This is a genomic window from Roseibium aestuarii, from assembly GCF_008477545.1.
GTDB classification, from domain to species: domain Bacteria; phylum Pseudomonadota; class Alphaproteobacteria; order Rhizobiales; family Stappiaceae; genus Roseibium; species Roseibium aestuarii.
In genome coordinates this window covers 1,142,887-1,258,229 of the sequence record NZ_VORA01000001.1, presented here as the reverse complement: position 1 = coordinate 1,258,229, position 115,343 = coordinate 1,142,887, and the positions used below count along the sequence as shown (strand labels likewise).

Here is a 115,343-nt window from a genome sequence, read left to right as displayed (position 1 = left end):
TCCAGTCGGCGGCGAGCAGATCCATCTGGCGGAAGCTGCAATCGGGGAAAAGCTCGGCGGCACGGGCAATGGCCGTGGGCGAGACATCGGTGCCGGTGACCTGCGCAGGCCCGTCGCCGCCCGTTCCGGGAAGCTCGCGCTTCAGGCGTCCAGTGAAGTAGCCAAGCCCGCAGCCGACATCGCAGATCCGGCGGTGGCGTCCACGCTTCAGGATCGCGATATCGATGTCGGAAATGATGTCGAAGGAATTGGCGTCCTGATGCCAAGGGATCTCGGCGCTGTGGCGATACATCCCCTCGAAGTCACCGACAAGCCGACCCTCCTTGAAGACGTAATCGTGATAGTCTCTGGAGATCTCCGCTGCCGACACGTTTTCCTCTTCCGCAAGGTCCGCCAAGGTCGTCACAGGCAATGCGCCTGCAGGTGCGACTCGGCCTATTTGCCCTGAACCGTCACGTTACACTGCGCCTTGCAGGTTTTCATAGAGTTACCTTGCGTCGCAGCTTTTCAGCGATCGGCTTTTCCTCATCCAGGAAGCGGATCACCCCGTCGCCCAGGCAGGTCTGCAGGCGGCGGATGCCGTCGACCATTTCGGCAACTTCCGCCATTTCCAGAGAGGCCTTCTGGTCCGACCCCCAGTCCGCCCGGCTGAGGGTGACGTGGCGCTCCACGGAGAGCGCACCCAGCGCAACTGCGGCAAGGCTCGGCAGATAGTCGGTCTCGTGGCCGGAATAGCCGATGGGCAGATGCGGGAAGCGCGCCTTGAGGGTCGTAATGCCCAGAAGGTTCAGATCCTCGTCGCGGCAGGGATAGGTAGAGGTGCAGTGATAGAGGCAGGCGATTGTCGCCCCCGCCCCTTCCAGCGCAGCCACGGCCTTCTCGATGAGCGGCATGTCCGCCATGCCCGTCGAGACCAGCAAGGGGCGACCGGTTGCGGCGCAATGGGCCAGGAAGTCCCGGTCGGTCAGCATGGCCGAGGCAACCTTGAGATAGGGCGTGTCGTACCCCATCAGGAAGTCGACGGAGGCCTCGTCCCAGGGGGAGGCGAACCACTCCACCTCCAGCTCCCGGCACAGGGCATCGATCTCGTCATAGGCCTCGGCACCGAACTCGAGACCGCGCTTGAGGTCGCCATTGGTGGGGCCGAAGACATTCTCGCGCGGGCGGGCCATCTCCTCGGCGGAATAGACCACGTCGAGGGTCCGCTTCTGGAATTTCACCGCATCGCATCCGGCAGCGGCCGCCGCGCGGATCATGGTCAGGGCCTTGCCCAGATCTCCATTGTGATTGATGCCGATTTCAGCGACGACATAACAACTTCCCGCAGTGATCATTCTTGCCCGACCTTCTCCGAGGGTCCTCCCGGAACGAAAAGGTGCAGGCGGATCATGAACTTCCCCTGCGCGCACTTCGTCACCCTTCAGAAAAGAAGTGCCATTCCCCTAAGGCCTTGTCCAGACAATCGGACCCTTGACCGTGATCTATGCTCGCAAAAACCCATCATTCCCCCGATGATTGTCTTTCGGCCATGAAAAAGGCCGCCCGAAGGCGGCCTGATCCTGGTTCGATCTCTGCGTCAGAAGAGAGAATCAGCCGACGAAGGCGCGCTCCACGACGAACTCGGCGGGCTTGTTGTTCGCCCCCTCGTTCAGGCCAGCCTTCTCGAGCAGGGCCTTGGTGTCGCGCAGCATGTCCATGGAGCCGCAGATCATGCCACGGTCGATGGCCGGATCGAGCGGCGGCACGCCGAGCTCTTCAAACAGGCGGCCGTTCTCGATCAGATCGGTGATGCGGCCCTTGACCGGATAGTCCTCGCGGGTCACGGACGTGAAGTGCTTCAGCTTGCCGGCTGCCAGTTCACCGATCAGCGGATCGTTCTTCGTCTCATTGACGAGATCGATGCCATACTGAAGCTCGGCCACCTCGCGGCAGGTGTGGGTGAGGATCACCTCGTCGAACTTTTCGTAGGTTTCCGGATCGCGGATCAGGCTGGCGAAGGGCGCAATGCCGGTGCCGGTGGAGAACATGTAGACGCGCTTGCCGGGGACCAGCGCATCATTCACCAGAGTGCCGGTGGGCTTCTTCTTCATCAGCACCGCATCGCCGGGCTGCACCTTCTGCAGGTGCTGGGTCAGCGGACCATCCGGCACCTTAATGGAGAAGAACTCGAGCTCTTCATCCCACGAGGGGCTGGCAATGGAATAGGCGCGGTAGAGGGGCTTGCCGTCAATCATCAGGCCGATCATCACGAACTCGCCGGAGCGGAAGCGGAAGCTTGCCGGGCGGGTCATGCGGAATCGGAACAGGCGGTCGGTGTAATGCTGCACCGAGGTCACTTCCTGCACGAAAGCCCCGGCCGGGGCATTGGCTTCCAGATCGGCAGCCTTGGATAGAACGTTCATCGGTCCTCGTCTTCCGTTCTCACACGTGGGAACACTCAATTCTGGGATGACTGTTTAGCATCTGGGCGGCCTGCTGTTGAGCAATGAGGCTCCTGCGCAGACCCGCTCCACGGGAATATTCCACCGGTCCCTGCCCGGTTTGACAAAGTTTATTCGCACGACGCTACGGCACCCAGCCGGGGTCGGTCCGGGGTGGCGCATGCGTCCTGCGGTCGCATGACGCGAGAATACTCTCATTGAACGGTCTTGTGTATGCAGCCAGGCCCGACAAAGACACCCATCTGTCCACCTTCATCCGGCGTACAGGTCTGCGTGGGAGGCAAAGCTCTCCCTATCGCACCCTCATCAGGCTTTCCGGGGGCGCTACTCTGACCTAAGGTGACAGTCGACGCCTGCCGCCCCTCCACCGTCCCACATCCCTTCCGCCGAGCCCGTGATGTCCGCTCCTTCCGATGATTTCGCCCCCGCCGGCTCGGATACCGCAAGTGCCGCACGGCTTTCCAATGATGTGGTGCGGCGCCTGTTCCTGGAGCGCAACGGCCTCAGCCGGGAGGGATTCGGACGGGAAGCTGCGGAGCGCGGCGGAGAAGCTGGTTCCGACACGCCCATCACGCGTCTGGATACGCTGGTGCAGGGGCTTGGACTGGTGCAGATCGACAGCATCAACACGGTGGCGCGGGCCCATCACATGATCCTGCGGCCGCGTCTTGGCCCCTACCGGGAGCCTCATCTCACGCGCCTGCACGATCGGGAGCGCAAGGTCTTCGAGCACTGGACCCATGATGCCTCGTTCATCCCGATGTCCTTCTTTCCCTACTGGAGCTGGAAGTTCCGGCGGGATGGGGAGCGTCTGCGCAGCCGTTGGAAACGCTGGCAGGAGCACGAGTTCGAACACAAGCTGGAAGAGGTTCTGGACCACATCGCCCGGCATGGGCCCGCCTCCTCCGGCGACGTCGGGTCGGACGAGCCGCGCACCAAGGGTGGCTGGTGGGACTGGCATCCCTCCAAGACCGCGCTGGAATATCTCTGGCGCACCGGCGCCCTGAGCGTCACCCGCCGGGACGGGTTCAAGAAGGTCTATGACCTGACCGAAAACGTCATTCCGCCAGAGCTGCGCAAGGCCGAGCCCAGCCTTGCCGAGACGGTGAACTTTGCCTGCAATGCAGCCCTTGACCGGCTGGGATTCGCTACACCCCGGGAGCTGTCGGCCTTTTTCGAGCTGATCACCCCGCAGGAAGCGGACACCTGGTGTGCGGCAGAGCTGGCCCGCGGCGCTCTCGTGCGGGTGGAGCTGGAGGGGACGGACGGCCGGCCTCGCCCGTCCCTGATGCGCCCGCAGACCCTGGAGAGCCTCGCCGACCTGGCGCCGCCTCCCGGCGGTATCCGCATCCTGTCGCCCTTCGACCCGGCCTTGCGCGACCGCAAGAGGGCGCTGGCCATCTTCGACTTCGATTACCGGATCGAGATCTATGTGCCGGAAGCCCAGCGCCGCTATGGCTACTATGTCTTCCCGGTGCTGGAAGGCGAGCGGATGGTGGGTCGAATCGACATGAAGGCCCACAGGGACGCGGACAGCCTGCGTGTCACCGCCTTCTGGCCGGAGCCCGGGCTCCGCATGGGCGCCGGACGCCTGCGCGCCCTGGAGGCCGACCTGTCGCGCATGGCCCGCTTCTGCGGCGTCAACCAGATCGCCTATGCCGACGGCTGGCTGCGGGAGCCGATGCCCCGGACCCCGTGATCCACGGGTTTTTGATCGCAGATTCTGGCGCCCACCAGCCTGCGTTTCCGGTTTGACGCGTGCGAGGGACTACACGCCACGGCAGCACTGTTCCCCTTGCACCTGCCGCCCGGGTTGCAGCCGCGCGCAAGCTCTTGGCAAGACGAACAGGTTTTCGGGAATGATCCCGTCGCGCCCTGATCCTGCGTGCATCGCGAAATAGCCGTAGATCACCGCTGTCCGCTGAGTTAAGATTTTTGCCAACACAAGACCGCGCATGACCGGCCCCATGTATACGCAAGAAAATACGCGCCCGGTGCATGCCTTGCTGTTTTGCCAATGACAGCAGCCCTGTGCATGGAACACCCGGAAGGACCCTGGCCATGATGCCCCAGACGACCGCTACGCTCCTCAGCCCTCACGTGCTGCCGTCGCGGGCGCGCCGTGCGCTCCTTCTTTCCTGAGTTCGGTCAGAGGACGATCCGTGGCTTCCCTGAGTTCAGACATCCGCATTCTCGGTTACGCAAGCCGCCTTCCCGGCGCCCCGTCGACGGACGACTTCTGGACGCTGCTGAAGTCCGGCACCTGCGCGGTAAGGACCGCTGATCCGGATCGCTGGCCCCAGGCCCGCTTCCATCATCCGGACAAGGCCATGGCCGGACGGACCTACACCTGGGCGGCGGGGCAGATCGACGATGTCTGGGGTTTCGATCCTGCCTTCTTCGGCATTTCGCCGCGCGAGGCGCTGCAGATGGATCCGCAGCAGCGGCTTCTGCTGCAGCTGGTGTGGGAGGCACTGGAGCAGGCCAACATCCGCCCCAGCGATCTGGCCGGCAGCCAGACGGGCGTTTATGTGGGCGCGTCGTCGCTCGACTATCACCATCGCTTCGTGATGGACCCGGCCACCTCCGACATGCAGTTCATGACCGGCAACACCCTGTCGATCGTCTCGAACCGCCTCTCCTACATCTATGACCTGCGCGGCCCGAGCTTCACGGTGGACACCGCCTGCTCGTCGTCGCTCGTGGCCCTGAACGAGGCTGTCAGCGCGCTGGAAAGCGGGCGGATCGACACCGCCATCGTGGCCGGTGTCAGCCTGCTTCTCAGCCCCTTCCCCTTCATCGGCTTTGCCCGGGCGACCATGCTGTCGCCGACGGGCCTGTGCCAGGCATTCGACGCCAAGGGCGACGGTTACGTGCGCTCGGAAGGCGCAGTCGTGCTGGTGCTCCAGTCCGAACGGGCCGCCCGGCTTCCCGGCACCACCGTTCATGCCCGGATCAAGGCCTGCGGCCTCAACGCGGACGGGCGCACCGTCGGCATGTCGCTGCCCTCGGCAGAGGCGCAAGGGGCCCTGCTTTCGGAAATCTACGGCGGCGATCTGGGTCTCGACCCGAATGACCTCGCCTTCGTGGAAGCGCATGGCACCGGCACCCGGGTGGGCGATCCGGCCGAAGCCCATGCGCTTGGCACGCAGGTCAGCCAGAAGCGCAATGACCCGCTTCTCATCGGTTCGGTCAAGACCAACGTGGGACACCTCGAGCCGGCGTCCGGCCTCGTCGGTATGCTAAAGTCCGTGCTGGCCCTGAAGAACGATCTTCTTCCGGCATCGCTTCACTTCACCGACCCGAACCCGGACATTGCCTTCGACGAGCTGAACCTGAAGGTCGCGGCCGAAGCCCAGCCTCTGGAGCGCAAGGCCAAGCCCCGTCTGGCGGGCATCAACTCCTTCGGCTTCGGCGGCACCAACGCCCACGCGGTCATCTGCGATGGCGATGCGCCGGAACCTCGCTCCACCAGCACCCCCGCGCCCCAGCCGGACGCCGTGCTTCCGCCGCTGGTCCTCTCGGCAAAGTCGAAGGATGCGCTGGCCGAGCTCGCCGCAACCTATCGCTCCCGGCTTACAGCCGCGCCGGAAGAGGCCGGCGACCTGCTCCGCTCCGCCGCCTTCCACCGGGATCTCCTGTCGGAACGTCTGGTGGTTGTCGGCGGCATGCTTGAGGAGACGCTGGACGCCCTGGACGCTCAGGCGCGTGGCGAGACCTCGCCCCGTGCGATCTCCGGCAGTGCGGCACGCAGCCGCGTTTCCGTCGGCTTCATCTATTCGGGCAATGGGGCCCAGTGGGCCGGCATGGGTCAGGAGGCCTACCGGCTCGACGCCGGGTTCCAGCGCAGCTTCGAGAAGGTCGACCGGATCTTCATGGGCATCGGCGGCTGGTCGCTGCTGACCACCCTTTTCAGCGAGGATCTCGAGGCGGAGATCGAGCGCACAGAGATTGCCCAGCCGCTTCTGTTTGCCATTCAGGTGGCCATTACCGAGGGCCTGCGCGAGCGCGGCATCGAGCCGGAAGCCGTTGCGGGCCATTCGGTCGGTGAAGTCGCTGCCGCCTGGGCCAGCGGCGCGCTCTCCCTGGAACAGGCCGTGAAGGTGATCCATGCCCGCTCCACCGAACAGGAGGTGGTGCGCGATCTCGGCTCCATGGCTGCCCTGCTTCTGTCGGAGGAGGCTGCCCGCGAGGCCCTGAAGGCCAGCGGCCTGCCGCGGCTGGAGCTTGCCGCCGTCAACAGCCCGCGCAGCGTCACGATCTCGGGCGATGCGGACAGTCTCGACGCCTTTGCCCGGTTTGCGCGCAAGAACAAGTGGGCCCTGCGCCGGCTCAATCTGGCCTATCCCTTCCACAGCGCTCTGGTCGACCCGATCCGCGAGCCGCTGATGGCCGCACTGGCCGAGGTGACCCCGGCGGAGCCGGTCCGCCGCTTCTTCTCCAGCGTGACGCCTGACGAGGAGACGCCGCGTCTGGATGCGGATTACTGGTGGCGCAACGTGCGCCAGCCCGTGCTCTTTGCCGAAGCCGTCAGGCGCATGGGCGACAGCGGCATCGGTGTCTGCGTGGAAATCGGCCCCAAGCCGGTGCTGGGCACCTATGTGAACGACGTGCTGCGCAGCCACGACCTGCGCGCGGCCGTGCTCGGCTCTCTCGACCAGCCCGCCCGCAAGACCAGCGAGACGGCTGCGCCAGAGGCCGCGCCGTCCACCGGGTCGCCGCTTGACCGTGTGGCTGCAGCCATACTCGCCTCAGGCGGGACGACCGATCTCGACCGTCTGGTGGGCGCCCGCCCGACCCGGACGGCGGACTTGCCGCTCTATCCCTGGCAAAACACGCCCTTCATCGTGGAGCCTTCCGAGGAACAGGTCTCCCTGATCCAGGGGCAGGACCTGCCGCTTCTGGGCTATCGCCTGCGGCCCGACACGCCGGAATGGTTCAACACGCTCGATACGGGCTCCCATCCCTGGCTTGCCGATCACAAGGTGGAAGAGACCACCGTTCTGCCGGCGGCGGGCTTTGCCGAAATGGCGCTGCGGGCCGCACTCGACTGGAGCGGCGCCGATGCCATCGAGCTGCGGGACTTCGACATCCTGCGTCCGCTCGTGCTGGAAGACGGCGAGAGCTTCGAGACGATGGTGCGGATCTCGCCCGATGACCGGGTGGTGGAGATCTTCTCCCGTCCCCGCCTGAAGGACGGCGACTTCGCACTGCATGCCCGGGGGCACTATGTTTCGGTGGCCCGTAGCAATCGCGATCCGAAGCTGAAGGATGAGGCGGACGCGGCCGGGGGAACCACGCTCGACAGCGCCGCGCTCTACGAGATCACCCGGCGCTTCGGCCTCAACTACGGCCCGGCCTTCCAGCGCGCGACCTCGGTCACGGCGACCTCGCAGAGAGCGGCAACCCTGGCGCTTGCCGCCCCCAATGAGACTCTCGGCCGACTGGATTTCGTCCTCTGCCCGAGCCTTCTCGACAGCGGCTTCCACGGGCTCTTCGCCCTGCTCGATCAGGTACCGGACCTGCCGCGCAAGACCAGCTTCCTGCCGATCCGCATCGGCGCCCTGCGGCTTCTCGCAACCGGTCGCGTTCCGGCGCAGGTCCGCATCCGGGTCACCCGCGCCTCGCCGCGCTCGCTCGAGGCGGAGTTCGAACTCCTCGATGAGGCCGGTCAGGTGGTCGCCCGGCTGGAACGCACCCGCTTCCGGGCCGTGACCCTTGGCAAGGCGGAGCGCGCTGATGATCTCGTCTACCGGACGACGCCGCTGCTGCTGGCGGACGCCAACCGTGACGGCGTCCTGTCCCTTCCCGGTGGCACTCTGACCGCCTTCGGGGCGGCGGAAGGCTTTGCCACCGGCACCCCGCCCGAACTGAGCGACGCGACCCTGCTGACCGAGGCACTGGGACGCAGCGTGGCCCATGAGAGCCTGCTGACCCTTGTGGGCACGCGCGCCTTCTCCGTCGAGGCGCTGGTGGCCGAAGGAACCCTGCACGAAAGCGCCCGCGCCCTCACCCTGAGCCTGCTCGGCTGGCTCGAGGAAAGCGGGCAGGCGACATGTGACGAAAGCGGCATTGCATCCGAGGCGTTGTGGACCCTCTCCGACCCGGACGAAGGACCGGATCCGGCTTCTCTTCTGACCGCGCTCTACCGGGAGGCGGGCGATCGCATCGCCACCGCTTCGCTGCTCGCCCGTCTGCAGGAGGATCTGCCGAGGCTTCTGCGCGAAGGCCTGCCCCCGTCTGCCGGTGCCTATTTCGCACCGTCTCTTCTCAATGCCCATCTCCACGCGGCCGGCCCTGTTCTGGCCGCCGAGAAGGGGTTGCAACGTGCCGCCCTCGCGCTTCTTGCCGCCGCGCCGCAGGACCGCCCCTTGCGGATCCTGCTTGTGGGAGCGCAGGCGCGCGGTCTGGCTCAGGCCCTCGACAAGGCCCTGAGCCCCGCGACCCAGTCCGTCGTCGTCACTGACCCGAACGAGGGGGATCTGCAGCGGGCCGAGCGCCTTTGGACAGGATCGAGCCGCACCCGGCACTCGAGCCTTGCCGACCTTCCGGAGGGAGCGGAACGGTTCGATCTGGTGCTGGCCGCCGTCCGGCCCGAAGCGTTCGACCCGACCCATCTGACCAGCCTGCGCAAGCTGTCGGTCCCCGGTGCCCTGTGGCTGGCGGTGGAGGTTCTGCCCTCGCCGCTCGACGCCCTGATCGAGGGCATCGGCGCTGATCACTGGGCAGGCGACGCCGCCTCGGACGGAGAGACCGCCACGGCCCCGACATCCGGCGAAGGCTGGGCGCAGGTGCTGGAGAGGCTCGGACTTCACGAAGTGGAGACCCTGCCGCTCGACACCGGCGACGGCGAGATCGACATTTCCGCAGGCCGGCTCGCGATTGCAAGTCACGCGGCGGAAACCGGGGACCAATCACACGATCTGGCCGAAGATCAGGCACAAGATCAGGCCGAGCCTCAGTCTCAGGACGCGCCAGGGGACGACATCCCGCTCACGATCCTCTGCGAGCCGCTGGGATCGGGACGCGTCCTCGGCGATGCGCTCAAGACAGCCCTTGCAGCGAAGGGGCTGATGCCCCGGCTGGTGGCGCTGGCGCCGACAACCGAGCCGGCGCCGGAAGATATGTCTTCCAGCGTCGCGGATGCCTCGGACGCAGGTGAGCCTGCGCCGCTGCGCTTCATCGATCTGGACGCTCCGGCTGCGACTGCGGTCCCGCTGGCACTTGCCGATCTTGGCAAGGCTCCGATGGTGTTCCTCTCCGGAGGCACGGCTGCCGACGCGGATCCTCTGATCGAGACCACCGACCGGCTCTGGGCGCTGACCCGGCTGCTGCACGGGCTTGGTCATGATCCGGCCCACCTCATTCTGGTGGCACCGGGTGCCCAGCGGGGCCTGATCGGCGAGGACACCTCCGCGCCCGAACAGGCGGCCCTGTGGGGCTATGCGCGCGTTGCCGCCAACGAGTTCCCCGATCTCGCCCTCACCCTCATCGATGCGGATGTGGCAGCAGATGTAGTGCTGGAAGCCGGTGACGCTGCAGCAGTCGACCGGCTGGCTGCCGAGATCCTGCGGCACTTGCCCGTCTTGCCCACCTTGCCCGGCAGCGCGTCCGTCGCTCCTGCCCTGTGCGAGGAGCGGGAGATCATTCTGGACGGCGACCGGCGCTTCGGACTGCGCATCGAGCAGGGTGGCGTTCTGGAAGACACGCCGCTGCCCGAAGGCAGTGCCGCAGCACTTCGCCTCGACGTGCGCCAGCAAGGATCCCTTGACCAGCTTGCCTGGACGCGGGTCGCACGCGCCGAGCTCTCCGACACGGATGTGGAAATCGAGGTTCTGGCCAGCGGCCTGAACTTCCGCGATGTGATGTGGGCTCTCGGCCTGCTGCCGGAAGAGGCCCTGGAAGACGGCTTTGCCGGCCCGACCCTCGGCATGGAATGTTCCGGCCGGGTGGTGCGCACAGGCAGCAGGGTCACCCGCTTCAGCCCCGGCGACAAGGTGATCACCTTTGCGCCGGCCTGCTTTGCCTCCCACGTCTGCGTGGACGAGAGCGGCTGCGCGCCCATGCCCTCGACCGTGACCGCCGAACAGGCGGCCACCATCCCGGTCACCTTCCTCACCGCCTATTATGCGCTGGTGCGCCTGGCGGCCCTCGACGAGGGCGAGACCGTGCTGATCCACGGGGGTGCGGGTGGTGTCGGCCTTGCGGCCCTGCAGATTGCCCGCAACCGGGGTGCGCGGATCATTGCCACCGCCGGTTCGCCGGAAAAGCGCGCCTTCCTGCGCCTGCTGGGCGCCGATGTGGTGCTCGACAGCCGTTCGCTCGCCTTTGTCGACGAGGTGCTGGAGGAAACCGGCGGAGAAGGGGTGGACGTGGTCCTCAACTCCCTCTTCGGCGAGGCGATGGAGCGCAGCATCGAGGTGCTGAAGCCCTTCGGCCGCTTCCTGGAGCTGGGCAAGCGCGACTATTACGGCAACACGCGGATCGGCCTCAGGCCCTTCCGCCAGAACCTGACCTATTTCGGCATCGATGCCGACCAGCTGCTGACCCGGCAGCCGAGGCTTGCGAAGCAGCTCTTCCAGGAGCTGGTGGACCTGTTCGAGGCGGGCGTGCTGACGCCCCTGCCCTATCGCCTGTTCGAGGCCGATCAGGCCGTCGAGGCCTTCCGGCTCATGCAGCAGGCGGGCCACGTGGGCAAGATCGTGCTGCAGCCGCCAGTCTTGCCAGCAGTCCTGCCAGACGTGACGAGCCCGGATGCGGCAGACCCAACCGCTCGGGCACAGGCCGCCCTGACCCTCGATCCGGAGGCGACCTATCTGGTGGCCGGCGGCTTCGGCGGCTTCGGGGTCGAGTTGCAGAAGCGCCTGGCAAGGCTCGGCGCCCGGCATCTCGCCGTGCTGTCCCGCAGCGGGGCGGAAGGTGACGCGGCCCGTGCCGTCATCTCGGATCTGGGCGCGGCCGGTGTCACCGTGCGCGGCTTCGCCTGCGATCTTGGCCGCGAAGACGACGTGGCGAGCGCCCTCACGCAGATCCGCGCCGAGATGCCGCCCCTGCGCGGGGTGTTCCACACGGCGATGGTTCTGGACGACCGGCTGATCGCCAATCTGACGCGGGACAGTCTGGAAAGGGTTCTGGCGCCGAAGATGTCCGGGGCGCGGGCGCTCGACCGGCTGACCCGTCAGGACAGGCTCGACCACTTCGTGCTCTATTCCTCCGCCACCACTCTGGTCGGCAATCCGGGTCAGGCCAATTATGTGGCGGCGAATGCCTATCTGGAGGCGCTGGCGCGGGCGCGGCGCGTCGAGGGACTTCCCGGTCTCGCGGTTGCCTGGGGGGCGATCTCGGATGCGGGCTATCTCGCCCGCAACACGGACGTGGGCGATCTTCTCGCCCGCAAGCTCGGCAAGCATGCGCTCGGGGCGGAAGAGGCCCTCGACGGCCTTGTCGCCCTGCTGAGCCTGCCCGGACAGGACCCGTCCCTTGCCGCTCTTGGCTATGCGCGGATCGACTGGGCGGCTGCCGCCCGGGATCTCGCCCTGCTCAAGACCCCGCTCTTCGGTCTGATGGGGCTCAGCAACGCAGACGACGGTCAGGGCGTGGAAGGGGCGATCGACCTTGCCGAGATGCTGAAGGGCATGGGCAAGGTGGAAGCCACCCAGACGGTTTCCCGCCTGCTGGCCGCCGAGATCGCCAAGATCCTGCGCATCTCCGGCGAGGAGATCGATCCGCACAAGCCCTTGTCGGACATCGGCATGGACAGTCTGATGGCGCTGGAGCTGCGCATGAGTGCGGAGCGGCAGATGGGCATCGACATTCCGCTCATGTCCCTGGCCAACGGGGCGACGCTCAACGATCTCTCCGGCCGCATTGCCGCCCGGGTGCTCGGCGACACTCCCGAGGCACCGGGCCTGTCGGGGGACACGGAGCATCTGGCGACGGCCCACATGGATACGGCAGGCGAGGATCTGGAGGCCTATTCGGATGTCGCCCGCCATGTGGCGGACAAGACCCAGAAGATGGGCTCCTTCCTCTGAAGGCCCCTGCACAGGTTTATGGAAGAAAGGTCCGCTGATGGACACACGCGACAAGGATCAGCTGATCAGCGCCCTACGCAGCGGCCGCAGGTCGGCCCGCGACAAGCGCAGCACGCCGGCAACCGAACAGGCAGCAGGAGCGGTGCTGGCCGAGGGCACGGAGAGCGCGGCGCCTGCCGGCAAGCCGCGCGCCTTCGACTTCCGCCGCCTGCCGAAGATCAAGCAGCTGCAGATGCAGCGGGCCGCCGCCGACATGATGGGCATCGCCAATCCCTTCTTCCGCCCGCATGAGGGCGTGGCGAGCGGCGAGACCCTGATCGACGGGGAGCGGCACGACAATTTCGCCTCCTACAACTATCTCGGGCTCAACGGGCACCCCGCCGTGAACGCGGCCGTCGCCAAGGCGGTCGAGACCTATGGCACCAGCGCGTCGGCCAGTCGCATCGTCGCCGGCGAGCGTCCGCTCCACGGCGAGCTGGAGACCGCCCTTGCCCGGCTGCACGGGGTGGAGGCCGCGGTGGTGATGGTCTCGGGCCATGCCACCAATGTGTCGACCATCGGCCACCTGATGGGACCGGGCGATCTGATCGTGACCGACAGTCTCGTGCATAATTCCATCGCCGAGGGCGCACGCCTGTCGGGCGCCACGCGCCTCAATTTCCCCCATGACGATCTGGCGGCCCTGGAGCGGCTGCTGGAGGAAAAGCGGCACCGGTTCGAGAACGTGCTCATCGTCGTCGAGGGGCTTTACTCCATGGACGGGGACGTGCCCGACCTGAAGCGGATCGTCCGTCTGAAGCAGTCCTATGACGCCTGGCTGATGGTGGATGAGGCCCATTCCATCGGTGTGCTGGGCCGGACCGGCCGGGGCATTGCCGAGGAACAGGGTGTGGACCCGACCGAGGTGGAGCTCTGGATGGGCACGCTCAGCAAGACCCTGTCCGGCTGCGGCGGCTATATCGCCGGGTCGCGGGTGCTGTGCGACTATCTCAAGGCCACCAATCCGGGCTTCGTCTTTTCCGTCGGCCTGTCGCCGGCGCTCTGCGCGGCGGCCCTGGCCTCGCTTCAGCTGATGGAGCAGGAGCCGGAGCGGGTGGCGCGGCTGCGGGCCAATGGCGCCCTCTTCCTGAAGCTGGCGCGTCAGGCCGGGCTCGACACGGGCCCCAGCATGGGGGCCTCGGTGGTGCCGGTGGTCATCGGCGACAGCATCCACGCGGTGCAGCTTTCAAACCGGCTGCTGGCGCGGCGGATCAACGCCCTGCCGATCATCTTCCCGGCTGTCGCAGAAAAGTCGGCGCGGCTGCGCTTCTTCATCACCAGCGAGCACCTGCCTGAGCAGATCGCCCGGGCTGTCGAGGCCACCGCCGAGGAGCTGGCAGCCCTCAGACAGGACAGCAAGGCCCTCGACCGGCTGGTGCAGGTGTCCCGGGCGCAGATGCAGGCCGAGTGAGGGAACGAGGCAGCTTGGCGGCCCTGTGTCAGCGCGGCTCTTCGTCCCGGTACCGCGGGTCGGGTTCCACCGTCGCGGCGAAGCCTCCCATGAACAGGTCGCCCGCCCAGGGCGGCAGCAGGTTCTGCAGCCGGATGCCCCAGGCCAGCAGGAACGGGAAGGCATAGAAGGCACGCCGGGCGCGGATCGCTCGCCACATTCGCCGCGCCGCGACGTCGGCCGGGATCTCGAAGGGCTTCGCGCCCTTGTGCCTTGCGGACATGGGAGAGGTTACGAAGCCCGGGCAGAGGATCGTGACCGAGACGCCGAAGGGCTTCAGCCACCCGCGCAAGGCATGGCCATAGGCGATCAGCCCGGCCTTGCTGGCACTGTAGGCGGGCATGTCCGGCAGCGGCCGCATTCCGGCGAGCGAGGCGACAAGCGCGATGCGCCCCCGCCTTGCCCGGCGCATGGGCTCGACCAGGGCGGAGACCGTGTGCATGGCCCCGCGCAGGTTCACGTCCAGTTGCCGGTCCTGATCGGCGAGCGCCTCAACACTGCGGTCCGCCCCCAGCCCTGCGGTCACCCCCGCATTGACGATCACCACATCCAGCACGTGGCGCGCCGAAATATCGGACAGGACCTCGGCGAGCCGATCGGTCTCGCGCAGGTCCACCGGATGGATCTCGGTCTCAGCGCCGCGCGCCTTGAGTTCGGCGGCAAGGCGCTCCAGACGCGCGCGGTCGCGGGCCAGAAGGATCAGACACCGGCCGGGACCTGCCACTTCGCGGGCGAGCGCCTCGCCAATTCCCCCGCTGGCCCCGGTCAGGAGGATGGTCTCGGTGGTGGGGCTCATCATCTCATCTCCGGGACAAGGCAAGGGGACGGGGTCACAGGGCCACTCCGAGCGCACGGGCCCGTGCCAGACGCGGCGGCGGCAAGACGCAGGCGCCGGGCTCGTTGACGCTGTCGACCAGAATGCGCGCCGCCATGTTGCGGGCCGCTTCCTCCACCCCTTCCCTGTTGTGAATGGACCCGCGCACCTGAATGGTGGCCGCAATGGCCTTGAGATAGTCGGCCAAAAGCGCCTGATCCGGTGCGACCGGCGCGGTCCAGAAACTGTCCAGCGTGTCGGAGTGCGTGAGACCCGCGATGTCGAAATGAGCGGGAACGAGGGTCTTGACCGGGACCCCCGCCTGCAAGGCTTCCAGCCCTGCGGTGGAGTTCAGGGTCACGACCCCGCGCAGCTTCGGCCAGAGATCGGAAAGCCGCCCGCCATCGAGGAAGACGACCCGTCCCACCAGCCCCCGGCGGCGGGCAAGGTCCTCCACCTTCTGCGGCCAGTTCTCGAAACCGGCATCCAGCGGATGGCTCTTGATGAGGAGCTGGGCCCTTTCCGGCGCATGGGCGGCGAAGGAGGCGAGCACCCGGTCGATCACCTCGGAGAAGCTCTTGTAGGGCGAATGGGCACGAAGCTGGAAATCGCCTTCCAGCTGCAAGGGGAGCAGGTAGAGCGGGGTGCGCCGGGGCCGGAGCTCGGCGATGCGCTCCGCCGCTTCCGCGTCACGGGCCTTCTTGCGCAGAAGTCGCAGGCCGCCGCGCAGATATTCCGGCACCGGATGATAGATCGTGTGGCGCTCGTACCAGGGATGAAGGACCCAGGCGAAGACGTTGAGAAGATTGTAGATGACGTCCGGACCGATCTCCAGCCAGGTCGACTTCTCAAACCCTGCCTCGAGGTCGATGTCTCCGACGTGCGCAGCAATGGCGCGAATGGCCTGCGGATCGTCGGGGAAGCAGCTGAGCGTCGAGACACCATTGCGCTCGAAGGTCATCCAGCCCGAACGCAGCAGCCCCATCTCCGAAACATAGACCCGGATCTCGCGGCTGTAGGCCGCGTCGATGGCGGGGCGATGATAGAGGCGCTGGTCGCCGTGGCAGACCAGGTCCGTCACCCGCCGAGTGCGCATGAACTCGTCGATGAACTCGGGCCAGTCTTCCGGATGCCCCCGGTAGGAGCGCGCGCCTGGGCCCGGCCAGTGAAGACAGTCCCCGGCGCAGAGGTTGATACGGGACACCTTGACTCCCTCGGCCCGCAGATGTGCGCCAATGCGACGATAGAGGGGCGAGAGTGGCCCCTGCAGGAACAGCACGTGTCGATGTTCAGGTGCGGGCAGTGGCGCACGAGAGGTGGCCCCGACCGTCAGGGCCTCATTTGCGCCAGACATAAAACCATCGCTCCGTCTTGCCGCGTCGGCTCATCTGTTCACGGAACGTCAGGGGAATGTCAAGGGCGCGGGCCTTTTCCAGCCGCGGAGGCGTCTCGCACAAGGCACCCGGCAGGTTCACTCGGCCCTCCATGAGGCGGCGCGCCATGTGGTAGGCCGCCGCACGCTGCCCGGCCGGCTGGTAGAAGTCGCCCTTGACCTGGATCGTTGCCGCCAGAAGGCGCTCCAGCGCGTCGAGCAGGGTGAGGTCCGGCGTGCTGCCCCGGGTCCAGAACTCGTCGATGGGGGCCTGACAGGTGAGCCCTGCTATGTCGTAGAGCGCGATGCCCAGCACCTTGGTCGGGCAGCCGACCCGAAGCGAGTGGAGACCGGTGGTCGAATTGATGGTGAGCGCACCCTTTGCATGGCGCAGCAGTTGGTCGAGATTGCCGCCATCGATGATGCGGACGCGCTTGCGCACCCCGTACCGCCGGGCGATCTGCCCGAGGATGCGGCGCCAGGGCTCGATGCCATTGTCGAGCGGGTGCACCTTGAAGACCAGATCCGCATCCACCGGTGCCGCCTTGGCAAAGGACCGCACGACCTCCTCCGCCGCCGTCGCGATATGCTGGAAGGGCGAGTGGAAGCGCAGCTGATAGTCACTCTGGAGCTGCAGCGGGAAGACGTAATAGGGCCGCTTCGACGCGATGAGGTCGTCGATCACCCGATGGGCCTTGCGGTCGCGAAGTCCGGTTCCCGGCAGGCGCACCAGATGGCTGAGATAATCGGCCAGCGGATGATAGCAGCGGTCCCGGTCATAGGCCGGGAAGAGCCAGCGCAACCAGACATTGGCCATGTTGTGGATCACCTCGAAGAGGGATTCCTGAAAGAAGCTATGGCCGTAGGACGCCCGCCGGTCGATGGGCGGCAGGCCGCGGGCGGCCTTGCGGATGACCGCCGGATCCTGCGGGAACAGGGAATGGGTCGACATGCCGTTGCGCTCCAGAGTGAGCCAGTCCGGGCGCAGATAGCCGAATTCATAGGTGTAGCAGGGAATGCCGAGATCACGGGCGACCTCGCTCGCCGCCACATGATAGGGCAGCCGGTCGGCATAATAGATGAGGTCGGTGACGCGGTTTTCGACGAGATAGTCCCGCAGCCAGTCCTGCCAGGCGTCCAGCGTGCCGCGATAGTTGGTTACGCGGGCATCGCGCCAGGCAAGCCAGTCGCCCGTACACAGGTTGGCGCGCAGGGTCCGCGCGCCAAGGAGCTCCAGCTCGTCGGCAAGCACCCGGGCGAACCGCCCGGGGGGACCTTGCAGAAACAGGAATGTTCGCGAAGCAGCTGTCACGCACGCCTTCCCGATGCCCGATTCACGACAGACTCAAGGCGGCCCGGCACCGGCCACGCCTGACCGACGGGATCAGTCCGTCAGAGCATCCACATTGCGCGCGGTCGTCAGGAGCGGCGAAATGATGTTCAGGAACTTGCCGAACTCGGCTGTCGGGTGATTGGAGACGTAGAGAATGTCCTTGTCACGCAATTCGAACTCCCGGGCGAGGAAGAAGCCGCGCGGGTCCTTCAGATCCAGACGGTAGACCACGGGAACAGCCCTGTCCGGCGGAAGATCGGCGGACAGCTTGGGATCCAGCGACCGGGCCAGAGCCACGTCCTCATAGCGGAACAGGAAAATGCCGCCGGCATTGGCCTTGCTGTCGAGCAGGCCACCGACCGTCGCCAGCCCTTCGGCCAGCGTCACGTCCTTGGTCTTGAACGGCACCAGCGTATTCTGCTTCGTTGCGCCGAAGACGGAGAAGGTGCGCGGCTGGTGGAGCAGCAGCACCGTATCGCCCGGCGACACGGTGACGTTGTTCTCCGGATATTCGATGAGGTTTTCCAGACGGATGGTGCCGGAGCGCTGGCCGCGCTTCAACGTCACTTCCGTCTCGTAGGTCGCCTGGCGCGCCCCGCCGGCAGAGGCGATCAGATCGAGCAGACGGACGGTGCGGTTGGGCAGCGGATAGACGCCCGGCTTGGCGGCATCGCCCACCACGACGGCCGTGGTGGAGAGCTTTTCGCCCAGCGTCACGACAACCTGCGGCTCGACCGCCTTGCCGACCAACTTTTCCTGGATGGACTGGCGCAGGCCTTCGACGGTGAGCCCCGCGGCGCGAATGCGGCCGGCATAGGGCACGAAGACGAAACCGCCCTCGTCGACCACGGCAGGGATCATGGCCACGCCGCTGTCGGAGGTGGTGAAGAGACCTTCGCTGGTGGCTTCCCAGATGCCGATTTTCAGGCTGTCGCCGACACCCAGCACCGAGGTCGAGCCGCCATTGCCGACGCCGAGAAACTGGCTGGCGAAACGCTGCGGCCGATAGGCGTTGACGACCTGAACGCTTGCGGGATCAAGCGGCACGAGGGAATAGCCGGTCAGGGCCGCATCGGCCTGAACCTTCTCGGCGGAAATATCGATTGCCCCCGGACCTTCCGACGGCAGCGCCCCGCAGGCGGCCAGCGAAAGGGACAGCAGTACTGGAACGGCAAATCGCATGAAGTCTTTCCGTTACTAGAAACCAGTCCGTTTCAGGTAGCACGTCGAATCGGTCAGGACCAACTCCCCCGTGTCCCGGGAGGGATTGCTCCGTGACCTGTGTCCCAAGCGTCACAGTTGGCCCGCTTTTCATTAACAAATCGATAACCCTTTTGCACCGCAAATCCACTCGCGCCCACAATCTCCCTTCGCGGCACCAGCAGGATAGGCGCGGCCCCTATTTTTTTGATGCCCCAGCTTGTGCCGGCCTGTCCGCATCTTCATAAGAAGGCGCAGTTTCCTTATTCAGACGGATGAGACCCATGACCCAGGCGACCCTGATCGACGGAAAGGCCATCGCGGCTTCGGTGCGCGAGGAAATCGGCCGGCGGGCCCAGGAATTGCAGGCCGCCACCGGCAAGCGCCCGGGGCTCGCGGTGGTTCTGGTCGGCGAGGATCCGGCGAGCCAGGTCTATGTGCGCTCCAAGGACCGCACCGCCAACGAGCTGGGCTTCCACTCCGTCAAGCACACCCTGCCCGCCGACACGGCCGAGGCGGACCTGCTGGCCCTGATCGAGACCCTGAACACCGATCCGGACATTCACGGCATTCTGGTGCAGCTGCCCCTGCCCGGCCATATCGACGAGAGCAAGGTGCTGCGTCTGATCCGGCCGGAGAAGGACGTGGATGGCTTCCACCCGGTCAATGTCGGGCTCCTGAACGCGGGCGAGCGCGACCATGCGCTGGTGCCCTGCACGCCCCACGGCAGCCTCATCCTGCTGAAGCGCACCCTCGGCGCCGACCTGAGCGGCAAGACCGCCGTGGTGGTGGGCCGCTCCAACATCGTCGGCAAGCCGATGGCAAGCCTGCTGCTGGCGGAAAGCTGCACGGTCACCATCGCCCACAGCCGCACCCGCAACCTGCCCGACGTGATCCGCGCCGCCGACATCGTGGTCGCCGCCGTCGGCCGCCCGGAGATGATCCGCGGGGAGTGGATCGGCAAGGGCGCCACCGTCATCGACGTCGGCATCAACCGCCTGCCCGCCCCGGAACTGGGCGAAGGCAAGACCCGTCTGGTTGGGGATGTGGCGTTTGACGAATGCCTTGACCACGTGGGGGCCATCACGCCAGTTCCCGGAGGCGTGGGGCCGATGACCATCGTCATGCTCATGGCCAACACGCTGACGGCTGCCCGCCGGCAACTGGGCCTGCCCGAGGACAAGCCGATCTTCTGATCCACCGTCCTCGATCTTGCCAGCAGCGGAAAAACGTGATTTGTCAAAGCCATGTTGCCGCTGCGGCAGAAAATCGCGACAGGAGATCGCATCCTGTTAAGGTTATTGCACATAGACTGGCACAGATCTGGAGCAGACCATTCCTGGACATGCGACCTCGCCCGGCTTCGGGACGGCGCAACCAGGGTGGAGAGAAACGCGCCGAAACGCTGGCGCTGACACACTCTGCGGCTGGGACAGAAGGGCGGGGAGTAGCTGAGTTTGACGCCGTCTTCGGCACTGCGGTACGGATCGGATCGGACACACCGGTCTGCCCCTTCCCCACGGGAGCAGGGCGCGGATGGTCTTGTCATGTTTTCGAGCGGACACCCGCTGCCTCAGGCACGCTGCCGTTCGTCCCGTCGTTCCGGGTCTCGCGCGCTGGTCACCGCCCTCGTCCTGTCGACCGCGCTCGTGCTTGTCACCCCCGGCTCCTGGGGCAAGGCACAGGCCTTTGATCTGTTTGGCGTCCATCTCTTCGGCAAGTCGAAGGTGGAAGCTGCTCTCGTGCCCGATCCCCTGCCCTATACGGCCGCGCTCACGGTATCCGGCGATGCGTCGCTGACGGACAGCCTGTCGTCCGCCTCCGGTCTCGTGACCAAGGAAGACCAGCCGCCGAGCGGTCAGGCCGGCCTGATTTCCCGTGGCCTGTCGGATGTGAAGCGCCTGCTCGGGCAGCTCTATGCCGAGGGCTATTACGGCGGCACGGTTGCCATCCGGTTCAACGGCACACCGCTGGAAAAGGCGCTGGAGACCGGCGTCCTGCCCGGCCCGCGCCCGGTCCAGGTCGAGATTACCGTTACATCCGGCACGCAATTCGTCTTTGGCGATCTGACCATCGCAGCATCCGAGGCGAATGCTGCCGTCGATCCCGATGCGCTGGTGCGCGATCCCGCCCATTGGGGGCTGGTGAGCGGAGACCCGGCCCGCTCCGGCAAGATCCTGACGGCAGAACAGCAAATCGTTCAGGCCCTGCGCGCGGATGGCTATCCTCAGGCTGCCGTGGGCGATCGGGAGATCGTGGCCGATCACGCCACCAAGCGCCTTGACGTCACGCTGCCCGTGAGCCGGGGACCGCGCGCCCGTTTCGGCAAGGTTGCCGTCTCGGGCACGGAGGTGACGGACCCGGTCTTCGTGGAACGCTATGCCCTTCTGCCGGAAGGGGAAACCTATTCTCCCGAAGCGCTGGAGCGCTCCCGCAAGCGCCTCAACGATCTGGGCATCTTCTCCTCGATCCGTTTGGTCGAGGGCGAGGTGCAGCCGGACGGCTCCCTGCCCATCACCATCGAGGTGAGCGAGCGCAAGCGCCACGTGATCGGCGCGGGCGCCTCCTGGTCCTCGACGGAAGGGATCGGGCTCGAGGCCTACTGGCGCCGGCGCAACCTCTTCGGCCGGGGCGAACTCCTGTCGCTTGAGGGCTCGGTCGGGCGCATCGCCTCTGCCGGCTACGAGGACATGGAATATCTGACGCGAATCGCCTTCGAGAAGCCGGGGGCCTTCGGGCCCATGACCTCATTCTCCTCGTCGCTTACCGCGAAGCAGGAAGCCCCCGACGCCTACACCAGCCGCTCGGTGACGCTGGACGCCTATTACAAGCGCAGCTTCAGCAAGGAACTGTCGGCCGCGGCGGGGGGCGAAGTCAGCTTCTCCAACGAGGAAGACACGTTCGGCAACCAGAACTATCTGCTCGTCGGCACGCCGGTCAGCATGAGCTATGACAGCCGCGACAATGTGCTGGACCCGACAGAAGGCTTCACCTTCCGGGCCGAGGCCGAGCCTGCCTATGACACCATCGGCTCCCAGGCGATGCTCTTCGCCAAGGTGACGGGCACCGCCTATTACGCCCTCGACGAGGCAAACCGCTTCGTTCTCGCAGGCAAGGCGAGCGTGGGCAGCATCCTTGCGCCCTCCGCCCGCTCCGTGCCGGCCAGCCGGCGCCTGATTGCCGGGGGCGGCGGATCCTTGCGCGGCTATGCCTATCGCAATGTCGGCCCGCGGGAGAATGGCGAGGTCGTCGGCGGGCGCAGCCTGGTGGAGGTTTCCGCCGAGATGCGCGTGAAGGTGACGGAGACCATCGGTCTGGCCGCCTTCGTGGATGCGGGCAATGCCTATGAGGACAGCCTGCCGGACTTTGCCGAGCCGATCCGCATCGGCGTGGGCGCAGGCCTGCGCTACTACACGCCCATCGGTCCCTTGCGGGTCGATGCCGCCCTTCCCCTGGATCCGGGCGAGGATGACCCTGATTTCGCCCTATATGTGGGCTTGAGTCAGGCTTTCTAGCGATTTGCCCTCCGGTTCCGGCCGGACCAACCAGACCCTCAGGTGCCTCCCTTGACCCGACTGGCCAAGTTTTTCGTCGTTCTTCTGGCCTGCCTCGTGCTGGTTCCGGTCGTCCTTGTCCTGCTTGCCGTTCTGGCCTGGCAGGTCCCGGCAGGCCGTCAGGCCGCGTCGTCGCTGATTTCAGATCTGGCCAGCACGCGCGACATGAAGGTGCAGCTCGAAGGGGTGCATCTTGCACCGGATCTGGACCTGACCGTCGACCGGGTGTTGCTGGCCGACCGGGAGGGCGTGTTTCTGGCAGCCGAGACCGTCCGCCTCGACTGGCAGCCGAGCGCTCTGCTTCAGGGGCGCGTTCTGGTTCATGTGGCCGACGTGTCCCGGCTCGACGTGCTGCGCAAGCCGGTCGCGCCGCTGGCGGGCGAGGCCGACTCGGCCGATGAGACGGCGCAGGACGACAGCACGCTCACCCTTCCGGCAGGACGGATCGAGGGCTTCACCATCGGCTCGCTCATTCTGGGCGAGGCACTGCTGGGGGACACACTTGCGCCGGCGGAAGGCACGCAGAGCGGCGCCATCGAGGTCAGTGTCACAGGATCTGCGGCCGTGGAGACCGCCCCGCTCACCCTTTCCGGCAGCCTTGAAATCCTGCGCAAGGGTGTGGTTCCGCAAGCAGATGCTGCCGGTCCGGCGGGCACCGGACGGATTGCGGCCGACATGCGCTTCGCACCGGAGACGGACACCCTCGCCTTCGACCTGAGCGTCACGGAGCCGCGCGAAGGTCTGGCCGCCCGGCTGCTCAAGGTGCCCGGCCTGCCAGCCATCGACCTGCGCCTGACCGGCGACGGGCCGCTGGATGACTGGGCCTCCGAGCTCTCCGTCGCCCTCGACGGCCGGGAAACGGTCAAGGGCACGACCCGGCTGACGGCAAGTGGCGCTGAAGAGCGCACGCTCACCACCAACCTCACCGGCGACCTGTCACCGCTGATGCCGGAGATGGTCGCGGCCTTCTTCCTCGGCGACACGGCGCTGAGCGGCAAGGCGCACCTTTCCCAGGACTTCCGGCCTCTGGATGGCACGCTGTCGCTGACCACCGGCACCCTCGCGCTCTCCGCCGACGGCGGATACGCCCCGGCAACGGGCGCCGTCGAGGGCAAGGCCGCGCTCAAGTTATCCGCCGGTAACGGTAATCTCATCGCGGTGGATCTGGGCGACCGGCAGGTGCGCTTCGGCCCGCTCGACCTGCGCGGCACACTGTCGGGCACGCTGACCAGCGCCGACTGGTCGCTGGCGCTCAACGGACAGTCCCTTGGCACCACCGAGGGCACGCTTTCCGCCCTGTCGCTGAAGGCTTCGGGTCAGGGCGCGGATCTCTCGCCGGAGGTCCTGACCAGCCCGCTGTCCCTCTCCGCGACCCTGACCGGCCTGGCGCCCTCAGACCCGCGTCTTGCGCCCTTTGCCGGGGATGGCAGCATTGCATTGGATGGCCAGGCGGATGGCACGGCACAGCAAGTCGCCCTCACCTCCGCGCGGGTGACCATGCCCGGCACGCTGGTCGAGATCGCCGACAGCCTTGTGGGCGCATCATCCCTGCGCCTTGCCCTGACAGCTGCCCTGGACGATCTGGCACGGATTGCGCCGCTTACCGGGCAGACCCTCGAGGGCGCAGGCGAACTGGCGCTCACCGCCCGTGGCGTGCCGGCTGATCTCGCCCTCGACGGGTCGGTGCAACTGGCCCTCACCGGGCTGCGAACCGGTCAGGCCCAGGCCGATGCCCTGCTGAGCGGACCGGTGAAACTTTCGACCGATTACCGGCTGGCCGGCATCGAGACGGTGAGCCTCTCCCAGCTCGCCCTCACCTCGGAAGGCTTGACCCTTGCGGGATCCGCCGGTCGCGAAGACACGGAGATCCGCGCCGATCTCACGGGCAAGGTCATGGACCTGGCCCGCCTCAACCCGCAGGTGGTCGGCCCGCTGTCCTTCACCCTTGCTGCCTCCGGTCCGCTGACCGCCCCGCTTCTCGATCTGGCGGTGGAGAGCGACACGCTGACCCTGGCAGGCGCGGATCTGACCGGCCTGAAGGCCGATATCTCGGCCACCGCCAGCGCCTCCGAACCGGCCGCGACGATTGACGTCAGCGCGAACCTCAAGGGGCAGCCGCTGGAGCTGAGCGGACGTCTCGTCAGCGCCGACGGGGGCGCCCGGCTTGAGGACCTCGAAGGCACGGTCGCCGGAAACAGCCTGGAGGGTCAGTTCACCCTCGCCGACCTCACCCGGGCTCCGCAAGGGCTGGAAGGCACCCTGTCAATTGATGCGCCGGACCTCTCCACCCTGTCGCCGCTGGCCCTGCGCCCGCTCGCCGGCAGTCTGATGGCAGAGATCGAGGCGCGGCCCGGGACAGGCGGTCCCGCCACGCTGACCATTGCCCTGAAGGGCAGCGACCTGCGGGTGGAGACGCTGGCCATCGGCGCGCTCGATCTGGATGCCAGCGTCTCCGATCCCTTCTCGACCCCGAAGATCGATGCGACGGGCCGTGCCCGCCAGCTTCTGGCCGGATCGACCGCCGTGCCTCTGGTGACCCTGAGCGCCCAGGGCAGCGGCCGCACCACCCGGTTCAAGACCGAGATCGCCCTTCAAGAGGGCACCAATCCGGATGGAACGACCCTGTCCGGCACGCTGACGGTGGAAGACGGGGGCGCCTATGCGCTGGCCCTCGACAGTCTGAAGGGACGCTATCAGGGGATCGAGACCGGCCTCGTGCGGCCCTCGGCCCTGCGCTACGCGGACGGCACGGCCCGGATCGATCCGCTGACCCTCAGCCTCGGCAAGGGCACGCTGACCGTCTCGGGAGCGGCCGGTGAAACGCTTGACCTTTCCGCCGACCTCAAGGACGTGCCGTTGACGCTGGGCAATGCCTTTGCACCCGACCTGGGCCTGGGCGGCATCCTGACCGGCTCTGCCAAGGTCAGCGGCCCGGCCAGCGATCCGGAGGTCACCTGGACGGCGGGCATCGCCGATCTAAGCGTGGCGCAGCTGCGCCAGAAGGGGCTTTCCGTTCTGGGCGTGGGCACAAAGGGCACCTTCAAGGGCGGGGCCGTGACCCAGTCCACCCGCCTCTTCGGGCCGGACAGTCTGGTCCTCTCCCTCGAGGGCCGGGTGCAGACCACCGGGGCCCGCTCTCTCGATCTCGCCGTCGACGGCTCCCTGCCGCTGAGCTATCTGCGCCGGCCCCTGACGGAAGCCGGCTTCCGGGCCAAGGGCGCGCTGGCGCTTTCGGGCAAGGTGGGCGGCACGATCCAGAGCCCGCTCTATCAGCTGACGGCCACCCCGCGCGACATTCTGCTGACCGACCTCAACACGGCGACCACGCTCCAGAACGTGAAGGGCAGCTTCGCCGTGACGCCGAGCGGTGTCACCGTGTCCAGCGTGACCGGCGAACTGGCGACGGGCGGCACCGTGTCGGTCAATGGCACGGTCGGTCTTGAGCCCGGCAACGTGGCCTCGCTTTCCCTCAAGGCGGTGAAGGCACGCTATGTGGATCCGGGCGTGGTCAACGCCCTGCTGGATGCGGAGATCGCCGTGGAAGGCCCGCTCACCAGCGCCTCCTCGGCTGCCAACATCACCGGCAAGGTGACCATCGACCGGGCCGACATCTCGATCCCCGACAGTCTGCCGGGCACCGTGTCGCCGGTTGCTGTGCAACACGTGAATGCGCCGGAACGGGTGCGCGAGCAGGTGGCCGATATCGGTGGCGGCGGCAAGGGCACGAAGGAAGAGACGACCGCCTCCCTGCCCCCACGCCTCGACGTTCAGGTCTCGGCACCGGGGCAGATCTTCGTCCGCGGCCGCGGGCTCGACGCCGAGCTCTATGGCGACCTGCGCATCGTCGGCACCACGAGCGCTCCCCAGGCCATCGGCGCCTTCACCCTGCGCCGGGGCCAGATGGACGTGCTCACCCGCCGCCTGACCTTCTCCAAGGGCGAGGCGACCTTCACCGGCGACCTGACCCCGGTGATCGACTTCCTGGCCACCACGACGGTCTCGTCCACGTCCATCAACGTCGGCGTTGCCGGGCCGGCCAGCGATCCGGTCGTCAGCCTCACCTCGTCCCCGGACCAGCCGCAGGACGAAATCCTGGCCCTGCTGCTCTTCGGGCAAGACATGGGCTCGCTCTCGCCGACCCAGATCGCCCAGCTGGCGGCGGCCATCGCCACCCTCACCGGGGGCAGCGACAACGGTCCGCTGGCCACCTTGCGCAAGTCGCTCGGCCTCGATGCCATCGACATCGACACCTCGGGCGAGAACGGCCCGACGGTCGGCATCGGCAAATACGTGAATGACAACATCTATCTCGGCGTGGAACAGGGCACGACCGAGGGCTCGAGCCGGGTCAAGGTCGACATCGACCTGGACAAGGGCTTCAAGCTGCGCGGCGAAGTGGGCGCGACAGGGGCCGGCAAGGCCGGTGTCTATTTCGAGCGGGAATACTGAAACGCCAGCGTGCGACGAGGATCCGAATGCAGAACGCCCCGGCCGAATGACCGGGGCGTTTGCTTGTCTGCGACGAGGCGCCTGGGACGGGGCGCCTGGGACGAAACGCCTGGCGCGCCGTTACATGTGGCCGAGCAGCGCCACGGTCAGGCTGAGGGCAAGACCGGCGAGGAACAGGGTTTCGGCCACGATCACGCCCACATGACGGGCGCCCAGCGCCACCATGGCCTTGATCGAGGTCTTCACGCCCAGCGCCGAGATCGCCCCGATCAACAGCCAGCGGGAGGTGACGTTGAGCGCCTCCTGACCGACCGGCGGAATGATGCCGGTGGAATTGACCAGGAGCAGCACGGCAAAGCCGACCGCGAACCAGGGGAAGGATGCCCAGCCGCTGGGGGCGGACGCGCCGCTTTCCTCCGCCGCGCGCCGCGCAGCCGCCCGATAGGCAAAGGCCAGGATCAGCACCACGACCGGCAAGAGCGCCACGCGCAGCAGCTTGACGTAGGTGGCAATGTCGCCGGCCTCGTCGGAGACCGCATAGCCTGCCCCCACCACCTGAGCCACGTCATGGATCGTGGCCCCAAGAAGCACGCCCATCACCGTGTCGGAAAAGCCGAAGAGCCCGAAGAGGATCGGATAGCTGATCATGGCGACGGTGGAGAGGGTGGTGACAGCGATCACCGTGAAGAGCGTGTCGCGCTCGGCCTCTTTGGTCTGGGGCAAGGCGGAAGACACGGCCAGCGCCGCCGAGGCACCGCAGATGGCCACCGCCGAGCCGGTCAGGATGCCGAATTCCCGCGAGCGGCCCAGCACCCGGGCAAGGCCCCACCCGGCAAAGATCGTGGCCGCCACGCAGAGCACGACCAGCGCCAGCGGGCCAGCGCCCAGGCTTTCGATCTGCTGCAGGGTGACACGAGCGCCGAGCAGCGCCACGCCGACGCGCAGAAGCTTGCGGGCAGTGAACTCGATGCCGGCGATGCAGGGGCCTTCCTGGGAGAGGAAATGGAAGGCGATGCCCAGCAGCAGGGCGAAGAGCATCACCGGTCCGCCGTAATGGTCGGAGAGGAAGCCGGCTGCGGCCGCAATGGTGAAGCAGAGCAGAAGACCGGGCAGCAGGCGCCCGACCCGCTCCGCCCGGCGGCGGAGTGTGGTCACCGGAGCGCTCATGCGGCCCTCCCCACCCGGCCCGCCAGGGCACGGATCTCGTCATGAATGGGTTGGGGCAGCTTCAGGCCGTCGCGCCGCGCGGCCTCGCGCAGGCCGATGCGACGGCTGCCGGGAAGGCGCGCGCCCTCCACTCCGTCGATGGCGTCGACCAGGGCGAGCATCTTGTCGCCGAAGGCGCCGAAGGAGGACAGCTGCGGGTCAATGGCGATGATCACCTGACCCAGGTCCATCGGGGGACCATCGGCCTTGAAGAGGCTCGGGGCCTGATGGCCGAGCGCGGCCCCCAGAAGGGCACCGCCCAGCACATCGACCATCAGGGCAAGGGCAGCACCCTTGGCGCCGCCGATCGGCACCATGGTGCCCTTCATCGCCTTCGAGGCGTCGGTGGTCGGGTTGCCGTCCTCATCCAGCGCCCAGCCCTCGGGGATCGGCTGACCGAGCATCTCGGCACGCATGATCTTGCCCTTGGCCACGTTGGACATGGCCATGTCGATGACAAGCGCCGGCTGTCCGGGCACGGGGGCCGCGAAGGCAATCGGGTTGGTGCCGAAGAGCGCCGTCTTGCCGCCCCAGGGCGCAATGGCCGCCGGCGCATTGCCGAAGACGAAGGATACGAGCCCCTTGTCGGCAAGGACCTCGCAATGGGCGCCGCCCAGGCCGAAGTGATGGGAGCGGCGGATGGCCGCCATGGCGATGCCCTGGGTGCGGGCCATCTCGGGCAGGGCCTCGAGGGCGAGCGAAATGGCGGGATAGGCAAAGCCGTTGCGCGCATCGATGCGCAGCAGGCCGGGCGCTGCCTTTTCCATCTCAGGCATCACGTAGCCGTCGACCTTGCCGGAGCGGGACTGGACCGCATAGACCGGCACGCGGCTGAGGCCGTGGCCCGGCTGGCCGGCCGCCTCGGCGGCGACAAGGGCGTCTGCAACCTGGCGAGCGTTCTCGGCGGAGGTGCGATTGGCAACCAGCGCCTGGAAGACGAGTTCGTGGGCTTCCTGAAGGGTCAGGGTAACGTCGGTCATGGGAACCTGGGGGGTCTTGAGTTGCGGACCTCGGGGGGTTCCGGATCCCTAGCACGTGCGGCAAGCCCTTGACCAGTGGATCAATCCTGCGGGGAGATTGCGACCGTTTCAGCCGCGCCGGGCAGGATGCGCCCCCGGGCGGAAGACGCTGCGGCAGCATCCGCCGGCCCTGCCGACTGTTTTCGGACAGGCCAAGGAGCTTTGCCCCGCGACAGGCAGACAAGAGGCACAACCGGCACGCAACCGCCCTTGACCGGAACGGGATCTTGCGGTTCCCTGCGGCGGAATAATGTGATCACAAAAGATCTCTGGCGCCTGCGCCGGAAGCATCCCATATGTTGATCCACCATCTGTCGATCCGGTGGATGCGCTGCAGCAGGTTCCACACCCGCACAGCCCTCCCCCGCCTCTACCCGCGAGGCGGCGCCCAGACGCCGCCGCACCTAACCATCAGGGAGCACCGCCCATGAGCTTCGAGAACGCCTTCAAACGGGAAGCCAATTTCATCAATGGTGGCTGGTCGGCAGCCGACAGCGGCGCCACCGTCGAGGTGACCAATCCGGCGACCGGCGAGACCATCGGCACGATCCCCCATGCGGGCCGCGCCGAGACCGCGCGTGCCATCGAGTCAGCGCATCTGGCCTTCCAGACCTGGAAGAAGAAGACCGCCGAAGAACGCTCGACCCTGATGATGAAGCTCGCCGACGAGATCATGGCGAACATCGACGAGCTGGCAGTTCTGCTGACCACGGAAATGGGCAAGCCGCTGGCCGAGGCCAAGGGCGAGATCACCGGTGGTGCCAAGTACATCCGCTTCTTCGCCGAGGAAGCCAAGCGCGTCTATGGCGACATGATCCCCTCCCCCTGGGCGGACCGCCGCATCATGGTGACCAAGGAGCCGGTGGGCGTGGTCGGCGCGATCACCCCGTGGAACTTCCCCAACTCCATGATCGCCCGCAAGCTGGGCGCGGCGCTGGCCGCCGGCTGCACCATGGTCATCAAGCCGTCCGAATTCACCCCGTTCTCGGCGCTGGCCTATGGGGTTCTGGCCGAGAAGGTCGGCATTCCGAAGGGCGTGATCAACGTCCTGACCGGTGAGGCCAAGGATATCGGCGAGGAAATGTGCGAGAACCCGCGCGTCGCCAAGATCACCTTCACCGGCTCGACCCGGGTCGGCAAGATCCTGGCCGGCAATGCGGGCAAGCACATGAAGAAGATCTCCATGGAGCTTGGCGGCAATGCGCCTTTCATCGTCTTCGACGATGCGGATCTGGACAAGGCGGTGGAAGGGGCCATTGCCTCGAAGTTCCGCAACTCCGGTCAGACCTGCGTCTGCGCCAACCGTCTCTATGTGCAGTCCGGTGTCTATGATGCGTTTGCGGCCAAGCTGGCAAAGGCCGTCGAGGCCCAGCTGAAGCCGGGCAACGGGCTGGAAGCCGGGTCGACCCAGGGGCCGCTGATCAATGCGGCCGCCGTCACCAAGGTGAAGGATCATCTGGAAGACGCCCTTGCCAAGGGTGGCAAGATCATCACCGGCGGCACCGCCCTCAACGGACCGGGCACCTTCTTCGAGCCGACCGTCGTGACTGGCGCGCATCAGGACATGCGCGTGGCGCGCGAAGAAACCTTCGGACCGCTGGCCGTGCTCTTCCGCTTCGAGACGGAAGAGGAAGTCATCGACCGGGCCAATGACACGGAATATGGCCTGGCCTGCTATTTCTACACCAAGGATCTCGGCCGGTCGTTCCGGGTCATGGAAGCCCTGGAATATGGTCTGGTCGGCGTCAACGAAGGCGTGATCACCACCGAAGTCGCGCCTTTCGGCGGGGTCAAGGAAAGCGGCATGGGCAACGAAGGCTCCAAGTATGGCCTCGATGACTATCTGACCATCAAATACGCCTGCTTCGGCGGCCTTGGCATCTGAGCCAGAGGCCCGTTCTGAACCGCGAAACGGCCGGGATGTCCCGGCCGTTTTCGTGTCTGCGGCAAACTGGCTGGATTTTCAGCACGAGGCCGGGAATGACACTCGCCTGAATTCTCATGCTACCGTCAGCGAACGTCCGGATCGGCAAGTCTGCTGAAGAACAATCAGAAGACGATCACGCCGCCTTGCGCAAAAGGTTCTGGATGTCCTCAGCGGACATGGGGCGGCCGTAGAGATAGCCCTGACCGATGTTGCAGCCGAGCCGCCAGAGAAGGTCGTTCTGCTCGCCCCGCTCCACGCCCTCGGCGACGACCTGCATCTGGAAACGGCGGGCAAGCCCCACCACGATCTCCACGATGGCCCGGCTCGCCTCGTCGGTCTCCAGATGGTCGATGAAGCTCTTGTCGATCTTGATCTTGGAGAAGGGAATGCGCGGGATGTAGCCCAGACTGGAATAGCCGGTCCCGAAGTCGTCGAGCGCCAGCGAGCAACCAAGGGCCTGAAGGCGGGCAATCGTGTGGTCGAGCGCCCCGTCCCGGTCGTGAACGAAGAGGCTTTCGGTCAGCTCCAGGTCCAGGCGCTCCGCCGGGAAACCGGTCTCCTCCAGGGCGCGCTCCACCATGTCGACGAAGCCCGGATCGGAGAACTGGACGGGCGAGACGTTGACGGCCACCCGCAGCGGACGGGACCAGGCGCCCGCCTGACGCAGGGCTTCGCCCAGAACATGGGCGCCCATGGCGCCGATACGGCCGCTCTGCTCGGCCACCGGGATGAACTCCGCCGGTGAAATCTCGCCGAGGCTCGGGTGATGCCAGCGCATCAGGGTCTCGACCCCCATGATGGAGCCGCTGGCCAGATCGATCAGGGGCTGGAAGACCGCCCGGATCTGACCCCGCGCCAGCGCATTGGCCATTTCCATGTCGAGGGTCTGACGCCGGCTCAGACTGGTGGTCATGCTCTCCCGGTAACGGACCGGAACATGCTCGCCGACGGAGCGCGCAACGGACAAGGCGTTGCCCGCCTCGCGCAGCAACTCGGTAAGGCCGGCGGCCGCCGGATCGCCAAGGGTGAAGCCGCCACGCAGGGTCACGATGACCCGGTTTCCTCCGAGCTCGTAGGTTCCGGAGCCGAGCTCCAGCAGAGAATTGAGCCGCTCCTGCGCCTCGGCATCTGCTGCGACCGGAAACAGCACGGCGAAGCGGTTGTCGCCGATAGACGCAAGCACCACGTCTTGCGTCGTCCGCCGCCGCAGGCGCTCGGCCACTGCGGCAGACAGCAGATCGCCCGCCTGGAACCCGAGGGAGGCGATGATGGCATCGCGCTGGTCCACGGCGAAAAGGGCCAGACAGGACAGCCCCTGCCCGGTCGCATGAGCGGGATCAGCCCCAGGTCCCGGTGCCCCGTTGCGGGGACTGGTGCGTTCCAGAAGCCAGGTCTCGAAGCCGTTGCGGTTCAGCAGACCGGTGACGGTGTCGTGCCGGGCCATGTGACGCAGACGGTCGGCAGCGCGCCGCTGCTCGGTCACATCGCGGCAGGTAATGCTCGCCAGCCGGGTCTCGCGGGGGGTCTTGGCAGCGCCCTCGAATTCCAGATGGGTGGAGCCGGCAACGACGAATTCCACGACGCAGAGCCCCTGTGCGGCGTCCTCAATGCGCACTTCGCGGATTTCGGCTGCGCCGGGTGTCCAGTCGAAGGGACGCGCAAGGACCTCGCGCACCACCTCGGCCATGACACCGGGCAGGACGCGCTCCGCATTGGCGCCGACCCGCACCGCTTCGGGAAGGATGCGGTTGGCAGACCGGCTCATGGCCTGGATGCGGCCGCTGTCGTCCACCACCACGATGCCGTCGAAACTGTCATCAAAGACGCGGCCGAGGATGTTGCCCGAGTTGCGCACCTGGATCCGCGAGCGCCCCAGAAGGAGGCGATGCCAGCTGATCTGGCGGGCCATGAGCGAGACGAGGATCATGGCAATCGCCAGCTGGGAGGGGGCGGTATCCAGGAAAAGGGCGCTGCGGGACTGGAGCACGAGCGACAGGATCTCAAGCACCGCCGACAGGCCGACAAGCAGCGCCACCCTGGCCTTCCAGTCGATCCGCCCGAGGGACGACAGGGGGATGGCGAGAATGACCGTGAGCATCAGGCAGAGCAGCCATCCAGCCTCATGGATGTCGCGCCCCTGCATCAGGCTTTCGGCCGCGAGGATCTGGATCATCGCGCCGGGCAGAACCCCATGAACCGGCACGGAAAAGAGATCGCGCAACTCCTGGGCGCTGGCGCCGATGACGATCTTGCGGCCGGAGAGGACGGCGGGCGAGACGTGACCGTTGAGCAGGTCGACGAAAGGCACCACCGGCACGGTGGCCGGGTCGATGCCGTAGTCTATCAGGAAGTCACGGCCTGCCTGCGTCTCGCCGCCAGAGAGGAAGGCTGCGAGGGAGAGTGTGACTTCCTCGTCCAGCAGGTCCCCCTCGATGGCGCTCCACACACGCCCGTCCACGGCCACCGGAACACTGACGAGCACCGGCCAGCTGACCTCACGCAAGGTCTCGATGGGCCTGTTGATCACTTCGATCGTGCGGCCGCCCACCTTCGCGGGCTGGCGGAAGGTGGCAAGCCCCACCCCGTCGCCGGCGCGGCGCAGCGCCTGGGCGAAGGCCAGATCCTCATTGGGCGTCGAACGGCTGGAGAAGTCGATATCGAAGGCGATGTCACTGACGCCGGCTGCGGTCAGCCGGTCCAGCGCCTTGCCGTAGAGGCTGCGGGGCCAGGGCCAGACCCCGACCTCCTGCAGACTGCGGGCATCGATATCCACGAAAACAATGGAGCCGGTGGCGTGGCGCTCGAGAGTATCGTGACGGGTCTCAAGAAGCGCCAGGCTCAGGCGGCTCAGATGACCCGTCTGCTTCAGGCCAAAGGCCGAGACGAGGGCCACGAGCGCGACGAGCACGCAGGTTCGCAGCCGCTTGAGCGTCTCGCGCCGATCAGATCCGGGGGCCTTCGGTTCCCAGGCAGACATCAGTCGTCGTCATCTCCGGAACTGTTGTTGCCGTTCCCGTTGCCGCCGGCGTTGGAGTTCCCCGAATTGCCGTTACCATTGGAGTTGCCACCGGCATTGGAATTGCCGCTGCCGGAGTTGGCATTCGAGGAGTTGCCCCCGGCGTTGGAATTGCCGGAGTTGCCGTTTCCGTTGCTGTTGCCGCCGGCATTGGAGTTGCCGCTGCCCGCATTCGAATTCGCGTTGGCGGAATTGCCGCCCGCGTTGGAATTCGCGGAGTTGCCCTTGCTGCTGGAGTTGCTGCTGTTCGAGCTGGCATTGGCCGAGTTGCCGCCGGCGTTGCTCGAGGCCGCCTTGGAGCCGGCGCTGGGAACATTCTTCACCGCCGGGGTGTCAAAGAGAGGGGCGCGCGGCGCACCCTTAGAAACCACGGGCATTCCCTTGCCACCAACGGAGAGACCCACCTTCGTTTCCGGATTGGTGGCCGCGAACTGGCCCGCCTCGAGATCCGTGCTGTCGCCGGAGGCAAAGTCGCTGACCCCCACCACGCCACGCTCGACGGTGACGCGACCGCTCTTGCGGGCTACTTCCACGGTGAAGCGGGTGCCCTTCACGACGGCCGCAAAGAACGGCGTCTCCACGGCGAAATGCGGCCGCGCGCGCTTCTCGATGTCGAGGGTGAGCGTCCCCTTCTTCTGAAGGAGCGTCGTCTCGGCGCCATTGGTGCGATAGGCGGAGACAGCAAAGACCGTTCCCGGAGAGACCATGATGCTTTCCGGACCCCGTTCCAGCATCGCCCGGCCATTGGCCTGAGTGGCCAGGGTGTAGCCCTTGGGCAGGGTCATGCCGACCTTCGCGCGCTCAGGCGCGACCCCGGGAGCCACCACATGCACCGTGCCTGTCACGCGCTTGAGCACCCAATCGGCCGCAAGGCTCGCACCAGTTCCCAGAAGCAGCATGGATATCGCAGCAGTTGCAATGGCTGCCTTGTGCAGTCTTGCACCGATCCACGCCCGCGGGACATGACCAGAGCATGCATCTCCAAACCGGGAACTTCCGCTCATCTTGCGCCCTTTTCCACCTGTCAAAACATTCGAGGGGAAACTAGCAGGGACTCATTTAACAAACGCAGAACAGAACACTTCGGATTCTCCCGTTTCCGCGGGGTACCTCTGTCAATTGATCCACTCACGAATGCGTCATCCAGACGTGATCCCTCCACAAGATTGCAGAGGCTGGACCTCTGGCCGCTCGCTCTTTTGCCCGAGAACGCTCATGGAAAGCCGTTTCGCGGCTTTCAAACCGGGGATCGTTCACGGTGGATTGACAGTTCGTCAAATTGTTTAGTTTTCGAAATTCGCTATGTGTTTCGGTGTCGCGCTCTCCCGAGCCCGAGCCCACTCGAATTTCAAGGTTAGAAACATGATCCGTCTTGCGACCTCCGCCCTGGCGCTCACCCTCCTGAGCGCAACCGCCTTTGCCGAACCGGTGGCCTATGACTTCGACAAGTCCCACGCCAACCTGTCCTTCTCCTACAACCACCTGGGCTTCTCCACCACCGAAGGCCGTTTCGGTGACTGGGAAGGCACCCTGCTGATCGACGCCGATGCGCCGGAAGCCTCCTCCATCGAATTCACCATCGATGTTGCTTCCCTCGACACGTTCTTCGCAGACCGTGACAAGCACTTCCTCTCCGCCGATTTCTTCGACGTGGAGAAGTTCCCGAAGGCAACCTTCAAGAGCACGTCCGTTGAAAAGACCGGCGACAACACCCTGAAGGTGACCGGCGACCTGACCATCAAGGACATCACCAAGCCGGCCGTCCTCGATGTGACCGTGACCACCTTCGGCGAACACCCGATGGCCAAGAAGCAGGCCGCAGGCTTTGCCGTGACCGGCGTCATCAAGCGCTCCGACTATGGCATGGACCTCTACGTCCCGTATGTCGGCGACGACGTGACCGTCACCTTCCACGCCGAAAGCCTGAAGGCCGACTAATCCCGGCCTCACAGTTCATCGGCCGCCGGTCCCTGCTCCTCCCCGCGGAGCGAGGATCGGCGGCAGAGAACTCTTCCCGAGAGGATCCGACCATGCTGCGGAACACCACGACCGGCTACGGTCTCGTCGCCATCGCCTTTCACTGGACGATGGCCATCCTGATGCTCGGCATGGTCGCCTTCGGTCTCTACATGACCAGCCTCGACCAGTCCGACCCGAGCCTTTACCCGCTCTATCAGCTGCACAAATCCATCGGCCTGGTGGTGCTGACCCTTGCAGTGCTGCGTCTTGCCTGGCGTTTTGTGAACCCCTCGCCGAAGCTGCCCGAGGGAATGGCACCGGTCGAGCGCCTTGCGGCCCATCTCGGCCACGCCGGTCTCTACGGGCTGATCCTGCTGCTGCCCTTCAGCGGCTGGCTGATGGTTTCCGCCTCGCCCTGGGGCATTCCGACCTATGTCTTCGGCCTGTTCCAGGTGCCCCATCTGCCGGTTCCTGCTGCCCTGGGCGACAAGGCCACTGCGGAAGCCCTGCTCAAGCAAGTGCACGAGATCGCCGCCTGGACGCTTCTGGCCCTGGTCGCGGCCCATGCTGCCGCTGCCCTGAAGCATCACTTCATTGCGCGCGACGACACCCTGCGCCGCATGGTCTCCACCGCGCCCGCCCGCGCCGACATTTGAACCGGACCGGTCTGGACTTCGCGCGTCGCAAGCACCAGATCCCGAATGCACAAACCGGAGAGACCCGACCTCCCCCCTCGGCCCCTCTCCCGACCGCCCGACGGATACTCCGCCCCTCTCCGCTCCGGGCCCTGAAGGAACCACGATCCATGAAGACGCTTCTTCTCTCCCTTGCCGCGCTCCCTTTCCTCACCACCGCCGTGCTGGCCGACAGCTGGACGGTGGATCCGGCCAAGAGCACGCTCGGCTTCGAGGTCGGTCAGGCCGACGGCGCGGTGAAGGGCCAGTTCCAGGCCTTCGAGGCCGACATCGACTTCGATCCGGCCAACCCGGGTGCCGCGAAGATCTCCGCCCGCATCGACACCCTGAGCGTTGCGACCGGCAACCGTCAGTATGACGACATGCTGGCCCAGCCCGACTATTTCAATGCGAACACCCTGAGTGTCGCCACCTTCGAGACCAGCGCCGTGACCGCGCTCGGCGACGATCGCTATCAGGCCGAAGGCACGGTCAGCATCAAGGGCATCGCCCAGCCTGTGACCCTCGTCTTCACCCTGCACATCGAGGGCGACACGGCCCATGCGGTGGGAACGGCCGAACTGAGCCGCTCGGCCTTCGACATGGGCGCAAGCGTCACCCCGCCGACCCTGAGCGATGCGGTGACCGTTTCGCTTGACCTGACCGCCTCCCGCTAGTCGTTCTTTTTTCGGGACTTAAACGATTAGTCACGGCCGGTGGTGCATAGCACTTCCGGCCGTTTTCGCTTACATAAGCTGCGAAACAGTTCCAAGAAGGTCCGGCGGCCGCGCGTCTTCCCGCGCGCTGGTGACACAATGTCCGGACCCGCAACGCCAGACAGACGAGCACGCCCGATGAACGCTCCCGTGACGCCTCCCGCCTATCAGCACAGCGCGATGTTCCCGCTCTCCGCAGACACCACGCCCTATCGCAAGCTCACTTCGGATTACGTCAAGACCGCCGAGTTCAACGGCGAGGAGATCCTGATGGTGGAGCGCGAGGGCCTGCGCCTGCTGGCCGAGGAAGCCTTCAAGGACATCAACCACTTCCTGCGTCCGGGCCATCTGGAACAGCTGAAGAAGATCCTCGATGATCCGGAAGCGACTCCGAACGACAAGTTTGTTGCCTTCGACCTGCTGAAGAACGCCAACATCGCCGCCCACGGCGTGCTGCCCATGTGCCAGGACACCGGCACGGCCATCGTCATGGGCAAGAAGGGCCGCCGGGTCTGGACCGACGGGTCCGATGAGGCAGCCCTCGGTGAAGGCGCCCGCGACGCCTATTTCAAGAAGAACCTGCGCTATTCCCAGCTGGCGCCGATCTCCATGTTCGAGGAGAAGAACACCTCCAACAACATGCCCGCGCAGATCGAGCTTTATGCGGAAGGCGACGACGCCTACAAGTTCCTCTTCATGGCCAAGGGCGGCGGCTCGGCCAACAAGACCTTCCTGTTCCAGGGCACTCCGTCCCTTCTGACCCACGATCGGATGATCGACTTCCTGAAGGAAAAGATCCTGACGCTGGGCACCGCGGCCTGCCCGCCCTATCACCTGGCCATCGTCATCGGCGGCCCTTCGGCGGAAATGAACCTGAAGACCGTGAAGCTGGCGTCCGCGCGCTATCTCGACAATCTGCCGACCCAAGGCTCCGAGCTGGGTCACGCCTTCCGCGACCTGGAGATGGAAGCCGAGATCCACAAGCTGACCCAGGCCTCGGGTGTGGGCGCACAGTTCGGCGGCAAGTATTTCTGCCATGACGTGCGCGTCATCCGCCTGCCGCGCCACGGCGCCTCCCTGCCGATCGGTCTCGGCGTGTCCTGCTCGGCCGACCGTCAGGCCACCGGCAAGATCACCAAGGACGGCATCTATCTGGAGCAGCTGGAGATGCATCCGGAGAAATACATGCCGGAGATCACCGACGAGCATCTCTCCGATGACGTGGTGAAGATCGACCTGACGCGGCCCATGCCGGAGATCCTGGCCGAGCTGACAAAGCATCCGATCAAGACGCGCCTGTCGCTCTCCGGTCCGCTGATCGTGGCGCGCGACCTCGCCCATTCCAAGCTGCGCGATCGCCTCGAAGCGGGCGAGCCCCTGCCCGACTACATCAAGAACCATCCGGTCTATTACGCCGGCCCGGCCAAGACCCCGGAAGGCATGCCGTCCGGCTCCTTCGGCCCGACCACGGCCGGGCGCATGGATGCCTATGTGGACCAGTTCCAGGCCGCCGGCGGCTCCATGGTCATGCTGGCCAAGGGCAACCGCTCGGCCGCCGTGCGCCGCGCCTGCCAGGCCCATGGCGGCTTCTACCTCGGCTCCATCGGCGGCCCGGCTGCACGCCTGGCCCAGGACTGCATCAAGTCGGTGGAAGTGGTCGAATATGAAGAACTCGGCATGGAAGCCGTGTGGAAGATCGAAGTCGAAGACTTCCCGGCCTTCATCGTCGTCGACGACAAGGGCAACGACTTCTTCAAGGAACTGAACCTGGGGTAAGGGCCCCCGTCCCTGCAAAGACCTGAGACGCAAGACCCGCCGGTGGCAACATCGGCGGGTTTTTACATGACCGAAAGCTCACGGCATGGATCCCATGGTCAAGCCACGGGATGGCGGATGCGGACCGGGTGGGGTGTGAGGACGGTAGGCTGTGCGAATGGGGGCGGCGAGTGACTGCCTGACTTCCCTGCCGGAGCAGCTAATCAGGCCATGCCCCCCTCAGGCCATGCCCCCATCCGGTTATGTCCCCCATCAGACCATTTCCCCATCCGACACGCCCCGGCGCAGTCCGACAAGAGTTCAGCTGACTTTCGCCGCCGGGCGTGGCATCTCATTGGATCGTGATGCGTTGAGGAGGGAGGGCCTCGGCCATTCTTCGAGATCTCTCAGGCAGACCCATGAAAAAGCTCGGTTTTCTTTCCTTCGGTCATTGGGACCCCTCGCCCCGGTCGGGGGCACGCTCCGCGCAGGACGTGCTGCTGCAGTCCATCGATCTGGCGGTGGCAGCCGAAGAGCTGGGGCTGGACGGGGCCTATTTCCGGGTGCATCACTTTGCCCGCCAGCTTGCCTCGCCCTTCCCGCTTCTGGCGGCCGTGGGTGCCCGCACGCGCAGGATCGAGATCGGCACCGGCGTCATCGACATGCGCTACGAAAACCCGTTCTACATGGTGGAGAATGCGGGCGCTGCGGATCTGATCTCCGGCGGCCGGCTGCAGCTCGGCCTGTCGCGCGGTTCGCCCGAGCAAGTGATCGACGGCTGGCGCCACTTCGGCTATGCGCCGCAACCCGGCGAGAGCGATGCGGAGATGGGGCGCCACCATGCGGAAGTGCTGCTCGGCCTGCTGGAGGGCACGGGCTTTGCGCGCCCGAACCCGCGGCCGATGTTCCCCAACCCGCCCGGCCTGCTGCGTCTTGAGCCCCATTCGGAGGGCCTGCGCGAGCGCATCTGGTGGGGATCGGGCTCCGATGCCACGGCGCGATGGGCGGCGGCCCTCGGCATGAACCTGCAGAGCTCCACCCTGAAGGACGACGAGACGGGAGAGCCCTTCCACGTGCAGCAGGCCCGCCAGATCCGCGCCTATCGGCAGGCCTGGGCGGAGGCGGGCCACAAGCGCAAGCCGCGGGTCTCCGTGTCCCGCTCGATCTTCGCCATCGTGAATGAACAGGACGCGCTCTATTTCGGCAGGTCAAAGGACGAGGACAGCATCGGCTTCATCCACGACACCCGCTCGATCTTCGGGCGCACCTATGCGGCCGAGCCGGACCAGCTCATCGAGGATCTGAAGGCGGACGAGGCGATTGCGGAAGCCGACACGCTGCTGCTCACCATCCCGAACCAGCTCGGCGTGGACTACAACGCCCATGTGCTGGAGGCGATCCTGACCCATGTGGCGCCGGCGCTCGGCTGGCGCTGAGGACGGAAGGCGCCGGAGCTGAACCGCGGCTCCCCCTGCATGGGAAAAGGCCCCTGAATGCAAAAAGGCCGGGCAGATGCCCGGCCTTTTCGATGTTCGTGTCGTATCGCGCCAGCCTCGGACCGTAAGCCTGAGGCCGTCGCGAGGATCTCTATTAGAGAGCCTGCAGGTTGTCGGCGGCGGACTTGCCGGAACGACGGTCCTTGACGACTTCGAAGGAGACCTTGTCGCCTTCGTTCAGGGTGGTCATGCCAGAGCGCTCAACGGCGGAGATGTGAACGAACACGTCCTGTGCGCCATCGTCCGGCTGAATGAAGCCATAACCCTTGGTGGAATTGAAGAACTTGACGGTACCAGTAGCCATAACGATTTCCTTTCAATCGATCATGTGCGGATGCCCGGTTCGGGGTGACCCTCGCGGACGGGAGTTCTCGACGTTGATAGGGAAGATCGTTCAGAACGCGGCCGAAGCCACGGGCAACAAAGTTCGGCAAAGCAAAAGTCGATGGTCGGGTTGATAACCGTTTTCACGCCCGGCCACAAGAGCTTTCCGAGGCCACCCACGATTTTTCAAAAGCCGCAGCCCGTGCCCGCATTTTCCCGCCGCCTCGTGTCACGGCCCGCATTCCGGAAGAGTTTCAAACGAAAAAACCCCGCATATCCAGAGATATGCGGGGTCTAGCTCATGGTCGATCGAAACGCGGGCATGCCGCGCGCCGGTCAGGAGAAGTCGAGCGGACGGTCGCCGTTCTCATCCCGGATGCAGGTCGGCAGGCCGATCTGGTTGAGGATGTGCAGGAAGGGCTTGGGAGCCAGTTCTTCCACGTTGACCATGGTCTTCACGTCCCACTCGCCCGAGGCCACCAGCATGGCGGCGGCGACCGGCGGCACGCCAGCTGTGTAGGAGATCCCTTGCGAGCCCACTTCTTCGTAGGCTTCCTTGTGGTCGGCCACGTTGTAAATGAAGACCTCGGCCGGCTTGCCGTCCTTGGTGCCCTTCACGAAGTCGCCGATGCAGGTCTTGCCCGTATAGTTCGGGGCCAGCGACGAGGGATCCGGCAGCACGGCCTTGACCACCTTCAGCGGCACAACTTCCAGGCCTTCGGCCGTCTTGACCGGCTGCTCCGACAGGAGACCGAGGTTCTTCAGAACGGTGAAGACGTTGATGTAGTGATCGCCGAAGCCCATCCAGAAGCGAACGTTGGGCGAACCCATGTTCTTGGCCAGCGAGTGGACCTCGTCATGGCCGGACATGTAGGCCTTCTGCTTGCCGACGACCGGAAGATCGAACTCCTGCCCGACCTCGAACATGGCGTTCTCTTTCCACTGGCTGTCCTGCCAGGAATAGACCGTGCCGGTGAACTCGCGGAAATTGATTTCCGGGTCGAAGTTGGTGGAGAAATACTTGCCGTGGTTGCCGGCGTTGATGTCGACGATGTCGATGTCGGTGATCGTGTCGACATAATCGTCCTTGGCGAGGCGCGCAAAGGCGTTGACGACGCCCGGGTCGAAGCCCGCGCCCAGAATGGCGGTGACGCCAGCCCTGGCGCACTCGTCCTTGCGCGGCCACTCGTAATTGCCGTACCAGGGCGGGGTCTCGCAGATCTTGTTCGGCTCTTCGTGGATCGCGGTGTCGATATAGGCGACGCCGGCCTCGATGCAGGCGCTCAGCACCGACATGTTGAGGAAGGCGGTGCCGACGTTGATGACGATCTGGCAGCCGGTCTTGCGGATCAGCGCGACGGTTGCGGCCACGTCCATGGCATCGAGCGCATGGGCTTCCAGCACGCCGTCCTGCTTCATGTTGCCCATGTCGTGCACGGAGGCGACGATCTCCTCGCACTTGGACCTGGTGCGCGAGGCAATATGGATCTCGCCGAGAACATCGTTGTTCTGGGCGCATTTGTGAGCCACCACGCGGGCAACACCGCCAGCGCCGATGATGAGCACATTCTTCTTCATGGAAAGACAACCCTCCGTTTGGTGCGGGTCCGGGCTTCCTATGCCTCGCACACCCCGCAGGAAACAGGTGCAATTCCCGAACGTCTTGAGCCCGCCGGGGTCAGACGGCGGGCCCGGAATTGCGGTGGAACTCTCGTGCCGTCAGTGCGGCCGGTGGAGCGGTGACCGTCTCAGCTCAGGCTGGAGACGAAATCCTCGTAGCCGAACGCGCGAACGGGGCGGATGGTGCCGTCCTCCTCGCGGATGGCGATGGCCGGCATCTTCACGCCATTGAACCAGTTCTTCTTCACCATGGTGTAACCGGCCGCGTCCTGCAGGGACAGGCGGTCGCCGGGCTTCACCGGCTGCTCGAAGGAGAATTCGCCGAAGATGTCGCCGGCCAGGCAGCTCTTGCCGCAGACCATGACCTTGTGCGGACCGGTGTTCGGCTTGACCTTGGCGCTCTCGCGGTAGATCAGCAGATCGAGCATGTGCGCTTCGATGGAGCTGTCGACGATGGCGAGATCCTTGCCGTTGTTGAGCGTGTCGAGCACGGTGACCTCCAGGGTCGCGGCCCCGGTGATCGCAGCCTCGCCCGGCTCCAGATAGACCTGGACGCCATGGCTCTCGGCAAACTGCTTCAGGCGCGCGGCCAGCTTCTCCAGCGGATAGCCCTCGCCGGTGAAGTGGATGCCGCCACCCAGCGAGATCCAGTCCATGCGATCGATCAGATGGCCGAACTTCGCCTCGATCAGGGTCAGCATCTCGTCGAAACGTTCGAAGCTCGCGTTCTCGCAGTTGTTGTGGAACATGAAGCCGGAAATCTTGTCCAGCACGCCCTCGATGAGCGCCGGGTCATGTTCGCCGAGACGGGAGAAGGGACGGGCCGGGTCGGCCAGGTCAAAGGACGAGGTGGAAACGCCCGGATTGACGCGCAGACCCCGCACCTTGCCCGCAGACTTGTTGTCGAAACGGGTCAGCTGGCCGATGGAGTTGAAGAGGATCTTGTCGCAGTTGGCGAGAACCTCGTCGATTTCGTTGTCCGCATAGGCCACGGAATAGGCATGGGTCTCCCCGCCGAACTTCTCGAAGCCGAGCTTGACCTCATAGAGAGACGAGGAGGTGGTGCCATCCATGTACTGGCTCATCAGGTCGAAGACCGACCAGGTGGCGAAGCACTTGAGCGCAAGCAGCGACTTGGCCCCGGAGTGTTCGCGCAGCCACGCGATCTTCTCCATGTTGGCCTTCAGGCGCGACTTGTCGATGAGGTAATAGGGCGTTTCCATCTGGCGGAGCCTTTCAAAGTCCGACGGCCGGTTGCGGCCTGTCCCGAGGGCCCGGCTGCCCGCACAAGGGGCGCCGATCCGAAACGAATTTCAGGTGAGCGACTTCTATAGAGGAAGTTTGTGACGTCAAGAGGATATCTTGGGCCATCCCTGCCCATTTCAGGGCACCCTGCCCCGCAATCGCGTGCCGCCCAACTCAGAGGCCGTGGCTGCGATCATAGGCATTGACGGGCGGCGAGCTCCAGCCTTCCAGCGCCTGCGCCTGCGGGCGGAAGACCTCCATCAGCAGCGGGTGGCAGGCGGCGGTGTCGGAAGTGTGCTCTGCGCTGCAATCGCCGCCGGGACAGGCGCTCAGCACCGCCAGCAGGTCGATCTCGGCAAAGAGCTCGAGGAAGTCGCCCGGGCGCACCGGGCTTGCCTTCATGAAATATTGTCCCGTGTCGCGGGTGAAGCCCGTGCACATGAAGACGTTGAGCACGTCATGGACGTGGATCTCCGCCTCCCAGAGCGGCAGGTTGCGGGCCTCGGCCAGCGCCCGGGTCAGATTGGAATGGCAGCAGTGGTGATAGTCCACGCCCTTCAGCACCTGCCCCGTATAGGGGTCGCAGCGGGTGCCGATGACGTCATGCACCGAGCCGCCGAACTCGTCCTTGCCATACCATTCCAGGGTGTCCTCGACGATGGTCGCCATGGGGCGCAGGGTCGGGAACGACGACCACAGCCGGTTGCCGGTTGTCACGTGGGTACCGTGCAGGGCGCGGGTCTTGCCGGAGTAGAAGCGCTCGGAAAGATCGGCCGCGTTGAAGAGATTGAGGTCGCCGACCTGGGACCCCTCGACGCTGGACATGCGCAGGAAGCAGCCGGCGGGAACCTCGATCGTCGCGGCGTCGCGGGGCGGCACCACCGTCTCCGCGATCTTCTGCGCCCCTTCGCGGGCCGCGCGATAAAGCGGCAGGTCGGCGCCGGGCAGCGCATCCACCGGATAGCAGATCACCGGCTTCACCGCCCGGCGTTCGGCGGCATCCTCAGGCACGAGATGGGGAGCGGTCATGGCGGGTTCCTTGCGATCTTGATGGGGCGGAGCGGCGGATCGATCGGCATCATCCGCCTCTCCCATCTCAGGGTGTGGGATCAGCGGGCGGGATATTCCCCCTTGAGGGCGGCCAGATAGTCGATGGCCGCACCCAGCACGATGACGGCAAAGGCCTGATGCCAGAGCGCCAGATGAAGCGGCACCTGCATCACCAGCGTGCCGATGCCGAAGACAACCTGCAGGACCACGAAGCCCAGAATGTGTCGGGCGGGCATGAGAAGCACCTTGTCGCGGCTCGCGGAGCGGGTGCGCAGCCACAGGAGCACGGCGACGATCACCAGCACATAGGCGGTCATGCGATGCTGGAACTGCACCGTCATCACGTTCTCGAAGAGGTTGACCCAGAGCGGATCCATCACGAAGAGCCCCTTCGGGATGATCTGCCCGTCGATGAGCGGCCAGGTGTTGAAGGTGAAGCCGGCATTGAGCCCGGCCACCAGTCCGCCCAGGAAGATCTGCAAGAGCACCAGCGCCAGGAACAGGTTTCCGACCGGCATGAGCCTGCGGACCTCTTCTGACGTCGGCAACCGCCGGGGTGCAAGGCGGCGGGCGATCCAGAACAGCCAGGCGAAGATGACGCAGGCGAGGGTCAGATGGGCGGCGAGCCGATACTGGCTGACGTCGATGCGGTCCACGAGACCGGAGGCGACCATGTACCAGCCGAGCGCGCCCTGCAGGCCACCGAGGACGAGGCCCAGCACAAGGCGGGGCTTAAGCCAGGGCTCGATCATGCCCTTGGCCCAGAAGATCACCAGCGGCACGAAGAAGGCCAGACCGATCACCCGTCCGAGCAGGCGATGGCCCCACTCCCACCAGAAGATGGTCTTGAACTCCTCCAGGGACATGCCTTTGTTGAGGATCTCGTATTGCGGGATCTGGCGGTACTTGGCGAATTCCTCTTCCCATTCGGCCACCGACAGCGGCGGAATGGCGCCGTGGATCGGCTTCCACTCGGTGATGGACAGGCCGGATTCGGTCAGACGGGTTGCCCCGCCCACGACCACCATGGCAAGCACCAGAAGACAGATGCCATAGAGCCACCAGCGGATGGCCCGCCGGTTGCGCGCGATCTGCGCAGGAACGGCTGGCTGCGGCGTCGAAGGCTGAACGGAAGAAGGCGTTGCGCGCATTTGATTTCCCGCAATTGATCTTTGCGTCAGGGAATATAGATGCTTTAAAGCGCCGACAAGCGGCATCCCGCCGCACCGGCCCGCCAGACCCGGCCCGGCTCCCTCACTCTCAGGACACTGCGATGGTTCCTTCGTTCCGCAAGTTCATCGGCATGATCGCCCTGGTGCTCTTCGTCATTATCTATGCCTTCTTCGCCATGGTGATCGGAGACATGAGCCTGCAGACGACGCCGATGCTGGGCCGGATCCTCTATTATGCAGTGGCGGGGCTGATCTGGGTGGTGCCGGCGGGCGCCATCATCTGGTGGATGGAAAGAGGCGGGAAATCCGGGGCTTGAGCCCGAAGCCGGACGCCGCCCACTTGGCCGCGTCATAAAGCACGAAGGGCATGCCGGTCAGATACTGATCGACCATGAACTCGTCCTGGAAATGCCCGTTGAGGGACACCCTCGGCAACAGCATGAGGTTGCGCGCATGGGTGGCGCGCAGCACGCCGGGCTGGGTGGTGAGACAGGCGCGGAACCCGATCGCCTCGGCAATCTCCCCGTCGCGCGGCCCTGCGGCCGCCTCGAAGCCATAGGGATAGGCGAAATATTTCGGCCGGCGCCCGAGCTCTTCTTCCATGCGGGCTATGCCGCGCTGGATATCGGCCGCAGCCTCATCGGGCGAGAGACGCGCCAGGGCGTAGTGGTCGTGGGTATGCGCCCCGAGGGTCACCAGCGGGTCTTCCGCCAGCCGCCGCGCATCGTCCCAGGTCATCATGAGTTCGTCGGCAAGTGCACCGAGATCAAGGCCATGGCGCTCGGCCAGGACGATGATCGCCTCCCGCTGCGCCTCTTCCCGCAGATCGCAGGTGAGCCACCGCACGGCCCGCTTGAAGGCAACGCACTTTTCCTCGTCCGACCGACAGGAGAGCGTCGACTCGGGCGCCCCCGGCAGCCCGGAGAGATCAAGAAGGGAGCGAGTGGCGATCAGACGCTCCAGAGCCACCCACCACACCTGGGACGTGCGGTCGAGGAAGCCGGAGGTCAGGAAGATCGTGAAGGGAACGCCGAGTTCCTTCAGGATCGGATAGGCAATGTCGTGATTGTCGCGGAAACCGTCGTCGAAGGTCAGGACCGCATAGCGTGTGCCTTCATTGTCGAGCCCGTAGCCCATCTTCAGCAGATCGACCGCTTCGCCCAGCGAAATGATCTTGTAGCCGTTGTGGCGGATCCGCTCGACGGTCGCGCGCAGGAATTCCGGTGTGACTTCGAGATGGCGGTTCGGCTGGAAGGCGGCGGACGAGGCAGGCAGCACCCGGTGCAGCATGAAGACGGCACCAATGCCCTGCGTCAGCGGCGCGACCGCGCGGCTGAGACCGGTGCCTTCAAGAACTTGAAGGGTTTGCCTGTAGACCCTCTGGCGCGATGTCATGTTTCCTTCGACCGACCGGTCGGCTCCCGCAGCAATTCCCATCAATCCGAACATCATTTCCTTAAGACTTATTGCCAATAATCGCGATCAAGATCTTTTCTCACGGAAAAATATTGCCATGTCCGTCCCCGCATCCCTCACCGTCACCTATGCAACGGATCCGGCCGGCCATTCCTCCCCAAAGGCCCCTTCCACCGTCGATCTCCCGCAAGCTGCGGCGACACCGGGCCTTGCTGTCGTGCAGCTTCCCGACCTTGCCGCCTATGCGGAGACCTACAGGCTTCTGCGCGAAGGAAGCGGCGGACCGCACCCCTCAGTTGACTTCGCCTACCAGACTCCCGGCTGGATTGAAAGCTGGTTGGAAACATTGGGAAAAAAAAGTGAGACGGTGCCACTCTTCCTCTCGCTGCGTCAGGGCGACCGCACTGTCCTGCTGCTGCCTCTGGGCCTGCGCCGCAGCCGTGGCGCGATGGTGGCGCAGTTTCTTGGCCAGCCGAATGCAAACCAGAATGTAGGTGTCTGGGACCGGGCCTTTCTGAGCATGGCCGATCCGCAAGCCCTGAGCGCGGAGATTGCCCGGGCCCTGCGCCCTGCCCTGAAGGCTGCGGGCGTCGACCTACTGCATCTGGCCAACACGCCCGAGGCTTTCGACGGATGCCCGCTGGCCTTGCCCGGCACGACCCGGCTTGCCAGCATGAACCCGGTGTTCCGCGCCGCGCTCGACCGCGATTTCGACACGCTCTATCGCGACGCCTTTTCCAAGTCCTCGCGCAAGACCCTGCAGCGCAAGGAAAAGGCACTTCAGGAAGCCGGAGCGTTCCGGGTCTTCGAGGCCCAAACCTCGCAGGAAGTCACCGCGGCTCTGGAGGTATTCCAGACCCAGCGACAGGCCCGGGCGGATCTGACGGGCATTCCCAACGCCTTCGGAAGCGAGGCCGGCAAGGCCTTCCTGCGCCGGCTGACCGCCCAGGCAGCGACGGGCGTCGACGGGCCGGAACCGAAGGCGCAGCAGGCGCCGCTTCTGTCCCTGTGGTGTCTGGAGGCGGCCGGTGCCGTGCGAGCGACCTATCTCTGCGCCCAGCATGACCGCACCCTTGTGGGCTACACCAACAGCATCGCCCATGACGATCTGACGGCGCGCAGCCCGGGGGTCGTCCTGCTCAAGGAGATGCTGTCACAGGTGATCGGCGCGGGCCGCTATGCCACTCTGGATCTGGGGCTAGGGGACGAGCGCTACAAGCATGGCTGGAGCACGCCGCAGCCGCTTCACGACCTGTTCCTGCCGGTCACCCGGCGCGGCCAGATCGCCCTTGGCGCCCTGCTGATGGTGTCGCGGACCAAGACCTTCATCCGCAGCACACCGCTGCTCTGGGCGCTGGTGCGCAAGGCGCGCAACTGGAAGGCCCGGCACGCAGCCCCTGCCGCCTCGCAGGACTGAGCGTCCCGCCGGATCCGAATGGCGAGCCTTCGGATCGGCCTTGTGCAGTTCTCTTGCGACTCAGGCGGCGTGACCTGCCCCTCGGGTCAGGGCCGAAGGCAGATCTCCTTCCGTGAAGACCTCCACCTGCGCCCGGCTGTTCTTGCGCAGCAGGCGAGCCGCTTCTTCCAGCTCGATGCCGAGCCCTGCGTCTTCCGCCATGAGCAGCACCCGCTCGGCCTTGCGCAGGATCTGCACGCTGGCCAGCGAGCCGTCGATGGCGCCGAGATCGATCACCACCGTTTCATACATGCTCGAGATGACCTCAAGGGTCTGGGCGAAGCGCGGCTGACGCGCCACCTCATCGGGGATGGCGCGGGTGCCCGCCTCGATCAGATGCGCCGACGACCCGGCATCGCCGTAGATCACCTTGGCAAAGGTCGCTTCGCCACTGACCAGATCGGAGAAGCCACGCGCCGACTGGGGCGCCTCAAGCTCGGGGAAAGCCTCCATCAGTAGCGCCGTGTAACCGCGATCGGCAGCGGCACGCGCCAGATGGAAGGCGCATTTGTGGGAGAGGTCCGGATTGTCGACGGTGAGCACGACGATCATGCCGTCAAGCTGCTGGAAGAGTTCCGGCGCATGGGTGTCCTCGACCGGCGCGTCGTCGGCCTCAGTTTCGATTTCGGAAGCAGCAATCTCGGTTGCGTCAGCCGCGTCGTCATCGTCGGCGCCGGCATCCAGTGTGGAGAGGCGCAGTTCGTCAGCCTCGGCGTCCTCCGCCGGATCGGCCTGCGGCACTGCGGCCACAGGCTCCTCGGAAGCGTGCTGCTCCTGGTGCGCGGCCTCGAGAGGCGCTTCGGCGTTCGTTTCGGCCTCACTGTCACTTTCGGTGCGAACCGTCCGCGACATGGTGGCCAGATGACGGGCCATGGCCGGGCTGAAGGCATATTGCCCCTGGGGTGACGCTGTGACGGGCTGCTCGAAATCGGCTTCCTCGACCACGCTGTCCGCCTCTCCGGAAGGACCGGCAGACACCTCGGCCAGCCAGCTGCGCTTCCTGGGGGCAACGATCGCAGGGGCCGGCACGTCATCGACAGCTTCCGCCTGCGCCGCTTCGTTCTCGACCACGGGCTCTTCGTCGCCCTGCCGCGCAGGCAGAGGCTCGAAGCTCTGCACTTGCGCAAGGACACTGCCGCGACGGCCTGCGCTCATCACCTCGGGCGCAGTCGCGGGCTCGTCGACGATTGTCTCCGGCTCGCTCTTCTCGTCTTCGTTTTTCTCGTGAGCGATTGTCTCGTCTTTAGCGCGGTCATCACGCGGGTCCCGCGCCGCGCCATAGGTCACCGGATAAAGGGCGGCTCCCGTCAGGAAGGCCCAGCCGACCACCAGCGCACAGCCGAAGACAAATGTCGCGACGGCGGCAAGAATGGTCGAGGGGATGATCTTGGGTGCATAGGGCTCGATGGGCACGATGGCGCGGGAAATGATCCGCGCATCCGCCGGCAGCACCTGTGACTTCAGGCGCGTGTCGGCCTCCCGGTAGCTGGCGACCAGAATGTCGAGCTGGCGCTCCTTCGCAGCGGCTTCCCGCTCCAGTTCATCAAGACGCACCTGATCCGCATTGGAGCGGGTGACCTGCTGCTTGAGGTCTTCCAGGCGGGCACCGAGCGCCTCGGCCTGCTGCTGTGCGACACGGGCATCGCTCTCCAGCCCGGCCAGCACCTTTTCCGCCTCGCGACGGATGAGACGGTCATAGTCGTTCAGCTGGGACTGGAGCGCCTTCAGCTGCGGGTGGTTCGGCAGGAGCGTGATCGAGAGTTCGGACACATTGGCCTGGAGCTCGGCCTGCCGCTCGCGCAGACGCTGGATGAGCTGGGAGTTCAGAACGTCAGAGGCGGTTTCCAGCGCGCCGCCGGACGAGATCAGGCCGCGCACTTGGCTGGCCTTCGCCTGAGCCTCATCGCGGCTGGCGAGGGCATTATTGTAGGAGGTGCCGAGCTCGACCAGCTGCTGCTGCAACAGGGTCTGGTTGCCGGAGCCCAGAAGCAGGTCGGCGCTGGAGCGGAATTCGGCGACCGCCTTGCGGGCAGCCTGCACCTCGTCGCGCAGGGCAACGATCTGCGGCTGCAGGGAGAGGGTCGCGACTTCCGTGGTCTCGCGCTTGGCACCGGCCTGCAGGGCCAGATATTCATCGACGATGGTGTTGGCCACGCGGGCGGCGAGCTGGGGATCCTGAGAGGTGAACTCGACCGCGATCACGCGGGAGCCTTCCAGCCGGTAGACATTGATCCGCTTGAAATAGGCGCGCAGCACCAGTTCGTCGGCAGGCGCGGCAGCGCCATCGCTCCCCTGCCCCAGACCGGCCAGAGACAGGAGACGGTCGGCGAGCCCCTTGTCGCCCTCGGCCTCGAACTCAGCAAGGCTCCCCAGATCAAGACGGGTGACGACGCGGCGCGCCAGATCGGCGGACATCAGAAGCTGGACCTGGCTGGCCACACCCTGCTCATCGAGCAGCGCGCGCTCTTCTTCCGCACCACGTCCGCCACCGGGCAGACCGTAGCTCGTGCTCTCGATGAGCACCCGGGCAGAGCCCAGATATTTCTTCGGAGACAGGGTGAGCAGGACAAAGACCGTGGCGGCCACGATCAGCACCAGCGGCAGCAGCCAGCGCAGGGAGCGGCCGATGGCACCCAACAGCCCCTTCAGATCCAGCGCCATATCCGCATGTGGGGTGGCTTCGCGATAACCCGGCATCAACACTCTCCAGCTTTCTGGCGGCAACTATGCCGAACTAGGGTAAGCGATGGGTTAAGCCGCGGAATTCCGCGCTTCCGGCCTTGTTAATTTTTACGGTCGCATTTCTGGCGTGCCTTACGTCAGCTTTTGCGGCCCTTCACCTGACATTAACCATGAATACGCAAGATGCCCGCACTTGTAGGTGGAGTAGACAATGCCCCTTCGCTGGATCCTGCTGGGCCTTCTGGTCCTGGTGCTGGCCGCCTGTAGCGGCTATCGCCAGCCGCCGGCTGCCTTTCACGAGACGCTGACACAGCCTTACCGGCTGGATTCCAGCGACCAGGTGCGTGTGATCGTCTTCGGTCAGGACACGCTCTCCAATAACTATGTGGTTGATCAGGCAGGATATATTTCCTTCCCGCTGATCGGTGCCGTGGCAGCCCGGGGCAAGACCCAGATGGAGCTGGCAGCCGAGATTTCCCGCAAACTGAAGCAGGGCTACCTGCGCGATCCGGACGTCTCCGTGGAGGTGGCGACCTATCGTCCCTTCTTCATCATGGGCGAGGTGCAAAACCCGGGCCAGTATTCTTACGTGGCCGGCATGACCGCCCAGAACGCGATCGCGACCGCCGGCGGTTTCAGCGCCCGCGCCCAGCAGCAGGACGTGGATCTGACCCGTCAGGTCAATGGGGAAATCCTAAACGGACGTGTGCCCATTTCGGACCCGATCCGCCCCGGCGACACGATTTACGTCCGGGAACGCTACTTCTGAAAAGTGACAGGAATTAACCGCAGACTCACCGGGCGTCTGTAGGGTGCAGCTCATCGGGTTCACGGACCGCGCAGACGATCCGGAGCCCCAACAGGGAGCCTGCACCATGACCAAGGATCCGTTGCGGATCGTCCACTGCGTGCGCTCGCCAATTGGCGGGATCTTCAGGCATATCAAGGACCTCGCGCTCAGCCAGGCAGCGGCTGGACACGATGTCGGCCTGATCTGCGACAGCAGCAGCGGCAGCGACTATGACAATGCCATCGTCGACAGCCTGCGCCCTCACCTTTCCCTCGGCGTGGCGCGCTTTCCCATGCGTCGACAGCTCTCGCTGCAGGATCTTGCCGCCACCCGCGATCTCTACCGCCATGTCCGCGATCTGAAGCCCGACGTCCTGCATGGCCACGGGGCCAAGGGCGGCGCCTATTCCCGGTTCATCGGCACTGTGCTTCGGCTTCAGGGTCAAAAGGTCGAGCGAATCTACTGCCCGCACGGCGGCAGCCTCCATTATGATCCGAACCGGCTGGAAGGCCGCGTCTATCATGCCCTGGAGCGCCTGCTTCTGCGCATGACCGACGGGCTGATCTTCGTGTCCGACTATGAATATGCCGCCTTCGAGACCAAGGTTTCCCGGCCGACCTGCCCGACCCGGGTGGTCTACAACGGATTGCAGCCGTCCGAGTTCTCGCCGGTCGAACCGGCTTCCGATGCGGCGGACTTCCTCTTCATCGGCATGCTGCGCGACCTGAAGGGTCCGGATCTCTTCATCGACGCCCTGCACAATCTGGAGCTTCAGACCGGCCGGCGGCCGACCGCCTTCATCGCCGGCGAAGGTCCGGACGAGCCGAAATACCGGCAGATGGTGGAGGACTACGGGCTCACCGACACGGTCACCTTCCTCGGTGCCGTGCCCGCCCGCGAGGCCTTCGCCAACGGGCGCTTCGTTGTGGTGCCCTCGCGCGCCGAGGCCATGCCCTATATCGTGCTTGAAACCGTGGCGGCCGAACGCCCGCTGATCGCCACCCGCGTCGGCGGCGTGCCGGAGGTCTTCGGGCGTCACGCTCTGCGGCTCATCGAACCGGGGAACGTGGATCACCTGACCCGGGCCATGCGCACGGCGCTGGACACGCCCGCGGCCATGCAGGAGGCGGCCGTGCGGCTGCGCCAGTGTCTGGCGGAAACCTTCTCCGTGGAGCTGATGGCAGACCGGATCACGACCCTGTATCGTCTGGCGCGGGGCGAATCCCCCCAGGACGAGACGGTGGATCAGGCCGCACCTGCGTCCGTTCGCCATGGTTCTGCCTACGCCCGCACGAGCAATCCCTCATGATCACCCCTGCCAATCTCCCCGAAAACCGTCCGGCGGAGGCAAGCGACCCGAGCGAGCCATCTGTTGCGCCGGGCACGCCGCTTCAGGCGAACCTCGGACAGCGGTTGACCCGAAGCCTGCGCCGCAGCCAGGAGATCTCCGGATCCTCCAACGTCTACGGCCCCATCGGCATGGTGGGAGACGGGGCACGTGACCCGGCCACGGCCCGTCCGGGCAGCCCGCGCACGCACCTGAGCCCCGAGGCGCTCGACATCGCCGGAAGGCTCTCGGACAACGGGATTTCGGTTCCCGTGCTCAGCGGCTCCGTGCGGCTCATCGACCAGATCCTGATCTGCGGCAGTGCGGCCCTCGTCGGCATGCTCAACCTGCAGGACAGCTGGCTGGCGCGTGGCGATGCGGCCGGCGCCTCCGGAGCCTTCGACACGAGTGCGGCCCATCTGGTCGCCATTGTCGTTGCCATGATCTTCTCCCTCGCCTTCTTCCAGGCAGCCGATGCCTATCAGGTCTCGGTCATGCGGCGGGGCATGTCGCAGCTCGGGCGGGTGACCGCCGGCTGGACCCTGGTCTTTGCCATGTTCTTCCTGCTGCGCAGCCTGACCGGTCTGGGTCAGGGCCTGTCCGAGCCCTGGCTCGGCGCATGGTATGCGGTGGGGCTTGGAAGCCTGATCTGCTTCCGTCTCGCCATCTACCGCCGGGTGCGGCACTGGATGAAGATCGGACGGCTGGAGCGCCGGGCCATCATCGTGGGCGGCGGCACGGCTGCGGCCGAGCTGATCCACGAGCTTGAAGGCCAGCCCGACAACGACATCCGCATCTGCGGCATCTTCGACGACCGGGCCAATGACCGCTCGCCGCCGGTGGTGGCCGGCTATCCCAAGCTCGGCAACATCGCCGCCCTGGTGGAATTTGCCCGCCTCGCCCGCATCGACATGCTGATCGTCTGCATTCCGCTGCGCGCCGAAAAGCGCGTGCTGGAGCTCTTGCAGAAGCTGTGGGTGCTGCCGGTGGACATCCGCCTGTCGGCCCACACGGACAAGGTGCGGTTCCGTGATCGCGGCACCTCCTTCATCGGCACCGTGCCCTTCGTCGACGTGCTGGAGAAGCCGATTGCCGACTGGGACATGGTGGCCAAGCGCGCCTTCGACATCCTCTTCTCGCTCGGTGCTCTCATCGCCCTTTCCCCGGTCATGATCGGGGCGGCGATTGCGGTGAAGGCGACCAGCAAGGGCCCGATCCTGTTCCGCCAGAAGCGCTACGGCTTCAACAACGAGATCGTGGAGGTGCTGAAGTTCCGCTCCATGTTCACCGATCAGCTCGACCCCACCGCCGCCAAGGCCGTGACCAAGGGCGACCCGCGCGTGACCCCGGTCGGACGCTTCATCCGCAAGAGCTCCATCGACGAACTGCCCCAGCTCTTCAACGTGCTGGCCGGCTCCCTCTCGCTCGTCGGCCCCCGCCCCCATGCGGTCAATGCCCATACGGACAACACCACCTGGGACAATGTGGTCGACGGCTATTTCGCCCGCCACAAGGTGAAGCCCGGCGTGACCGGCTGGGCCCAGATCAACGGCTGGCGCGGTGAAGTCGACACGCCGGAGAAGATCCGCAAGCGCGTGGAGTTCGATGTCTATTACATCGAGAACTGGTCGATCCTCTTCGATCTCAAGATCCTCGCCCTGACGCCGCTGCGCCTCCTCAATACGGAGAATGCCTATTGAGCGCGCCGGCCGCCCCAAGCCCTGCACGTGACCTGTCGCCGATGCCGCCGGTTCTGACCGCCAGCCGCATCGGCGATGGTGCCTTGTGGCTCGCGGCCTTCCTCTCCGGCTTCGTGATCCGCGAACCGGCCCCTTACGAGCTCTATCTCGCCGGCCTCAGCGTGGTCTGGCTGCTGTTCGGCCTGAAGCTGCGGCGAGAGTTCGGGCCGCTGGTGATCTGCCTGCTGCTCTATTGCGCCGGGGGGATTGCCGGGGTGCCGCTGGCCCGCGACTTCATGGGCGCCTTCACCTATATCGCCGTCTCCGTCTTCCTGGCCGTGACGGCCATGTTCTATGCCGCCGTGCTGGCCGAGCGGCCCGAGCGCTACCGGATGATCGAGAAGGGCTATCTCGCCTGTTCGGTGATCGTGGCCCTCACCGGCATCCTCGGCTATTTCCATGCCTTTCCCGGCGCGGAATTCTTCACCCGCTATGACCGGGCGCGCGGCACCTTCGAGGACCCGAACGTCTTCGGCCCCTTCCTGGCCCTGCCGACCGTGATCCTGATCCAGCGCCTGCTCGACCAGCCGCTGAGCGCCTGTCTCAAGCTGCTGCCCATGCTGGCGATCCTGGTGCTCGGCATCTTCCTGAGCTTTTCGCGCGGGGCCTGGGGCGTGCTGGTGGCCGCCTCGCTCGTCGTCTATGTGCTGGCGCTGATCACCGAGCAGCATCCGGCGCGGCGCCTGCGGCTGATCTGGCTGGGGATCGCCGGGGCCTTCGCCGTGGTTGCGCTGATCGCCGTGGCGCTCTCCATCGACAGCGTCTCCGACATGTTCCAGCAGCGCGCCAAGCTGGTGCAGGATTATGACGGCTCGCGGCTCGGGCGCTTCGCCCGCTATTCGCTCGGCTTCGGCATGGTGATGGAGCGCCCGCTCGGGCTCGGGGCCCTGGAATTCAACAAGTATTTCCCGGAAGACGAGCACAATGTCTATCTGAAGGGTTTCACCACCTACGGATGGCTGGGCGGCACGGTCTATATCGTCTTCATCGGCTGGACCCTGTCGCGGCTGGTGCCCCTGCTCTTCAAGGCCCGGCCCTGGACGCCCTTCGTCCACTGCGTCTTCGCGGTTCTGGTGGCCCACATGTTCCTGCAGGCCATCATCGACACGGACCACTGGCGGCATGTCTACATGCTCTACGGGCTGGCCTGGGGGCTGATCGGCGCGGACCGGCTGGAGGCACGGCGGCTCGGCACCAGAGTTGCGCGCGGGTCCCGCGCCACGCCCCCTCCCGCCACCGCGCCGCAGAGCAATCGATCTGTGGATCAAGGGGCATGAACCGGCTTGCAAAGCGCAATCGAACCATATAGGTAAGCCTCAGTTCGGGCAGTAGCGCAGCCTGGTAGCGCACTTGACTGGGGGTCAAGGGGTCGTCGGTTCAAATCCGGCCTGCCCGACCATCACACCTTCCCCCACTTTCCTCCTCATCACCGATGATCTTCCCCTTGCGGGGACAGCCATGCGCAAGCGCCTGCCGCGTCACTCGGCTGGAGCGCAAGGTCGCTTGGCAGAAATTCTGGCGCCCACGTCGCCTCCCCTCGCCGCCCAATCCCCACAGTCTGCCTTCGCGCCAAACTGTAGAGCCACAAGATGGTCGCTCGCAGATTTCGACCCAACTGTAGAGCTGCCGTTGGTTGCACGATGTGCGGGGGTCTATAGCGGGCGGGGAACGGTCGTTCGCTGCGGCAAGTTCGAGTGGCCGGTTTGGGCCATGCCCCGTGCCTTCTTCATCCAGTCAACCACGATCACAATTCGTCGCTGCTACTACCAAAGCCTGGGTGGAACAGGCGCTTGTAGAGACGTTCCGCGTAGCTGTCCGTCATGCCAGCAACGTAATCACATACTCGACGCGCATCAGAACTTTCCCGACAACCATCTTCCCAAGATGACTGTGGAATAAGGCTTTTGGGATCTGAGAGCAAAGTATCAAACAGACGTTCCACGACCATCTGACCGCGACGCTCGAGCTGCTGTACCTTTGCCTTACGGATTACGAGTTCGTAGGCTAGCCCCTTGAAGGCTTCCAACAGCCTCGCATGAGGTTCTGGCAGAGCTGCGTTGAACTTTAAAAGCGGGTGTTCGTATGAATTGTCCGTAGTAATCGCCACGCTTGTTATAAAAAGATTCACTAGACTGGAAATCATCTGCTTTCTGTCAAAGCTTTTTCCAAGTAGACCTTTGCAGACTAGATCCGCGTCGAATCCATCCAAGGAGGCGCTATCTATTTTATTGAAGGCTTTGACTATCTCTGTTTCGACCTCGCTTGCAGTCGCCAAACCCCGTGCAACGATATCCTCGATGTCATGAATTCCATATGCAATGTCGTCCGCGAGTTCGAGAATGCTACAATCAAGGCTATGATGGGCAGTTTTTCCATCGGCTGATTCTATTAACCGCTTTTGATCGGAAGGTTCAAATCCATCCATTGCCCACTTCACAACACCTAATTCGTCTTGATGGAACGACTTCGGCGGTTTCTTTGCATAGTTATTGAGGTCGAAGGTATCCATCGAACGCGGATATTTTAATACTGCTAGAATCAGGCGGCGTGTCGGATAAAGGCCTTTTCCTCGCTCCTTGTATTTCTCAAGCTTTGTCAGAATGCGAAGGGTTTGCCCATTCCCTTCAAAGCCGCCATGTCGGAGCATGGCTTTGTGTAGCGCTTGCTCGCCTTTATGGCCGAAAGGAGGATGCCCAAGATCGTGAGCAAGGCAGGCCGCTTCAATCAGATCGCGCGCTGGCAGCCAATCTTGAGCCTGCTTGTGAAAGGTGGCTTTCTTGAAGTCTAGAACTTCCAGTAAGCCATAGCCAATCTGGGATACTTCGATCGAATGGGTCAGGCGAGTTCTATGGAAATCACCCTCACCAATACCCATCACCTGTGTCTTGCCTTGGAGTCGCCGGAAAGCCGCCGAATGCATTATGCGCGCACGGTCCCTCTGAAATGGCGTTCGGCGATCTTGGGAGCGATTTGGCTGCTCTTCGTGCAGCCGTTCTAAAAAACGTGAAAAATTTGAAGTCATAGAATGATCTCGGGTCAAATAATCAAAGCAGATTCTAGGGCGAAAATTATAGCCTTTCAATGGAAGCTTTAGGTTAGCTGCACCTTAGCAGACGGCATACCGCCGAAGGTCCGCTGCGGGCTGAAAGCTACCGCCGAAATATCCTAACGAATGACGGCTTAGGGAAGCGAATTTCTAGGAACTGCTATTTCACCCCCCCTCAAATTGCCCCTGCCTTCGTAAATCCCCCCATTGAGACTGCGCCACCTCTGAGCTGCGCTCAGGGACCACCCCTTTCACGGCCGCCCGGGATCGCTCTTGCCCGTGGCCTGCCCCTCAGCCAGTCCGAAATTTCTGGCTGAAGGCCCACTCGCCGGGACAGGTGCGTGGGTCAGGTTTCACGGTCACGTGGAAGTAGGACGCAGACAGGTAAACCGGGTCTTCAACCCCATTCCCTTTACGGTTGGCCAGAGCGTCGTCCAGCCCCGGGCGGCATGGCCGCGTCGTTTCGCCCCCCCGTTCGCCTAGCATCTCCTTTGGGGGGGGGCCGCTAGGAGGCAATCGATGGTCACGGCGAAGAAAGCGCGACGTGCGGGAGATCGTCTGCGGCGCTCGTTCCGCCTACGTCAGGCGGGCACGGGCTCGGCGGCTTCGCGCGCCCAGTCGGGGCAGGTTGCGGAGACCTCGAAGTCGATGGGCTTGTAGCGGAAGTTGTTGGACTGACCGGCGGAACAGGCGGTCATGGCGATGACCAGATCCTGCTCGGCCCGGAAGACGATGCGCTGTCCCGGCCGGCTCTTCGGCGGAAGCACCCGGATCTTCCCACTCGCGCCATCCACGTCCACATGCATGAAGACATTGAAGGCGATGGGGATGCGGTCGCCGGGAATACTATAGGGCGCGAGCGCCCTTTCCAGATTGCCCTGGCAGCCGTGATGGGGCGTGCGGTCGCCATAGAGGATGCGGAACGTGTCGCAGGAGCAGGGCGTCAGGGTGAAGTCATGGCGGCCCACCTCGTCGGCAACGATGGTGAGCATCGGCCGCGAGCGGTTGGAATAAAGCACGTGGCCGGTGGTGAGGAACAGGGTCGACGCATAGTCGATGCTGCGCCCGGAGGAGATCACCTCGTCCGTGTCGTCCCGGTTGTAGGCGACCAGATCGCTGACCTGCTCGCCCTCCGGGTCGATCACGGTCAGATAATGGCCGCGTTCCAACTCGAAGGCCGTGCCTGTCCTGGGGTCGATACGCAGTCTCACAGCCGGATCTCCTTGTGCTGGAACGGGCAGGTCCACTCGTCGCCCACCGCACGGCCCGAATATTGCCGCGCTTCGGAAGACTGCCCGTAGTCGTCGAGCATGGGGTTGATGGTGCCGGCGAGTTCCTTGTCGCGCAGGCGGATGATGTCCTTCATCTTCTCGAAGCGGCCGTCGCCGCGCAGCTTCTCGAACTGGGCATGGGAATTGAAGACCATCACCGGATGATCAAAGCGCCGCGCCGGACGGGACGAGCCCGGATGCAGGCCCACCACGAAGAAGGGTTCCCCGGCAAGGCTCAGGGAGAAATGGGCGTCGTCCGGATCGGTGGCGACCTTCTCGTTCCATTCCTCGCCGGCGGCCACATCGATGTTGTGCAGGCACTGGAGACGCTCCCAGAGTGCGGCCTCGAAGCCTTCCTCATCGAGCTGCTCGGGCTGACGATAGAGAACCACCAGGGTCTGGAGGACGGGAGTGTTCATATCCAGATCGGAGGCGAAGCGGCGGATCGCCTGATAGATCTCCAGATCGTTCACCGCGCTGTCGATGGCGTCGGCGACGTGGAACTGCATGGTGCCTCGGGCAAGTGCCGACTTGGCACCGACACAGGGGAACTCATCGGACTTCACGAATTGCGAAAAACGTGTCAGCAGACTGTCTTGGGTCATCGTTTCTGAACCGGATGCGCCCTTGCAGCGCATGCGTCTCCCTTTGGCTTGGGCCGCCGCTCACCGGAGCGCCGCCCTTCACCGCATTAATCTGGCAGACCCCGTCCCGGTTCCTTCGCGGCGCGCGCGCAACCTCAAGTCCGTCAGCGCCGCCGCCGCCACCGACCGAAAAGCCCGAGTTCGCTCAAAGACTTGAACGAAAAAGACGAGAAAATGATTCATCCCACCGTCCGACCGCCCGGGACCGGACACACCAAAGGCTCTTCGACACCCCGTGCCCCTCGTGGCAGCGCGACCTCATGCACCAATTTCGCTTTACGATGCGCCGTACCCTCGACTAGGGTCGCCTCCTCGAATGCCCCTCCAGAACAAGTCAGCCGACAGCCAGACCATGACCGACCAGCCCGTCTTCGACCCACTCTCGCCCGCCTTTGCCGCCGATCCCTATCCCTTCTACGCGGCCCTGCGGGAGCGACCGGGCCTGACCTATTTCGAGGACTTCGACATCTGGCTCGCCGCCCGTTTCGAGGATGTGCAGACGATCGTCATGGGCGAGACGATGGTCCGCTCCATGGACCATATCGCCACGGCCGAGGAGATCGCCGAGCAGAAGCGAGCGCAGAACTGGCACGACATGCCGCACCACTCCCGCTTCGTGCAATTCTCGCTGCTCGACAGCGACGGCGCCGTGCATGACCGGCTGCGCAAGCAGGTCTTCCGTCTCTTCACCCCCGTGATGGTCAACCGGCTGCGGGACGAGATCCAGACCTACGTGGACGGGCTCTTCGACAGTCTCGCCGACCGTTCGGAGATCGACTTTGTCGAGGATCTGGCGGCCCATGTGCCCGGCCACATCATCGGCCGGATCATCGGCGTGCCGGACGAGGACTGCCCGCAGCTGCGGATCTGGTCGGAGAATATCGTCCAGTATTTCGACATCGACCGGTCCGACGCCCGCAAGGAGCTGGCCGAGCGCAACACCACCGAGTTCTATCACTATCTGCAGGGGCTGAAGGCCAAGCGCCTGGCCCAGCCGCAGGACGACCTTCTGTCGCTCATGATCGAGGCGGAAAAGGCCGGCGACATGAACGAGGACGAGTTCTTCTCCACCGCCATGCTCATTCTCATGGCCGGGCACGGGTCGACGATCGACGTGCTGGGCAGCGGGTTGCATGCGCTGCTGAAGTTCCCGGCGGAACAGGCGCGGCTGCGCGCGGATGCCAGCCTGATGAAGACCGCCGTGCAGGAGATGTTCCGCTTCGAAAGCCCCCTGCCCTTCTTCCACCGCTACACCACCGCACCGGTGGAGATCGCGGGCCAGCAGTTCGAGGCCGGGGCGCGGCTCGGGGTGCTCTACGGGGCGGCAAACCGGGATCCGGCGCAATTTGCCGACCCGGACCGGTTCGATGTGGGCCGCAGCCCCAACTGGCACACGGCCTTCGGCCGGGGCGCCCATTTCTGCCTCGGCAATCATCTGGCGCGGCTCGACATGGACATCATCTTCAGCACCCTGCTGAAGCGGTTCTCCCGTCTCGATCTGGTGGAGGAGCCGGTCTACAAGCGCGGCCTGTCCGTGCGCGGACCCAAGGCCCTGCGCCTCGCCTGGACGCCCGCCTGAGGGCACGGCGCGTCCCACGTCACCTTAAATCTGAAGCCCTGCAGAAACAGAATCAACGGCCTGAGCCAGGCCGTTGAGGACGCAGAGTCACATGAGGATGCCGCATGGGCTGGAGAGGGGCCAGCGCAGGCGGGCTCAGCGGGCCTGATCGAGCAGGCGCTTGCACTCCAGCAGATCCATGAGAGCCGTCTGCAGGGCTTTCACGTCATCCTTGCTCAGGGGCGCAATCCCCGTGCCCGCAGTGACGGGCTTCTCGCCGCGCAGGCGTCCGAGCAAGGTCGGGCGCGCATGGGCGGCACCGGCCTCGGGCGCGGCAATCACGTCGCGCGGGACACGGGTGTCGACCGGCTCGGTGGCGGCCGGAGCAGACTTCAGGGTCGAAGATGCGGGACCAGCGGGTTGCCCATGAGGACTTGCCCCGCCCTGAGGCGCAAGGCTTGCGGCCATGTGGGCGGCATCCATTTCCTCGTCGGCGGAGTCATGCGGCTGAGACGCCTGACCCGCTTCGTATTGGGCCTCGTATTTGGCAAAGTCCTGCCCGTCCGCCTCGACGGTGGCGTGGCCGACGACGAGCGGCATGCCCGGGGCGAGCCCCTGCGCTTCCTGCCAGATCTGCATGACGAAGCGCGGGCCCTGATCCTTGAGGATGCGCTGGACGCCCTTGATCGTGTAGCCCTCGCCGTAGAGCAGATGACGGATGCCGCGCAGCAGTTCCACATCGTCCGGACGGTAGTAGCGGCGGCCACCGCCGCGTTTCAGCGGCTTGATGTGCGAGAAGCGGGTTTCCCAGAAGCGCAGCACATGCTGGGGCAGGTCGAGATCCTCTGCCACCTCGCTGATGGTGCGAAAGGCGTCGGCCGCCTTGTCTTGAGAGCTCATGGGGGACATCCGGGGTCAGAAATCAGGCTGTGAACCGAGGAGGCTCGGGGAGGACAGGCCTCCCGGCCACCTTGCGCATCAGGGCAACCTGAACCGGAGGATCACTCCTGACCGGTCAGGGCCTCGTTGATGCGCTGCTTGAGCACGTTGGACGGCTTGAAGACCATCACGCGGCGCGGAGAAATCGGCACTTCCTGGCCGGTCTTCGGATTGCGGCCGATGCGCTCGCCCTTGGAGCGAACGACGAAGGAGCCGAAGCTGGACAGCTTCACGGCTTCGCCGGTCAGCAGGCATTCGGAGATTTCAGACAGAACCCGTTCCACCAGCTCGGAGGATTCCGTGCGGGACAGTCCGACCTTCTTGTAGACGGCTTCGCAAAGATCCGCGCGCGTCACAGTTCTATTGCCCATGAACCTCTCCCCAGCAATGCCATGGATCTGGCTGATTTTACTATCGAACTACCGTTAGGTTCAACGGTATTGCCAGAATCCCGGGCGGTCAACAGGAAGTCGTTAAAGACTGTAAAATTGTCGAGACACACGCGAGGCGCGTCCCGACCGTCTTTTCCGACAGATCCGGCTTACCAGCGCAGAAGGACGGAGCCCCAGGTGAAGCCGCCGCCCATGGCTTCCAGCAGCACCAGATCTCCCCGCTTCACCCGTCCGTCGCGCACCGCGTGGCACAGGGCCAGCGGGATGGAGGCGGCAGAGGTGTTGCCGTGGAGGTCGACGGTGGTGACCACCTTCTCCGGCGCGATGCCCAGCTTCTTGGCGCTCGCATCGATGATGCGCTTGTTGGCCTGATGGGGGATGAACCAGTCGAGATCCTCGGCCGAAAGACCGGTGGCCGCGAAGGCATCTTCGATCACGTCGGTGATCATGCCCACCGCATGCTTGAAGACTTCCTTGCCTTCCATGCGCAGGAAGCCGGTGGTCTGGGTGCTCGAGGGACCGCCATCCACGAAGAGCTTGTCCTTGTGGCGGCCGTCGGAGCGCAGGTGGCTGGTCAGGATGCCCTGATCGGACACGGCGCCCTCGCCCTCGCAGGCTTCCAGCACCACGGCCCCGGCGCCGTCGCCGAAGAGCACGCAGGTGGTGCGGTCGTTCCAGTCGAGGATGCGGGAGAAGGTCTCCGCCCCGATGACCAGCGCGCGCTTGGCGAGACCCGCCTTGAGATAGGCATCGGCCGTGGTCAGCGCATAGACGAAGCCGGAACAGACCGCCTGAACGTCAAAGGCAAAGCCGGTGGTGATGCCGAGCTTCGCCTGAACGGAGACGGCAGACGCCGGGAAGGTGTTGTCCGGGGTGGCGGTGGCCAGCACGATCAGGTCGATCGACTGGGCCTCGACGCCGGCATCGGCGAGGGCCGCGCGTGCGGCTTCGGTGGCCAGATCAGAGGTGAACTCACCTTCGGCGGCCACATGACGCTGCCGGATGCCCGTGCGCTGGACGATCCACTCGTCGGAGGTGTCCACCATCGCGGCCAGATCGGCATTGCTCAGGCACTTGGCCGGCAGGTAGCTGCCGCAGCCAAGGATTTTGGAACGCGTGACGCTCACTTGTCACCTTCAGAAGTCTGGGCGGCCTCTTCGAAGCGACCGCGATGATAATGCACGAGATCCTGGGAGATCTTGTCGAGAAGCTGGTTCTTGACCATGTCGTAGGCCAGATCGATCGCGGCCGCATAGCCTTCCGCGTCGGTGCCGCCATGGCTCTTGATGACGATGCCGTTGAGGCCGAGGAACACGCCGCCGTTGACCTTGCGCGGATCCAGCTTTTCCTTGAGCACGGCAAAGGCGCCGCGGGCAAAGAGATAGCCGATCTTGGACATGAGCGTGCGGCCCATGGCGTCGCGCAGGTAGCCGCCGATCTGCTTGGCGGTGCCTTCTGCGGTCTTCAGCGCGATGTTGCCGGCAAAGCCTTCGGTGACCACCACGTCGACCGCGCCCCGGCCGATGTCATCGCCCTCGACAAAGCCGGAATAGGTCAGCGAGCGCAGCGGCATGTCGCGCAGCAGACGGCCTGCGGTGCGCACATCTTCAAGGCCCTTGACCTCTTCGACGCCGATGTTCAGCAGGCCCACGGTCGGCTTCTGGACGCCGAAGAGGGCACGCGCCATGGCGCCGCCCAGAATGGCGAAGTCGATGAGCTGCTGGGCATCCGCACCGATGGTCGCGCCCACGTCGAGCACGACGGATTCGCCCCGGGTCGTTGGCCAGATGGCGGCGATGGCGGGACGTTCAATGTTGGCCATAGTGCGCAGGCAGAACTTGGACATGGCCATGAGCGCGCCGGTGTTGCCGGCCGACACGGCAACCGCCGCCTGACCGCCCTTCACCGCCTCGATGGCCTGCCACATGCTGGACGTGCGCCGTCCCTGGCGCAGGGCCTGGCTCGGCTTGGCATCCATGCCGATGGACACTTCGCAATGGTGGAAGGTGCTGGCGTCACGCACCCGCGGATAGGCTTCCAGAAGCGGCTTCACGCGCTTCTCGTCCCCGTAGATCAGGAAGCGGATGTCGGGATGCCGCACGAGAGCGATCTCGGCTCCGGGAATGACCATCTCCGGACCGGCGTCTCCCCCCATCGCGTCGAGGGAAATTGGAATGCTTGTCGCCATCTACACTCTTTGTGTCTTGAGACCCCCGGCGGCTTTCGCGCTGCGGAGGTCTGGTGGACCGGATCGGCGCTTCGCCCGGGCGCGCGCTTCGCATCCAGTCAGTCAGGCCGGGACCATAACGGTTTTACCGACCGAAACAACCGTTTTCCTGCCGGTGTCCCCCGCCCTGCCCCTGCTGCCCCTTGGGCAGCGGCGCGAGCCGGAGCACCGGCTGGAAATGTTCCGAGCCCGTCAGTGGGCCGAAGGGTCCTTCAGCTTCGCAAGAGCGGCGAAGGCATTGGGGGCCTTTTCCTCTTGCGGCTCGGCATCGCCTTCGGCATCCGCCTCGGTCTCGAAGACGACGCCGGGCTTGCGGGGGAAGGGATCGATGTTGAGGGCCAGCTGCTCGCAGATGAGCGCGCCCAGATCCAGCACCCCGTCCATCATGACGTCGGGCGGATCGAGCGTTTCCAGGTCGATCTCGATCTCGCCCTCGTCGTTGAGGTCACGGGGGCGGCGCGGGCGGCTGGAGGCGGGCAGATAGCTGCGGTCGATCTCGTCTTCCAGCCGGGTCACGAAGGGCTCCAGGGTGACGACGCAGGTCTGGTTCAGATCGGCCTTCAGCTTGCCGACGACGCGCACGCCGCGCTTGCCCCAGGGCTTGAGGGTGAGGTCGGCGCTCAGACGTTCGATGCCGTCCAGCTCGTAGGCCGCAGCGATGCGCTTGAGGGCGGGGGCATCCGGCTCGACCAGGAGCTTCTTCTCCTGATCGGCGATCCGGTCCCCGTCCACCTTGTGGGACCAGGGGAAGGTGTCATTGGACATGATCTTGTTCTCCTTGGGCGGCAGGCTCGGCTGCCACGAAGTCTTCCGGCCGGGCAAAGCCGGGGCGTCCGGCCAGCACGTCCTCCACCGGGGTGGCGTCCATCAGCCCGGCGCAGGCCTGCATGTAGCGGGCAAGCGCGTGCGCGCCGGGGGGCACGTCTTCCGCCTCGGGGAAGAGGTTGCGCGCCAGCGCGGCGGCAAGCCCGTCCGTGTCACCGGCTTCCATGGCTGTCATATAGGAATCAGCGCGGCCGTAAAAAGCCTCGCCCATCACCTTGATCTTCTTGGGCACCCGCACGTCGGCCACGCCCTGTTCGCGCAGGGCTGCGCCCATGTCATGGAAGAAGAGGTCGAAGACATTCTGCGCAAAGCGCGAAACCTTGTCCCCCTCCCCGCGCAGACGGCGGAAAAGCAGCACGGCGTGGAGCACGATCATGTCGAAACGCCCATCGACCGTGTCCGGCACGGCGAATGTCTGATAGAAGACCGGTTGCCGCGCTTGGGCCACGATCTCGCAATAGAGCTTGTGCTCCGCTTCGCGCTGCTTTCGGCGAAAAAGCCCGAAGAGCATGGTGATCTCCGTATCAAGTGGTGTTGCCATGTGCCCTAACCCACGCTAGGGACTTTGCCAAGGACCGAAACGCTGACGACAGGCATGTCTGCCGCCCTACAGGAAGACCCGCATGAATATCAAGACTTGTGCCGTTCTTATCCCGCTTCTGGCCGCCCTGCCGCTCGGCGGATGCCTCTCCCAGAATTACACCCACGGCCATGTCATCACCAATGACATGCTGTCCCAGGTGACGATCGGCTCGAGCCGAGAGCAGGTGGAGCTGGTGCTGGGCACCCCGGACACCCAGTCCAACCTGAATGGCGACGCCTATTACTACATTTCCCAGAAGACCCGCACGACGGCCTTCCTGAAGCCGACCATCGTCGACCAGCGCGTGCTGGCCGTCTATTTCGACGAGGATGGCTATGTACGCGACATGGGCAACTATGGCCTCGAAGACGGCAAGGTGGTCGACTTCATCAACCGCAAGACCCGGACGGGCGGTGCGGATTACGGCTTCCTGACCCAGATCCTGCGCGGCGCGGCGAGCCCCTCCATCGGGCTCTGATCGGACAGACGCCGGTCACTCGGACAAAAGAAAAGCCCCGGACCTGGATCCGGGGCTTTTCGTTTTCTCAGGCCCTGCCTTCAGTGCGAGAGCACGGCGAGCAGCAGAAGTGCGACGATGTTGGTGATCTTGATCATCGGGTTCACGGCCGGGCCGGCCGTGTCCTTGTACGGATCACCCACCGTGTCCCCGGTGACCGAGGCCTTGTGGGCGTCACTGCCCTTGTGATGCACCACCCCGTCCCGGTCGGTGAAGCCATCCTCGAAGGACTTCTTCGCGTTGTCCCAGGCACCACCACCGGCAGTCATGGAAATGGCGACGAAGAGCCCGGTGACGATGACGCCGAGGAGCATGGCTCCGAGTGCCGCGAAGGCATCGGCGGGCGTTGCCACCGCGCGCACCACGAAGAAGACCACCAGCGGCGACAGCACCGGCAGAAGCGACGGGATGATCATTTCCCGGATCGCCGCCTTGGTCAGCATGTCGACCGCCCGGCCGTAGTCGGGCCGCTCGGTGCCTGCCATGATGCCCGGCCGGGCCTTGAACTGGGCCCGCACCTCTTCCACCACGGCTCCGGCCGCCCGCCCCACGGCGGTCATGGAAATGCCGCCGAAGAGATAGGGCAGAAGGCCGCCGAAGAGCAGACCCGCCACCACGTAAGGGTTGGACAGGGTGAAGAGCGTGTCCACATTGATGCCGGCGAAGATCGACCCTTCCGCCGCATTGGCGGAGAAGAAGCGCAGATCCTCCGTATAGGCGGCGAAGAGCACAAGCGCCCCAAGCCCGGCGGAACCGATGGCATAGCCCTTGGTCACCGCCTTGGTGGTGTTGCCGACCGCGTCGAGCGCGTCGGTGGTGCTGCGCACCTCTGCCGGCAGTTCCGCCATTTCGGCAATCCCGCCCGCGTTGTCGGTGACCGGCCCGAAGGCATCAAGCGCCACGACCATGCCCGCCAGCGCCAGCATCGTGGTGACCGCGATGGCAATGCCGAAGAGACCGGCAAGGCTGTGGGTGACCAGAATGCCGGCGATGATGATGATCGCGGGGAGAGCTGTCGCCTCCAGCGAGACGGCCAGACCCTGGATCACGTTGGTGCCGTGGCCGGTGACCGAAGCCTGGGCAATGGAGCGCACCGGGCGATAGTCGGTGCCGGTGTAATATTCGGTCACCCAGATGATCAGGCCCGTGACGATGAAACCGACCAGCCCGCAGGCAAAGAGATCGGTTCCGGTCATTTCCACCCCGGTGGCGGAGACGAAGGTCGAGCCGCCGCCGAGCCAGCCGTAGATCACGCCCGCAAGCGCCACCGCCGAGAGCAGGGTCGTCGCGATGAAGCCCTTGTAGAGGGCACCCATGATGGAGTTGTTGGCCCCCAGCTTGACGAAGAACGTGCCCGCGATGGAGGTGACCACGCAGACCGCGCCGATCATCATCGGCAGGAGCATCAAGGTCGTTGCCTGCTCGCCGGTGAAGAAGATCGAGGCCAGCACCATGGTGGCGACCACGGTCACCGCATAGGTCTCGAAGAGGTCGGCGGCCATGCCGGCGCAGTCACCGACATTGTCGCCCACATTGTCCGCAATGGTCGCCGGGTTGCGCGGATCATCCTCCGGGATGCCCGCCTCCACCTTGCCCACCAGATCGCCGCCCACGTCGGCGCCCTTGGTGAAGATGCCACCGCCCAGACGGGCGAAGATGGAGATGAGGGAGGCGCCGAAGCCGAGCGCCACGAGACCGTCGATGACCATCCGGTCACCGGGGGCATAGGCCATGGGTCCGGTGAGAATGGCGAAGTAGATGGCCACACCCAGAAGGGCGAGACCCGCGACGAGGAGGCCGGTGACCGCACCGGACTTGAAGGCGATTTCCAGCCCGGCTCCCAGGCTCTTGCTGGCAGCCTGGGCGGTGCGGACATTGGCGCGCACCGAGACCATCATGCCGATGAAGCCGGCGAGGCCGGAGAGGACCGCGCCGATCAGGAACCCGACCGCGGCAATGCCGGAGAGCAGGATCCATGCGAGAACGAAGACGACAGCGCCCACGAGCGCGATGGTGGTGTACTGACGGGTGAGATAGGCCTGTGCCCCTTCCTGGATGGCACCTGCGATCTCCCGCATGCGTGCATTGCCCGCGTCCGCAGCCATGACGGACTGAATGGCCCATCCGCCATAGGCAAGCGACAACAGCCCGCAGACGATGATGACGATCAACTCGCTCATGATTCCTCCCAAATCCGCGGCGAGCCAGTCAGAACCCTTCTTGAACGTCTTTTGCTTGGGGTGAGTGACCCGCCCGTGACGCAAGCCGCCGCCGGGTGATTCCGGACCTGCGACAAAACGTCTCCCGAAAGCAGGTTAGCAGCACAGGGACGGGAATCGTCAAGTTCTCCAATCGAATAATCTTGTATTCAACCGGATACAGTATTTCTGGCAATGCAGCATAAACTTGACCAATATTTACGCTGCACCGCCGTCCTCTAGGTCAGGAAAGCTGTCCTTTCCGCCCCTGGAACACCAGCCAGCCGAGAAGGCCGAGGCTGAGCGCCACGAAGGGGAAGACGATCACGTTCACGGTGGTCCAGCCGAAATGCTCCAGAAGCTGGCCGGACAGGAAGGACGCGGAGGCCACCACGCCGAAGACGAGGAAATCATTCACCGCCTGCACCATGTTGCGCTCTTCCGGCCGATAGGCGTCGGTCAGCATGGCGGTGGCGCCGATGAAGCCGAAGTTCCAGCCAAGACCGAGCAGGATCAGCGCGGTCCAGAAATGGGCGAGCTCGACACCGGCGAGCGCCACCATCGAACAGGCCGCCAGCAGGGCCAAGCCGATGGCCACGATCCGCTCCTTGCCGAAGCGGGTGATCAGGTTGCCGGTAAAGAAGCTCGGCCCGAACATGGCCAGCACGTGCCACTGGATGCCGAGGGCGGCATCGGTCTCCGTGAGGCCGCAGCCGATCATGGCGAGCGGCGTGGCCGTCATCACGAGGCTCATCAGCGCGTAGGAGGTGATGCCGCAGGCGGCGGCCACGATGAAACGCGGCTGCGCCATGATCTGCGCCAGCGGCCGCCCCGTCGCGCCGGCCACAACGGCGGCAGGGCGGGGAATGCGCAGGGCAGAAACCAGCGCCAGGGCAATCAGGGCAAGGCCCGCCTGGGCCACATAGGTGCCGGCAAAGAGGATGGGCGAGAAGAGGTCCTTGCTCCAGATCACCGTCTGGGGTCCGACCACACCCGCCAGAACGCCCCCGGCCATCACCCAGGAAATCGCCTTGGGGCGGAAACCCTCGGAGGCGGTGTCGGCGGCCGCGAAGCGGTATTGCTGGACAAAGGCGGCCGCAAAACCGCTGAACATGCAGGCGAGCGCGAAGAGCCAGAACAGGGACTGGAAGATGGCAAAGGCGGCCAGCAATCCGCCACAGGCCGAAAGCACCGCCGCGCCCATGAAGCCGACGCGCCGCCCGAGCCGCCGCGAAATGGCACCGGCCGGCAGGGTGCCTATGGCCGTGCCCAGCACCATGGCCGAGACGGGCAAGGTGGCCAGGGACTTGGATCCGTGAAGCATCATGGTGCCGACCAGCGGACCGGTGGCGATGATGATCGAGGCGGTCGCCCCACCGATGGATTGGGCGAGGGCAAGCAGCACCGCGTTGCGGCGGGCCAGGCGGTCTCCATCGAGCCCGGTCGGCGTCAAGGGATCAACGGATGGCGTCGGATGGGGCGTCGGCTGAGTCTTGGGCTGAGTCTTGGGCTGAGTCATGGGCTTCTGTCGGACTGGCAAGGCGCAGACCGATGCGGGGACCAGAGACGCCGCAGTGGGCGCCGCAGGGCAAGGCGCGCGCAGAGGACCGGCCCCGGCCCGGGGTCTGTCGCGGGCTGGGAATGGCCGCGACCTTACAGAGCAGTCCGTTGAATGACCAGCAGCTTTTGCCCCGCCCCTCTCCCGCCTCCGTCAGCGCAGAGGGGATCAGGACGTGAGGGCGCGAGGGCCTCAGAAGTGCCGGAACCCGTCGGGAGAGACGTCGGTGAGATCGACCCCGGCCTGCTGCAGGATCACCCGGCCCTGGGACTTGTCCATGCTCGCGCTTGCCGTGCCGATGCAGGTGACCGGGCAGCGCTGGAGGGCTGCTTCCGCCTCGAATGCGGCTGCCTTGTCGACCGGAACCAGACAAAGGATCTCGTAGTCGTCACCGCCGCCCAGACAGGCCAGTCCCAGCCGCCGTTCGGCAGCCAGAATGCGCCGCAGGGCGGGCGACAGGGGCACCCGGTCCAGATCGATGTGCAGGTCGACCTTGCTGGCGCGGGCCAGATGACCGGCATCGGCCATCAGGCCGTCGGACACATCCATGGCGGCCGAGGCATGGGCCCGCACGACGGGAGCCAGCGCCACGCGCGGTTGCGGCAGGAGATAGCGATGGAGGATGTGGCGCAGCTCGTCCGCCTCCAGACCCACGTGATCGAAGGCGCGGGCGTCGAGCCTCTCGCGCAGACCTGCGGCCGCATCGCCAAGGGTGCCGGTGACATAGAGAAGGTCGCCTGCCGAACCGCCCGAGCGGCGCACCGCCGTGCCTTCGGGCAGCTCGCCGATGGCGGTGATGGAGATCTGCAGCCGGTCCCCGGCGCGGATCGTGTCGCCGCCCACCAGCGTCACGTCAAAGGCCGCCTGATCGCCATTGAGGCCGCAGGCGAAGCGTTCCAGCCAGACGGCGGTCCAGTCATCGGGCAGGCCCAGGCCCAGAAGGTAGGCTCGCGGCACGGCGCCCTTGGCCGCCAGATCGGACAGATTGACCCGCAGCGCCTTGGAGGCAATCGCCTCGGGCGGATCATCGGCAAAGAAATGAACGTTGGCGGAGAGCATGTCCTTGGTCAGGACAAGCTCGCAGCCCTCGCCCGGATGGTAGACGGTGGCATCATCGGTGAGGCCGAGACTGCCCGGATCGCGGGCGAGTGGCGCGAAATAGGCGCGGATCAGGTCGAACTCGCCCGGACGCTGGCTGTCCTGCCCGTCCGGACGGCCGTTCCGGTCGTCCCTGCCCGTCATCGCACCACGTCTCCCGTCACGCCTTGTCGGCGTCCCCAGCGTCGTCTTCCGCGCTGTCCGCGTCCGCATCGGCGGACCCCGGCTCGGGAGCGACGAATTCCGCATTGCGCAGATCGTGGGCCAGACGGTCGAGCACGCCGTTCACCAGTCCCGGTTCATCGGCTTCGAAGAAGGCCTTCGTGATGTCGATGTATTCGGAAATGATGACGCGGGCCGGCACGTCCTTGCGGCGCAGCAGCTCGTAGCCGCCGGCGCGCAGGATGGCGCGCAGCAGGCTGTCGATCCGCTTGAGCGGCCAGTCCTCGCGCAGCGCCGTGTGGATGAAGGGATCGAGGAAGCGCTGGTCGGCGACCACGCCCTTCACGATGTCCTTGAACCACTGCTCGTCCGCGTCGCGGTACTGCTCGCCGTCGAGCTCCTTGCCAAGCCGAAAGGCGGTGAATTCGGCGATGACGTCCGTCACGTTCGCCTCACCCACATCCATCTGGTAGAGGGCCTGAACGGCACCGAGACGCGCCGTCCCGCGCTTGTTGGCGGGACGAACTTCACCGGTCTTGGTCTGTTTCGGATCGACCTTGTCGGTCATGTCAGTCACACTCCAAGTCGTTCTTTCAGGGCGATCATGGCCAGCGCCGCATCGGCTGCAAAGCCGCCCTTGTTCTTGTCATCCTTGCGCGCCCGTGCCCAGGCCTGGTCGCCGTTCTCGACGGTCAGGATGCCGTTGCCGACCGCCAGGTCCGCATCGACGATCAGGTCCATGATGACCCGGGCGGATTCGTTGGCGACGATGTCGTAATGGGAGGTCTCGCCGCGAATGACGCAGCCGAGCAGCACGAAGCCGTCGTAGATCTCGCCATCGGTTTCCATCGCGGTCAGGGCCATGGACAGGGCCGCCGGGATCTCCAGGACGCCCGGAACCTCGATCCGATCATAGGAAGCGCCTGCGGCTTCCAGCGCGGAGATCGCGCCTTCTGCGAGGGCGTCGGCGATGTCTGCGTAGAAGCGTGCTTCAATAATCAGAAGCTTCGGGGAAGAGCTCATGGGATCAAATTACCTGTTCTGGGGGTCGCGACAAGAACCACGTCACGCCCCGGTTTGTCCACCCCTGAAAGCCCCCTTCAGCCGACGAGCTGAGGACAACTTCCGGGTTCGGTAAACGACAAGGGTCGGACGATACGAACCGCCCGCCCCCGAATGAAGACGTCTGGAGAAAAGACCTTGCGCTCTCCGTTACGCCTCGCGGGAGAATTCCGCAAGTCTTGCGGCGTAGCGCGCCATCATATCGACTTCCAGATTGATGCGGTCGCCTTCCTGGCGCGCGCCCCAGGTGGTCACCGCGAGGGTGTGGGGGATCAGGAAGACGGAGAAAAGGCAGCCTTCGGCCTCGTTCACGGTGAGCGAGGTGCCGTCGAGACACACACTTCCCTTCTTCGCGATGAAGGGTGCGCATTCACGCGGCGCCTCGAACTGGAAATAGACGCTGTCCGCGTGGTCGACGCGCTTCGTCACCCGCGCCATGCCGTCCACGTGGCCGAGCACCAGATGCCCTCCGAGCTCGGTTCCCATGGCGAGCGACCGCTCCAGATTGAGCTTCTGGCCGGGCGCCCAGTCGGTCACGGTGGTGAGCTTCAGTGTTTCCGCCCCCGATTCCACCTCGAACCAGGCCGCACCGGTGTCGTCGCGGCCCTTGGCCACCACCGTATGGCACGGACCGCCGCAGGCAATGGAGGCGCCCAGATCGATGGTGTCCGGATCATAGGTGGTGCGGATGCGGGTGCGCAGCCCTGCCGGGATCTTCTCGGCGGAGAGGATCTCGCCGAGATCCGTGACAATTCCGGTGAACATGTCGGTCAACTTTCCAAAGTCGTTTCGTGGCGCACCGCAGGGCCCGGCCCTCATCGGCGGCGGAAGATCTGATAGCCGTCCGGCCCCCAGGTGCCGGTCTCGGTCAGCACATAGGTATGATCTGCGAGCACCATGTCCAGACTGCGGTCGGCGAAAGGATAGAGTCTCCCCTCCCCGATCCGCTGCGGCGCATGGGCCATGATCATGGTGTCCACCAGCCCGGCACGCTCGAAGGCGTCGGCCACATGGGCGCCGCCCTCCACCAGGACAGTGGTGATGCCGCGCGCTGCGAGTGCCGCGAGGGCGGCCGCCGGGGCAATGCGCCCTTCCCGATTGGCGGGCACCTTGATCACCAGCACGCCGGCGGAAGTGAGCGCGTCGAGGCGCCCGGCCGGAGCGTCGGCGGTGACGATCAGCCAGACGGGCACCTCGGCGGCGGTGCGCACGAGGGTGGCGTTCAACGGCAGGCGGGCGGAAGGGTCCAGCACCACGCGGACCGGCGAGCGGTCGGCCATGCCCGGCAGGCGGCAGGTGAGGCTCGGATCGTCGCCCAAGGCGGTGCCGATGCCCACCAGGATGGCGTCATGGCTGGCGCGCAGGGTGTGGACCTGCGCATTGGCAATCGGTCCCGTGAGATGGATCTGGGCAGCACCTTCGGGCGCACCCACCCGGCCGATGGCGCCATCCGCAGACAGGGCCATCTTCAGGGTCACATGCGGACGGTTTTCCGTGATCCGGCGGATGAAGCCCGCGTGCAGGGCAAGCGCCTCATCGCGGGCCACGCCGACCTCGACCTCGATGCCGGCCTTGCGCAGAAGGGCGATGCCACGGCCGGCAACCCGGGGATTGGGATCCTCCACGCCAACGACCACGCGGGCGACGCCCGCCTCGATGAGGGCGAGCGAACAGGGCGGCGTGCGGCCGAAGTGGGAACAGGGCTCCAGGGTCACATAGCAGGTGGCGCCGCGCGCCTTCTCGCCCGCATCGGCCAGCGCGCGCGCTTCCGCATGGCCCGTGCCTGGTCGTCCCGTCACACCGCGGCCGACGACCACCGGCTCTCCGGCCTCGTTGCGGGCAACGATCAGCGCGCCCACGGACGGATTGGGCCAGACCCGGCCGAGCCCCCGTCGGGCCAGCCGGACGGCGGCGAGAAGAAAGCGGCGATCCTCTGCGGCGGTGTTCATGAAGGGTCCGTGGACAGGGAGTGGGACGGGAGGGCGTGTCGAGCAGGCGTTGCGGCGTGCGGTCAGTCGTCGTCGTTGGCGGAGCGAGACGACAGGGATGCCATCCCCTCCCCGTCGGAATCGCTCAACTCGCCGAGCAGGGCCTCGAAATCCTTGGCCTCGCGGAAATTCTTGTAGACGGAGGCGAAGCGCACATAGGCCACGTCATCGACGCCCTTGAGCCCTTCCATCACGTGGTTGCCGATGGTTTCCGCCGTGATGTCGCTCTCGCCCGAGCTTTCCAGCTGGCGCACGATGCCGGAGACCATGCGCTCGATCCGCTCGGGCTCCACCGGGCGCTTGCGCACGGCAATCGAGACGGAGCGCATGAGCTTTTCCCGGTCGAAGGGCACACGGCGGCCATTGCGCTTGATGACGATCAGCTCGCGCAGCTGCACCCGTTCGAACGTGGTGAAGCGCCCTGCGCAGGTGTTGCAGACCCGGCGCCGGCGAATGGCGGTGTTGTCTTCCGTGGGACGGGAGTCCTTGACCTGGGTTTCCTCGCCGCCGCAGTAGGGACAACGCATGGGCATATGCTCCGTTTGACAAGAAGACCCCCAGCACGTCCGGGCTGAGGGTCCAGGGTCTCTTCAAGATCGTGCAGGAAACGGCCCCGCGCAAGCCTCGCGGTTGCGTGAGGCCTGTCGCCCTCAGAGGGTCGGGTAGATGGGGAACCGCGCGGTCAGCGCTTCCACCTTGGCCTTGACGGCCGCTTCCACCGCAGCGTTGCCCTCTTCCGAGTTGGCAGCCTTCAGGCCGTCCAGCACTTCGGTGATGAGCAGGCCGATCTCGCGGAATTCGGCCTGGCCGAATCCACGGGTCGTTCCGGCCGGGGTGCCGAGACGGATGCCGGAGGTGACGAAGGGCTTTTCCGGGTCGAAGGGAATGCCGTTCTTGTTGCAGGTGATGTTGGCACGGCCGAGAGACTTCTCGGCAGACTTGCCGGTGGCGTTCTTCGGACGCAGGTCAACCAGCATGAGGTGGTTGTCGGTTCCGCCGGAGACGATGTCGAGGCCCTGTTCCTTCAGGGTCTCGGCCAGAACCTTGGCGTTTGCGGCAACAGCCTGAGCATAGAAGCGGAACTCCGGCTGCAGCGCTTCCTTGAAGGCAACCGCCTTGGCCGCGATCACGTGCATCAGCGGGCCGCCCTGGAGACCGGGGAAGATCGCGGAATTGATCTTCTTGGCGATGCCCTCGTCATTGGTCAGCACCATGCCGCCGCGCGGACCGCGCAGGGACTTGTGGGTGGTGGTGGTGACCACATGGGCGTGGGGGATCGGCGAGGGATGCACGCCACCGGCCACCAGACCGGCGATGTGGGCCATGTCGACCATCAGGTAGGCGCCGACGCTGTCGGCGATCTCGCGGAAGCGCTTCCAGTCCCAGATGCGGGAATAGGCGGTGCCGCCGGCGATGATCAGCTTCGGCTTGTGTTCCTCGGCCTTGGCGGCAATCGCGTCCATGTCGAGCAGGTGGTCGTCTTCACGCACACCGTAGGACACCACGTTGAACCACTTGCCGGACATGTTGACCGGAGAGCCGTGGGTCAGGTGACCGCCGGAGTTCAGGTCGAGGCCCATGAAGGTGTCGCCCGGCTGCAGCAGCGCCAGGAACACGGCCTGGTTCATCTGGGAACCGGAGTTCGGCTGAACGTTCGCGAAGTTGCAGTCGAAGAGCTTCTTGGCGCGCTCGATGGCCAGCGTCTCGACCACGTCGGCATATTCGCAGCCGCCGTAGTAGCGCTTGCCCGGATAGCCTTCGGCATACTTGTTGGTGAAGATCGAGCCCTGGGCTTCCAGAACGGCGCGGGAGACGATGTTCTCGGAAGCAATCAGCTCGATCTCGTGCTGCTGGCGACCGAGTTCCTTGCCGATGGCGTCAAAGATCTCGTTGTCGCTGGCTTCCAGCGGACGGTTGAAGAAGTCGTGAATGGAGCTGATTGCGGTTTCCGTCAAAGACATGTCGCCTTCCCTTTTGCTGGAAACGGACCCCTTGGTCCGGCTCTCGCCTCGGCCTCGCAAGGCGTCGACGATCCCCGGTCAGGGTTCATTGAACTGTCGCGGATCGGACTATCACAGAGCACTGTCCGAACCAAGTGCAGAGCGCATGCTCAGGACGATTTGACCGGCCCCGGAAGCGGGTACGCCCTCTCCCGGAGACCTGGTCAACCGGAGGCTGCGCCGCTCGATTGCTCGCGCGCCCGAGATCCACGGGTCAGGCGAGGATGCCGCGACCGGAGGATGGGGGCAGATCATCGCCCTGCGCCATGCGTCGCTGAAGCTTACGGATGGCGAGCGTCTGCAGATCAGACCGTGACGCGGTGACCGGCCCGACGACGAAGACCTCGATGCCGGAGGCCGCATCCATGGCCGTGACACGCACCTGCGGGCCGATGGCCTGGAATTCGATATAGACCTCGCCAGGCTGGGAGGCCTGTCCATTCGCGCGCCCGGAGGGCTGATACGGGTTCTGGCTCATGTGCTGATCACCTGTGCGGGACCGGACGGCAGGGGCTCGGTCTCCGCGAGACACGCGGCTCCACACGCCGTGTCACCGCATCTTCCAGATTATGGGACCCGCGTGAGAGGCGGACAAGCGGGAGACGACGCTTTCCCACGTCTTCACCCACGAAAAAAGCCGCTCCGCAGGGCGGAACGGCTTCAATCTGTCGCAGGAGCTGAGCGCTCAGAGGCGCGCCTGGCTGTCGGTCACGCCCTGGATCGCGTCCTGGTTCTCCATGGCGAAGAGACCGTCGCGGTCGTAGATGTCCTCGCGGAAATGCACCACGCCATCCGCATTGGCCCAGGCCGTCACATAGGTGAGGTAGAGCGGGATCTGGAGCTTCAGCTTCACGTCTTCGCGCAGGCCGGTGCGGATCACGTCATCCACCTTGGCGCGGTCCCAGTCCGGGGTGGAGGACTGGAGAAGCCAGGTCACCAGCTCGCGCACGTTCTGGACGCGCACGCAGCCGGAAGAGTGGAAGCGGTAGTCACTGCCGAACAGGGTCTTGGACGGAGTGTCGTGCAGATAGACCTGATGGGTATTGTGGAAGTTGATGCGCACGGAACCGAGGGAGTTCTCGTCACCCGGATCCTGACGGAACTGGTAGTTCACCGCGTCATTGGTGTTCCAGTCGATCTGCTGCCAGGAGAGCTCGTTGTTCTTCCAGTCGAAGATGCGGATGTGGTTGCGCGCCAGATACTCCGGATCCTTCTTCATCTTCGGGATCAGGTCCTTGCGGATGATGGAGACCGGCACGGTCCAGTAAGGATTAAAGTTCAGCTCGTAGATCTTGGAATTGAGGATCGGCGTCTGACGGTCGATCTTGCCGACCACGGCGGTGTGGCGCGAGCGCACGCGCCCGTCTTCCACGGCCTCGATCTGGGCCGCGGGGATGTTCACCATCACGTAGCGGTCACCCAGGAAGCCGGACATCGAGCGCAGGCGCACCAAATTGGTCTGGAGCTGCTGCAGGCGCACGTCCGCCGGCACATTGAGAGCAACGACCGTGTTGTCCCCGAGCAGGCCGTCGGCCATCAGGCCGTGACGCAGCTGGAAACGGCGCAGGGCGGCATCGACGTAACTGTCGAAGATGTCGGTCAGGCCTTCGCGCTGCTCCAGGTCTCCAGAGACCATGAGGCGGCGGCGCAGCTCGACCACGCGCGGATCGCGATCGCCGATGCGCAGGGGCTTGCCCTTGACCGGGGTCACCTGCCCCCAACCGCCCGTCTGGACGATGCGGGAATAGCGGTCGATGGCCATGGCGATATAGTCGGGGGTCTGGGCGGACAGGGTCGGCGTGGCGCTTTCCACGGCCTTGAGGCCCTCGGTGGAGGTGTCGAAGCGGTCTTCCCACTCCACCGGCTGGTTGGCGGCACGCAGGCTGTCGAGGGCCGTGGACTGGGCATTGGAGCCTGTCACGAAGCCGGAGCCTGCCAGAACGGACAGGGACATGAGACCGGCCACCGCCGAGCGGCGCGCCCGGGACAGGACACGGCCCGTCGCCGCAGTCCTTGGGGTGATTGCCGAGGTATCCAGCGAGACGTTCATGCTCAAAAACCCTGTTTCATCCTTCAGGCGGGAAGCCTAGCGCATCCCGCGTCGATCCGGCCCGGACCCTAACCAAACATGCTTAACAAATTGAAAGCCCTGGTGCTCAGGAGAGCTGAACCGGCACGACCTGCGGGCCACACGGGCACCGGATGCGGGACGACCGCGCAGCCCACGCCAGTCTGGGCGACGAAGCCACGCTTTTGTGTCGATATCATGTCCGCAATGCCGGACAGGCAAAAGCCCGACGCCCGACCGGACAGGGTCAGGAGACGGGCTTTTGGAAAGCGCCTCGATGATCGCACCGGGCCGCGGCGCCGCGGCCCTGCCGGCAAGATCAGAGACGGTAGAGAATCTGGTCGGTCCAGAACCGCTCGAGACGACGCAGGGATTTGTTCAGGGTGACGAAGTCATTCGCCCCGATTTCGCCGACCTGCTCGACGGACAGGATGTGCCGCTCGTAAAGCTCGTTCACGATCTTGGCGACTTCCCGGCCCTTGTCGGTCAGGCTCACTCGCACCGAACGGCGATCCATGCGGGAGCGCTGGTGGTGGATGTAGCCGGTCTCGACGAGCTTCTTCAGATTGTAGGACACGTTCGAACCGAGATAGTAGCCCCGCGTGCGGAGTTCGCCTGCGGTCAGTTCGGAATCGCCGATGTTGAAGAGAAGCAGCGCCTGCACGCTGTTCACGTCAGACCGGCCCATGCGGTCGAACTCGTCCTTGATAACATCCAGAAGACGGCGGTGAAGCCGTTCGACAAGGGTCAGGGCTTCCAGGTACAGCGGCTTGAGTTCCGCTTCCCCTTCTCCGTGAACCACTGCGTCGACTGCCCTTTTAGCGGTGATCATGTGTTTGCGCCTCTTGTTGCCTGTCTTTGTGGTGGCATTGTTTTTTGCGCCACCTTGACCTTCAAACTACAGAGGCGCCTCTAAGATCCGCTTAAGAGACACGCTGAATGATCCGTTAAATAAAAGAAGCTCCGTCAGGTAGTTAGCTCAAGACTTCGTTCATCATAAGGTCTTCAGCCAGGTGACCACGCCGGAGAAGTCGCGGCTCGCCCCGCCGGCCTCGCAATAGGCCTCGTACAGCGCCTCGGCTTGCGCCCCAAGGGGTGTGCGGGCACCGGAGCTGCCGGCGGCCTGCTGGGAGAGCTTCAGATCCTTGAGCATCATCGCCCCGGCGAAACCGGGCTTGTAGTCGTTGTTGGCCGGCGAGGTGGGTACCGGCCCCGGGACAGGGCAGTAAGAAGTCAGTGACCAACATTGGCCAGAAGATTTCGAGGCGATGTCGAAAAGCGCCTGCGCATCCAGTCCGAGCGACTCGCCGAGATTGAAGGCCTCGCTGACCGCAAGCATGGAAATGCCGAGAATCATGTTGTTGCAGATCTTGGCGGCCTGGCCATTGCCGGCCCCGCCCGCGTGAACGATCGTCTTACCCATGATCTCCAGCACCGGACGCGCCCGGGCCACCGCCTCGTCGGAACCGCCGACCATGAAGGTCAGAGTGCCGGCGGTCGCCCCGCCCACGCCGCCGGACACTGGCGCATCCACCATCACGTGACCGCGCTCGGACGCGGCAGCCGCCACGGCGCGGGCGCTGTCCACGTCGATGGTGGAACAGTCGATCAGAAGCGTGTCGGGGGCCAGTTCGTCGAGCAGGCCGTTGCCCGCACCGTCCTTGCCCCCACCGTTCTTACCCATGTAGATCTCGCGCACATGCGCGCCAGCGGGCAGCATGGTGATCACCACGTCGACGCCCTCAACGGCCTCATGAACATCGGAGACCGGCGTGCCGCCCACGGCGCCCAGCGCCTCGAGAGCCTTGGGGTTCAGATCGAAGCCCGCGACCTTATGGCCGGCGCGCACCAGATTGGCGGCCATGGGGCCACCCATGTTGCCCAGGCCGATGAAGGCGATCTTGCTGCTCATGTGACATGTCCTCCCGTTCGGCCTGCCATGGTCCTCCCGGCCGGCCGTCTTGATCTTGAATGCGTCCCGAAGGACGTCACCGGCGCGACTGCCGGGGCTTGCGGCCCGCGAGTCAGTTCGTCCGGTTCTCCCGTTCCATGAGATAAATCAGGATGAGATAGATTGCGATGGTCAGAAGGTAGAAGGCGATCTCATAGGGACGCCGGCCATAGACATCGGAAAAGAGCGTGTGCATCACGATCTGGCTGATGGCCCGGAAGAGCCACATCACCGTGCCCCAGGACACGGCAAGCCACAGACCGATGGCGGCCACAAGGTCAAGCACCGCGAAGAAGATGATGGCGGCCTGCCATTCGGTCGGCATGTCCCAGAACATCAGTCCGCGCCAGGGGGTCAGGCCGACGATCCGCGCCCAGTGGATGACGCCGCCGCCGATCAGCAGCAGGGACATCACGCGCAGATAGAAAACGAGTACCACGCTCCAGGACGGGCGGGCGCTGGCAAGATCCTGAAGGCCTGTCATCTGGGTCCGTTAGGGTTCCGGGCGGTCAAAACGTCAGATCGCCGCCGGCCGGTTCCTCGAAATACGCCGCGATGTCGGCGCTGTCCACTTCCTCGAGGATGGGCGGAGACCATTTCGGTGCATGATCCTTGTCGATCAGAACGGAGCGCACGCCCTCATAGAACTCCGTGCCCTCCAGGATGTGCGAGAGGATCCGGTATTCCATGACCAGGCACTCGCGCAGGTCCTTGCCCTTGGCGCGGCGCATCTGCTCCAGGGTGATCTTCAGGCTGGTGGGCGACTTCTCCACCAGGGTCTCGGCCATGATCTTGGCGGCGGTGGCGTCGCGGCTCGACTTCTCCGACAGCTTGTCCAGGTCGCCGAGAATCTTCTCGGCAGTCGCCCCCGCGAAGATCTTGTCGATCATTGGCTGGCGCGCCATCAGCCCGGAGCCGGCCGGCGCCTTGTGGAAGGCGTCGAGGGTTGCGGGAACGTCCTCGCTGGTCTCCAGCGCTTCGAGCAAGTCCGGGAAAGAGGCCCGCGGCACGGTGTGGGTCAGAAGCCCCACGCCAAAGGCATCGGCCTGCATGATGCGCGCCGCCGTCATGGCGCAGTAAAGGCCGATCTGACCGGGAAGCCGGCTCAGGAAATGGCTTGCGCCCACGTCGGGGAAGAAGCCGATGCCGGTCTCGGGCATGGAAAACAGCGTGCGTTCAGCGCCGACCCGGTAGGCTCCGTTCATGGAGAGGCCTGCCCCGCCGCCCATGACGATCCCGTCAATGAGGGAAACATAGGGCTTGGGGAAGCGGGCGATGCGGTCGTTCAGCCGGTATTCGTCGTGGAAGAAGGCCGTCAGCCCGGTCTCCCCGGCCATGCGGCCGTCATAGACGGCGCGGATGTCGCCACCGGCGCAGAAGGCCTTCTCGCCGGCCGCCGTGAGACAGACCACGCGGATCGCCGGATCCTCGGCCCACAGTTCGAGCTGGGCGGAAAGAGCCTTGACCATGTTGTGATTGAGGGCGTTGAGCGCACGCGGCCGGTTGAGGACGGCAAGCCCCAGTCCCTGTCGCGTTTCGAAGAGAATGTCGTCGGTCATGGTCGTCGTGTTCAAGCCCCCAGCCTCCCTGCCGGTCCCCTTCCCTCCGGTCGCGAAGCAGCCGGTCAGGTGCGGGCTGTGACTTTAGCCAAGGCGCTCGCGAGGTCAAACTGCATATTTTCGGGCATGCGTTGTCGTCCCCCTGCAACGACCACTCCTGCCCACTGGCGGCTTGACTGGCCCCGGTGTCATGCTAAAGCCGTGAGATCCGATCCCCTTGGCAATCAAGGCGTTCCCCGGACCCTCCGGAGGATCGCAAGGGCGAGCAGGTCTCGCGGGGACGGCAACCGAACACAGGAGCCCGCCATGTCCACGCCGCCGCGCAAGCACGCCATCACGCCGGAAACCATGGACGAGATTCTCGGCGGGCGTCGCATGCGACGGAATCGCCAGACCGACTGGTCGCGGCGTCTGGTGCGCGAGAACACGCTGACCATCGACGATCTGATCTGGCCGATCTTCCTGGTCGACGGCTCGGGCATCCGCCAGCCGGTTGCCTCCATGCCCGGCGTGTTCCGCCTCTCCGTGGACGAGGCCGTGCGCGAGGCGGTGAAGGCGGAGAGCCTCGGCATTCCGGCCCTTGCCCTTTTCCCCTACACGGATCCGGACCTGCGCGACGCGCTTGGCACCGAGGCCCTCAACGACCAGAACCTCATCTGCCGCGCCTGCCGGGCCATCAAGGCAGAAGGGCTGAACATCGGCCTCATCACCGACGTGGCGCTCGACCCCTACACCAGCCACGGCCATGACGGGCTGATGGAAGGTCCTCTCATCCTCAATGACGAGACGGTCTCCCAGCTCTGCCATCAGGCGCTGGTACAGGCGGATGCGGGTGCCGACATCATCGCGCCCTCCGACATGATGGACGGGCGCATCGGCGCCCTGCGCATCGCGCTGGACGCCAACGGCTTCCGCGACAAGCAGATCATGGCCTATTCGGCGAAATATGCCTCGGCCTTCTACGGTCCCTTCCGCGACGCGGTGGGCACCAACACCACGCTGATCGGTGACAAGCGCACCTACCAGATGGACAGCGCCAACACGGACGAGGCGATCCGCGAGGTGGAGCTGGATCTGGCCGAGGGCGCCGACATGGTGATGGTGAAGCCGGGCATGCCCTATCTCGACATCATCCGCCGGGTAAAGGACACGTTCTCCGTACCGACCTACGCCTATCAGGTGTCGGGCGAGTATGCGATGATCGCGGCCGCCAGCGCCAATGGCTGGCTGGACGGCGACCGGGCCATGATGGAGAGCCTGATGGCCTTCAAGCGCGCCGGGGCCGACGGCATCCTGACCTATTTCGCGCCGAAGGTGGCCGAGATCCTGCGCCGGGGCTGAAACCCCGCCCCGGGGGCCGTGTCGTCTGACGCTGCTCCACATCGCCGGTCCCGGGGGGAGAGACCGGCATCCAGATCGCTTCAGATCACTCAAGGGGCCCGTGCGGGAGACGCGGCACGGGCTCGCGAAAGAAGACCCGATTGATGAGCACAACCGCCCCCTCAAAGTCTGAAGCCGCCGCGCTGGCGGCCACCCTCACCCTCGACAGCATCCGTCAGGCGGCGGAGCTGCTGAAGGATGCGGTGATCGAGACGCCGTGCCTTCCCGCGCCGCGGCTGTCCGAACTGACCGGCGCCGAGGTCTTCGTCAAATACGAGAACATGCAGGTGACCGGCGCCTTCAAGGAGCGCGGCGCCCTGATCAAGCTGCTGAGCCTGAGCGCGGAGGAACGCGCCCGGGGCGTGATCGCGGTCTCGGCCGGCAATCACGCGCAAGGGGTCGCCTATCACGCCAGCCGGCTGGGCATCAAGGCGACCATCGTCATGCCGGCGTTGACGCCCTTCGTGAAGATTTCCGCCACCCGCGGCTTTGGCGCCGAGGTGGTGCTGGTGGGCGATACGCTGGCGGAGGCCAAGGCCGAGGCCGACCGGCTGGCCGAGGCCCATGGCTATGTCTGGGTGCACCCCTACGACGACGTGGAGGTCATGCGCGGTCAGGGCACCATCGCCCTGGAGATGCTCAAGAGCCAGCCGAACCTGGACACGCTGGTCGTGCCGGTGGGCGGTGGCGGCCTGATTGCCGGCATGGCGGTCGCCGCCAAGGCACTAAAGCCCTCCATCGAGGTAATCGGTGTCGAGACCGTGCTTTATCCGGGCATGTGGGGCGCGCTGCATGACAAGGAGGTGCGCTGCGAAGGCGCCACCATCGCCGAAGGCATTGCGGTGCGCGACATCGGACTGATCACCCAGGAAGTGGTGAAGGCGACCGTCGACGAGATCATCCTCGTCAAGGAAAGCACGCTGGAGCAGGCCATCAATGCCTATCTGACTCTGCAGCGGACGATTGCGGAAGGCGCGGGCGCGGCCGGCCTTGCCGCGCTGCTGAGCGAGCCGGAGCGGTTTGCGGGCAAGCGCGTCGGTCTGGTGCTGTGCGGCGGCAACATCGATCCGCGTCTCCTGTCGAAGATCGTGGTGCGCGAACTGGCGCGCGACGGCAAGGTGGTCTCCATCCGCATCGACACGCCGGACCGGCCGGGCGTCCTCGGCGACATTGCCATGACCATCGGCGACATGCAGGGCAATGTGGTGGACGTGGCCCATCACCGGCTCTTCCTCAATGTGCCGGCCAAGGGCGCGACCCTGGACGTGACCTTCGAGGCCTTCACCGCCCAGCATGGCAAGGACATCGTTCAGGCCCTGCGCGACAAGGGCTACACGGTGCGTCACCTGGACGTGGCCCAAACCATGGCTTGACGAGCGGGACCGGACCCGGGGGCTTGACGGGCGGGGACCTGACGAGACCTCAAGCGCAAGGGTTGCATTGCGCTGAAGGCCTCGACTTCCCATATCCCTGCCATGACCGATGCTCATGCTTCAGGAGCCGCCATGTCCAGCGACAGCCTTGCCCCTTCCGACCGCCCCGTCCTGTTCGACCCGCTTGTGCGGCCGGACCTTTTCGACGGTGTGCGCACCCGTCGCATGATGGCCTTCCTCATCGACGTGATCGCGGTCTTCCTCTTTGCCTCGCTGGCGGCCGTGGTGATCTTCTTCCTCGGGATCTTCACCCTCGGCCTGGCCTGGCTTGCCTATGCCTTCCTGTGGCCGGCGGTTGCACTGATCTACACCGCGCTGACGCTTGGCGGCCCGACGGCGGCCACACCCGGCATGCGGGCGATGGGCCTGGAAATGCGCCTGTGGCACGGCGCCCTGCCCTATCCGCTGCTGGCGGCCGTCCATGTGCTGCTCTTCTGGTTCTCGGTGTCACTGCTGACGCCGCTCGTGCTGCTCGTCAGCCTCTTCTCCGATCGCAAGCGTCTGCTCCACGACATCGTGCTGGGCACCGTGGTCATGAACACGGACGCCCTGCGCCGCAACGGCCTGTAAGCGGACACGGGCTGAGGTGCGTCCCTCGACAGAGCCCTTTGGAAGACAACCGGTTTTCCTTTCGAACCTTGGCGCCATGCACTAAGATCATCTCGGTTTGAGGCGCCATTGCCGGCCCTGCAAGGGCGCGCACTGCGGCGCCTTCGAACACCAGGAGGCTGCCCGGATGAGGGTCCGGGTGACAGCAGGCGGGGCGAATGCAGGCACTTGATCTTCCCATGACGCTCACCTTTCTGGTGATCGGCGTCACGATTGTTCTCTATGCGATGGAGCGCTACGCCATCGAGACCGTCTCGGTGGGCGCGGTCGTCGCCTTTCTGGTGCTCTTCACACTCTTCCCCAACGAGGCCGTGACCCCGACAGGGCTTCTGTCCGGCTTTGCCAACCCGGCGCTGATCACCGTCACCAGCCTGCTGATCATCGGCCAGGGCCTGTTCCAGACGGATGCCCTGGAGAGACCCGCCAAGCTGATCGTGCGCTGGACCCGCGGCCGCTCCGGCCTCGCCACCGTGCCGGTCCTGTGCCTGGTCGGGTTCCTCAGCGCCTTCCTCAACAACACCCCCGTGGTGGTGATGTTCCTGCCGATCCTGAGCGCCGTGGCCATCACCATGGGCAGTTCGCCCGCCCGGGTGCTGATGCCGCTCTCCTTCATCACCATTCTGGGCGGCATGACCACGGTTGTCGGCTCCTCGACCAACCTGCTGGTCGCCAACATCGCCAATGCCACCACGGACGTGCACCTGACGTTCTTCTCCTTCACGCCGCTGGGCGCGCTTCTGGCCGTCGTCGGGGGGATCTACGTGCTCTTCGTGATGCCGCGGCTGCTCACCGTGCGCAAGACTATGGCCGAGGAGTTGCAAGGGTCTTCCGGCAAGCAGTTCATCGCCCAGATCAACATCACCTATGGCCATCCACTGGTCGGCACCCAGTCGGTGTCGGGCATGTTCCCGTCGCTGAAGGACATGACCGTGCGGCTGGTGCAGCGCGGCGAGAAGCCGATCCTGCCCCCCTTCGAGAATGTCGTGCTGGCGCCCGGCGACACAGTGATCGTGGCCGCCACGCGCACCGCGCTCGCCAAGGCGCTGTCGGCGCGCAAGCCCCTGCTCGACGGCGAGGGCGGCACCTCGCCGGACTCCCCCGCCGACGCCCCGCCCCTGCCCACGGGCACCCTGACCTTGGCCGAGGCCGTGGTCGCGCCTGCCTCGCGCCTGATGGGCCGCACCCTGCTGCAATCGGGGTTCCATGCGGAAACCGGCTGCGTGGTGATGGGCATCCAGCGCCGCAGCCGGATGCCGCGCATGGCGATGAACGACATCCGCCTGGAGGCCGGTGACGTTCTGCTGGTGGGCGGCGATGCGGATCAGGTGGCGCGTCTGCGCGGCAACAGGGACGTGCTTCTCCTCGACTGGTCCCAGGCCGAAGTCCCGCGCCGCCGCTTCGCGCCGCGGGCGCTGGTCATCTTCCTGCTGGTGCTAAGCCTTGCCGCGACCGGGCTGGTGCCCATCGTCGTCACCTCCGTCACCGGCGTCTTCGCCATGATCGCGAGCGGCTGCCTGAACATCCGCCAGGCCATGCGGGCGATTGACAGCCGCATCTTCATGCTGGTGGGCTCCTCCATGGCGGGTGCGCTGGCGCTGGAGGCCTCGGGCGGGGCGGAGTTCCTTGCCACCTCCATGGTGGCCCTGCTGAAAGGCGCCTCGCCGGCGGTGATGCTGTCCGCGCTCTACCTGATCGTGGCGATCCTCACCAACTTCCTGTCGAACAATGCGGCGGCGGTGCTCTTCACGCCGATCGTCATCGGCATTGCAAAGCAGATCGGGGTGTCGCCGGAAGCCTTCCTCGTCTGCCTGATCTTCGCGGCCAATTCGTCCTTCGCCACCCCCATCGGCTATCAGACCAACCTGATCGTGATGGGTCCGGGACACTACAGATTCTCTGACTTCCTGCGGGCGGGAACCCCGCTGGTGATCATTTTGTGGTTGACCTTCTCCATCGTCGCGCCATGGTATTACCACTTGTGAAGCGCGCCCCCTTGAGGGGCGTCTCCCGTTAGGTGAGAGTGAGCGGCGGCGACAGATGAGAGGACGTTCGTGACGCGGCATCCGACAGACCACCCGCAGTTCTACCTGACGGCCCCTGCCCCCTGCCCCTATCTGGAGGGGCGGCAGGAGCGCAAGGTGTTCACGCATCTGGTGGGAAATCATGCGCCCGCGCTCAATGACGTGCTCACCCAGGGCGGGTTCCGCCGCAGCCAGAACATCGCCTATCGCCCGGCCTGCGAGGCCTGCCGGGCCTGCATCTCCGTCCGCATCCGCGTCGATGATTTCCGCTGGACCAAGTCATTCCGGCGCATTCGCGCAAAGACCCGCCACATCATCGGCGCCCAGTTGCCGCCGGCGCCCTCTGCCGAGCAGTATGATCTCTTCAAGACCTATCTCCACTCCCGCCATGAACACGGCGGCATGAGCGACATGAGCGTGCTCGACTATGCCATGATGGTGGAAGACACCCATGTGGAGACCTTGGTCGTTGAATACCGCCACAAGGGCCCCGACAGTTTCCTGACCGGAACGGGCACCGGTCCCCTGCTCGGGGTCGCCCTCACCGACCGGCTGAGCGACGGGCTATCGATGGTCTATTCCTTCTACGATCCCGACCAGCGGGATCTGAGCCTCGGCACGGTCATGATCCTCGACCATGTTGAGCGCGCCCAGCGGCTCGGCCTGCCTTACGTCTATCTGGGATACTGGGTGAACGGCTCGCCGAAGATGGCCTACAAGGCCCGGTTCCAGCCGCAGGAACATCTGGGCCCTGACGGATGGGTCGAGGTGAGCGACAGCGAAAGCCCCCCCCCTGCCGCGGCACAGACGCCACCCGCCTTCCCGCCCACGGTCTGACGACAGCGCCGTCCAGTCACGCGCAAGGCGTTTCCCGAGACAGGCTCCGCGCGCTCCTCAGGCGGAGCCGGCCGCGTCCAGCTCCTGGCGCATGGCGGAGAAGACCGAGCGGAACATCTCCGTCGTCAGCTTGCCGGTATTCGTGTTGTAGCGGGAGCAGTGATAGCTGTCGTAGAGCACCAGACCCGTGCCGGTCAGCTCGTGGCGGGCGCCATGGGCGAAGGGATGGGCCGCGCGCCTCTGGTCAAGCGCCGACAGGAACGTGTCATGGGCGATGCGACCGAGCGCGAGCACGAGCTTCAAGGCCGGATCCGCCCTGAGCGTCGACAGGAGATAGGGCCGGCAGGTGCGGATCTCCGGGCCCGTTGGCTTGTTCTCCGGCGGCAGGCAGCGCACCGCATTGGTGATCATGGCGCCGCGCAGGGCGAGCCCATCTTCCGGATCGGCCCGGTAGGTGCCTTGCGCGAAGCCGAAGTCGATCATGGTCTCGTAGAGGAGATCCCCGGCATAGTCGCCGGTGAAGGGACGGCCGGTGCGGTTGGCACCGCGCATGCCCGGCGCCAGCCCCACGATGAGGAGCTGCGGCGCGTCGGCGGACCGGAAGGTCGGCACGGGCGCATTGAACCAGTCGGGGAACTGGACCTGCAGGTCCTGCCGCAAGCCGACAAGGCGCGGGCAGGCATTGCAGTCCTTGGGCGGATCGACCGGACCCGGGGAACGCGCGTCAGTCATGGTCTCCCTGACCTGTTGTCCGTGGGTCCGAGCCGGTCTCAGTAGTCGTCGTCATCCTCGACGTCGTCCTGCACGGGCGCGCGGGACGGACGTTCAGAGGGGTCACGACCGATCTTGTTGGCCAGGGTGGCCAGATCGATGAAGTGGTCGGCCTGGCGGCGCAGGTCGTCGGCGATCATCGGCGGCTGGGTCTTGAGGGTGGACACCACCGACACCTTGCGGCCCTTGCGCTGCAGCGCCTCGACCAGAGAGCGGAAGTCACCGTCACCGGAGAAGAGAACGATGTGGTCGACATGATCGACGAGCTGCATCGCGTCGACCGCGAGCTCGATGTCCATGTTGCCCTTCACCTTGCGGCGACCGGACGAATCGACAAACTCCTTCACCGGCTTGGTGATTACCTTGTAGCCGTTGTAGTCGAGCCAGTCGATCAGGGGACGGATAGAGGAATACTCCTGATCCTCGATCAGAGCCGTGTAGTAGTATGCCCGCAGCAGGTAGGCCTGGCCCTGAAATTCCTTCAACAACCGCTTGTAATCGATGTCGAAACCAATAGCCTTTGCGGTGGAATAAAGGTTTGCGCCGTCAATGAACAACGCAACCTTTTCACGTGCATCAAACATCCTTAGGGGAACCTTTCTTATTTTCTGCAATTCCCGAAAGGCGACCTGATCTCTTTAAAAATAAGTTTGAACGGTCGCCATTCACGGCAGACTGCAGAAAGTCCGGGCCTTGTACCGACCCTTAGAAGTGCCTTGTTCTATACCCGCGTGACTCTTCTGATTTTTTTGTAAGGGGAGCCACAATTCAGCCCGTACACCAAATAGCCCCAAAACTGCAATCACAAATAACCGTCCAAGATCATTCGCCCCCTGAAAATCGCTTCACTTCCGCGTGCAAAGCGCTCAAGGTCCTGACAAAGTATGCATTAAGACCTGTCATAAATTTCAAGAGATGTCCGACCGGCAGTTTCTGCCGGGCACTGCTATGCCAGTTGCTCCCCACGCCCTGAACTTGCATGGCCTATTGGCTCCGGCCCGCTGTTTATCACCGGACTGACTTGTCAGACCGGATGCGTGACACGACAGCAGGTCGCAGGAAGGCTTTTGGGGTTGCTTTACCCCACCCGGATCAGTATACGCTCACTCCTCAGGTTCCCTCATTTATGGAGACGTCTTATGGCGCGCGTGACCGTCGAGGACTGCATCGACAAGGTCGAAAATCGATTCGAGCTCATTCTTCTTGCAGCTCATCGCGCTCGTATGATTTCGAGCGGCTCTCCTCTGACGGTCGATCGGGACAACGACAAGAACCCGGTCGTGGCCCTGCGTGAAATCGCGGACCAGACTGTCAGCCCGGAAGACCTCAAGGAAGATCTCATCCACTCCCTGCAGAAGTATGTGGAAGTGGACGAGCCGGAAGCCGAAGCTGTTCCGCTGGTTCAGACCAGCGGTGGCCAGCAGGCGACCCAGGTGGCTCAGGTGGACGATTCCGCCGTCGAGTTCGACCGTATTTCCGAAGAAGATCTTCTTCGTGGCCTCGAAGGCCTGGTGCCGCCGGAGCGTTCCGACGACATCTGATCCGGCAACGGATCATCCGGATGGAAGGGGCGTGGCGCCGCTCTCCCGGTCTTCCCGGGACCGCTCTGGCCGCCCGCCCCTGATCCCCCGCGCGGCATGAGACGTGCCGTCGAAACGGGCCCTCCGGAGCGCAGATTGCGCCCTGTGGCGCGCCAGCGGACGGTCCTGACCCGCTGTTCCTTGCCGGCATGCGGAGACTTCGGTTCTCCCATCTTCAGTTGGTCCGATTGCCGCCATGATGCGCCAATACGAACTCGTCGAACGAGTCACACGCTATAACCCCAACGCAGACGAAGCCCTGCTCAACAAGGCCTATGTCTATGCCATGCAGAAGCATGGCGAGCAGAAGCGGGCCTCCGGCGACCCCTATTTCTCCCATCCGCTCGAAGTGGCCGCCATCCTCACCAACATGAAGGTGGATGACGCGACGATTGCCGTCGCCCTGCTGCATGACACGATCGAGGACACGGACGCGACCCGCGCCGAAATCGATCACGTGTTCGGCGAGGAGATCGGCAAGCTCGTCGAGGGCCTGACCAAGATCAAGCGGCTCGACCTGGTGTCGCGCAAGGCGAAGCAGGCGGAGAACTTCCGCAAGCTGCTGCTGGCGGTGGCCGATGACGTGCGCGTGCTTCTCGTCAAGCTGGCCGACCGGCTGCACAACATGCGCACCCTCGATCACATGCCCGAGCACAAGCGCGGGCGGATCGCGGAAGAGACCATGGACATCTATGCGCCGCTGGCCGGGCGCATGGGCATGCAGGACATGCGCGAGGAGCTGGAGGACATTTCCTTCCGCACCCTCAATCCGGACGCTTATGAGGCAATCGCGGAGCGGCTGCGCGAACAGCGCGAGACCAATGCCAACCTGATCTCCGAGATCGAGCGGGTACTGAGCGAGCGCCTGCAGGAGCGCGGCATGGCGGCCATGGTCAAGGGACGCGAGAAGCGCCCCTATTCCATCTTCCGCAAGATGCAGAACAAGTCGCTCGGCTTCGAGCAGCTGTCCGACATCTACGGCTTCCGGGTTACGGTGGGCACCACCGAGGCCTGCTACCGGGTTCTGGGGATCATCCACACCACCTGGCCGACGGTGCCCGGCCGGTTCAAGGACTATATCTCCACGCCGAAGTCCAACGACTACCGCTCGATCCACACCACGATCGTCGGCCCATCGCGCCAGCGCGTGGAATTGCAGATCCGCACCATCGCCATGGACCGGCTCGCCGAATACGGGATTGCCGCCCACGCCCTCTACAAGGACGGTGATGTGGAACGCGGCGGGCGCAACATTGCCCAGCTCACGGAAGAAAGCCGCGCCTATGAATGGCTGCGGCGGACCATCGATCTGCTGGCGGAAGGCGACACGCCGGAAGAATTCCTCGAGAACACCAAGCTCGAGCTGTTCCACGACCAGGTGTTCTGCTTCACGCCCAAGGGCCGCCTGATCGCCCTGCCCCGCGGCGCGACCCCCATCGACTTTGCCTATGCGGTTCACACCCTGATCGGCAACACCTGCGTCGGCTGCAAGATCAACGGCAAGATCATGCCGCTGGTCACCGAGTTGCAGAATGGCGACGAGGTGGAAATCGTCCGCTCCCAGGCGCAGACGCCGCCTCCGGCGTGGGAAAGCATCGCGGTTACCGGCAAGGCGCGTGCGGCCATCCGCCGGGCGACGAAGGAATCCATCCGCAAGCAATATGGCGCGCTCGGCGAGCATATCCTCAAGCGGGCCTTCTCCCGGGCGGACAAGCCCTATTCGGAAGACGTGCTGAAGCCGGCGCTGGAAGATCATGCACAGGGCTCCGTCGCCGACCTTCTGGCCGCCGTCGGCCGTGGCGACATTCCCGCCCAGTCCGTGCTGAAGAGTGCCCATCCGGATTATCAGGACGAACGCACGGTCGGCCTGCCCCAGCCCAACGAAGAGGGCTGGTTCAACCTGGCGCGGGGCGCGGGCCTCAAGTTCCGCATTCCCGTCTCCGATCTCGATCACGCGATCACCGGATCGGGTGACGACGCCCTGGGCGGCGTGTTCCCGATCCGCGGCTTTGCCGGCGGCGACATTCCGGTGAACTTTGCCCCCGATGGCGGGGCCGTGCCCGGCGACCGGATCGTCGGCATCCTGACGCCGTCCGAAGGTCTGACGATCTATCCGATCCAGTCCCCGGCCTTGAAGGAATTCGATGATCAGAGCGAGCGCTGGATCGACGTGCGCTGGAACATCGACGTAGACAATCCGGAACGCTTCCCGGCGCGGCTGGCCATTTCCGCCGTCAACGAACCCGGGTCGCTCGCCACCATCGCCCAGATCATCGGCGACAATGGCGGCAACATCGACAACCTGAAGATGGTGCGCAAGGCGCCCGATTTTCACGAGATGCTCATCGATCTCGAAGTATGGGATCTGAAGCACCTGAACAGGATCATCAACCAGTTGAGATCCAAGCAGAACGTGTCCAGCGTCACCCGCGTCAACGGCTGACATGAGGCGTCCCTGGACCTGACCGACCCTAGAGAGGACCTGACCCCATGACCCGTGACGAAGTGCTTGAGGTCTTCCGCGAAGCCGGCGCCATCCTGGAAGGCCACTTCATCCTGTCGTCCGGCCTGCGCAGCCCGGTGTTCCTGCAGAAGGCCCGGGTGTTCATGTATCCGGAAAAGACCGAGCGCCTGTGCAAGGCGCTGGCCGCCAAGATCCGCGACGCGGGCCTGGGCCAGATCGACTTCGTCGTCGGCCCGGCCATGGGCGGCCTGATCCCGGGGTACGAGACCGCGCGTCACCTCGGCGTGCCCTCCATGTGGGTGGAGCGCGAGGACGGGGAATTCCGCCTGCGCCGCTTCGAGATGCCCAAGGGGGCCCGGGTGGTGATCGTCGAGGACATCGTCACGACCGGCCTTTCCAGCCGCGAAACGGTGGACGCCCTGAAGGCGATCGGCGCCAACGTGGTGGCCGTGGCCTGCCTGATCGACCGCTCCGGCGGCGAGGCGGACACGGGCGTTCCGCTGGTGGCCCTGACCGATTACAAGGTGCCGGCCTATCCCGCCGACGCTCTCCCGCCGGAACTTGCCGCCCTTCCGGCCGTGAAGCCCGGCAGCCGGGGGCTGGCATAAGCGCCGGTTCCCTGTAGGGTTGGAGTGATGATTCTTCCGGCCCGCACGCGGGTCGCCTTCAGAGCAGTACGGGTAGCGTAGAGTTCATGCTGTTTCGCCGCAGACACAGGCCGACACGACTGGAACAGCTGCGGGTGGCCGTGTGGCCCCGACACAGCTGGGTCCGGTCAACCCGTTACTATGGCAAGCGGGTCCTGCGGCTGACGGCGACGCCCCATGCCATCGCCATCGGCTTTGCCGCCGGGGCCTTTGCCTCCTTCACGCCGCTCATCGGCTTTCACTTCCTCATCGCCTTCGCGCTGGCTTATGTGATCGGCGGCAACCTGATCGCCTCGGCGCTGGGAACCTCCGTCGGCAACCCGCTGACCTTCCCCTTCATCTGGGCGGCCACCTTCAAGGTGGGCAGCTGGATCCTTCCCGGGCGCCAGGGCGGCGGGCCGGGCGAGATCCACGAGCAGTTCCAGGAGCGGCTTCTTTCCAAGTCCCTCGACGTGCTGTTTCCCATGCTCAAGCCCATGATGGTGGGCGCCGTGCCGCTCGGACTGATCGCCGGGGTGACCAGCTATCTGCTGGTCTACAAGAGCGTCGAGCTCTATCAGCACCGCCGGCGCAAGGCGATTTCCGGCAAGCGCCCGCCGCTGCCCTTCGATCCGGATGGCTGTGACGACCGTAGCGGCCCGGGGACTGGCTGACAGCCCTCTGGCGCTCCTCTGCAATCCGGAAGCTGCCCCGGCCATGGTGCCCGGACGTCGTGGCGCATGGACAGCGGACCGCCGAAACGCTATGTGTTTTCGGAATCGGACCCTTGCCCTGTCCCCTTTCCGGTCAGCGGAGCCGGCTCCCTTCCCTGCGCCCCCGATTGCGGGTGCCCGGACCATCTTTTAAGGACGACATTCGCGTGAAAGACAGAAAACAGAACGACGATGGCGGTTTCGTCGAGACCGTGAAGATCATCGTTCAGGCGCTGGCGCTCGCTCTCATCGTGCGGACCCTGCTGTTTCAGCCGTTCAACATTCCTTCCGGCTCCATGAAGGACACGCTGCTGATCGGCGACTATCTGTTCGTGTCCAAGTTCAGCTATGGCTATTCCCGCTATTCGCTGCCCTTCGGTCCGAACCTGTTCTCCGGCCGCATTCTGGCCAGCCTCCCCGAGCGCGGCGACATCGCCGTGTTCAAGCTGCCGACCGACCCGTCCATCGATTACATCAAGCGGGTGATCGGCCTGCCGGGCGACCGGATCCAGATGATCGACGGCGTGCTGCACATCAACGGCGAGGCGGTCAAGCGCGAGCGGATCGACGACTATATCGAGGTCAGCGACTACGGCTCGGAACGGGTGGCGCGCTACCGGGAAACCCTGCCCAACGGGGTGACCTATGACACGCTGGACCTTTCGCCGAATGGCAGCCTCGACAACACCCGCGAGTATGAGGTCCCCGAGGGCCATTACTTCATGATGGGTGACAACCGGGACAACTCGACGGACAGCCGCGTGCTGAACCACGTGGGCTATGTGCCCTTCGAGAACTTCGTGGGACGGGCCGAAATCCTGTTCTTCTCCATCTCCGGCGATCAGCCGGCCTGGGCCTTCTGGTCCTGGCCCGGCTCCGTTCGCTGGGACCGTCTGTTCAAGACGCTCTAACATTCAACCTGGCCGGTGGTCGCACCGGCCGGGCCCCCAAGAGGACGCCGAACCAATGGCGCGTGACGACACCACTGCTGCATTCAAGGCCCTGAAACTGAAACTGGGCCACACCTTTGCCGACGACAGCCTGCTGGCCACGGCACTGACCCATGCCAGCGCGCTGGATCCGGCCGATGCCGGCCGGGGCAGCTACCAGAGGCTCGAATTCCTGGGTGACCGGGTGCTCGGGCTTGTGGTCGCCGCCATGCTGCACACCCACTTTCCCCGTGCCGACGAGGGCGAACTGGCCCGGCGCTTCAACCAGCTGGTGAAGCGGGAAACCTGCGCGGAAATCGCGACCGAGCTCAACATCGGCGCCGCCATGCGCATCGGCCAGTCCGAAGCCCAGACCGGCGGCCGCAAGAAGGGCGCCCTTCTCGCCGACATGTGCGAGGCGGTGATTGCGGCCATTTACCTGGATGGCGGATTCTCTGCGGCGGAAGCCTTTGTCCGGCGCATCTGGGAGCCGCGCATGCTATCCTTCCGCGGACCCTTGCGCGACGCCAAGACTACCTTGCAGGAATGGGCGCAGTCGCGCGGGCTGCCGACCCCACGCTATGACGTGCTGAGCCGGGAAGGCCCGGACCATGCCCCGGAATTCGTCGTGGGCGTGACCGTGCTGGGCCTGCCCCGTGGCGAAGGCCAGGGCGGCTCCAAGCGCATCGCCGAACAAGCCGCCGCAGAAGCGGTACTGCGCCGTGAAGGCGTGTGGAACGAATAGGACACTGCCCGTGAACACTCACGACACCCCTGACGACGATCTGCCGAAGGATCCTCTGGCTGCGACCGAGCAGGCCGAAGATACGCGCGACGACGCCGATCTGGACGCCGAGGCCCTTGAGGACGACGATTTCGAGGGCGCAGACTTCGAGGGCGATGACTTCGAGGGCGACGACTTCGACGATGAAGAAGGCGACGAGGACGCGCTCGCGGCGCGTGCTCCGCGCTTCGACATGCCCCTGCCCGATCCGGCAGCCCCCCTGCCCGACAACACCCGTGCGGGCTTCATTGCCCTCATCGGCGCGCCCAATGCGGGCAAGTCGACCCTGATCAACCAGCTGGTCGGCACCAAGGTCTCCATCGTCACCCACAAGGTGCAGACGACGCGTGCCATCGTGCGCGGCATCGCCATGCATGGCGCCTCTCAGCTCGTCTTCGTGGACACGCCGGGCATCTTCAAGCCCAAGCGCCGTCTCGACCGGGCCATGGTCGACACGGCCTGGGGCGGGGCGCGCGACGCGGATCTCATTGCCCTTCTGATCGATGCCCGCAAGGGGATCGACGAGGAGGTGGAGAAGATCCTGCTGCGCCTCAAGGACATCCAGTCGCCCAAGGTGCTGATCCTCAACAAGATCGACGTGGCGAAGAAGGAGCAGCTGCTGAAGCTCGCCCAGGCCGCGAACGAGTTCGTGCGCTTTGACGAGACCTTCATGGTCTCGGCCCTGAACGGCAGCGGCACGGATGCGATCCTCGACTATTTCTCCGACAAGGTGCCCGAAAGCCCCTGGCTCTTCCCGGAAGACCAGCCTTCGGATCTGCCGCTGCGCATTCTTGCGGCCGAGATCACCCGCGAGAAGCTATTCGAGCGGCTGCACCAGGAGCTGCCCTATATTTCCACGGTCGAGACTGAGCGCTGGGAAAGCCGCAAGGACGGATCGGCCCGGGTGGAGCAGACGATCTACGTGGAGCGCGACAGCCAGAAGTCGATCGTCCTCGGCAAGCGGGGGGCAACGATCAAGGCCATCTCGACCGCCTCGCGCAACGAGTTGTCGGAGATCATCGAGGCGCCCGTTCACCTGTTCCTCTTCGTGAAGGTGCGGGAGAACTGGGCGGATGATCCGGAGCGCTACCGAGAAATGGGGCTGGAGTTCCCCCGCTGAACCGCTCCTCACCAGACTGATAATCACCAGAATAATGATTACGGGGGCGTCGGAGATCCGGCGCCCCCGTCCTGCTTTTGCGACCGGAATCGACTAGTCTGCCCCGATGGAATGGACGAGCGACGCCCTCATCCTGGCAACCCGCAAGCACGGGGAAGCCGACCTCATCGTCGAGGTGATGACGCCCGGGCACGGGCGGCATCTGGGGATGGTGCGCGCCGGACGGTCCCGCCGGCAGGTCTCGGCCCTGCAGCCCGGCAACAGCGTGCGGGCCACCTGGAAGGCGCGGCTGGGCAGCCAGCTCGGCCAGTTCCGCATCGAGCTTCTCACCGCGCGCACGGCAGGCTTTCTCGCCTCTCCGGCCGCGCTCTACGGGCTTCAGCATCTGGCCGCGCTCCTGCGGCTGCTGCCGGAACGCGACAGCCATCCCGCCCTCTATGAAGCCCTCCTGATCCTCTGCGACCATCTGGACGAGCCGCGCATCGCCGCGCCGCTCATGGTGAAGCTGGAACTGCAGGTGCTCTCCGAGCTCGGTTTCGGTCTGGATCTGGAGCGCTGTGCGGCGACAGGGCGGGCGGATGATCTGGCCTATGTCTCGCCGAAGTCGGGACGCGCCGTCAGCCGCGAGGCGGGTCAGCCCTATCATGACCGGATGCTGCCCCTGCCCGGCTTTCTGGTCGAGGGGCACCGGCAAAGGGGATCGGAGATTTCCTTCCGGGACATTCTGGCCGGGTTCGATCTGGCCAGCTTCTTCCTGGAGCGGGTGGCCGAGGGACATGGACACGCAAGGCGGGGCCCGCAAGGCGTCGCAAAGGCGTCGCCATCCTCCCCTGGCCGCGAGGCTTCAAGGGACACGGCCCAACAGGCCCAAGGGCCTCTCGACAGCCTGAGCGCCACGCGCAGGGCGCTGATTGCGGCCTATGGCAAGACCTACCGGATCGAACAGCCCTGGGACTTCCTGGAGATCGATGCCGCTTCGGACGTGGACCCGGGGGACGGATCCTCCACTCTCGGACTGGTAGGTCCGCGGCGCTGAGGGCGCGTGATCAGGCGTTGACCACCCGCGACATGGGCACCTCTTGCGGGGTGGTGTCATCGGCGCCGGTGCCCTGAAGCTGCTCCAGATAGGACAACACCCGGTCCGCCGCCATCGGGCGGGCGAAGTGGTAGCCCTGCATGATGGATCCGCCGAGGTCGCGCACCAGATCGCGGATCTCCGCCGTCTCGACCCCTTCAACGATGCAGCCGACCTGAAGCTGGCGACCGAGGGCGAGAAGCGAGCGCACGATGGTGCAGCTGGCCTGATCCTCCACGAGATTGCAGACGAAGGACTTGTCGATCTTGATCTTGTCGAGCGGCAGGCGGTGGAGATGCACGAGGCTGGAATAGCCGGTGCCGAAGTCATCCAGCGCAATGCCGAAGCCCGCCAGCTTGAGCCGCTCGATCGCACTCGCCATCTCGGCGAAATTGTCGATCATCGCGGTTTCGGTAATCTCGAAGTCGATCCGCTCTGGCCGCGCGCCGAGGGCCTCGATCTCGCCGATGAGCCCGTCGATGAAGTGGCTCGACGTGACCGACTTGGCCGAGAGGTTGAAGGACAGGCGCACATGCTCCGGCCAGCGGGCCAGCTCGGGCAGAGCCTTGCGCAGGAGCGCGAAGGTCAGGCTGTCGATCAGCCCGATGCGCTCGGCAATCGGAATGAAGGTCACCGGGGGAATGGGCCCGAGAACGTCCGAGTTCCAGCGGGCAAGGCTCTCGAAGGCGAGCACCCGGCCGCTGGCCGTGTCGATGATCGGCTGGAAGACGACGCTCAGTTCGCGCTCGAAGGTGGCGGACCGCAGGCTGCGCTCCAGAACGCGGGCGCGCTGCACCTCGAATTCGTGGTCGGGTCCGAAGATCTGGCATCCGGCCTTGCCGCCGCGCTTGACCTGATAGAGCGCATAATCGGCTTGCTCGTAGAGCACTTCCGGGGTCTGTCCCTCCCCCGTCCAGCGGGCAAAGCCGATGGAAACGGAGCATTCCAGGACAGCGTCCTCGAGATCCATGGGGGCCTCGATCTGATGACAGATCTGGCTGCCGATCCGCACCATCTCGCCGTCGCTGGGGTCCGCATCGATGAGCAGGGCGAACTCGTCGCCGCCCAGACGGGCCAGGAACATGTCGTTGCGATTGAGACCGATCAGGCGTTCGGCCACATGGCGCAGCAAGCGGTCACCGCAGGTGTGGCCGTAGACGTCATTGACCCGCTTGAACTCGTCCAGATCCAGAACGCCGATGAAGAAGTTGCCCTCTCCCTCGCCGCGCTGGCGCAGAGCGATGCGATCGCCCAGTTCCTCGAAGAAATGGCGCCGGTTGGGCAGCTCGGTCAGGTCATCCATATAGGCGAGACGGAAGGCTTCCTCGCTCAACTGCCGGGTCATGGCCTCGCGGCGCACGAGCTCCTTCTGCTGGGAGAGCAGGCGGCGGCGGCTGTCGATGAGCGCCTCGAAATCCTTGAAGTTCACCCGCAGGATGACCAGCATCGCCGCAGACGCGAGCACCACGTTGATGGCTTCGGCCAGGAACACCCGGTCGCCATTGAGCACCGCGAACCAGACGAACCCACCATTGACCACGATCGCCATCATCAGGGCGGCCGAGCGGATGTGCATGAGACAGAACATGCAGCCAACGGAGGTGATGCCCAGATAGAAGGCCACGTGACCGCGGGTGTGGTCGTCCGCATAAGGGGTGAGCGTGAGCGCCCAGATGACGAAGGCAAGGGAAATCAGGCCGGAGACGCGGTTGGTGGTGCGCAGCGCCTTGAAGGCGAGTTTGGCGCTGACCCGCTGGTGCCGCAGGCGGACCCAGGTGACAATCCGCGCCGTGGCCACCACCGTCAGGGCAACAGGCAGCCAGATCGACAGCCAGGCGGGTGCCCGTTCGAAGAAACTGGAGGCCAGCCCCCAGGTGCCGACGACCACAAGAAAGTACATCAGGGGAATCTGATTGATGTTGGCCGCGTATTGCGCCTTCAGAAGGTCGGGATCTCTCGAAATCTGAGAAAAGGCTGACTTCAGGATACTCAAGGGACCGGTCTTTTCTTCATGCACTGCCCAACTGCCACAACCGGGATGCACCTGTCCGGGCCCTGGACAGCACCTCATCCTTCGGTCAACACCACTGACAATTCTAACCCTTGGTCATTTATCAGAGATTAATTTGATTACGCATATTTACCGGCACGCATTGTCGTACTTCCCTTGCGTTGCCCCCGCAGCCTCGCTCGTCGCGCCTCTGAGGCAGGTGCAAGGCAAGTCTCCCGGCCGGACCGGCGCTCCGTGCCGGAAGAGCGCCGGGAACCGGGGAAAACTGCCGCTCAGGCGCCCTGCCCCGGGCTCCACCGCATTGCGATCCACCGTCTTCGGCTGCTACTTGTCTTGACATGGGAAACGAGCTGATTCCGCCGAATGGCATCGAAGGCATTGACCTGCGTGAAGCGCTGGAAGAGCGCTACCTCGCCTATGCCCTGTCCACCATCATGCACCGTGCGCTGCCGGACGTGCGCGACGGCCTGAAGCCGGTGCATCGGCGCCTGCTCTATGCCATGCGGCTGCTGAAGCTGGACCCCAATGCCGGGTTCAAGAAATGCGCCCGCGTGGTCGGCGACGTGATCGGTAAGTATCACCCCCACGGGGACCAGGCCGTCTATGACGCGCTGGTGCGCCTCGCCCAAGACTTCGCCCAGCGGTATCCTCTCATCGATGGCCAGGGCAACTTCGGCAACGTGGACGGCGACAGTGCCGCGGCCATGCGATACACCGAAGCGCGCATGACCGAGACGGCCCGCCGCCTGCTGGACGGGCTGGACGAGGACGCGGTCGAATTCCGTGAGACCTATGACGGCGAGGACAAGGAACCCATCGTCCTGCCCGGCGGGTTCCCCAACCTTCTGGCCAATGGTTCCTCCGGCATCGCCGTGGGCATGGCGACCTCCATCCCGCCGCACAATGTGCACGAGCTTTGCGAAGCCTCCCAGCACCTGATCAAGAACCCGGACTGCACGACGCGCGATCTCATGCAGTTCATCCAGGGACCGGACTTCCCCACCGGGGGCATTCTGGTGTCCGACGAAGGCTCGATCCTGGAGGCCTATGAGACCGGCCGTGGCTCGTTCCGGGTGCGGGCGCGCTGGGAGAAGGAAGAGCTCGATCGAGGCCAGTGGCAGATCGTCGTCACCGAGATCCCCTATCAGGTGCAGAAGTCCCGGCTCATCGAGAAGATCGCCGAGCTGCTGCTTGCCCGCAAGCTGCCGCTGCTCGATGACGTGCGCGACGAAAGCGCGGAAGACGTGCGCGTGGTTCTGGTGCCCCGGTCGCGCAACGTCGACCCCCAGCTGTTGATGGAAAGCCTGTTCAAGCTGACGGACCTGGAAAACCGGTTCTCGCTGAACATGAACGTGCTCTCCATGGGCAAGGTGCCCATGGTGATGGGCGTGAAGCAGGTGCTGCGCGAATGGCTGGACCACCGCAAGGAGGTTCTGGTCCGCCGCTCGGAACACCGGCTCGGGCAGATCAACCACCGGCTCGAGGTGCTTCAGGGCCATCTGATCGCCTATCTCAACCTGGACGAGGTGATCCGCATCATCCGCGAGGAGGATGAGGTCAAGGCCGAGCTGATGCGCACGTTCGAGCTGACGGACGTGCAGGCGGAAGCCATCCTCAACATGCGCCTGCGCTCCTTGCGCAAGCTGGAAGAGATGGAAATCCGCAAGGAGCACGACAAGCTCACGGCGGAAAAGGACGAGCTGACGAAGCTGCTCGGCTCCGATGCCCGCCAATGGACCAAGATCAGCAAGGAAATCGCCGACATTTCCAAGGCCTATGGTCTGGATACGGCCATCGGCAAGCGCCGCACCGACAAGGGCGAGGCCTCCGATCACGATCTGGAAGACATCTACCAGGCCATGATCGAAAAGGAGCCGATCACAGTGATCGTCTCCGAAAAGGGCTGGATCCGCGCCCTGAAGGGACACCAGAGCGACCTGAGCTCCGTCGCCTTCAAGCAGGGCGACAAGCTCAAGCTCTCCTTCCACGGGGAGACCACGGACAAGATCCTAGTCTTCACCACGGGCGGCAAGTTCTTCACGCTGGCGGCCGACAAGCTGCCGGGCGGGCGCGGTCACGGCGAACCGATCCGCCTCATGGTGGACATGGACGAGGCCCAGGACATCGTCTCCGCGTTTACCCACAAGCCCGGACGCAAGCTGCTGGTGGCCACCACCGAGGCCCGGGGCTTCGTGGTGGAGGAAGACACGGTCGTCGCCAACACGCGCAAGGGCAAGCAGGTGCTCAATGTCACCTTGCCGGCGGAAGCCTGTCTCTGCGTCGAAGCGGACGGGGACCAGGTCGCCATCATCGGTGAGAACCGCAAGCTTCTCGTCTTCCCGCTGGAGCAGGTCGGCATCATGACCCGCGGCCGCGGCGTGCGCCTGCAGCGCTACCGGGACGGCTCCATCGCCGACATCCGGGTGTTCAAGGCGGAGGACGGCCTGACCTGGACCGACAGTTCGGACCGGAGCTTCAACCGCTCGCTCGAGGACCTCGCGGACTGGCGCGGCGACCGGGCCCAGGCCGGACGCCTGCCCCCTGCCGGCTTCCCCCGCAGCAACCGCTTCGGCCCCCGCAAGCCGTAACCACGACGCGCGCGCCACGGAATGCGCCTTGTGCCCCCGTCATGGCAGCACGTGATGCTGCCATCCATGCCGTGACGCGCGGGCCCACGCGGTGCCGGGTCTGTCGATAGGGAACGGCATGGATGCCATGGTCGAGCCATGGCACGACGATGGCGAGTTAGGCCGGTGGAGAGTGTCTGAGGCATTGAGGGCTGCGGGCAGGGGCGAAGGAAAAGGCCTGCGTCTCACACTGACCTCTCCTCCGTCTTGCTCGGGCCTGTCCCGAGTATCCAGGGCATGTTCTCCACGCACGTTGTGCATACCAGCAGCGCGATGCTCTCTGGGCTATCCACGTCATCCCCGCGCAGGCGGGGATCCAGTAACCCGCTGAGGTGCCGGATTATTTTCCCCCGCCTTCGATGAAGAACTGGATCCTCGGCACAGGGCCGAGGATGACCGGGTGGGAGGCGTTGGGCCCGGGCGTGGACGGTCTCTGGTATGTCCGTTCGGTGCATTCACTGCCGTCTACTGTCTCGGAAGAGAGCACCAATCACCCTTTGGCCTGCTGGGGCGCTGCCCCGGCATCTCGCTGTGGCAGCCCCTCTCAGTCACCGCCCTCTCCTCCGACATGGCAGCACTCGATGCTGCCATCCATGCCGTGACGGGTCGGCATACTCCGCGCCGGGTCTGTCGAGAAGACACGGCATGGATGCCATGGTCGAGACATGGCACGACGATGGAGAGGTAAGAGCGCGGCGAGCGGCGCAAGGCGAGAGGCCAAGGGGAAATGAGAGCGATGTCTAACACGCCGTTCGCCTGCCCGGACAGACGGAAAGACAGACAGTGTCTCACTTCTCCTCACTCACTTCACCGGGAGGGTTTCGCGGGCGGGTGATCCTGGGCTTTAATCGGGAGACCGCCCGACGCGCCTGTCGAGGAGCACCAGATCCCTCATGAAAGAGACACACGCCTTGGCCGAACGCGACGCCCCCCTGCCCCGTGCAAGCTACCCTCAGTTCATCTCAATCGATACCCGATGGGCGGATGTGGATGTCTACGGGCATCTGAACAATGTGGTGTTCTACAGCTACTTCGACACGGCCGTGAACAACCTGCTGATCACGAAAGGCCTGCTGGACCCGGCAGGATCACCCCAGATCTTTCTCGTGGTCGAGACCGGCTGCCGTTATTTCCGCGAGGCGCATCATCCGGCAAGGCTCGACATCGGCGTGGCCGTGGAGCGGGCGGGCACGAGTTCGGTGACCTATCGGCTGGGGGCATTTGTTCAAGGCGCCGACCTGCCGGCCGTCGAGGGTCGCTTCGTGCATGTGCTGGTAGACAGGACAACCCGCCGCCCGGTGCCTCTCACCGCGGCGCTGAGGGCGCATGTGGAGACCCTCGCGCTCCGTCAGAGTTGAGCCGCGTCAGGCCGGTTGCCGGATGGGTGCCTGTCACGACGCGCGGATACGCCGGGCAACACGTGTTGAAAAGCCTGTGCGGAAGGCCTGAGAAACCCGGTGCATGGGTGGAGGATAACGCAAAGAAAACGCCCCGGCCTGCGAGGCTACAGGCCTCGCGCCAGGGGGCGCCAGATCAGCCGTTGTTCTTGAGAATACGCGCCTTTTCCCGGTTCCAGTCGCGCTTCTTTTCGGTCTCGCGCTTGTCGTGGAGCTTCTTGCCCTTGGCGAGCGCGATCTCCAGCTTGGCCCGGCCATCCTCGTTAAAATAGAGCTTCAGCGGGACGATGGTCTTGCCTTCCTTCTGCACGCCGCCGGCCAGCTTGCCGATCTCGCGCTTGTGCAGCAGGAGCTTGCGCGGGCGGCGCGGCTCGTGATTGAACCGGTTGGCCTGCAGATATTCCGGGATGTAGACGTTGTAGATCCAGATCTCGCCCTGATATTCGGCCGCATAGGATTCGGCGATATTCGCCTTGCCGTTGCGCAGGGACTTGACTTCCGTCCCCTTCAACTCGATGCCGGCCTCGAGGGTGTCCTCGATCTCGAAGTTGAAACGAGCCTTGCGATTGTCCGAAATGATGGTCTTGGCCGGAGCGCCGGGGCGTTTGGCAGCCATGTGTCTCTCATCCTTGCGGCGGCTGCCATCCGAGGCGCCGCCGGCCGTCCTGGGCCCGACGGAGGGGAAACCCTCCGCCGGAACCTGTGTCAGTTGATCAGGCCTGCGTGGCGCATGGCCTCTTCGACCGCCCGCTTGGTGGTGTCACTCACCGGAACCAGCGGAAGGCGCAGTTCGTTTTCCATCTTGCCGAGCAGCGACAGGGCATATTTCACGCCGGTCGGGTTCGGCTCGATGAAGAGCGCCTGGTGCAGCAGGCCCAGCTTGTCCTGATATTCCAGCGCCTTGGCGAAATCGTTTGCCGCGCAAGCCGCCTGGAATTCGGCCGACAGTCGCGGGGCCACGTTGGCGGTCACCGAGATGCAGCCGTTGCCGCCATGGGCGTTGAAGGCCAGCGCCGTGATGTCCTCGCCGGACAACTGGCAGAAGTCCGGACCGCAGAGATGGCGCTGCTGGGTGGCCTTTGCAAGGTTCGCCGTCGCATCCTTGACGCCGACGATGTTCTTGCAGTCGCGGAACAGCTCGGCCATCGTCTCGGGCAGCATGTCGATCACCGACCGGCCCGGGATGTTGTAGATGAGAATCGGAATCCCGACCGCATCGTTGATGGCCTTGAAATGGGCCTTCAGGCCAGCCTGGTTCGGCTTGTTGTAATAGGGCGTCACCACGAGCAGTGCGTCCGCTCCAGCCTTCTCGGCATGTTGAGCGAAATCAATGGCTTCCACCGTGTTGTTGGAGCCTGCACCGGCGATCACCGGCACGCGGCCGGCGGCGGCCTCGATGCAGAGCTCGATGACGCGCTTGTGTTCATCGTGGGTGAGCGTCGGGCTTTCACCGGTGGTGCCCACCGGCACGAGCCCGTTGCTGCCCTCTTTTATCTGCCAGTCGACGAAGTCCTGAAAGCGTTTCTCATCCACCGCGCCGTTCAAAAACGGTGTAACAAGCGCTGGAATCGATCCCTTGAACATTGTGGTTCCCTCAGTCGACTAAGTAGAGAAAAAAGCCGGCCGAACCCCCGTCCGACCGGTGACGCACCATAGTCGCCTCACTTCATAACGGCAATGGCTAAAGGCCGGTTCCCGCACGCTCTTCACGGTCCGTCCCCCACAGCGCGCGCCCCGTGGGCTGGCGTGCTGCCGCAGGGGCTTTGCAAGGTCATTCCGGACCGTTAGGCTGACCGAAAACGTCGGGCAGAGAGCCCGGGTCCTTCGGGAGGAGCCCTTGACCACAAACCCATCGACACTGCGCAACGGCAGCCCTGCCGAGACTGCGCCCGACGTGACGGCAGAGGTCTTTCACTGGCAGGCTTCTGACGGCCTGCGTCTGGGGGGGCGGATCTTCGCGCCGTGCGCTGCCTCTGCGGTCACCGAGAGAGACGCCTCCCTGCCGGTGCTCTGCCTGCCGGGCCTTTCGAGAAACACCCGAGATTTCAATGATATTGCCGCCTTTCTTCAGGCGCGCGGACATCCGGTCATTGCCCTCGACTATCGCGGCCGCGGCCTGAGTGACTGGGATCCGGACTGGACGCACTATTCCATCGAGATGGAAGCAGCCGACATTGACGCGGCAATTGACCGGCTCGGCCTCGACCGTTTCGCGGTTCTCGGCACCTCCCGTGGCGGCCTGCATGCCATGGCCATGGCGGCGCGACCGCTTCGGTCCCGCCTGGCCGGCGTCATTCTCAATGACATCGGCCCGCATATCGAAGCGGAATCGCTTGCCCGGATTGCCACGAGTATCGGAAAGCAGATGGAATTTCCCTCCTTTGACACGCTGGGACAGCGGCTGCGTGCGGATCTCGGCGACCAGTTCACCGGGCTGACGGAGGCGGGATGGGTGCGGCTGGCCCGTCAGCTGGCCGCGCCGGGTCCCGAGGGCACGGTTCGGTTGAGCTACGACCCCGCGCTCGGCAAGACCCTGAACGGGTGGAGCAACGCGGGGGATGCTCCGGCCTTCCCGGACCTGTGGCCCCTCTTCGACCTGATGGCCGATATCCCGCTCATGGTTCTTCGCGGCGAGACCTCGGATCTGCTTTCGGAGACGACGTTCCGGGAGATGGGGCGCCGGCGCCAGGCCTGCGCTCTGCACACGGTTGCGGGCGAAGGTCACGCACCCCTGCTCTGGGATGCGGACACACAGACACGGATCGCCGCGTTCCTGCAAACCCTTTCCTGAGTAAGCGCCGCCGTGACGAGCCGGGCCCCGGAGGCGTCGTCCCCTCCTTGCCGACAGCCCCGCCGGATTACGGTCCAGACTGCCACGCCCGGACCAGACGCGACATGCTCGCACCGTCAATCCGCTGACAACGTAAAAAGGGCCCGGTGTTGCCACCGGACCCTTTCCAACCTCAGGTGAGGCGCACGTTCTTAGAAGGTGCGCTGCACGCGGAAGGCTGCAGACAGGTTTTCGTCGTCACCAGTGGTGTCGAAGTCGGTGTCGGTGTAACCGACGTCAACACCGATCTGGAAACCGGAGACCGGCTGCCACACGACGGAGCCGTCGATGGCCCACTTGGTGTAGTCATTGGTGGTGTTCGCGAGATCGACATCCAGGTAGGAGCCGTCCAGAGCGAGACCGACGGTCGAGGTTGCCTGGTAGTAGATGCCGCCGCCGATGTTGTAACCGGTGGAGGTGTCGCCAGCAGCACCGTCAGCGCCAGTGGCGTTCAGGTAGGACAGAGCGCCATCGGCATAAGCTGCCTGGAAGGCGATGTTGGAGCCGGAGGACAGCATCGGCAGGTTGATCACGACACCACCCTGGATGGCGTAGCCGAGTTCTTCATCCGGAGTGCCGGTCATGTTGACGTGGTGCAGGGCACCAGACAGCTTGGCACCGCCCCAACCCTGGGACACTTCCAGAGCGCCAACCAGATCCGGGAAACGCTGACCGTCATAGGTGCCGGATTCGCGGAACGAGCCTTCTTCCACGGAGATCGTGGCGGAGAAGCCGTTGCCGAAAGCGGCGGTGTAGGCGATCAGGTTGGTGGTCACGTCGGAGAAGTCACGATCGACGACGCCGATGAAGGTCTGGCCGGTGAAGTAGTCGAAGAACGACGTTGCGTAACCGAAGGTCCAGCCACCCCACTGGATGAAGGCCTTGTTCACGTTGGCAGCAGCTTCGGCACCAGCGGACGCGCCAGCTTCGAGTTCGAAGAAGGTGCGCAGCAGGCCCCACTCGGTGGCGGTGCGGCTGTCGAGGTAGAGGTAGCCACGGCCAAGGAAGGTATAGCCGTCGGTTGCCGGGGTTGCCCAGTTGCCGCCATCAGACATGTCGTTGATGGTGTACTGAGCGCGGACGCGGCCGCCAACGCGCAGGCAGGTGTCGGTGCCCGGGATGTAATAGAAGCGTGCGCCGTAGGCGTCGCAAACCTTGACGTAGTCAACCGGTTCGGCGGCGACCGGAAGATCGGCAGCCTGGGCGGTGGTGGCGGCAGCGGCAGCAGCGGCTGCGAGCAGAACGCTCTTAAAGTTCATTTCTGACCTCCAAATCAGTCATGTTAAAGATGACGCGTCCTTTCGGAGGGGCTTTTGCCCGATCATCATCTCAATCCCCGCGAATAATCTCTGAAGTCGAAGTGGTTCGAAGGTTGGACGTTCGAACTTACGGTTCAGCGCGACCCCAAGGGCCGCTCGCACCCTGACCTTACGCATCGGCTTTCCATGCGCAACGACGAAAACCGCCTCACGGGGGGTGAGACGCTGGTTTCAAATCACACTGTTGCGCGAAGGACACAAAAAGGCGACCCGCGGAAAGACTTCGGTAAGGAGTGAGGCAGCCATCGGGCGGCTTTGCCGGGTCACTCTCGTGAAATCTCGCGATCGCTCTTTTCTCCCCATCCGACTCACCGGGCACTGAGGCCGGGAGGTTCAGGACGGGAGGGAGACAGAAAAGCTGCCTCACTAAAAAGGGGACGGCCCGGCGAGGTGGAATTCGCCGGGCCGCATGACCGACTGGAGATCAGAAGATCAACCTGTCAGATCAGGTAATCCGAGAGACCCGGATTAGAAGGTGCGCTGGACGCGGAAGGCTGCTGCCAGTTCGTCCGTGTCGGTGGAACCGACTTCGGTGTTGGCGTAGCCGAGGTCAACACCCATCACGAAGCCCTTGACCGGGGTCCAAGCGACGGAGCCGTCGATTGCGTAACGGGTCACGTCCAGATCGTCGATGTCCATGTAGGAGCCATCGAGGGCCAGACCAACGGTCGAGGTTGCCTGGTGGTACAGACCTGCGGACAGGGAGTAACCAGCAACGGTGTCGGTGCCGTTCACGTCGGAGTAGTCAGAGCCACCGATGTAGGACAGAGCGCCGTCAGCGTACTGAGCCTGGAAGAAGATGTTCGAACCAGCGCCGAGCATCGGCAGGTCGAAGGTCACGAGACCGCCGAGAGCGTAGCCAACTTCGTTTTCGAAGCCATCAACGTTCACGTCATGCAGAGCGCCGGAGAGCTTTGCAGAGCCCCAGCCCTGGGACACGCCGAGGGTAGCGACCAGATCCGGAATGCGGGTACCTTCGTAAGCGGAGTCGCCTTCACGACGAGCGCCGTTTTCCAGACCGACAGTTGCCTTCAGGCCGTTGCCGAAGGAAGCGGCATAGGTCAGCTGTTCGGTGGTCTTGTCGGACCAGTTACGGCCAATGATGCCTGCCAGGGTCTGGCCGGTAGCGCCGTCGAACTGCGAGGTGGCGTAACCGAAGGTGAAGCCGCCGAACTGGATGTAAGCAGAACCCAGACCGAAGCCAGAAGCGGAAGAACCGTTCAGCTCGGTGAAGGCGCGCAGCAGGCCGAATTCGGTTGCAGTGCGAGCGTCGAGGTACAGGTAGCCCTTGCCGTAAGCGGAGTAGCCATCAGCAGATGCATCGCCCCATGCGCCGTCGTCAGCGAAGTTGTTGACAGCGTACTGAACGCGGACGCGGCCGCCAACGCGCAGGCAGGTGTCGGTGCCCGGGATGTAGTAGAACTGTGCGCCGTAAGCGTCGCAGACCTTGACGTAATCAACCGGCTCAGCGGCGACCGGCAGATCGGCAGCCTGGGCGGTGGTGGCGGCAGCGGCAGCAGCGGCTGCGAGCAGAACGCTCTTAAAGTTCATTTCTGACCTCCTAAAGTCAAAACCATAAAGATGACGTCGAAACCGGGTTGGCTCGGGTCATCAATCCCCGCGAATTTTGACGTTACATGCATGGTCGTTGCTGAGGTTCAATAACGACCGGGAATGTAATGACAACGGCGCTGTGCCGTTCGCAAGACGGAATGAACCAAATCGGATTCCCCGCCGCAACCGATTTCAGGCCCGCGCCACCCCTCCCCGACCTGGTCGTGATTTTTTTGCAACATACTGAATTCACATCTATATTTTAATTACGTAAGGTAAGTTTAATTAAATTTCCACCTCTTAGCCACCTTACGCCGAGATAGTTTTGTCGCTAAATAATAGCGATTAAATTTTTGTCATTTAAAAAATTGAAAAATGAAGAATCGACGCTACGTGATATTGAAGTAAAGATTTCAATATCGTGCTTAAAAAAGCATGCAACTCAACGGCATTTCGACGTCAAGACAGGAGCAAATGGATGACTAACTTCAATCGCTGAGTATATCCACGCATCACATCAAATATGTCAGAATATAGACAGGACCGCTGCCCACAGGGCCAGATTTACCGCCCACAGCGAAAACAGATCCCCTGAAGCGTGATTTGCGAGCGGGAATCTCGGCACTCTCACTGGAAAACACACTGACTCGCGCCCGCCCGAGGCACCGCCACCGCAGCTTCTGCCTCGCGACCCGGTCAACGACACAGGAAGAAGGCTGCCCCAGAAATGGGGACGGCCCGGCGGTTAGGAGGCCGCCGGGCCGCATGGCTGACTGGAGATCAGAAGGAAATCCGGTCAGGAGCCATTTGAAGTCGAGGGGTCGACTTAGAAGGTGCGCTGAACGCGGAAGGCAGCCAGCAGAGCGTCTTCGTCGTCGTTTTCGACTTCGACGTTCTCGTAGCCCAGGTTTGCACCCAGGGAGAGGCCGGAGACCGGAGCCCATTCAACGGAACCGTTGATGGCGTAACGGGTCACGTCCAGATCGTCGCCGGTTTCCACGTCGGCATAGGAGCCGTCGAGAGCCAGACCAACGGTCGCGGTTGCCTGGTGGTACAGACCTGCGCCCAGAGCGTAACCGGAAGAGGTGTCGCCGCCTGCAACGTCAGAGACGTCATAGGTGGTGGAGCCGAAGGTGAAGCTGTCGTCCAGGTTGATGTAGGACAGAGCGCCATCAGCATAGACTGCCTGGAAGGACAGCTCGGTGCCGGTGGAGATCATCGGCAGGCCGAAGGTCACGCCGCCGCCGATGGCGTAGCCGACTTCACGGTCTTCACCGGTGACGTTTGCATCGTGCAGAGCGCCCATCAGCTGAGCAGAGCCCCAGCCCTGGTTGACGTTCAGCTTGGCGACCAGATCCGGGTAGCGGACGCCGTCATAGGCGCCGACGCGGCGGTCAGCTGCATCTTCAACTGCGATCGTGGCGGACAGGCCGTTGCCGAAAGCCTGGGTGTAGGCGATCTGCTCGACGGTGGTGTCGGACCAGTTACGACCTGCAACACCGATGTAGGTGGAGCCGGTGAAGAAGTCGAAGTTGGAGGTGGCGTAACCGAAGGTGAAGCCGCCGAACTGGATGTAGGCCTTGTCGATGCCAAAGCCGCCGGTGGAACGGCCGTTCATGTCGATGAAGGCGCGAACCAGACCGTATTCGGTCGCAGTGCGGGCATCGAGGTACAGGTAGCCACGGCCGTAAGCGCCGTAACCGTCTGCGGAGTCGTCACCCCAGTTGCCGTTGTCGGAGAAGTCGTTGACGGTGTACTGGACGCGAACGCGGCCGCCAACACGCAGGCAGGTGTCGGTGCCCGGGATGTAGTAGAACTGTGCGCCGTAAGCGTCGCAGACCTTGACGTAATCAACCGGCTCAGCGGCGACCGGCAGATCGGCAGCCTGGGCAGTGGTGGCGGCAGCGGCAGCAGCGGCTGCGAGCATCACGCTCTTAAAGTTCATTTCTGACCTCCTAAAGTCATTTTTCAAAGGCGCCATGTCCGGGAAGTATTTCCCTGGACGCCTCGCTGGCGTCGCCCCTTCCCCGCGCAACAGATCCACCGGACCCATCCCTCCCCCTCGTGAGGACGAGCACCGCGGGAAACGGCCTTCGCTCGACGTGATGAAAGCCACAGGCCGGAGGTATACTCAATAGTTTTTTCGCCGCTTGTAAACTTCAAAGTTTCCACAGCGTCCTTTTTGCAACACTGCCAGAAATGGCTCTATTTCTCACATTTTGGTGAGGCGCCATTGTAAACTATCTAGTGCAGTTTATTTTCGTTGCTCTCCGGCTCCATGGCAAGAAATCAATCCGCTCGCCTTGAGTCTTCGTAAAATCGGATGGCTTGCTTCAACTTTCAAAGACGGATTTCTGACCAAATTTCCGTTTCGGCATTCCGTGTTGCGGAACACGAGAACTACTTTGCATTACGCAGGATATCGAGCGCACTGGCTTGCCCTGAAGGCACAGCCCCATTGATGCCGTATTTTCGTCAGAAGTCGGCATGGAGCCAACTTGTCACAACCTTGAGTGACCATCCGTTCTTCTTGCGGACCTTTTCGGGGACTCGCGCACAGCCGATCGGCCGGAAGAGGGTCGACGCTCACTGGGTCGGGACTCGACGCCGTGAACTTCACCTCCGTTTGAGCGCGCAGCACTCAGCAGCCCGTCAAAGGGCTGGAAAGCCGGTGCTTTGTGGAGTGTGTCTTGTGGGGAGGCGCGGCGTTCGGCGCGACGGGTCGAGCGCCTGCGCCATGCCAGACCCTGCCCCCGGAAAGGCCGGCGCCTAAAGGCGCGTGGCGAGTTCCTGCAGCAGCGCCGTCATTTCAGCTGCGGCCTTGCCGGAGGGATCGGTTTCCATGACCGTCCGCCCCTGCCCCATCGAGGCGGCAAAGGCCGTGCGGTTGCCAAGACGTGCGCCGAGCGCCTGAAAGCCATGCTTGGCGATGGCCTCGGTCATCTCGAGGGTGAGCGCTGCGCGGGGGGGCACCCGGTTGAAGACAAGAACCGCGGGCGTGTTCTCCCGCTCGGCAAGTCTCAGGGTCTGGTCGGTCGCCCAGAGGTCCACAGGCGTGGGCTGGATGGGAACCAGCACCAGATCGGCTGCATCGATGGCGGGCTTGGCGTCCGCGTCGGTCTTTGGCGGGGTGTCGACCACCACATAGGCGTGATCGCGGGCCAGGGCCTTGGCCTCACGCCGCGCGCCCCAGCCGGAGGCTGTGCGGAAGACCAGACCGGTCGCGTCTTCTCCCAGGGTTTCCTCCCGGGTTTCGAACCAGGTTCCGAGCGAGCCTTGCGTGTCCACATCGAGGATGGCGACAGCGCCTTCGCCCCTGCGGGAGAGGGACACCGCCAGATGGGCGGCCAGAGTGGTCTTTCCAGAGCCGCCCTTTTGCTGGGCAACCGTGAGAATGCGTCCGGACATGGCTGTTTTCCCCGATCCAGCGGCCGGCCGGCACCTGATGCCAGACCGATCTTTCCGCTCACCGAGAGCCATATTGCGCTGCAATATCGACAAAGACAACCGCTACGTCAGGTTTCCGGCGAACGGCGGGCAGACATGCAGACGGGGCCCGCCTCAGGAGCCGCCGAGGAGCGTGTAGATGCCATAGGCGGGGCGGCCGGTGACCGGCAGGCCGAAATGGGCCTCGGCCTTCTTGATCCCCTCGCGGGTGGCGGGTCCCACCTTGCCGTCCGGCTCGCCCACGGGGAAACCGGCCTTGTTCAGCAAGTGCTGCAACTCCTTCCGCTGGGCGCGGGAGAGCCCAGGATTGTCGGTCGGCCAGGGCGTCTTGAAGGGCTCGCCGCCAGACACGAGCTCCGACAGGAGGGAAATCGCCAGCGCATAGGACGTCGAGACATTATAGGAACGCAGCGCCTCGAAATTGCGGGTCACGAGAAATGCCGGGCCACCCTTGCCCGCCGGCTGGATGAGCGCCGCCGCCTCCCCGCCCGACAGCTTGCCGCCGTCCATGCGCGTGATGCCGCGCTTGGCCCAGGTGGACAGGGGCGCCCGCTTGGTGCGCCCTTCCGGTCCGTTGTAGCCCTTGGGCAGCCGCACCTCATGGCCCCAGGCACGGGCATTGCTCCAGCCTGCGTCCTTGAGGAAATTGGCGGTGGAGGCGAGCGCGTCCGGGACGGAATTCACCAGATCCTTGTGGCCGTCGCCATCATGGTCGACCGCCAGGCGCAGATAGGTCGTCGGCATGAACTGGGTCTGACCGAAAGCCCCCGCCCAGGAGCCACGGAACGCTTCCGGGTGAACATGGCCGGCCGAGGCGATCTTCAGGGTCTTGATCAGTTCATCCTTGAAGTAGCCCGCACGCCGACCGCCCGCACAGGCCAGATTGGCGAGTGCG

The 115,343-nt window shown here is 64.9% G+C and carries 88 protein-coding genes and 1 tRNA gene (2 of these 89 only partly in view); 37 read left to right on the top strand and 52 right to left on the bottom strand.

The window, feature by feature from the left end; translation table 11 throughout:
- The 3 genes from FR728_RS05380 to FR728_RS05370 all read right to left on the bottom strand — a co-directional run.
- A protein-coding gene (locus tag FR728_RS05380) for a class I SAM-dependent methyltransferase (RefSeq protein ID WP_149891574.1) crosses the window boundary here: on the bottom strand, positions 1 to 406 show its 5' portion. 314 nt of this gene lie to the left of the window's left edge; only the first 406 of its 720 coding nucleotides appear in the window; the start codon lies at positions 404 to 406; its stop codon lies off the left edge, out of view.
- Positions 407 to 479: 73 nt separating this feature from the next.
- Complete coding sequence (locus FR728_RS05375; RefSeq protein ID WP_149891573.1) at positions 480 to 1,334, bottom strand: N-acetylneuraminate synthase family protein; 855 nt, start codon at positions 1,332 to 1,334, stop codon at positions 480 to 482.
- A gap of 255 nt (positions 1,335 to 1,589) precedes the next feature.
- Positions 1,590 to 2,402, bottom strand: a complete 813-nt coding sequence (locus tag FR728_RS05370) for a ferredoxin--NADP reductase (protein ID WP_149891572.1) — start codon at positions 2,400 to 2,402, stop codon at positions 1,590 to 1,592.
- A 436-nt stretch (positions 2,403 to 2,838) separates the two neighbouring features.
- Between FR728_RS05370 and FR728_RS05365 the strand changes: the two genes are divergently transcribed.
- The 3 genes from FR728_RS05365 to FR728_RS05355 all read left to right on the top strand — a co-directional run bounded on the left by FR728_RS05365 (position 2,839) and on the right by FR728_RS05355 (position 13,925).
- Positions 2,839 to 4,140: a winged helix-turn-helix domain-containing protein gene (locus FR728_RS05365; RefSeq protein WP_149891571.1), complete on the top strand. Its 1,302-nt coding sequence runs from the start codon at positions 2,839 to 2,841 to the stop codon at positions 4,138 to 4,140.
- 463 nt (positions 4,141 to 4,603) lie between these two features.
- Positions 4,604 to 12,475, top strand: coding sequence for a type I polyketide synthase (locus FR728_RS05360; protein WP_208998665.1), 7,872 nt, complete (start codon positions 4,604 to 4,606; stop codon positions 12,473 to 12,475).
- A 37-nt stretch (positions 12,476 to 12,512) separates the two neighbouring features.
- Entirely contained in the window at positions 12,513 to 13,925 is a 1,413-nt protein-coding gene (locus FR728_RS05355; protein ID WP_149891570.1) for an aminotransferase class I/II-fold pyridoxal phosphate-dependent enzyme, read from the top strand.
- Positions 13,926 to 13,953: 28 nt separating this feature from the next.
- Here FR728_RS05355 and FR728_RS05350 read toward each other — a convergent pair whose 3' ends face one another.
- The 4 genes from FR728_RS05350 to FR728_RS05335 all read right to left on the bottom strand — a co-directional run bounded on the left by FR728_RS05350 (position 13,954) and on the right by FR728_RS05335 (position 18,665).
- Positions 13,954 to 14,760, bottom strand: a complete 807-nt coding sequence (locus FR728_RS05350; RefSeq protein ID WP_208998664.1) for an SDR family NAD(P)-dependent oxidoreductase — start codon at positions 14,758 to 14,760, stop codon at positions 13,954 to 13,956.
- Positions 14,761 to 14,794: 34 nt separating this feature from the next.
- Positions 14,795 to 15,982 carry a capsule biosynthesis protein gene (locus tag FR728_RS05345; protein WP_208998663.1) on the bottom strand — a complete coding sequence of 396 codons (1,188 nt, stop codon included), beginning with the start codon at positions 15,980 to 15,982 and terminating at the stop codon, positions 14,795 to 14,797.
- A gap of 133 nt (positions 15,983 to 16,115) precedes the next feature.
- The gene (locus tag FR728_RS05340; protein WP_149891567.1) at positions 16,116 to 17,462 is read right to left on the bottom strand and encodes a capsule biosynthesis protein; all 1,347 of its coding nucleotides are present in this window, start codon (positions 17,460 to 17,462) and stop codon (positions 16,116 to 16,118) included.
- 72 nt (positions 17,463 to 17,534) lie between these two features.
- Complete coding sequence (locus FR728_RS05335; protein WP_149891566.1) at positions 17,535 to 18,665, bottom strand: polysaccharide biosynthesis/export family protein; 1,131 nt, start codon at positions 18,663 to 18,665, stop codon at positions 17,535 to 17,537.
- A 302-nt stretch (positions 18,666 to 18,967) separates the two neighbouring features.
- On the opposite strand from FR728_RS05335, the gene folD reads away from it, so the two are divergent.
- The 3 genes from folD to FR728_RS05320 all read left to right on the top strand — a co-directional run bounded on the left by folD (position 18,968) and on the right by FR728_RS05320 (position 26,686).
- Positions 18,968 to 19,879: a bifunctional methylenetetrahydrofolate dehydrogenase/methenyltetrahydrofolate cyclohydrolase FolD gene (gene folD, locus FR728_RS05330; RefSeq protein ID WP_149891565.1), complete on the top strand. Its 912-nt coding sequence runs from the start codon at positions 18,968 to 18,970 to the stop codon at positions 19,877 to 19,879.
- Positions 19,880 to 20,230: 351 nt separating this feature from the next.
- Positions 20,231 to 22,198: an autotransporter assembly complex protein TamA gene (locus FR728_RS05325; RefSeq protein ID WP_149891564.1), complete on the top strand. Its 1,968-nt coding sequence runs from the start codon at positions 20,231 to 20,233 to the stop codon at positions 22,196 to 22,198.
- Between the two features lie 51 nt (positions 22,199 to 22,249).
- Positions 22,250 to 26,686, top strand: coding sequence for a translocation/assembly module TamB domain-containing protein (locus FR728_RS05320; RefSeq protein WP_149891563.1), 4,437 nt, complete (start codon positions 22,250 to 22,252; stop codon positions 26,684 to 26,686).
- Between the two features lie 120 nt (positions 26,687 to 26,806).
- On the opposite strand, the gene FR728_RS05315 is transcribed toward FR728_RS05320, so the two are convergent.
- Together FR728_RS05315 and FR728_RS05310 are read right to left on the bottom strand one after the other, a co-directional pair.
- Positions 26,807 to 27,853: a YeiH family protein gene (locus FR728_RS05315; protein WP_149891562.1), complete on the bottom strand. Its 1,047-nt coding sequence runs from the start codon at positions 27,851 to 27,853 to the stop codon at positions 26,807 to 26,809.
- Positions 27,850 to 28,872, bottom strand: a complete 1,023-nt coding sequence (locus tag FR728_RS05310) for an Ldh family oxidoreductase (RefSeq protein ID WP_149891561.1) — start codon at positions 28,870 to 28,872, stop codon at positions 27,850 to 27,852. Before FR728_RS05310 ends, FR728_RS05315 begins: the two co-directional genes overlap by 4 nt.
- A gap of 466 nt (positions 28,873 to 29,338) precedes the next feature.
- Here FR728_RS05310 and FR728_RS05305 point away from each other — a divergent pair, with 466 nt between their 5' ends.
- Positions 29,339 to 30,796, top strand: coding sequence for an NAD-dependent succinate-semialdehyde dehydrogenase (locus tag FR728_RS05305; RefSeq protein ID WP_149891560.1), 1,458 nt, complete (start codon positions 29,339 to 29,341; stop codon positions 30,794 to 30,796).
- A 175-nt stretch (positions 30,797 to 30,971) separates the two neighbouring features.
- Here the strand turns inward: FR728_RS05305 and FR728_RS05300 are convergent, their stop codons facing one another.
- Positions 30,972 to 33,815 (bottom strand): EAL domain-containing protein, encoded by a 2,844-nt coding sequence (locus FR728_RS05300; RefSeq protein WP_149891559.1) that lies wholly within the window; start codon positions 33,813 to 33,815, stop codon positions 30,972 to 30,974.
- Complete coding sequence (locus FR728_RS05295; RefSeq protein ID WP_208998662.1) at positions 33,815 to 34,753, bottom strand: FecR domain-containing protein; 939 nt, start codon at positions 34,751 to 34,753, stop codon at positions 33,815 to 33,817. The genes FR728_RS05300 and FR728_RS05295 overlap by 1 nt, the downstream gene beginning before the upstream one ends.
- Before the next feature lie 463 nt (positions 34,754 to 35,216).
- Between FR728_RS05295 and FR728_RS05290 the strand changes: the two genes are divergently transcribed.
- The 5 genes from FR728_RS05290 to FR728_RS05270 all read left to right on the top strand — a co-directional run bounded on the left by FR728_RS05290 (position 35,217) and on the right by FR728_RS05270 (position 40,394).
- The gene (locus tag FR728_RS05290) at positions 35,217 to 35,792 is read left to right on the top strand and encodes a YceI family protein (protein ID WP_149891557.1); all 576 of its coding nucleotides are present in this window, start codon (positions 35,217 to 35,219) and stop codon (positions 35,790 to 35,792) included.
- A 92-nt stretch (positions 35,793 to 35,884) separates the two neighbouring features.
- Positions 35,885 to 36,469, top strand: a complete 585-nt coding sequence (locus FR728_RS05285) for a cytochrome b (RefSeq protein ID WP_149891556.1) — start codon at positions 35,885 to 35,887, stop codon at positions 36,467 to 36,469.
- A gap of 149 nt (positions 36,470 to 36,618) precedes the next feature.
- A complete protein-coding gene (locus tag FR728_RS05280) occupies positions 36,619 to 37,164 on the top strand; it encodes a YceI family protein (RefSeq protein WP_149891555.1) in 546 nt (181 codons plus the stop codon).
- 177 nt (positions 37,165 to 37,341) lie between these two features.
- Positions 37,342 to 38,979, top strand: coding sequence for a fumarate hydratase (locus tag FR728_RS05275; RefSeq protein ID WP_149891554.1), 1,638 nt, complete (start codon positions 37,342 to 37,344; stop codon positions 38,977 to 38,979).
- Between the two features lie 398 nt (positions 38,980 to 39,377).
- Positions 39,378 to 40,394: an LLM class flavin-dependent oxidoreductase gene (locus FR728_RS05270; protein ID WP_149891553.1), complete on the top strand. Its 1,017-nt coding sequence runs from the start codon at positions 39,378 to 39,380 to the stop codon at positions 40,392 to 40,394.
- Positions 40,395 to 40,548: 154 nt separating this feature from the next.
- On the opposite strand, the gene FR728_RS05265 is transcribed toward FR728_RS05270, so the two are convergent.
- The 5 genes from FR728_RS05265 to FR728_RS05245 form a co-directional block, all read right to left on the bottom strand.
- Positions 40,549 to 40,758 (bottom strand): cold-shock protein, encoded by a 210-nt coding sequence (locus FR728_RS05265; RefSeq protein WP_149891552.1) that lies wholly within the window; start codon positions 40,756 to 40,758, stop codon positions 40,549 to 40,551.
- A gap of 356 nt (positions 40,759 to 41,114) precedes the next feature.
- The gene (locus tag FR728_RS05260) at positions 41,115 to 42,356 is read right to left on the bottom strand and encodes a saccharopine dehydrogenase family protein (RefSeq protein ID WP_149891551.1); all 1,242 of its coding nucleotides are present in this window, start codon (positions 42,354 to 42,356) and stop codon (positions 41,115 to 41,117) included.
- Positions 42,357 to 42,526: 170 nt separating this feature from the next.
- Positions 42,527 to 43,621 (bottom strand): carboxynorspermidine decarboxylase, encoded by a 1,095-nt coding sequence (gene nspC / locus FR728_RS05255; RefSeq protein ID WP_149891550.1) that lies wholly within the window; start codon positions 43,619 to 43,621, stop codon positions 42,527 to 42,529.
- A 196-nt stretch (positions 43,622 to 43,817) separates the two neighbouring features.
- Positions 43,818 to 44,672, bottom strand: a complete 855-nt coding sequence (locus tag FR728_RS05250) for an urea carboxylase-associated family protein (RefSeq protein WP_149891549.1) — start codon at positions 44,670 to 44,672, stop codon at positions 43,818 to 43,820.
- Positions 44,673 to 44,752: 80 nt separating this feature from the next.
- Positions 44,753 to 45,844, bottom strand: coding sequence for a COX15/CtaA family protein (locus FR728_RS05245; RefSeq protein ID WP_149891548.1), 1,092 nt, complete (start codon positions 45,842 to 45,844; stop codon positions 44,753 to 44,755).
- A gap of 122 nt (positions 45,845 to 45,966) precedes the next feature.
- Between FR728_RS05245 and FR728_RS05240 the strand changes: the two genes are divergently transcribed.
- Positions 45,967 to 46,182 (top strand): DUF2842 domain-containing protein, encoded by a 216-nt coding sequence (locus FR728_RS05240; RefSeq protein ID WP_149891547.1) that lies wholly within the window; start codon positions 45,967 to 45,969, stop codon positions 46,180 to 46,182.
- Here the strand turns inward: FR728_RS05240 and FR728_RS05235 are convergent.
- Positions 46,142 to 47,260 (bottom strand): polysaccharide deacetylase family protein, encoded by a 1,119-nt coding sequence (locus tag FR728_RS05235; RefSeq protein ID WP_149891546.1) that lies wholly within the window; start codon positions 47,258 to 47,260, stop codon positions 46,142 to 46,144. The two genes, FR728_RS05240 and FR728_RS05235, sit on opposite strands and share 41 nt — an antisense overlap.
- 118 nt (positions 47,261 to 47,378) lie before the next feature.
- On the opposite strand from FR728_RS05235, the gene FR728_RS05230 reads away from it, so the two are divergent.
- Positions 47,379 to 48,698, top strand: a complete 1,320-nt coding sequence (locus FR728_RS05230; protein WP_188318799.1) for a GNAT family N-acetyltransferase — start codon at positions 47,379 to 47,381, stop codon at positions 48,696 to 48,698.
- 60 nt (positions 48,699 to 48,758) lie between these two features.
- Here the strand turns inward: FR728_RS05230 and FR728_RS05225 are convergent, their stop codons facing one another.
- Positions 48,759 to 51,434 (bottom strand): exopolysaccharide transport family protein, encoded by a 2,676-nt coding sequence (locus FR728_RS05225; RefSeq protein WP_149891544.1) that lies wholly within the window; start codon positions 51,432 to 51,434, stop codon positions 48,759 to 48,761.
- Between the two features lie 196 nt (positions 51,435 to 51,630).
- Between FR728_RS05225 and FR728_RS05220 the strand changes: the two genes are divergently transcribed.
- From FR728_RS05220 to FR728_RS05200, 5 genes are all read left to right on the top strand, one after another.
- Positions 51,631 to 52,188 carry a polysaccharide biosynthesis/export family protein gene (locus tag FR728_RS05220; RefSeq protein ID WP_149891543.1) on the top strand — a complete coding sequence of 186 codons (558 nt, stop codon included), beginning with the start codon at positions 51,631 to 51,633 and terminating at the stop codon, positions 52,186 to 52,188.
- 106 nt (positions 52,189 to 52,294) lie between these two features.
- Positions 52,295 to 53,518, top strand: a complete 1,224-nt coding sequence (locus FR728_RS05215; RefSeq protein WP_149891542.1) for a glycosyltransferase — start codon at positions 52,295 to 52,297, stop codon at positions 53,516 to 53,518.
- Positions 53,515 to 55,236 carry an undecaprenyl-phosphate glucose phosphotransferase gene (locus FR728_RS05210; protein ID WP_377174863.1) on the top strand — a complete coding sequence of 574 codons (1,722 nt, stop codon included), beginning with the start codon at positions 53,515 to 53,517 and terminating at the stop codon, positions 55,234 to 55,236. The genes FR728_RS05215 and FR728_RS05210 overlap by 4 nt, the downstream gene beginning before the upstream one ends.
- On the top strand, positions 55,233 to 56,552 hold the full coding sequence (locus FR728_RS05205) for an O-antigen ligase family protein (RefSeq protein WP_208998660.1): 1,320 nt from the start codon (positions 55,233 to 55,235) through the stop codon (positions 56,550 to 56,552). The genes FR728_RS05210 and FR728_RS05205 overlap by 4 nt, the downstream gene beginning before the upstream one ends.
- Positions 56,553 to 56,597: 45 nt before the next feature.
- Positions 56,598 to 56,674 (top strand) — tRNA-Pro (locus tag FR728_RS05200).
- 345 nt (positions 56,675 to 57,019) lie between these two features.
- Here FR728_RS05200 and FR728_RS05195 read toward each other — a convergent pair.
- The 3 genes from FR728_RS05195 to gntA form a co-directional block, all read right to left on the bottom strand.
- Positions 57,020 to 58,297 carry an anti-phage deoxyguanosine triphosphatase gene (locus tag FR728_RS05195; RefSeq protein ID WP_149891541.1) on the bottom strand — a complete coding sequence of 426 codons (1,278 nt, stop codon included), beginning with the start codon at positions 58,295 to 58,297 and terminating at the stop codon, positions 57,020 to 57,022.
- Between the two features lie 605 nt (positions 58,298 to 58,902).
- Positions 58,903 to 59,532 carry a DUF1989 domain-containing protein gene (locus tag FR728_RS05190; RefSeq protein ID WP_149891540.1) on the bottom strand — a complete coding sequence of 210 codons (630 nt, stop codon included), beginning with the start codon at positions 59,530 to 59,532 and terminating at the stop codon, positions 58,903 to 58,905.
- Positions 59,529 to 60,197, bottom strand: a complete 669-nt coding sequence (gene gntA / locus FR728_RS05185; RefSeq protein WP_149891539.1) for a guanitoxin biosynthesis heme-dependent pre-guanitoxin N-hydroxylase GntA — start codon at positions 60,195 to 60,197, stop codon at positions 59,529 to 59,531. Before gntA ends, FR728_RS05190 begins: the two co-directional genes overlap by 4 nt.
- A 355-nt stretch (positions 60,198 to 60,552) precedes the next feature.
- Between gntA and FR728_RS05180 the strand changes: the two genes are divergently transcribed.
- Complete coding sequence (locus FR728_RS05180) at positions 60,553 to 61,815, top strand: cytochrome P450 (protein ID WP_244304383.1); 1,263 nt, start codon at positions 60,553 to 60,555, stop codon at positions 61,813 to 61,815.
- A 135-nt stretch (positions 61,816 to 61,950) separates the two neighbouring features.
- On the opposite strand, the gene FR728_RS05175 is transcribed toward FR728_RS05180, so the two are convergent.
- The 6 genes from FR728_RS05175 to FR728_RS05150 all read right to left on the bottom strand — a co-directional run bounded on the left by FR728_RS05175 (position 61,951) and on the right by FR728_RS05150 (position 66,718).
- Positions 61,951 to 62,694: a MerR family transcriptional regulator gene (locus FR728_RS05175; RefSeq protein ID WP_149891538.1), complete on the bottom strand. Its 744-nt coding sequence runs from the start codon at positions 62,692 to 62,694 to the stop codon at positions 61,951 to 61,953.
- A 101-nt stretch (positions 62,695 to 62,795) separates the two neighbouring features.
- Entirely contained in the window at positions 62,796 to 63,104 is a 309-nt protein-coding gene (locus FR728_RS05170; RefSeq protein WP_149891537.1) for an integration host factor subunit alpha, read from the bottom strand.
- 170 nt (positions 63,105 to 63,274) lie between these two features.
- Positions 63,275 to 64,252: a beta-ketoacyl-ACP synthase III gene (locus tag FR728_RS05165; protein ID WP_149891536.1), complete on the bottom strand. Its 978-nt coding sequence runs from the start codon at positions 64,250 to 64,252 to the stop codon at positions 63,275 to 63,277.
- Entirely contained in the window at positions 64,249 to 65,313 is a 1,065-nt protein-coding gene (plsX, locus tag FR728_RS05160) for a phosphate acyltransferase PlsX (protein WP_149891535.1), read from the bottom strand. Before plsX ends, FR728_RS05165 begins: the two co-directional genes overlap by 4 nt.
- Before the next feature lie 231 nt (positions 65,314 to 65,544).
- Positions 65,545 to 66,117, bottom strand: coding sequence for a YceD family protein (locus FR728_RS05155; RefSeq protein ID WP_149891534.1), 573 nt, complete (start codon positions 66,115 to 66,117; stop codon positions 65,545 to 65,547).
- Positions 66,107 to 66,718, bottom strand: coding sequence for a ubiquinol-cytochrome C chaperone family protein (locus tag FR728_RS05150; RefSeq protein ID WP_208998659.1), 612 nt, complete (start codon positions 66,716 to 66,718; stop codon positions 66,107 to 66,109). The genes FR728_RS05155 and FR728_RS05150 overlap by 11 nt, the downstream gene beginning before the upstream one ends.
- Before the next feature lie 82 nt (positions 66,719 to 66,800).
- Between FR728_RS05150 and FR728_RS05145 the strand changes: the two genes are divergently transcribed.
- The gene (locus FR728_RS05145) at positions 66,801 to 67,238 is read left to right on the top strand and encodes an outer membrane protein assembly factor BamE (protein ID WP_149891533.1); all 438 of its coding nucleotides are present in this window, start codon (positions 66,801 to 66,803) and stop codon (positions 67,236 to 67,238) included.
- 80 nt (positions 67,239 to 67,318) lie between these two features.
- Here FR728_RS05145 and FR728_RS05140 read toward each other — a convergent pair whose 3' ends face one another.
- The 15 genes from FR728_RS05140 to FR728_RS05070 form a co-directional block, all read right to left on the bottom strand.
- Positions 67,319 to 69,457 (bottom strand): sodium-translocating pyrophosphatase, encoded by a 2,139-nt coding sequence (locus tag FR728_RS05140; RefSeq protein WP_149891532.1) that lies wholly within the window; start codon positions 69,455 to 69,457, stop codon positions 67,319 to 67,321.
- Between the two features lie 262 nt (positions 69,458 to 69,719).
- Positions 69,720 to 70,994 carry an MFS transporter gene (locus FR728_RS05135; protein WP_149891531.1) on the bottom strand — a complete coding sequence of 425 codons (1,275 nt, stop codon included), beginning with the start codon at positions 70,992 to 70,994 and terminating at the stop codon, positions 69,720 to 69,722.
- Between the two features lie 231 nt (positions 70,995 to 71,225).
- Positions 71,226 to 72,275 carry a thiamine-phosphate kinase gene (thiL, locus tag FR728_RS05130; protein WP_149891530.1) on the bottom strand — a complete coding sequence of 350 codons (1,050 nt, stop codon included), beginning with the start codon at positions 72,273 to 72,275 and terminating at the stop codon, positions 71,226 to 71,228.
- Positions 72,276 to 72,291: 16 nt separating this feature from the next.
- Complete coding sequence (gene nusB, locus FR728_RS05125) at positions 72,292 to 72,861, bottom strand: transcription antitermination factor NusB (protein ID WP_149891529.1); 570 nt, start codon at positions 72,859 to 72,861, stop codon at positions 72,292 to 72,294.
- Positions 72,862 to 72,866: 5 nt separating this feature from the next.
- Positions 72,867 to 73,316: a 6,7-dimethyl-8-ribityllumazine synthase gene (ribH, locus tag FR728_RS05120; protein WP_149891528.1), complete on the bottom strand. Its 450-nt coding sequence runs from the start codon at positions 73,314 to 73,316 to the stop codon at positions 72,867 to 72,869.
- 189 nt (positions 73,317 to 73,505) lie between these two features.
- The gene (locus tag FR728_RS05115) at positions 73,506 to 74,120 is read right to left on the bottom strand and encodes a riboflavin synthase (protein WP_149891527.1); all 615 of its coding nucleotides are present in this window, start codon (positions 74,118 to 74,120) and stop codon (positions 73,506 to 73,508) included.
- 50 nt (positions 74,121 to 74,170) lie between these two features.
- Complete coding sequence (ribD, locus tag FR728_RS05110; protein ID WP_149891526.1) at positions 74,171 to 75,304, bottom strand: bifunctional diaminohydroxyphosphoribosylaminopyrimidine deaminase/5-amino-6-(5-phosphoribosylamino)uracil reductase RibD; 1,134 nt, start codon at positions 75,302 to 75,304, stop codon at positions 74,171 to 74,173.
- A 62-nt stretch (positions 75,305 to 75,366) separates the two neighbouring features.
- Complete coding sequence (gene nrdR, locus FR728_RS05105) at positions 75,367 to 75,870, bottom strand: transcriptional regulator NrdR (RefSeq protein WP_149891525.1); 504 nt, start codon at positions 75,868 to 75,870, stop codon at positions 75,367 to 75,369.
- 123 nt (positions 75,871 to 75,993) lie between these two features.
- On the bottom strand, positions 75,994 to 77,304 hold the full coding sequence (glyA, locus tag FR728_RS05100) for a serine hydroxymethyltransferase (RefSeq protein ID WP_149891524.1): 1,311 nt from the start codon (positions 77,302 to 77,304) through the stop codon (positions 75,994 to 75,996).
- 253 nt (positions 77,305 to 77,557) lie between these two features.
- Positions 77,558 to 77,821, bottom strand: coding sequence for a DUF6898 family protein (locus tag FR728_RS05095; RefSeq protein ID WP_149891523.1), 264 nt, complete (start codon positions 77,819 to 77,821; stop codon positions 77,558 to 77,560).
- A gap of 207 nt (positions 77,822 to 78,028) precedes the next feature.
- On the bottom strand, positions 78,029 to 79,393 hold the full coding sequence (locus FR728_RS05090) for a L,D-transpeptidase family protein (RefSeq protein ID WP_208998658.1): 1,365 nt from the start codon (positions 79,391 to 79,393) through the stop codon (positions 78,029 to 78,031).
- A 337-nt stretch (positions 79,394 to 79,730) separates the two neighbouring features.
- Positions 79,731 to 80,243, bottom strand: a complete 513-nt coding sequence (gene ldtR / locus FR728_RS05085; RefSeq protein ID WP_149891522.1) for a transcriptional regulator LdtR — start codon at positions 80,241 to 80,243, stop codon at positions 79,731 to 79,733.
- Between the two features lie 162 nt (positions 80,244 to 80,405).
- Entirely contained in the window at positions 80,406 to 81,323 is a 918-nt protein-coding gene (gene mmsB, locus FR728_RS05080; RefSeq protein WP_149891521.1) for a 3-hydroxyisobutyrate dehydrogenase, read from the bottom strand.
- Between the two features lie 112 nt (positions 81,324 to 81,435).
- Positions 81,436 to 81,846 carry a DUF6163 family protein gene (locus tag FR728_RS05075; protein WP_149891520.1) on the bottom strand — a complete coding sequence of 137 codons (411 nt, stop codon included), beginning with the start codon at positions 81,844 to 81,846 and terminating at the stop codon, positions 81,436 to 81,438.
- A 25-nt stretch (positions 81,847 to 81,871) separates the two neighbouring features.
- Positions 81,872 to 82,936: an enoyl-CoA hydratase/isomerase family protein gene (locus FR728_RS05070; RefSeq protein ID WP_208998657.1), complete on the bottom strand. Its 1,065-nt coding sequence runs from the start codon at positions 82,934 to 82,936 to the stop codon at positions 81,872 to 81,874.
- Positions 82,937 to 83,269: 333 nt separating this feature from the next.
- Here FR728_RS05070 and hemB point away from each other — a divergent pair, with 333 nt between their 5' ends.
- From hemB to FR728_RS05045, 5 genes are all read left to right on the top strand, one after another.
- The gene (gene hemB / locus FR728_RS05065; RefSeq protein WP_244304463.1) at positions 83,270 to 84,262 is read left to right on the top strand and encodes a porphobilinogen synthase; all 993 of its coding nucleotides are present in this window, start codon (positions 83,270 to 83,272) and stop codon (positions 84,260 to 84,262) included.
- Positions 84,263 to 84,405: 143 nt separating this feature from the next.
- Entirely contained in the window at positions 84,406 to 85,674 is a 1,269-nt protein-coding gene (locus FR728_RS05060; RefSeq protein WP_149891518.1) for a threonine ammonia-lyase, read from the top strand.
- Positions 85,675 to 85,806: 132 nt separating this feature from the next.
- Positions 85,807 to 86,304, top strand: a complete 498-nt coding sequence (locus FR728_RS05055) for an RDD family protein (RefSeq protein ID WP_149891517.1) — start codon at positions 85,807 to 85,809, stop codon at positions 86,302 to 86,304.
- A gap of 197 nt (positions 86,305 to 86,501) precedes the next feature.
- Complete coding sequence (locus FR728_RS05050) at positions 86,502 to 88,325, top strand: SLC13 family permease (RefSeq protein WP_149891516.1); 1,824 nt, start codon at positions 86,502 to 86,504, stop codon at positions 88,323 to 88,325.
- Positions 88,326 to 88,394: 69 nt separating this feature from the next.
- Positions 88,395 to 89,201 (top strand): arginyltransferase, encoded by an 807-nt coding sequence (locus FR728_RS05045; RefSeq protein WP_149891515.1) that lies wholly within the window; start codon positions 88,395 to 88,397, stop codon positions 89,199 to 89,201.
- A 57-nt stretch (positions 89,202 to 89,258) separates the two neighbouring features.
- On the opposite strand, the gene FR728_RS05040 is transcribed toward FR728_RS05045, so the two are convergent.
- Complete coding sequence (locus FR728_RS05040) at positions 89,259 to 89,933, bottom strand: uracil-DNA glycosylase (RefSeq protein ID WP_149891514.1); 675 nt, start codon at positions 89,931 to 89,933, stop codon at positions 89,259 to 89,261.
- A 38-nt stretch (positions 89,934 to 89,971) separates the two neighbouring features.
- The gene (locus FR728_RS05035) at positions 89,972 to 90,556 is read right to left on the bottom strand and encodes a LabA-like NYN domain-containing protein (protein WP_149891513.1); all 585 of its coding nucleotides are present in this window, start codon (positions 90,554 to 90,556) and stop codon (positions 89,972 to 89,974) included.
- Between the two features lie 555 nt (positions 90,557 to 91,111).
- Between FR728_RS05035 and rpoZ the strand changes: the two genes are divergently transcribed.
- From rpoZ to recO, 8 genes are all read left to right on the top strand, one after another.
- Positions 91,112 to 91,513, top strand: coding sequence for a DNA-directed RNA polymerase subunit omega (gene rpoZ / locus FR728_RS05030; RefSeq protein WP_149891512.1), 402 nt, complete (start codon positions 91,112 to 91,114; stop codon positions 91,511 to 91,513).
- A 235-nt stretch (positions 91,514 to 91,748) separates the two neighbouring features.
- Positions 91,749 to 93,995, top strand: coding sequence for a RelA/SpoT family protein (locus tag FR728_RS05025; protein WP_149891511.1), 2,247 nt, complete (start codon positions 91,749 to 91,751; stop codon positions 93,993 to 93,995).
- A gap of 47 nt (positions 93,996 to 94,042) precedes the next feature.
- Complete coding sequence (gene pyrE / locus FR728_RS05020; protein ID WP_149891510.1) at positions 94,043 to 94,624, top strand: orotate phosphoribosyltransferase; 582 nt, start codon at positions 94,043 to 94,045, stop codon at positions 94,622 to 94,624.
- An 86-nt stretch (positions 94,625 to 94,710) separates the two neighbouring features.
- Complete coding sequence (locus tag FR728_RS05015; protein WP_149891509.1) at positions 94,711 to 95,316, top strand: DUF2062 domain-containing protein; 606 nt, start codon at positions 94,711 to 94,713, stop codon at positions 95,314 to 95,316.
- A 200-nt stretch (positions 95,317 to 95,516) separates the two neighbouring features.
- The gene (gene lepB, locus FR728_RS05010) at positions 95,517 to 96,266 is read left to right on the top strand and encodes a signal peptidase I (RefSeq protein ID WP_244304461.1); all 750 of its coding nucleotides are present in this window, start codon (positions 95,517 to 95,519) and stop codon (positions 96,264 to 96,266) included.
- A 55-nt stretch (positions 96,267 to 96,321) separates the two neighbouring features.
- A complete protein-coding gene (rnc, locus tag FR728_RS05005; RefSeq protein ID WP_149891507.1) occupies positions 96,322 to 97,029 on the top strand; it encodes a ribonuclease III in 708 nt (235 codons plus the stop codon).
- Between the two features lie 232 nt (positions 97,030 to 97,261).
- On the top strand, positions 97,262 to 98,188 hold the full coding sequence (gene era / locus FR728_RS05000) for a GTPase Era (protein WP_149892216.1): 927 nt from the start codon (positions 97,262 to 97,264) through the stop codon (positions 98,186 to 98,188).
- Between the two features lie 106 nt (positions 98,189 to 98,294).
- Entirely contained in the window at positions 98,295 to 99,224 is a 930-nt protein-coding gene (recO, locus tag FR728_RS04995; RefSeq protein WP_149891506.1) for a DNA repair protein RecO, read from the top strand.
- Positions 99,225 to 99,234: 10 nt separating this feature from the next.
- Here the strand turns inward: recO and FR728_RS04990 are convergent, their stop codons facing one another.
- On the bottom strand, positions 99,235 to 101,163 hold the full coding sequence (locus FR728_RS04990) for a putative bifunctional diguanylate cyclase/phosphodiesterase (protein WP_188318798.1): 1,929 nt from the start codon (positions 101,161 to 101,163) through the stop codon (positions 99,235 to 99,237).
- A 449-nt stretch (positions 101,164 to 101,612) separates the two neighbouring features.
- On the opposite strand from FR728_RS04990, the gene parC reads away from it, so the two are divergent.
- Together parC and FR728_RS04980 are read left to right on the top strand one after the other, a co-directional pair.
- Positions 101,613 to 103,862, top strand: coding sequence for a DNA topoisomerase IV subunit A (gene parC, locus FR728_RS04985; RefSeq protein WP_149891504.1), 2,250 nt, complete (start codon positions 101,613 to 101,615; stop codon positions 103,860 to 103,862).
- A 932-nt stretch (positions 103,863 to 104,794) separates the two neighbouring features.
- Positions 104,795 to 105,259: an acyl-CoA thioesterase gene (locus FR728_RS04980; protein ID WP_149891503.1), complete on the top strand. Its 465-nt coding sequence runs from the start codon at positions 104,795 to 104,797 to the stop codon at positions 105,257 to 105,259.
- Between the two features lie 175 nt (positions 105,260 to 105,434).
- Here the strand turns inward: FR728_RS04980 and smpB are convergent, their stop codons facing one another.
- Positions 105,435 to 105,914: an SsrA-binding protein SmpB gene (smpB, locus tag FR728_RS04975; protein ID WP_149891502.1), complete on the bottom strand. Its 480-nt coding sequence runs from the start codon at positions 105,912 to 105,914 to the stop codon at positions 105,435 to 105,437.
- An 89-nt stretch (positions 105,915 to 106,003) separates the two neighbouring features.
- The gene (gene dapA / locus FR728_RS04970; RefSeq protein ID WP_149891501.1) at positions 106,004 to 106,882 is read right to left on the bottom strand and encodes a 4-hydroxy-tetrahydrodipicolinate synthase; all 879 of its coding nucleotides are present in this window, start codon (positions 106,880 to 106,882) and stop codon (positions 106,004 to 106,006) included.
- A gap of 253 nt (positions 106,883 to 107,135) precedes the next feature.
- On the opposite strand from dapA, the gene FR728_RS04965 reads away from it, so the two are divergent.
- Positions 107,136 to 108,089 (top strand): alpha/beta fold hydrolase, encoded by a 954-nt coding sequence (locus FR728_RS04965; RefSeq protein WP_208998656.1) that lies wholly within the window; start codon positions 107,136 to 107,138, stop codon positions 108,087 to 108,089.
- 191 nt (positions 108,090 to 108,280) lie between these two features.
- Here FR728_RS04965 and FR728_RS04960 read toward each other — a convergent pair whose 3' ends face one another.
- The 5 genes from FR728_RS04960 to FR728_RS04940 form a co-directional block, all read right to left on the bottom strand.
- Positions 108,281 to 109,387 carry a porin gene (locus tag FR728_RS04960; protein ID WP_149891499.1) on the bottom strand — a complete coding sequence of 369 codons (1,107 nt, stop codon included), beginning with the start codon at positions 109,385 to 109,387 and terminating at the stop codon, positions 108,281 to 108,283.
- A gap of 528 nt (positions 109,388 to 109,915) precedes the next feature.
- Complete coding sequence (locus tag FR728_RS04955) at positions 109,916 to 110,998, bottom strand: porin (protein WP_149891498.1); 1,083 nt, start codon at positions 110,996 to 110,998, stop codon at positions 109,916 to 109,918.
- 829 nt (positions 110,999 to 111,827) lie between these two features.
- Entirely contained in the window at positions 111,828 to 112,946 is a 1,119-nt protein-coding gene (locus FR728_RS04950) for a porin (RefSeq protein ID WP_149891497.1), read from the bottom strand.
- Between the two features lie 824 nt (positions 112,947 to 113,770).
- Positions 113,771 to 114,409 carry a ParA family partition ATPase gene (gene parA, locus FR728_RS04945; protein WP_149891496.1) on the bottom strand — a complete coding sequence of 213 codons (639 nt, stop codon included), beginning with the start codon at positions 114,407 to 114,409 and terminating at the stop codon, positions 113,771 to 113,773.
- Between the two features lie 153 nt (positions 114,410 to 114,562).
- A protein-coding gene (locus FR728_RS04940) for a lytic murein transglycosylase (RefSeq protein ID WP_149891495.1) crosses the window boundary here: on the bottom strand, positions 114,563 to 115,343 show its 3' portion. Its footprint extends 422 nt past the window's final position; the window shows 781 of its 1,203 coding nt (coding positions 423–1,203); its start codon lies beyond the right edge, outside the window — the gene reads right to left on this strand; the stop codon is at positions 114,563 to 114,565.

Excerpts from the sequence above, each read along its gene's own strand:
- rpoZ (WP_149891512.1), top strand. The coding sequence starts at position 91,112 with ATGGCGCGCGTGACCGTCGAGGACTGCATCGACAAGGTCGAAAATCGA.
- FR728_RS05140 (WP_149891532.1), bottom strand. The coding sequence starts at position 69,457 with ATGAGCGAGTTGATCGTCATCATCGTCTGCGGGCTGTTGTCGCTTGCC.
- recO (WP_149891506.1), top strand. The coding sequence starts at position 98,295 with ATGGAATGGACGAGCGACGCCCTCATCCTGGCAACCCGCAAGCACGGG.
- FR728_RS05245 (WP_149891548.1), bottom strand. The coding sequence starts at position 45,844 with ATGCGCGCAACGCCTTCTTCCGTTCAGCCTTCGACGCCGCAGCCAGCC.
- FR728_RS05315 (WP_149891562.1), bottom strand. The coding sequence starts at position 27,853 with ATGAGCGCTCCGGTGACCACACTCCGCCGCCGGGCGGAGCGGGTCGGG.
- pyrE (WP_149891510.1), top strand. The coding sequence starts at position 94,043 with ATGACCCGTGACGAAGTGCTTGAGGTCTTCCGCGAAGCCGGCGCCATC.
- FR728_RS05270 (WP_149891553.1), top strand. The coding sequence starts at position 39,378 with ATGAAAAAGCTCGGTTTTCTTTCCTTCGGTCATTGGGACCCCTCGCCC.
- FR728_RS04960 (WP_149891499.1), bottom strand. The coding sequence starts at position 109,387 with ATGAACTTTAAGAGCGTTCTGCTCGCAGCCGCTGCTGCCGCTGCCGCC.
- FR728_RS05040 (WP_149891514.1), bottom strand. The coding sequence starts at position 89,933 with ATGACTGACGCGCGTTCCCCGGGTCCGGTCGATCCGCCCAAGGACTGC.
- glyA (WP_149891524.1), bottom strand. The coding sequence starts at position 77,304 with ATGTCTTTGACGGAAACCGCAATCAGCTCCATTCACGACTTCTTCAAC.
- FR728_RS05300 (WP_149891559.1), bottom strand. The coding sequence starts at position 33,815 with ATGTCTGCCTGGGAACCGAAGGCCCCCGGATCTGATCGGCGCGAGACG.
- FR728_RS05220 (WP_149891543.1), top strand. The coding sequence starts at position 51,631 with ATGCCCCTTCGCTGGATCCTGCTGGGCCTTCTGGTCCTGGTGCTGGCC.
- mmsB (WP_149891521.1), bottom strand. The coding sequence starts at position 81,323 with ATGAGCAGCAAGATCGCCTTCATCGGCCTGGGCAACATGGGTGGCCCC.
- smpB (WP_149891502.1), bottom strand. The coding sequence starts at position 105,914 with ATGGCTGCCAAACGCCCCGGCGCTCCGGCCAAGACCATCATTTCGGAC.
- parA (WP_149891496.1), bottom strand. The coding sequence starts at position 114,409 with ATGTCCGGACGCATTCTCACGGTTGCCCAGCAAAAGGGCGGCTCTGGA.
- FR728_RS05260 (WP_149891551.1), bottom strand. The coding sequence starts at position 42,356 with ATGAAGAAGAATGTGCTCATCATCGGCGCTGGCGGTGTTGCCCGCGTG.
- FR728_RS04955 (WP_149891498.1), bottom strand. The coding sequence starts at position 110,998 with ATGAACTTTAAGAGCGTTCTGCTCGCAGCCGCTGCTGCCGCTGCCGCC.
- FR728_RS05305 (WP_149891560.1), top strand. The coding sequence starts at position 29,339 with ATGAGCTTCGAGAACGCCTTCAAACGGGAAGCCAATTTCATCAATGGT.
- FR728_RS05090 (WP_208998658.1), bottom strand. The coding sequence starts at position 79,393 with ATGAACGTCTCGCTGGATACCTCGGCAATCACCCCAAGGACTGCGGCG.
- rnc (WP_149891507.1), top strand. The coding sequence starts at position 96,322 with ATGGCGCGTGACGACACCACTGCTGCATTCAAGGCCCTGAAACTGAAA.
- FR728_RS05290 (WP_149891557.1), top strand. The coding sequence starts at position 35,217 with ATGATCCGTCTTGCGACCTCCGCCCTGGCGCTCACCCTCCTGAGCGCA.
- FR728_RS05240 (WP_149891547.1), top strand. The coding sequence starts at position 45,967 with ATGGTTCCTTCGTTCCGCAAGTTCATCGGCATGATCGCCCTGGTGCTC.
- FR728_RS05050 (WP_149891516.1), top strand. The coding sequence starts at position 86,502 with ATGCAGGCACTTGATCTTCCCATGACGCTCACCTTTCTGGTGATCGGC.
- FR728_RS05350 (WP_208998664.1), bottom strand. The coding sequence starts at position 14,760 with ATGAGCCCCACCACCGAGACCATCCTCCTGACCGGGGCCAGCGGGGGA.
- parC (WP_149891504.1), top strand. The coding sequence starts at position 101,613 with ATGGGAAACGAGCTGATTCCGCCGAATGGCATCGAAGGCATTGACCTG.
- nspC (WP_149891550.1), bottom strand. The coding sequence starts at position 43,621 with ATGGAAACGCCCTATTACCTCATCGACAAGTCGCGCCTGAAGGCCAAC.
- thiL (WP_149891530.1), bottom strand. The coding sequence starts at position 72,275 with ATGACGGGCAGGGACGACCGGAACGGCCGTCCGGACGGGCAGGACAGC.
- folD (WP_149891565.1), top strand. The coding sequence starts at position 18,968 with ATGACCCAGGCGACCCTGATCGACGGAAAGGCCATCGCGGCTTCGGTG.
- ribH (WP_149891528.1), bottom strand. The coding sequence starts at position 73,316 with ATGAGCTCTTCCCCGAAGCTTCTGATTATTGAAGCACGCTTCTACGCA.
- FR728_RS05370 (WP_149891572.1), bottom strand. The coding sequence starts at position 2,402 with ATGAACGTTCTATCCAAGGCTGCCGATCTGGAAGCCAATGCCCCGGCC.
- FR728_RS05055 (WP_149891517.1), top strand. The coding sequence starts at position 85,807 with ATGTCCAGCGACAGCCTTGCCCCTTCCGACCGCCCCGTCCTGTTCGAC.
- ldtR (WP_149891522.1), bottom strand. The coding sequence starts at position 80,243 with ATGATCACCGCTAAAAGGGCAGTCGACGCAGTGGTTCACGGAGAAGGG.
- nrdR (WP_149891525.1), bottom strand. The coding sequence starts at position 75,870 with ATGCGTTGTCCCTACTGCGGCGGCGAGGAAACCCAGGTCAAGGACTCC.
- ribD (WP_149891526.1), bottom strand. The coding sequence starts at position 75,304 with ATGAACACCGCCGCAGAGGATCGCCGCTTTCTTCTCGCCGCCGTCCGG.
- FR728_RS05215 (WP_149891542.1), top strand. The coding sequence starts at position 52,295 with ATGACCAAGGATCCGTTGCGGATCGTCCACTGCGTGCGCTCGCCAATT.
- FR728_RS05095 (WP_149891523.1), bottom strand. The coding sequence starts at position 77,821 with ATGAGCCAGAACCCGTATCAGCCCTCCGGGCGCGCGAATGGACAGGCC.
- FR728_RS05295 (WP_208998662.1), bottom strand. The coding sequence starts at position 34,753 with ATGCTGCTTCTGGGAACTGGTGCGAGCCTTGCGGCCGATTGGGTGCTC.
- FR728_RS05230 (WP_188318799.1), top strand. The coding sequence starts at position 47,379 with ATGTCCGTCCCCGCATCCCTCACCGTCACCTATGCAACGGATCCGGCC.
- FR728_RS05280 (WP_149891555.1), top strand. The coding sequence starts at position 36,619 with ATGAAGACGCTTCTTCTCTCCCTTGCCGCGCTCCCTTTCCTCACCACC.
- FR728_RS05355 (WP_149891570.1), top strand. The coding sequence starts at position 12,513 with ATGGACACACGCGACAAGGATCAGCTGATCAGCGCCCTACGCAGCGGC.
- plsX (WP_149891535.1), bottom strand. The coding sequence starts at position 65,313 with ATGGCGACAAGCATTCCAATTTCCCTCGACGCGATGGGGGGAGACGCC.
- FR728_RS05365 (WP_149891571.1), top strand. The coding sequence starts at position 2,839 with ATGTCCGCTCCTTCCGATGATTTCGCCCCCGCCGGCTCGGATACCGCA.
- gntA (WP_149891539.1), bottom strand. The coding sequence starts at position 60,197 with ATGACCCAAGACAGTCTGCTGACACGTTTTTCGCAATTCGTGAAGTCC.
- FR728_RS05235 (WP_149891546.1), bottom strand. The coding sequence starts at position 47,260 with ATGACATCGCGCCAGAGGGTCTACAGGCAAACCCTTCAAGTTCTTGAA.
- FR728_RS05225 (WP_149891544.1), bottom strand. The coding sequence starts at position 51,434 with ATGCCGGGTTATCGCGAAGCCACCCCACATGCGGATATGGCGCTGGAT.
- FR728_RS04980 (WP_149891503.1), top strand. The coding sequence starts at position 104,795 with ATGAAAGAGACACACGCCTTGGCCGAACGCGACGCCCCCCTGCCCCGT.
- FR728_RS05285 (WP_149891556.1), top strand. The coding sequence starts at position 35,885 with ATGCTGCGGAACACCACGACCGGCTACGGTCTCGTCGCCATCGCCTTT.
- nusB (WP_149891529.1), bottom strand. The coding sequence starts at position 72,861 with ATGACCGACAAGGTCGATCCGAAACAGACCAAGACCGGTGAAGTTCGT.
- FR728_RS05180 (WP_244304383.1), top strand. The coding sequence starts at position 60,553 with ATGCCCCTCCAGAACAAGTCAGCCGACAGCCAGACCATGACCGACCAG.
- FR728_RS05325 (WP_149891564.1), top strand. The coding sequence starts at position 20,231 with ATGTTTTCGAGCGGACACCCGCTGCCTCAGGCACGCTGCCGTTCGTCC.
- FR728_RS05035 (WP_149891513.1), bottom strand. The coding sequence starts at position 90,556 with ATGTTTGATGCACGTGAAAAGGTTGCGTTGTTCATTGACGGCGCAAAC.
- FR728_RS05250 (WP_149891549.1), bottom strand. The coding sequence starts at position 44,672 with ATGACCGCTCCCCATCTCGTGCCTGAGGATGCCGCCGAACGCCGGGCG.
- hemB (WP_244304463.1), top strand. The coding sequence starts at position 83,270 with ATGGACGAGATTCTCGGCGGGCGTCGCATGCGACGGAATCGCCAGACC.
- FR728_RS05170 (WP_149891537.1), bottom strand. The coding sequence starts at position 63,104 with ATGGGCAATAGAACTGTGACGCGCGCGGATCTTTGCGAAGCCGTCTAC.
- FR728_RS05025 (WP_149891511.1), top strand. The coding sequence starts at position 91,749 with ATGATGCGCCAATACGAACTCGTCGAACGAGTCACACGCTATAACCCC.
- era (WP_149892216.1), top strand. The coding sequence starts at position 97,262 with ATGCCCCTGCCCGATCCGGCAGCCCCCCTGCCCGACAACACCCGTGCG.
- FR728_RS05015 (WP_149891509.1), top strand. The coding sequence starts at position 94,711 with ATGCTGTTTCGCCGCAGACACAGGCCGACACGACTGGAACAGCTGCGG.
- FR728_RS05135 (WP_149891531.1), bottom strand. The coding sequence starts at position 70,994 with ATGACTCAGCCCAAGACTCAGCCCAAGACTCAGCCGACGCCCCATCCG.
- FR728_RS05195 (WP_149891541.1), bottom strand. The coding sequence starts at position 58,297 with ATGACTTCAAATTTTTCACGTTTTTTAGAACGGCTGCACGAAGAGCAG.
- FR728_RS05210 (WP_377174863.1), top strand. The coding sequence starts at position 53,515 with ATGATCACCCCTGCCAATCTCCCCGAAAACCGTCCGGCGGAGGCAAGC.
- FR728_RS05375 (WP_149891573.1), bottom strand. The coding sequence starts at position 1,334 with ATGATCACTGCGGGAAGTTGTTATGTCGTCGCTGAAATCGGCATCAAT.
- FR728_RS05310 (WP_149891561.1), bottom strand. The coding sequence starts at position 28,872 with ATGACCGACGTTACCCTGACCCTTCAGGAAGCCCACGAACTCGTCTTC.
- FR728_RS04990 (WP_188318798.1), bottom strand. The coding sequence starts at position 101,163 with ATGTACTTTCTTGTGGTCGTCGGCACCTGGGGGCTGGCCTCCAGTTTC.
- FR728_RS05175 (WP_149891538.1), bottom strand. The coding sequence starts at position 62,694 with ATGAGCTCTCAAGACAAGGCGGCCGACGCCTTTCGCACCATCAGCGAG.
- FR728_RS04950 (WP_149891497.1), bottom strand. The coding sequence starts at position 112,946 with ATGAACTTTAAGAGCGTGATGCTCGCAGCCGCTGCTGCCGCTGCCGCC.
- dapA (WP_149891501.1), bottom strand. The coding sequence starts at position 106,882 with ATGTTCAAGGGATCGATTCCAGCGCTTGTTACACCGTTTTTGAACGGC.
- FR728_RS05265 (WP_149891552.1), bottom strand. The coding sequence starts at position 40,758 with ATGGCTACTGGTACCGTCAAGTTCTTCAATTCCACCAAGGGTTATGGC.
- FR728_RS05145 (WP_149891533.1), top strand. The coding sequence starts at position 66,801 with ATGAATATCAAGACTTGTGCCGTTCTTATCCCGCTTCTGGCCGCCCTG.
- FR728_RS05335 (WP_149891566.1), bottom strand. The coding sequence starts at position 18,665 with ATGCGATTTGCCGTTCCAGTACTGCTGTCCCTTTCGCTGGCCGCCTGC.
- FR728_RS05150 (WP_208998659.1), bottom strand. The coding sequence starts at position 66,718 with ATGGCAACACCACTTGATACGGAGATCACCATGCTCTTCGGGCTTTTT.
- FR728_RS05155 (WP_149891534.1), bottom strand. The coding sequence starts at position 66,117 with ATGTCCAATGACACCTTCCCCTGGTCCCACAAGGTGGACGGGGACCGG.
- FR728_RS05115 (WP_149891527.1), bottom strand. The coding sequence starts at position 74,120 with ATGTTCACCGGAATTGTCACGGATCTCGGCGAGATCCTCTCCGCCGAG.
- FR728_RS05275 (WP_149891554.1), top strand. The coding sequence starts at position 37,342 with ATGAACGCTCCCGTGACGCCTCCCGCCTATCAGCACAGCGCGATGTTC.
- FR728_RS05060 (WP_149891518.1), top strand. The coding sequence starts at position 84,406 with ATGAGCACAACCGCCCCCTCAAAGTCTGAAGCCGCCGCGCTGGCGGCC.
- FR728_RS05075 (WP_149891520.1), bottom strand. The coding sequence starts at position 81,846 with ATGACAGGCCTTCAGGATCTTGCCAGCGCCCGCCCGTCCTGGAGCGTG.